The 115343-nt window shown below is 40.2% G+C and carries 83 protein-coding genes (2 of these 83 cut by a window edge); 46 read left to right on the forward strand and 37 right to left on the reverse strand.

The features are described from left to right. The 5 genes from purT to yjiA all read left to right on the forward strand — a co-directional run. Positions 1–517: the 3' portion of a formate-dependent phosphoribosylglycinamide formyltransferase gene (purT, locus tag P3L44_RS05005; RefSeq protein WP_272662030.1), read on the forward strand. Its footprint begins 662 nt before the window's first position; the window shows 517 of its 1179 coding nt (coding positions 663–1179); its start codon lies beyond the left edge, outside the window; it ends in the stop codon at positions 515–517. A 221-nt stretch (positions 518–738) separates the two neighbouring features. Beyond that, entirely contained in the window at positions 739–1194 is a 456-nt protein-coding gene (locus P3L44_RS05010; RefSeq protein ID WP_272662031.1) for a WG repeat-containing protein, read from the forward strand. Between the two features lie 429 nt (positions 1195–1623). Beyond that, on the forward strand, positions 1624–3777 hold the full coding sequence (locus P3L44_RS05015; RefSeq protein ID WP_004260588.1) for a carbon starvation CstA family protein: 2154 nt from the start codon (positions 1624–1626) through the stop codon (positions 3775–3777). Positions 3778–3878: 101 nt separating this feature from the next. Then, entirely contained in the window at positions 3879–4082 is a 204-nt protein-coding gene (locus P3L44_RS05020; protein ID WP_004260586.1) for a YbdD/YjiX family protein, read from the forward strand. A 22-nt stretch (positions 4083–4104) separates the two neighbouring features. After that, the gene (gene yjiA, locus P3L44_RS05025; RefSeq protein ID WP_272662032.1) at positions 4105–5073 is read left to right on the forward strand and encodes a GTPase; all 969 of its coding nucleotides are present in this window, start codon (positions 4105–4107) and stop codon (positions 5071–5073) included. A 365-nt stretch (positions 5074–5438) separates the two neighbouring features. Here yjiA and P3L44_RS05030 read toward each other — a convergent pair whose 3' ends face one another. Together P3L44_RS05030 and P3L44_RS05035 are read right to left on the reverse strand one after the other, a co-directional pair. Then, positions 5439–6761, reverse strand: coding sequence for a serine dehydratase subunit alpha family protein (locus P3L44_RS05030; protein WP_272662033.1), 1323 nt, complete (start codon positions 6759–6761; stop codon positions 5439–5441). Positions 6762–6969: 208 nt separating this feature from the next. Beyond that, positions 6970–8316 (reverse strand): MATE family efflux transporter, encoded by a 1347-nt coding sequence (locus tag P3L44_RS05035; RefSeq protein WP_004260574.1) that lies wholly within the window; start codon positions 8314–8316, stop codon positions 6970–6972. A gap of 199 nt (positions 8317–8515) precedes the next feature. Between P3L44_RS05035 and P3L44_RS05040 the strand changes: the two genes are divergently transcribed. Then, positions 8516–9412 (forward strand): diaminopimelate dehydrogenase, encoded by an 897-nt coding sequence (locus P3L44_RS05040; RefSeq protein ID WP_136133972.1) that lies wholly within the window; start codon positions 8516–8518, stop codon positions 9410–9412. Positions 9413–9582: 170 nt separating this feature from the next. Continuing rightward, positions 9583–10317 (forward strand): hypothetical protein, encoded by a 735-nt coding sequence (locus P3L44_RS05045; protein ID WP_004260570.1) that lies wholly within the window; start codon positions 9583–9585, stop codon positions 10315–10317. Positions 10318–10379: 62 nt separating this feature from the next. Here P3L44_RS05045 and P3L44_RS05050 read toward each other — a convergent pair whose 3' ends face one another. After that, a complete protein-coding gene (locus P3L44_RS05050) occupies positions 10380–11207 on the reverse strand; it encodes a phosphoenolpyruvate hydrolase family protein (RefSeq protein ID WP_004260569.1) in 828 nt (275 codons plus the stop codon). A 12-nt stretch (positions 11208–11219) separates the two neighbouring features. After that, complete coding sequence (locus tag P3L44_RS05055) at positions 11220–12437, reverse strand: Tm-1-like ATP-binding domain-containing protein (RefSeq protein ID WP_110592268.1); 1218 nt, start codon at positions 12435–12437, stop codon at positions 11220–11222. 372 nt (positions 12438–12809) lie between these two features. Here P3L44_RS05055 and P3L44_RS05060 point away from each other — a divergent pair, with 372 nt between their 5' ends. Both P3L44_RS05060 and P3L44_RS05065 read left to right on the forward strand, forming a co-directional pair. After that, positions 12810–13442, forward strand: a complete 633-nt coding sequence (locus tag P3L44_RS05060; RefSeq protein WP_004260563.1) for a TetR/AcrR family transcriptional regulator — start codon at positions 12810–12812, stop codon at positions 13440–13442. Positions 13443–13638: 196 nt separating this feature from the next. Further along, positions 13639–14688: an AbrB family transcriptional regulator gene (locus P3L44_RS05065; protein WP_110592266.1), complete on the forward strand. Its 1050-nt coding sequence runs from the start codon at positions 13639–13641 to the stop codon at positions 14686–14688. 59 nt (positions 14689–14747) lie between these two features. Here P3L44_RS05065 and P3L44_RS05070 read toward each other — a convergent pair whose 3' ends face one another. After that, positions 14748–15095: a YacC family pilotin-like protein gene (locus tag P3L44_RS05070; RefSeq protein WP_096863287.1), complete on the reverse strand. Its 348-nt coding sequence runs from the start codon at positions 15093–15095 to the stop codon at positions 14748–14750. Between the two features lie 240 nt (positions 15096–15335). Between P3L44_RS05070 and cueO the strand changes: the two genes are divergently transcribed. Both cueO and hpt read left to right on the forward strand, forming a co-directional pair. Further along, entirely contained in the window at positions 15336–16952 is a 1617-nt protein-coding gene (gene cueO / locus P3L44_RS05075; RefSeq protein WP_272662034.1) for a multicopper oxidase CueO, read from the forward strand. A gap of 126 nt (positions 16953–17078) precedes the next feature. After that, positions 17079–17615 (forward strand): hypoxanthine phosphoribosyltransferase, encoded by a 537-nt coding sequence (gene hpt, locus P3L44_RS05080; RefSeq protein WP_125891608.1) that lies wholly within the window; start codon positions 17079–17081, stop codon positions 17613–17615. Between the two features lie 79 nt (positions 17616–17694). On the opposite strand, the gene P3L44_RS05085 is transcribed toward hpt, so the two are convergent. Together P3L44_RS05085 and can are read right to left on the reverse strand one after the other, a co-directional pair. After that, on the reverse strand, positions 17695–21849 hold the full coding sequence (locus tag P3L44_RS05085) for a filamentous hemagglutinin N-terminal domain-containing protein (protein WP_272662035.1): 4155 nt from the start codon (positions 21847–21849) through the stop codon (positions 17695–17697). A gap of 427 nt (positions 21850–22276) precedes the next feature. Further along, complete coding sequence (can, locus tag P3L44_RS05090; protein WP_102139423.1) at positions 22277–22930, reverse strand: carbonate dehydratase; 654 nt, start codon at positions 22928–22930, stop codon at positions 22277–22279. Between the two features lie 257 nt (positions 22931–23187). On the opposite strand from can, the gene P3L44_RS05095 reads away from it, so the two are divergent. Together P3L44_RS05095 and P3L44_RS05100 are read left to right on the forward strand one after the other, a co-directional pair. Continuing rightward, positions 23188–24129, forward strand: a complete 942-nt coding sequence (locus P3L44_RS05095; protein ID WP_004913716.1) for an ABC transporter ATP-binding protein — start codon at positions 23188–23190, stop codon at positions 24127–24129. Continuing rightward, positions 24126–24896 carry an ABC transporter permease gene (locus P3L44_RS05100; protein ID WP_272662036.1) on the forward strand — a complete coding sequence of 257 codons (771 nt, stop codon included), beginning with the start codon at positions 24126–24128 and terminating at the stop codon, positions 24894–24896. Before P3L44_RS05095 ends, P3L44_RS05100 begins: the two co-directional genes overlap by 4 nt. Positions 24897–25018: 122 nt before the next feature. Here P3L44_RS05100 and panD read toward each other — a convergent pair whose 3' ends face one another. From panD to sfsA, 7 genes are all read right to left on the reverse strand, one after another. After that, positions 25019–25399 carry an aspartate 1-decarboxylase gene (gene panD / locus P3L44_RS05105; RefSeq protein WP_109912045.1) on the reverse strand — a complete coding sequence of 127 codons (381 nt, stop codon included), beginning with the start codon at positions 25397–25399 and terminating at the stop codon, positions 25019–25021. Between the two features lie 236 nt (positions 25400–25635). Beyond that, a complete protein-coding gene (panC, locus tag P3L44_RS05110; RefSeq protein WP_272662037.1) occupies positions 25636–26499 on the reverse strand; it encodes a pantoate--beta-alanine ligase in 864 nt (287 codons plus the stop codon). 30 nt (positions 26500–26529) lie between these two features. Next, the gene (gene panB / locus P3L44_RS05115; RefSeq protein ID WP_036958292.1) at positions 26530–27321 is read right to left on the reverse strand and encodes a 3-methyl-2-oxobutanoate hydroxymethyltransferase; all 792 of its coding nucleotides are present in this window, start codon (positions 27319–27321) and stop codon (positions 26530–26532) included. A 58-nt stretch (positions 27322–27379) separates the two neighbouring features. Continuing rightward, on the reverse strand, positions 27380–27871 hold the full coding sequence (folK, locus tag P3L44_RS05120; protein WP_094960949.1) for a 2-amino-4-hydroxy-6-hydroxymethyldihydropteridine diphosphokinase: 492 nt from the start codon (positions 27869–27871) through the stop codon (positions 27380–27382). A gap of 17 nt (positions 27872–27888) precedes the next feature. After that, entirely contained in the window at positions 27889–29235 is a 1347-nt protein-coding gene (gene pcnB / locus P3L44_RS05125; protein ID WP_206077539.1) for a polynucleotide adenylyltransferase PcnB, read from the reverse strand. A 729-nt stretch (positions 29236–29964) separates the two neighbouring features. Next, positions 29965–30420: an RNA polymerase-binding protein DksA gene (dksA, locus tag P3L44_RS05130; RefSeq protein WP_004260494.1), complete on the reverse strand. Its 456-nt coding sequence runs from the start codon at positions 30418–30420 to the stop codon at positions 29965–29967. Between the two features lie 195 nt (positions 30421–30615). Further along, on the reverse strand, positions 30616–31326 hold the full coding sequence (gene sfsA / locus P3L44_RS05135) for a DNA/RNA nuclease SfsA (RefSeq protein ID WP_112307173.1): 711 nt from the start codon (positions 31324–31326) through the stop codon (positions 30616–30618). A gap of 100 nt (positions 31327–31426) precedes the next feature. Here sfsA and hrpB point away from each other — a divergent pair, with 100 nt between their 5' ends. Both hrpB and mrcB read left to right on the forward strand, forming a co-directional pair. Further along, the gene (gene hrpB / locus P3L44_RS05140) at positions 31427–33886 is read left to right on the forward strand and encodes an ATP-dependent helicase HrpB (protein WP_272662038.1); all 2460 of its coding nucleotides are present in this window, start codon (positions 31427–31429) and stop codon (positions 33884–33886) included. A gap of 182 nt (positions 33887–34068) precedes the next feature. Next, on the forward strand, positions 34069–36591 hold the full coding sequence (mrcB, locus tag P3L44_RS05145; RefSeq protein WP_272662039.1) for a bifunctional glycosyl transferase/transpeptidase: 2523 nt from the start codon (positions 34069–34071) through the stop codon (positions 36589–36591). 681 nt (positions 36592–37272) lie between these two features. Here mrcB and hemL read toward each other — a convergent pair. Next, positions 37273–38562 carry a glutamate-1-semialdehyde 2,1-aminomutase gene (hemL, locus tag P3L44_RS05150; protein ID WP_140171359.1) on the reverse strand — a complete coding sequence of 430 codons (1290 nt, stop codon included), beginning with the start codon at positions 38560–38562 and terminating at the stop codon, positions 37273–37275. A 213-nt stretch (positions 38563–38775) separates the two neighbouring features. Here hemL and erpA point away from each other — a divergent pair, with 213 nt between their 5' ends. Continuing rightward, the gene (erpA, locus tag P3L44_RS05155) at positions 38776–39120 is read left to right on the forward strand and encodes an iron-sulfur cluster insertion protein ErpA (protein ID WP_004260480.1); all 345 of its coding nucleotides are present in this window, start codon (positions 38776–38778) and stop codon (positions 39118–39120) included. Positions 39121–39269: 149 nt separating this feature from the next. Here the strand turns inward: erpA and btuF are convergent, their stop codons facing one another. Together btuF and mtnN are read right to left on the reverse strand one after the other, a co-directional pair. Next, a complete protein-coding gene (btuF, locus tag P3L44_RS05160; protein WP_272662040.1) occupies positions 39270–40100 on the reverse strand; it encodes a vitamin B12 ABC transporter substrate-binding protein BtuF in 831 nt (276 codons plus the stop codon). A 68-nt stretch (positions 40101–40168) separates the two neighbouring features. Next, positions 40169–40861: a 5'-methylthioadenosine/S-adenosylhomocysteine nucleosidase gene (mtnN, locus tag P3L44_RS05165; protein ID WP_140171256.1), complete on the reverse strand. Its 693-nt coding sequence runs from the start codon at positions 40859–40861 to the stop codon at positions 40169–40171. A gap of 257 nt (positions 40862–41118) precedes the next feature. Between mtnN and dgt the strand changes: the two genes are divergently transcribed. The 8 genes from dgt to P3L44_RS05205 all read left to right on the forward strand — a co-directional run bounded on the left by dgt (position 41119) and on the right by P3L44_RS05205 (position 59136). Next, positions 41119–42645, forward strand: coding sequence for a dGTPase (dgt, locus tag P3L44_RS05170; RefSeq protein ID WP_200129260.1), 1527 nt, complete (start codon positions 41119–41121; stop codon positions 42643–42645). Between the two features lie 174 nt (positions 42646–42819). Next, positions 42820–44151, forward strand: a complete 1332-nt coding sequence (rlmD, locus tag P3L44_RS05175; protein ID WP_140171252.1) for a 23S rRNA (uracil(1939)-C(5))-methyltransferase RlmD — start codon at positions 42820–42822, stop codon at positions 44149–44151. A 16-nt stretch (positions 44152–44167) separates the two neighbouring features. Next, on the forward strand, positions 44168–46399 hold the full coding sequence (relA, locus tag P3L44_RS05180) for a GTP diphosphokinase (RefSeq protein ID WP_272662041.1): 2232 nt from the start codon (positions 44168–44170) through the stop codon (positions 46397–46399). A 484-nt stretch (positions 46400–46883) separates the two neighbouring features. Next, a complete protein-coding gene (mazG, locus tag P3L44_RS05185) occupies positions 46884–47678 on the forward strand; it encodes a nucleoside triphosphate pyrophosphohydrolase (protein WP_140171249.1) in 795 nt (264 codons plus the stop codon). A gap of 574 nt (positions 47679–48252) precedes the next feature. Beyond that, positions 48253–49890 carry a glutamine hydrolyzing CTP synthase gene (gene pyrG / locus P3L44_RS05190; RefSeq protein WP_004260455.1) on the forward strand — a complete coding sequence of 546 codons (1638 nt, stop codon included), beginning with the start codon at positions 48253–48255 and terminating at the stop codon, positions 49888–49890. Between the two features lie 65 nt (positions 49891–49955). After that, positions 49956–51257 carry a phosphopyruvate hydratase gene (eno, locus tag P3L44_RS05195; RefSeq protein WP_004260453.1) on the forward strand — a complete coding sequence of 434 codons (1302 nt, stop codon included), beginning with the start codon at positions 49956–49958 and terminating at the stop codon, positions 51255–51257. Between the two features lie 211 nt (positions 51258–51468). Beyond that, the gene (locus P3L44_RS05200) at positions 51469–57357 is read left to right on the forward strand and encodes a TcdA/TcdB pore-forming domain-containing protein (RefSeq protein WP_272662042.1); all 5889 of its coding nucleotides are present in this window, start codon (positions 51469–51471) and stop codon (positions 57355–57357) included. Positions 57358–57750: 393 nt separating this feature from the next. Continuing rightward, a complete protein-coding gene (locus P3L44_RS05205) occupies positions 57751–59136 on the forward strand; it encodes an SLC13 family permease (RefSeq protein WP_140171245.1) in 1386 nt (461 codons plus the stop codon). 73 nt (positions 59137–59209) lie between these two features. On the opposite strand, the gene P3L44_RS05210 is transcribed toward P3L44_RS05205, so the two are convergent. Further along, positions 59210–60145: a filamentous hemagglutinin N-terminal domain-containing protein gene (locus P3L44_RS05210; protein WP_112307166.1), complete on the reverse strand. Its 936-nt coding sequence runs from the start codon at positions 60143–60145 to the stop codon at positions 59210–59212. 257 nt (positions 60146–60402) lie between these two features. On the opposite strand from P3L44_RS05210, the gene P3L44_RS05215 reads away from it, so the two are divergent. Next, on the forward strand, positions 60403–66297 hold the full coding sequence (locus P3L44_RS05215) for a TcdA/TcdB pore-forming domain-containing protein (protein ID WP_272662043.1): 5895 nt from the start codon (positions 60403–60405) through the stop codon (positions 66295–66297). Positions 66298–66357: 60 nt separating this feature from the next. Here the strand turns inward: P3L44_RS05215 and P3L44_RS05220 are convergent, their stop codons facing one another. Together P3L44_RS05220 and P3L44_RS05225 are read right to left on the reverse strand one after the other, a co-directional pair. After that, positions 66358–69516 carry an efflux RND transporter permease subunit gene (locus tag P3L44_RS05220; RefSeq protein ID WP_272662044.1) on the reverse strand — a complete coding sequence of 1053 codons (3159 nt, stop codon included), beginning with the start codon at positions 69514–69516 and terminating at the stop codon, positions 66358–66360. 15 nt (positions 69517–69531) lie between these two features. Then, complete coding sequence (locus tag P3L44_RS05225; protein WP_004260432.1) at positions 69532–70719, reverse strand: efflux RND transporter periplasmic adaptor subunit; 1188 nt, start codon at positions 70717–70719, stop codon at positions 69532–69534. A gap of 134 nt (positions 70720–70853) precedes the next feature. On the opposite strand from P3L44_RS05225, the gene acrR reads away from it, so the two are divergent. From acrR to mscK, 3 genes are all read left to right on the forward strand, one after another. Then, positions 70854–71504: a multidrug efflux transporter transcriptional repressor AcrR gene (gene acrR, locus P3L44_RS05230; protein WP_094960963.1), complete on the forward strand. Its 651-nt coding sequence runs from the start codon at positions 70854–70856 to the stop codon at positions 71502–71504. A 12-nt stretch (positions 71505–71516) separates the two neighbouring features. Next, complete coding sequence (locus P3L44_RS05235) at positions 71517–71870, forward strand: DsrE/DsrF/TusD sulfur relay family protein (protein ID WP_140171241.1); 354 nt, start codon at positions 71517–71519, stop codon at positions 71868–71870. Between the two features lie 108 nt (positions 71871–71978). Next, on the forward strand, positions 71979–75356 hold the full coding sequence (gene mscK / locus P3L44_RS05240; RefSeq protein WP_140171239.1) for a mechanosensitive channel MscK: 3378 nt from the start codon (positions 71979–71981) through the stop codon (positions 75354–75356). Between the two features lie 5 nt (positions 75357–75361). Here the strand turns inward: mscK and P3L44_RS05245 are convergent, their stop codons facing one another. Continuing rightward, complete coding sequence (locus tag P3L44_RS05245; protein ID WP_140171237.1) at positions 75362–75538, reverse strand: DUF2496 domain-containing protein; 177 nt, start codon at positions 75536–75538, stop codon at positions 75362–75364. Between the two features lie 18 nt (positions 75539–75556). Next, positions 75557–76105 (reverse strand): primosomal replication protein, encoded by a 549-nt coding sequence (gene priC / locus P3L44_RS05250; protein ID WP_272662045.1) that lies wholly within the window; start codon positions 76103–76105, stop codon positions 75557–75559. A 142-nt stretch (positions 76106–76247) separates the two neighbouring features. Between priC and apt the strand changes: the two genes are divergently transcribed. The 9 genes from apt to P3L44_RS05295 all read left to right on the forward strand — a co-directional run bounded on the left by apt (position 76248) and on the right by P3L44_RS05295 (position 86712). Beyond that, positions 76248–76799 carry an adenine phosphoribosyltransferase gene (apt, locus tag P3L44_RS05255; protein WP_036958374.1) on the forward strand — a complete coding sequence of 184 codons (552 nt, stop codon included), beginning with the start codon at positions 76248–76250 and terminating at the stop codon, positions 76797–76799. 112 nt (positions 76800–76911) lie between these two features. Beyond that, complete coding sequence (dnaX, locus tag P3L44_RS05260; RefSeq protein WP_140171236.1) at positions 76912–78855, forward strand: DNA polymerase III subunit gamma/tau; 1944 nt, start codon at positions 76912–76914, stop codon at positions 78853–78855. 48 nt (positions 78856–78903) lie between these two features. After that, positions 78904–79233 (forward strand): YbaB/EbfC family nucleoid-associated protein, encoded by a 330-nt coding sequence (locus P3L44_RS05265; RefSeq protein WP_004260403.1) that lies wholly within the window; start codon positions 78904–78906, stop codon positions 79231–79233. Beyond that, on the forward strand, positions 79233–79832 hold the full coding sequence (gene recR, locus P3L44_RS05270; protein ID WP_004260396.1) for a recombination mediator RecR: 600 nt from the start codon (positions 79233–79235) through the stop codon (positions 79830–79832). The genes P3L44_RS05265 and recR overlap by 1 nt, the downstream gene beginning before the upstream one ends. 362 nt (positions 79833–80194) lie before the next feature. Further along, positions 80195–82063, forward strand: a complete 1869-nt coding sequence (htpG, locus tag P3L44_RS05275) for a molecular chaperone HtpG (RefSeq protein ID WP_272662069.1) — start codon at positions 80195–80197, stop codon at positions 82061–82063. Between the two features lie 192 nt (positions 82064–82255). Continuing rightward, entirely contained in the window at positions 82256–82900 is a 645-nt protein-coding gene (gene adk, locus P3L44_RS05280) for an adenylate kinase (RefSeq protein WP_004913624.1), read from the forward strand. Between the two features lie 181 nt (positions 82901–83081). Then, the gene (gene hemH, locus P3L44_RS05285) at positions 83082–84047 is read left to right on the forward strand and encodes a ferrochelatase (RefSeq protein ID WP_272662046.1); all 966 of its coding nucleotides are present in this window, start codon (positions 83082–83084) and stop codon (positions 84045–84047) included. Between the two features lie 123 nt (positions 84048–84170). Further along, positions 84171–85292 (forward strand): LPS O-antigen length regulator Wzz(fepE), encoded by a 1122-nt coding sequence (gene wzz(fepE) / locus P3L44_RS05290; RefSeq protein WP_140171230.1) that lies wholly within the window; start codon positions 84171–84173, stop codon positions 85290–85292. Positions 85293–85398: 106 nt separating this feature from the next. Further along, positions 85399–86712: an inosine/guanosine kinase gene (locus P3L44_RS05295; protein WP_036958371.1), complete on the forward strand. Its 1314-nt coding sequence runs from the start codon at positions 85399–85401 to the stop codon at positions 86710–86712. Positions 86713–87052: 340 nt separating this feature from the next. Here the strand turns inward: P3L44_RS05295 and eutH are convergent, their stop codons facing one another. Further along, positions 87053–88303 carry an ethanolamine utilization protein EutH gene (eutH, locus tag P3L44_RS05300; RefSeq protein ID WP_200129243.1) on the reverse strand — a complete coding sequence of 417 codons (1251 nt, stop codon included), beginning with the start codon at positions 88301–88303 and terminating at the stop codon, positions 87053–87055. 22 nt (positions 88304–88325) lie between these two features. Further along, positions 88326–89765 (reverse strand): FGGY family carbohydrate kinase, encoded by a 1440-nt coding sequence (locus tag P3L44_RS05305; RefSeq protein ID WP_140171357.1) that lies wholly within the window; start codon positions 89763–89765, stop codon positions 88326–88328. A gap of 241 nt (positions 89766–90006) precedes the next feature. On the opposite strand from P3L44_RS05305, the gene P3L44_RS05310 reads away from it, so the two are divergent. The 4 genes from P3L44_RS05310 to P3L44_RS05325 all read left to right on the forward strand — a co-directional run bounded on the left by P3L44_RS05310 (position 90007) and on the right by P3L44_RS05325 (position 93906). Then, positions 90007–91407: an NAD(P)/FAD-dependent oxidoreductase gene (locus P3L44_RS05310; protein ID WP_140171224.1), complete on the forward strand. Its 1401-nt coding sequence runs from the start codon at positions 90007–90009 to the stop codon at positions 91405–91407. Then, positions 91404–92633 (forward strand): NAD(P)/FAD-dependent oxidoreductase, encoded by a 1230-nt coding sequence (locus tag P3L44_RS05315; protein WP_272662047.1) that lies wholly within the window; start codon positions 91404–91406, stop codon positions 92631–92633. Before P3L44_RS05310 ends, P3L44_RS05315 begins: the two co-directional genes overlap by 4 nt. Before the next feature lie 35 nt (positions 92634–92668). Then, positions 92669–93445, forward strand: a complete 777-nt coding sequence (locus P3L44_RS05320) for a DeoR/GlpR family DNA-binding transcription regulator (protein ID WP_004260363.1) — start codon at positions 92669–92671, stop codon at positions 93443–93445. Positions 93446–93555: 110 nt separating this feature from the next. After that, positions 93556–93906: a DUF1937 family protein gene (locus P3L44_RS05325; RefSeq protein ID WP_272662048.1), complete on the forward strand. Its 351-nt coding sequence runs from the start codon at positions 93556–93558 to the stop codon at positions 93904–93906. A gap of 73 nt (positions 93907–93979) precedes the next feature. Here P3L44_RS05325 and P3L44_RS05330 read toward each other — a convergent pair whose 3' ends face one another. From P3L44_RS05330 to P3L44_RS05340, 3 genes are all read right to left on the reverse strand, one after another. Beyond that, on the reverse strand, positions 93980–94771 hold the full coding sequence (locus P3L44_RS05330) for an RHS repeat domain-containing protein (protein ID WP_140171218.1): 792 nt from the start codon (positions 94769–94771) through the stop codon (positions 93980–93982). Positions 94772–94884: 113 nt separating this feature from the next. Beyond that, positions 94885–96633: a YbaL family putative K(+) efflux transporter gene (ybaL, locus tag P3L44_RS05335; RefSeq protein WP_140171217.1), complete on the reverse strand. Its 1749-nt coding sequence runs from the start codon at positions 96631–96633 to the stop codon at positions 94885–94887. Between the two features lie 286 nt (positions 96634–96919). Beyond that, entirely contained in the window at positions 96920–98143 is a 1224-nt protein-coding gene (locus P3L44_RS05340) for an MFS transporter (protein WP_140171215.1), read from the reverse strand. 258 nt (positions 98144–98401) lie between these two features. Here P3L44_RS05340 and ushA point away from each other — a divergent pair, with 258 nt between their 5' ends. Then, positions 98402–100066, forward strand: coding sequence for a bifunctional UDP-sugar hydrolase/5'-nucleotidase UshA (gene ushA / locus P3L44_RS05345; protein ID WP_004913593.1), 1665 nt, complete (start codon positions 98402–98404; stop codon positions 100064–100066). A 97-nt stretch (positions 100067–100163) separates the two neighbouring features. Here the strand turns inward: ushA and ybaK are convergent, their stop codons facing one another. The 4 genes from ybaK to copA all read right to left on the reverse strand — a co-directional run bounded on the left by ybaK (position 100164) and on the right by copA (position 105306). Then, positions 100164–100637, reverse strand: a complete 474-nt coding sequence (ybaK, locus tag P3L44_RS05350; RefSeq protein ID WP_004260336.1) for a Cys-tRNA(Pro)/Cys-tRNA(Cys) deacylase YbaK — start codon at positions 100635–100637, stop codon at positions 100164–100166. A gap of 21 nt (positions 100638–100658) precedes the next feature. Further along, a complete protein-coding gene (locus tag P3L44_RS05355; protein ID WP_110592243.1) occupies positions 100659–101459 on the reverse strand; it encodes a TraB/GumN family protein in 801 nt (266 codons plus the stop codon). Between the two features lie 147 nt (positions 101460–101606). Then, positions 101607–102188, reverse strand: a complete 582-nt coding sequence (locus tag P3L44_RS05360; protein WP_004260329.1) for an HdeD family acid-resistance protein — start codon at positions 102186–102188, stop codon at positions 101607–101609. 184 nt (positions 102189–102372) lie between these two features. Next, positions 102373–105306 (reverse strand): copper-exporting P-type ATPase CopA, encoded by a 2934-nt coding sequence (gene copA / locus P3L44_RS05365; RefSeq protein WP_272662049.1) that lies wholly within the window; start codon positions 105304–105306, stop codon positions 102373–102375. Between the two features lie 119 nt (positions 105307–105425). On the opposite strand from copA, the gene cueR reads away from it, so the two are divergent. Next, entirely contained in the window at positions 105426–105836 is a 411-nt protein-coding gene (gene cueR / locus P3L44_RS05370) for a Cu(I)-responsive transcriptional regulator (protein WP_096863259.1), read from the forward strand. Here cueR and P3L44_RS05375 read toward each other — a convergent pair. The 5 genes from P3L44_RS05375 to tesA all read right to left on the reverse strand — a co-directional run bounded on the left by P3L44_RS05375 (position 105790) and on the right by tesA (position 109680). After that, positions 105790–106269, reverse strand: coding sequence for an NfeD family protein (locus P3L44_RS05375; RefSeq protein WP_140171209.1), 480 nt, complete (start codon positions 106267–106269; stop codon positions 105790–105792). The genes cueR and P3L44_RS05375 overlap by 47 nt on opposite strands. Continuing rightward, the gene (locus tag P3L44_RS05380) at positions 106266–107210 is read right to left on the reverse strand and encodes an SPFH domain-containing protein (RefSeq protein WP_004260315.1); all 945 of its coding nucleotides are present in this window, start codon (positions 107208–107210) and stop codon (positions 106266–106268) included. The genes P3L44_RS05375 and P3L44_RS05380 overlap by 4 nt, the downstream gene beginning before the upstream one ends. Positions 107211–107223: 13 nt before the next feature. Further along, positions 107224–108081: a co-chaperone YbbN gene (locus tag P3L44_RS05385; protein ID WP_272662050.1), complete on the reverse strand. Its 858-nt coding sequence runs from the start codon at positions 108079–108081 to the stop codon at positions 107224–107226. A 75-nt stretch (positions 108082–108156) separates the two neighbouring features. Next, positions 108157–108960 carry an SDR family oxidoreductase gene (locus P3L44_RS05390; protein ID WP_272662051.1) on the reverse strand — a complete coding sequence of 268 codons (804 nt, stop codon included), beginning with the start codon at positions 108958–108960 and terminating at the stop codon, positions 108157–108159. 78 nt (positions 108961–109038) lie between these two features. Then, complete coding sequence (gene tesA, locus P3L44_RS05395) at positions 109039–109680, reverse strand: multifunctional acyl-CoA thioesterase I/protease I/lysophospholipase L1 (RefSeq protein ID WP_036958279.1); 642 nt, start codon at positions 109678–109680, stop codon at positions 109039–109041. Between tesA and ybbA the strand changes: the two genes are divergently transcribed. The 3 genes from ybbA to P3L44_RS05410 all read left to right on the forward strand — a co-directional run bounded on the left by ybbA (position 109648) and on the right by P3L44_RS05410 (position 114394). Then, entirely contained in the window at positions 109648–110334 is a 687-nt protein-coding gene (gene ybbA, locus P3L44_RS05400; protein ID WP_004260298.1) for a putative ABC transporter ATP-binding protein YbbA, read from the forward strand. The genes tesA and ybbA overlap by 33 nt on opposite strands. After that, positions 110331–112778, forward strand: coding sequence for a putative ABC transporter permease subunit YbbP (gene ybbP, locus P3L44_RS05405; protein ID WP_272662052.1), 2448 nt, complete (start codon positions 110331–110333; stop codon positions 112776–112778). Before ybbA ends, ybbP begins: the two co-directional genes overlap by 4 nt. Before the next feature lie 245 nt (positions 112779–113023). Continuing rightward, the gene (locus tag P3L44_RS05410; RefSeq protein WP_272662053.1) at positions 113024–114394 is read left to right on the forward strand and encodes an esterase-like activity of phytase family protein; all 1371 of its coding nucleotides are present in this window, start codon (positions 113024–113026) and stop codon (positions 114392–114394) included. A gap of 126 nt (positions 114395–114520) precedes the next feature. Here the strand turns inward: P3L44_RS05410 and P3L44_RS05415 are convergent, their stop codons facing one another. Further along, positions 114521–115343: the 3' portion of a CynX/NimT family MFS transporter gene (locus tag P3L44_RS05415; RefSeq protein ID WP_272662054.1), read on the reverse strand. 416 nt of this gene lie beyond the right edge of the window; only the last 823 of its 1239 coding nucleotides appear in the window; its start codon lies off the right edge, out of view — the gene reads right to left on this strand; its stop codon occupies positions 114521–114523.

The following is a 115343-nucleotide window of genomic DNA, read 5'->3' on the forward strand; positions in this document are numbered from 1 at the left end:
AGGTCACCGACAAGAAAAAGGGGATTACCGTGAGTCTTGGCAGCCGCAGTACATGAGTGAGGCTGCGTTGAAAAAAGCGCAAGACATTGCCAAGAAAATTGTAACCTCTCTAGGAGGTTATGGAATATTTGGTGTTGAATTATTCGTATGTGGTGACGATATCATTTTTAATGAGGTTTCGCCTCGTCCCCATGATACGGGGATGGTGACGCTTATTTCGCAGAGTTTATCTGAATTTGCATTACATGTTCGTGCATTTCTTGGTTTCCCAATTGGCGTGATCCGTCAATATGGGCCGAGTGCTTCAGCGGTTATTTTACCTAATTTACAAAGCCAAAATGTGGTTTTTTCAAATATTGGTGCTGCTTTGGGGTCTGACACCCAATTACGGTTATTTGGTAAACCTGAAATTGCAGGAACTCGTCGGTTAGGTGTGGCTTTGGCGATTGCGGATTCTATTGAAAATGCATTAGATATGGCGAAGAAAACCGCGAATACAGTGTGTGTTTCTGGTTGATCTTGATGAATTTTGCGCTCAATGACTCTAAGTTAGTGAGCGCTTGTATACTTTAATTTTAACTTTGAGATTATCTTCATATAAGACTTTATTTACCTTTATTCCTAGTTTCACTGAAATAGATATCCGCTATCTTTAATTAAGAGAGTATTTAATAGAGCAAAGTTGATGAGCTTAGCGTCTTATCACTTAGTAGGCATAAAAGTAGAATAAGGAAAGTTATGATGATTCATTATGTAGTTGGTTTAATGTCATTAGGATTAATATCTTTTTTATCAACAGCGCAAAATCTTGAACAACAATTCAGTTTATGGGTAGAGAACGAAAAAGATAAAATCGAGTGTTTTGAGCAACAATCTTCATTTAAGTATTGCTTAGGTAAATCATCGAATAAAGGTTTGGCTGTTTTTGACCAAAAAGGACAAGAGATTTACCAACTTTACTATTTTGATAATTGGCCTGATGAAGCGCAAGACGGGGTATATCGAATTCGCAAAGAAAATAAAATTGGTTTTGCAGACGCAATTACTGGGGAAATCGTGGTTGATGCAATTTATGATTGCGCGTATCCCTTTGAAGCAGGGAAAGCGAAAGTCGGTATCGGATGCGAAACGCAAACAGATGCTGAACACAGTTGGTGGGTTGGTGGTAAATGGACAACAATTACACGCCAATAGCACATAGATATTATAAAGTTTTAGATAACTTAACGTTGAGATTTCACGTTATTAGTGAAATTTGTTTACAATAAACTTCATTTTATTCATATGAGTTACATTTTTTAACTTATTGAAAACAAATCAGAATCGTTATGTGGATCACATTTTTGACCTCATATTCCCTTCCTTAAAACCATTTAAAGTAAAAAACAAACCGCTTAATTCTATATGGCACCACTTAGCATAACTTTAGTCATTTGCTGAGTGTAATTTCATACCATATACACCATGGCAGAGCTCAATTTTTTAATTCAATACAGTTCAACCACTGCCAATTAAAAAACCATCAACGATAAATGATAAGCAACGAAAACACAGCGATATCGTTTTTTAAGATGGTTAATACAAAATCAATGGCATGTTCGTTTTACCTCAGAAGGGTGTTCTATGAACAAAAATGGTATTTTAAAGCACATTCCGTGGATGATCCTCGGGATAATCGGTGCAGTCTGTTTAGGGGTTGTTGCACTCAGACGCGGTGAGCACATTAGTGCGCTGTGGATTGTCGTCGCTTCTGTGGCGGTGTATCTCATCGCATATCGTTATTACAGCTTATATATTGCTAAGAAAGTGATGAAGCTGGACGAAACACGTGCGACCCCAGCCGTCATTAATAATGATGGTTTAAACTATGTTCCGACAAATAAAAATGTTCTATTTGGTCACCACTTTGCCGCTATTGCAGGGGCTGGGCCATTGGTCGGACCTGTTCTTGCGGCGCAAGTAGGCTATTTACCCGGTACCTTATGGTTACTAGCTGGGGTTGTGTTAGCCGGTGCGGTGCAAGATTTCATGGTGTTATTTATTTCATCACGCCGTAATGGTGCATCATTAGGGGAAATTGTTAAAGAGGAGCTTGGCCCGATTCCGGGAACGCTGGCGCTCTTTGGGTGCTTCCTAATCATGATCATTATCCTTGCTGTATTAGCATTGATTGTGGTGAAAGCCTTGGCAGAAAGCCCATGGGGTGTCTTTACCGTTGTTTCAACAGTGCCTATCGCATTGTTTATGGGGATATATATGCGATATATCCGGCCGGGGCGCGTAGGTGAAGTTTCTGTTATCGGTATTGTTCTGTTAGTTGCTTCCATTTGGTTTGGTGGTGTGATTGCTCATGACCCATACTGGGGTCCAGCACTGACATTCAAAGACACGACGATCACTTATGCGTTAGTCGGTTATGCGTTTGTTTCAGCATTATTACCTGTATGGTTAATTTTAGCGCCTCGTGACTATTTAGCGACCTTCCTGAAAATTGGGGTTATTGTTGGTTTAGCGATTGGTATCGTTATTCTAAACCCTGAATTAAAAATGCCAGCTGTCACCCAATTTGTTGATGGCTCCGGTCCTGTTTGGAAAGGTACTCTATTCCCATTCTTATTTATTACCATCGCTTGTGGTGCGGTATCCGGTTTCCATGCGCTTATTTCTTCAGGGACAACACCTAAGTTATTAGCAAACGAAAAAGATGCGCGTTACATCGGTTATGGTGCAATGTTAATGGAGTCATTTGTTGCGATTATGGCACTGGTAGCGGCTTCTATTATCGAACCAGGCTTGTATTTTGCAATGAATACACCACCGGCAGCGTTAGGTATTACTATGCCTAACTTACATGAACTGGGTGGTCCAGATGGCGCAGCTATCATGGCTCAGCTCAAAGATGTGTCTGTTCATGCAGCCGCTACAGTGAGTTCATGGGGCTTTGTGATTTCACCTGAGCAAATCATGCAAACAGCGAAAGATATTGGTGAGCCGTCGGTGTTAAACCGTGCAGGTGGTGCGCCAACATTAGCGGTAGGTATTGCGTATGTTTTCCATGAAATCATGCCTGCGGCAAATATGGGCTTCTGGTATCACTTTGGTATTCTGTTTGAAGCGCTGTTTATCTTAACCGCATTGGATGCAGGAACCCGTTCTGGCCGCTTTATGCTGCAAGATTTATTAGGTAACTTTGTTCCGTTCTTGAAGAAAACTGATTCACTGGTTGCGGGTATCATCGGTACAGCAGGCTGTGTTGGGTTATGGGGTTACTTATTGTATCAAGGCGTTGTTGACCCACTGGGCGGTGTTAAGAGCTTATGGCCTCTGTTCGGTATCTCGAACCAAATGTTAGCCGCGGTTGCTTTAGTCTTAAGTACAGTTGTATTGATTAAGATGAAACGCAGTAAATACATTATGGTGACTGTCTTACCTGCGGTATGGCTATTAATCTGTACAACTTGGGCATTGGGACTGAAATTATTCAGTGATAACCCACAACTGGAAGGGTTCCTATACTTAGCGAAATCTTATAAAGATAAGATTGCGGCAGGTGGTGCAGAGTTAACTGCACAAGAAATTACTAATATGAATCACATTATTATTAATAACTACACCAACGCTGGGCTGAGTATTCTATTCTTAGTGGTTGTTTACGGTATCATTTTCTACGGTATCCGCGTTGGGATGAAAGCACACAAAAACCCAGAGCGTACAGACAAAGAAACACCTTATGTTCCTGTACCTAAAGAGGGCGTGAAAGTTTCATCTTCACATTAAGTCACCCTTCAACGGATTTGAACATCGAAAGGTGTTCAATAAATGAAAGGTCGCCCTACATTATGTGCTCATGATGTAGGGCATTTGTATTGGAGAGGCTGATGTTTGGAAATCTCGGCAAAACAGGAAAATACCTCGGGCAAGCCGCACGTATGTTAATTGGTATTCCTGATTATGATACTTATGTGCAGCATATGAGTGATAACCATCCAGACAAACCTGTGATGACATATAAAGAATTTTTTCGCGAAAGACAAGATGCACGGTATGGTGGTAGTGGTAAAGGCGGATTTCGCTGCTGTTAATCAATGAAGTGTGAGGGCAATAATGAAACCTATTAGCGTAACAATTTTAACCGGTTTTCTCGGTGCAGGTAAAACGACTCTCCTTAGCCATATTCTTCATGCTGAGCATGGCCATAAAATCGCAGTGATTGAAAATGAGTTCGGTGAAGTCCCCATTGATAACGCAATAATTGGTGATCGTGCGACACAAATTACGACATTAAGTAATGGGTGTATTTGTTGTAGTCGTTCGAATGAATTAGAAAATGCCTTATTAGACCTATTAGATGGCCTTGATAGTGGAAAATTAGACTTTGACCGTCTGCTCATTGAATGCACTGGCATGGCAGATCCCGGGCCGATCACTCAAACCTTTTTTTCCCATGAAATCCTCTGCGAACGTTATGTATTAGATGGGATTATTACCTTAGTGGATGCTGTTCACGCTGATAAACAATTAAATGATTTCGCTATTGCTCAAGCGCAAATTGGCTATGCAGACCGTATTTTATTGACCAAAACCGATATTGAGCCAAATAATGAAGCTTTAATTGAACGTTTACAACGTATTAATGCGAGAGCACCGATTTACCCAGTTATTCAAGGTGATATCGACCTGAGTTTATTATTGGATATCGAAGGGTTTTTATTGGATTCACAGTTGAATGTCAAACAACCGACATTCCGTTTCGCGCCTAAACAACAAAATGAAGTCGGCTCGATTGTCCTTGAATTTAATTATCCTGTTGAACTGATGGCCGTTTCTCAAGTAATGGAAGACCTATTACTCGGTTTTGCAGATAACTTACTGCGTTATAAAGGAATTCTTTCCATTATGGGTGAACCAAAACGCTTATTATTCCAAGGTGTTCAACGCCTCTATAGTGCGGATTGGGATAGAGACTGGGAAGTTGATGAACAACGCCGCAGTGTATTAGTGTTTATTGGTATTGACCTACCAGAAGATATAATTCGTGAAAAATTCGCAGCCCTAGAAGTTAATTCAAAATAGAACAATTCAAAAAAATAATTTCAAAACGAAATTCAAAACGAAATTCAAAGTCATTAGCGGCGTAGCAAGGCGGCAAAAGAGCCAATCCCTAGGAGCATACACAAGTATGTGACTAGGGTTGGCGAATGTAGCCAACAATGCTACGGCGTTAAGGGCGAAGAATTAGCGACGTAGCAAGACGGCAAAAGATATAATCCCTAGGAGCATACAAAAGTATGTGACTAGGGTTGGCGAATGCAGCCAACAACGCTACGGCGTTAAGGACGAAGAATTAGCGGTGTAGCAAGGCGGCAAAAGATCCACCCCCTAGGAGCATACAAAATATGTAACTAGGGTTGGCGAATGTAGCTAACAACACTGCGGCGTTAAGGGCGCGCTTTAGCGGCCATAATTTCAATAATCTGCACGTCAGTATGTCTCATAGAACCCGCAGCTAAAGAACATAAATTGGCAATGGACTGGTCGACATCATCAGAAACAATACCATCCGACCCTCTGACACAGCTGTTATCTAATGCCATTAGCACGGCTTTATAAGCGGCACTCGCACTGGTTGACACCTTCATTGCACAACTGTTTGATGCACCATCACAAATCATACCACTAACATCACCAATCATACTGGAAATTGCCATTGCGACGACTTCATAGCGGGATTCTAGTAACCAAGCGATGCCTGCAGCAGCCCCCATAGCTGCTGTTGTCGCAGCACATAGTGCCGATAACGCAGGAAGCTGGTTGTGAATATAAATAGCCATTAAGTGTGACAACATTAAGGCTCGAGCCAGTTGCTCTTCAGAAGATTGCAAATAATCTGCAGTGACAACTACCGGCATGGTTGCTGCAATACCTTGGTTACCTGACCCTGAATTACTCATTGCGGGCAATACAGCCCCTCCCATGCGTGCATCAGAAGCCGCGGAGGTACGGATCATAATTTCTGACATTAAGTCTTTTGAAAGCAAACCACGGTCTCGCTGGGTTTGTAATGTTTTGCCGATATGTAAGCCATAAACATTGCGTAAACCTTCTTGAGATAAGGCTTCGTTTAAATGCGCGGCTTCAAGAATAAAACGAATATCCTCTAAAGGCGCTTCGGTGGCAAATTGATACACAGACTTAGCAGTGACTGGCGGTAGTGGGATGTCAGCTGCACAGTCAACTGGAGATTCATGGTGAGGTTGAGCCGTTGTGGCATCAAATACGGTGTGATTGTTATGAATAATTTTAACAATATTCGTATGTGACCCCGCAATGATGACGGTTGCGGATTCTGTTTGGGTATATACCGTGGCTTCGGAGTAGATAACATCGTCGCAAGGGTGCTTAATATCAACGGTAATAGCCCCTTGTGCTAACATGGTTTTACTTAATGCAATGGCATCCGCAGATGCTGATTTTAATACTTCTAAACCTGCTTCAGCATCACCGCCAACTGCACCAAGGGCTGCAGCAATGGGTAGACCAACCATTCCTGTTCCGGGTACGGTTACGCCCATACCATTTTTCATGAGGTTAGGGGAAACGAAAGCACAGACTCGGGTCACTTTGCCATCAAGAAATGAAGCCGCTTTGGCGGCAGCATATGCCAATGAAATTGGCTCAGTACAACCTAAGGCAGGCTTTACTTCTTGCTTTACTGCGTTGATAAAATATTGCCAAAGTAGTGGTTGTGATTGAGCATGCATGGCAAGTCCCCTTAATAAAATCTTTTTTGATTTTATTATTTTAAACAACAGTCTGGAGAAAAACTTCACTAAGTTAGGGGATTTAAAGAGAGTGGAGAGAAATATTATCTCTAATTTGAATTATAAAAATGAAAAATTTCTAACTTTGAGCTTAGTCACAAAAGTCCTGCCTATAATATTCGGCAGGACTGAGTGATAACTGAACAGATTAGCTTTCTACATCAAGACGCTTACTTTGCCACTTACGTGAACGCCAGCGCCATGCATTGGTTAAGCCGCGCAACCATTCATCAGCAAAGAAACCTAACCAAATACCTAAGAGGCCCATCTCCATTTTTATGCCTAAGAAGTAGCCTAATGGGATAGCGACACCCCACATAAAAATAATAGCGGTACACAGAGGAAAGCGAGCATCGCCAGAGGCACGCAAGGCATTTACCATCACGATATTAATTGTTCTGCCGGGCTCTAAGAACACCGAAAGTAAAAATAATGGCAGCAGTACCTTAATAATACCTTGGTCATCAGTAATATTATTTAAGATAGGATCACGGAATAACCAAAAAGCAATAACGACACCAATTGTTACGTAAAAACCCATTTTAAGGCTTTTTACACCGCGCCTAAAGGCATCTTCAAAGCGTTTTGCTCCAACAAGGTGGCCAACCATAATTTCATTACCAATACTGATAGAGATCCCGAACAGCATGATAAACAATGATAATTGGAAATAGAGCGTTTGTGCCGCAAGAGACGTTTCCCCCATGAGACCGATAAACGCAGATGCGGTCATAAAATGGAGGATCCACACAAGATTTTCCCCCGCAGAGGGTAATCCAATATGTAAAATCTTACCCAACATTTTCCGTGACCAGTGTATTAACATCATTGGGACAAATTTAATTCTCAGCCCATAAAACAGTAGGCAGAAAAGTAAAATAACGGCAACAATACGCCCAACGACTGTTGACCAAGCAACGCCTTCAAGGCCGTATTGTGGTAAGCCGAAGAAACCATAAAGCACAATGATATTACCAAATACTGTAATCACATTAGCGATTAATGTGACCCACATTGCGGGTTGCGCTTTACCATAAACCCGCAAGCATGCCGCTAAAATAATTGAAATCGCTTCAGGGATTAAACAAATCCCTAGAATACGTAAATAAGTATAACCATCAGCCATTAAATGCGATGGCATATTCATAATAGTTAGAATGCTATAGCCAAAAAATAACGCAACTAATGCGCTGGAAAAACCAAGAATAAAGTTAAAAGCGATTGAAATATGAATCGCTTGGCTGGCTTTTTCTCGGCGGCCAGCCCCTAGGTATTGGGCTATAACAACGCTACACCCCACACTGATAAAGTTAAAAATAGTGATAAATAGGTCAAACACTTGGTTTCCCACCCCCATAGCAGCAAGGTAGGCTGTAGACACGTGACTAACCATGTAGGTATTAATTAATAATGTGGCCAAATGAAGAAAAATATCGATAAAAATTGGCCAGCTGAGCGAAAAGAGTGACCGCTCAGTCACATCGGATTGATGCATTGAGAACCTTTATATATTCATGAATGATAGGGAAAGCTTTCTGATGGGCTAATTCTACATGGATTTTAACAATGAAAATAGGGTTAAAATGCGTCTGATTTAATTAGGCTAATGTTTTGTTTACTTTTAATTATTCTGTTAAATTCAATTTCGCTATAAATAATTTAATAAGCAACATCAGAACTGTATAGGAGCAAAAATGACAAAAATTAAAGCAGCAATAGTGGGCTACGGTAACATTGGTCGCTATGCACTAGAAGCTGTTCTGGCCGCTGAGGATTTTGAGTTAGTCGGGGTAGTTCGTCGCAATACGCAAGATATTCCTGCTGAGCTTTCTGGATATAAAGTGGTTGATGATATTGAAAAACTTGGGAAAGTTGATGTTGCACTCTTGTGTTCACCAACGCGTGCTATCGGCCCATTAGCAGCTAAAGTTTTGAGCCTCGGTATTAATACGGTTGATAGTTTTGACGTGCATTCAGATATTGTGGCGCTAAAACACAGCTTAGATGACGTTGCGAAACAGCATAATAGCGTGGCGGTTGTTTCTGCCGGATGGGATCCTGGCTCGGATTCGATTATGCGTACATTGATGCTAGCAATGGCACCAAAAGGGGTAACTTATACGAATTTTGGTCCAGGGATGAGTATGGGACACAGTGTGGCCGCTAAAGCTATCAATGGCGTAAAAGATGCCCTTTCTGTCACAATTCCATTAGGAACAGGGGTTCATCGTCGTATGGTTTATGTTGAATTAGACGGTGGCGCTAAGTTCGATGAGGTGGCTCAAGCGATTAAAGCAGACAGCTACTTTTCTTCTGATGAAACACATATTCGTCAGGTGGATAGTATTGATGCATTAAAAGATGTTGGGCACGGTGTGCACATGACTCATAAAGGGGTTTCAGGGGCAACACATAACCAGTTGTTCGAATATTCAATGCGCATTAATAACCCTGCACTGACTTCTCAATTTATGGTTTCTGCCGCACGAGCGACGATGAAACAAGCAGCAGGCGCATATACAGTGATTGAAATTCCACCAGTGAATTTCTTACAAGGTGATTTAGATACGCTGATCGCCAAACTGGTTTAATTAAATTTAATCTATCTGTGGCATGACATTTATTCGTTCATGCCATCTTGTCGATATTTCTTACACTTTACCTCGCTTTGAACCTGCCATTCAGACTTTAGCCACTGTTTATTTTTTGTGTGATCAAGTAGCTTATTAATAAAATGATATTGCTGAGATGGAGTGAGCTAATGGTAAAACCACCAAGGAATGGGAAAGATAAAAACCAAGGTTTTTTCCCAGAACAATCTTCAGTAAAAAGTGTGAAGGAGAACCCGCATTCTTTCAGTATTATTCGTGCTTTTTCTAAAATAATAAACTACGGTTTTTCATTGTTTTATGTTGGTTTTATTCTATCTGTATGGTTTTTTCCTGAATACTATACGGTAGAAATTATTTATAACCTGACGTTGATCCTGATTTTTGAATTTATTTTAGTTCACTCGGGCGTCTTTATGGCGGTATTTCGTGATTGGCGAGTATTAACGTTATTTGCTCTTTTCTATGGTCTTTTTGCACTGGCCATCAATATGTCAGTATTAGGTGATTCCCCATTAATTTTATATTTATACAGTGCCACTGTTGCCAATCGAATGCTTTTTGGTTTAACCAGCCGAACAGAGCAAGAACGTTCAGAAAATATGGGCTATTCAGCATTAATGGCACTCAATTTTATGTTCTGTATTTTCTCGGTGTTAATTTTATCTTTCCTCGTGCCTTATGGCGGATTAACGCCTGAATATTTAAGGTCGATTGACTATTATTCGAGTATTTCTAGCGGTGGTGAATTCCCGGAGAAACCCCATGTGGCTTTTGCCTTTGGCGTGCTCTACTTTGGTATGCCTATATTTATGGCTTGTCTAACACATTTCTTATGCAAAGGGCATTCTATTTACCAGAAAAAGGGAAGTAACTTTCGTGGCTAGAAAGATAAAAAAACGCCTACCGAAGTAGGCGCCTGGTGTTGGCAAAATATAAAGTAAAAAAACTAACGTGTAATTGATTTAAATTTTTGTGTGGTGGCGGTTAATGCCACTTCTGTTGGTAAACGTTCCATTGAGCTGGCACCATAGAAACCATGGCAATCAGGGCAGTTGGCTAAAATATATTCAGCATCTTCAGGGGTGGCTATTGGGCCACCGTGGCACAGAACAATCACATCTTCGCGTACTGATTTTGCCGCTTTTGCCCATTCATTGATTAGTGGAACGCAATCTTTGAGCGTCAGGGCGGTTTCTGCTCCAATATTCCCCCCAGTCGTTAGCCCCATATGTGGCACAATAATGTCGGCACCAGCTTTAGTCATCGCAATGGCATCTTCAGCGCTAAAAACGTAAGGCGTAGTGAGCAAATCTTTCTCATGAGCGAGACGGATCATCTCAACTTCTAACCCATAACCCATTCCGGTTTCTTCTAAGTTGGCGCGGAAATTGCCATCAATTAAGCCGACGGTAGGGAAATTTTGCACTCCTGCGAAACCTGTTGCTTTGATATCATCAAGGAATTTATCGAATTGGCAGAATGGGTCTGTTCCATTCACACCCGCAAGGACAGGAGTATGTTTTACTACGGGTAAAACCTCTTTTGCCATATCCATAACGATTTCATTCGCATTGCCATAGGCTAATAAGCCTGCAAGTGAACCTCTACCTGCCATGCGGTAACGGCCTGAGTTATAGATAACGATTAAATCGATACCGCCCGCTTCTTCGCATTTAGCAGATAGCCCTGTTCCTGCGCCACCACCGATGATTGGTTCTCCCCGAGCAATCATGTCTCTAAATTTTTTTAATAAATCTGCGCGGTTATGTTTCATAGTTAACCTCTATTATTTGTTCAAAATTTCCTGGTGAAGCTGAATAACCTGGTCACAAAACTCTGTGGAGTTAATATGATAAGGACTCAAAATAAGTTGTCTTTTCTCTGTTATTATTAAATTTGCTGTTAAAGCATCAATGAAGGCTTGATCTGCGATAGGATCCCAAAATGGAGCACCATCAACATCTAATGCTGAAAAGCCTGCTGTTGGGATGATAAAGCGCACTTCACCATTACAACGATTTAATTTTTCTGCAATCCAACGACCCATTTGCTGATTTTCTTCTTTGGTCGTTCTCATTAAAGTGACTTGAGCGTTGTGATGATAAAATAAGCGATTTTGGTAGTGTTCGGGCACAGTCGAAGGGCGTCCGAAATTCACCATATCGAGAGCTCCACAAGACATCACGCAAGGGGTTTGAGTGCGTTCAATAGCACCAAAACGGTCTTCATCACAAGCTAATACCCCACCAAATAAATAATCACATACTTCGGTGGTTGTAATATCTAAAACAGAATGTAATAACTGGCTATCAATTAGTTTTTCCATGGCTTTGCCACCACTGCCTGTCGCATGGAAGACTAGACAGTCATATTGCGCCTCTAACTCTGTTGTGAGCTGCTGTACGCATGGGGTCGTTACTCCGAACATGGTTAGTGCAATTGCTGGTTTTAAGTCATGCGGTTGTTCTTCGTCGTCAAACCAAACAGCTCCTGCTATTTGATTAGCAGCATTTTTTAATACTTTGCGGGAAATGATATTCAAACCTGATACATCAGTGACGGAGTACATCATCGAAATATCACTCGCGCCGATATAACCAGAAATATCCCCTGATGCCATTGTGGAAACCATTAATTTTGGAATACCTACGGGCAATACTTGCATGGCGGGTGTAATGAGTGCGGTTCCACCCGAACCACCTAAACCAAGAATAGCGGCAACATCTGTTTGTGCGGCAAGATAAAGGCTGAAAGCCTGTGCCATAGCTTCAATGGCTTTACCGCGGTCACCACAGAAAACGGCCTCAGTACCAAGTGGATGAAAACTTGCGACAGTGTGTGCGCTGATATCTGCGTTTTTTTCTAATTGCGTTGGTTGTGTTGTCAGGTCAACAGTACGTACCGCCAATCCGGCGTTTTTGATTAATTCACTAACATAAAATAGTTCAGCACTTTTAGTGTCAAGCGTCGTTACAATATAAATAAAACCCGGATGTTTTTTCATATACAAACCCTTTCAGAGTAAAACGAGCGTTGAATTTTTCATCATAATGAGACTATAGTATCATTGTGGTTGATTGTAAAATGAGATTGTAGTCTCATTTTTGGTTTATTATGACGTTATTGACTGATAATGTTTTTATCCTATTGATAAAATAGTATAAATTATTATTTATAGACCTGAGCTATTTTGAGTATATTTGGATATTTAAAAGATATAATTGTGATTGTTATGATTTTTGCTATTACTTTTAAATCACCTTTATGAATAATTTCTTTAAATCATCAACCAAGTGCATTTACCTATTCACACTTATATGTTTTCATGAGCTCTAACTCATTTTATAGTAAGTGACAGTATTTTAAGGATAAATTAATGTCTAAAACTAATTCGCATTCAGAATACAAAGGGACACGAAAACGAACCTATGTATTGTTGATTAAGACGGCTTTAGATTTATTTGAAAAAGGGGCGATGCCTTCTGTTTCTGAGTTGGCACTTGAGGCGGGAGTTTCTCGTGCGACAGCTTATCGTTATTTTCCGACACAAGCCGATTTAATTACTGCAACGGTTAATGAAAGTTTAGGTCCTATTTTAACTTGGCGCCCGCAAAGTGAGCAAACCGAAGAGCGTATTGACGAGCTATTAACCTATGCTTTTCCACGTATGTTTGAACATGAAGGTGTTTTACGAGCCGCGCTGCAAGTATCATTACAGCAGTGGGCACAGGGGCGAGCAGCTCCACAAAGCATTAAAGATAAGCGTCTAGAACGCGGTAATCGTAAAGAAATTCTTGCAATGGTCACATCGCCAATGAAATCAGAATATCCGCAAGAAATTATTGATAAAGTGATTCGTGCTTTTTCTGTTATTTATGGTTCTGAAATATTTTTAGTACTAAAAGATATTTGGAAAATGGATGATGCTCAAGTAACACAATTAGCGCAATGGATGTCCAAAGCGGTTATGAACCAAGCTCATGCTGATAACATAAAGAGAAGGAAATAAATTTTTCACTGTACCGTGTCAATCTAAGTTAAAAAGATTTTTTCAGACCAAGTTAAAATAATAAGATCAAAACCTAATAAATAGATAAATGTTGGTGGATATCACTAGGGTGATAAATAAATAAAAACTAAAGCTATATGGCTTAAATAATATGATATAAATTAGGGATATAAAAAGACTTAATGGTTAATACCATATGAAGAAATTATTAAAAATGATAGGTGGGATTTCCATCTGTGCTTTAATCGGTGGCGGGCTTACTTACCTAGGAGTTCCCCTTGCATTGATGTTTGGCCCGATCATTGCCATTATCATTTTTCATCGTTTTGGTATTTCCTTCGCAATTCCTAAACACACCATTAGTTTTGTTCAAGTCACGTTGGGAACCTCTGTGGGCTTGATGTTCAATCAAGTATCTCTTAATGAAGCGGACAATTTATTTCTTTTATTATTGATGTTGGTTGTTTGTTTGGCTGTGCAATTTTCGTTTAGTTTTTTTTGGTTTTACCGGAAAGTCGGTTGGACAAAACAAGAGGCAATGCTTGGCTCTGTACCCGGTGCTATGGCGGCAATCCTCGCATTAACAGACCACACCCATACACCGCCTCAGAAAATTGTTATTTCCCATACAATTCGCTTAATTATTCTTATCTTATTAGCAGGAATTGTTGTTGGCAGTGATGGTGACCCACAACCGATAATAGAATTGCCAGAATTGACATTAATTTCAACGGGATGGCTGCTGCTTATTATTGCTGTTGGGGTGATTTCAGGGGCCATTTTACAGCGTTTAAAAGTTCCTGCGCCTTTTATGTTGACGTCATTAGCGGCGGCAACACTCATTCAAGGTTGGGCTGATATCCCATTGAATTTTCCACTGATGTTGACTGAACTTAGTATGGTATTGATTGGGATGAACATTGGTAACCATTTCATTGTGTTCCCACTTTCCTCGTTGATTAAAAATATATACTCTTCAGCTCAAGTCGTGGTGGTTAATATCGTGCTGACTTTTCTTATCACGGTATTTGCATCTTGGATTACAGGCTATGATATTTCGGTGTTACTGTTAGCTTGGGCCCCGGGAAGTATGGAAGCGATGACATTCGCAGCAATTACCATGAATTTAGATGCAGGCTTTGTTATGTCAAACCATATTATCAGGATGGTAATTATTCAAAGTATTCCATCGATAGCTTTGTTTTGGCAAGAAAGAAGGCAGAAAAGAAAGAATAATTTAGAGTAAAGAAAGAAAACATGCAGGCGATATTTTGGCATGTTTTCTTGATGGGTTTTCTTATCAGCTTACTTGACGTAAGCAAAGAGGCCAAGAGAATCCCGTGCAAGGGACTGGCATTTAAACTCAGTGGTGAGTGGTATCCCTTTTAGGTCACTATAACTTTCTTTGTTAAGGGCGGTCATTTTTTCCGCATTATAGTTGCTAAGGTCCCATTTGTTACTTTTAGCAAAGTAAACAATGGCACGTTCAATTTCTCTATCTGGGATTTGTGAATACCCGCAATCATATTTTAGATAAATAAAAACGGCCGTGAGATCAGCAAGATCTTCAGCTTCGTTGTTGGAAAGGGCTCTGGCAGAATTGGTTATCCCTAACAGAGTCATTAAGCATGACATCAATATAAATTTGCGCATTCGTTATTCTATCTGTTTTCTATGTCAAGTTACGTTAGCATAAGAATAGAATTGTTAGTCAACTATATTTTTCTTAAATCCATGTAATAAACCCACATTTTTAGAGTGGCTTTATTGACCTTCCTGTAAGGGGAAGCTTTATCATACCTCCATTAAACCATGTTTTGCTTCGAAAGTGTAATTTGTCATAAATTACACCACTGATGATTATCGATTTGATAAATAAAAGGAAGGTTATCAATGCTACGTCGCGATTTTCTTAAGTTAAGTGCTATCACATATGCTGCAAGTGCGCTGCCTATTTGGAGCCGCATCGCGGTAGCAGCAGGAAATTATCCAACATTAGCGATTCCACCCTTATTGGAGCCTGATGCGCAAGGCAACATTCAGGTCGTTATTCAGCAGGGCGTTTCGCAATTTGTTCCAGGAAAGCAAACGACGACATGGGGTTATAACGGTAATTTATTAGGCCCTGCAATTAGTTTGAAAAATGGACAAAATGTTAATATCAATATTATTAACAAACTGGCAGAAGACACGACAGTTCATTGGCATGGTTTAGAAATTTCAGGTGAACAAGATGGCGGCCCCCAAGCGATAATCCAACCAGATACAAGCCGTAAAGTGAATTTTACGGTAAATCAAAGCGAAGCGACATGTTGGTTCCATCCTCATACTCATGGAAAAACTGGCTACCAAGTGGCGATGGGGTTAGCTGGTCTTGTATTAATTAAAGATGATGCCAGCACAAAACACGGCTTACCAAGCGATTGGGGTGTTGATGATATTCCTGTCATTTTGCAAGACAAACGCTTAAAAGATGATGGGCAAATTGATTACCAGCTTGATGTGATGAGTGCGGCTGTGGGGTGGTTCGGTGACATCATGCTAACGAATGGTGCTGTTTATCCTAAACATGTTGCCCCGAAAGGTTGGCTGCGCTTAAGGCTATTGAATGGCTGTAATGCTAGAAGTTTAAATATATCCACCAGTGATGGACGTAAAATGTATGTCGTTGCGAGTGATGGTGGTTTATTAGCCGAGCCGATTGCGGTAACAGAATTACCTATCTTGATGGGAGAGCGTTTTGAAGTATTAATTGATGCCTCCGATGGTCGTGCATTCGATTTGGTAACTCTACCTGTCGGGCAAATGGGTATGACGATCGCACCATTTGACCAGCCTTTGCCAGTACTGCGTATTGAAACAACGTTGACGAAGGGAGAAGGTGACTTACCATCAACACTTGCAGCAATGTCTGCTATTCCTTCTCTTGCTGGCTTAAATCGCCGTCGTTTCCACTTAATGATGGATATGCGTTTGGACATGCAAGGCATGATGATGTTACGTGAAAAATATGGCGACCAAGCCATGGGTAACATGGGCGGTCATGGTGCAATGATGGGAAATATGAACCACGGTAACATGAATGCAGGTAATATGAATCATGGAAATATGAATGGCAAAATGGGAAGTGGCGGCCACTGTGGTACAGGCTCTGATGGCTTGGATATTCATAATGCGAATACTATTAATGGGCAAGTTTTCTCAATGACGCATCCCGCATTTAATGCCCCTATGAATCAGCAAGAAATTTGGGTCGTTTCAGGGCGTGGCGATATGATGTTGCACCCATTCCACGTCCATGGCACACGTTTTCGTATCCTAAAAGAAAACGGCCAAGCCGTAGCACCTCATCGCCAAGGGTGGAAAGATATTGTTAAAGTGGAAGGGCAGGTGAGTGAAATTTTAGTCGAGTTTAAACACCCTGCAACTCAACAGCACCCTTATATGGCCCATTGCCATCTTTTGGAGCATGAAGATACAGGAATGATGTTGGGCTTCACTGTCAGTTAACAGCAATATTTATTTTCAGAGAAAATGCAGTGTGAAATTTTAGCACTGTATTTTCCTTTATTAGTATATGCGTGCTGCCTATGTTAAAATTACGTGCTTTCCATTCCCATAGATGCGTAATAGAAGATGAAACATACCCTTGAAGTGATGATCTCTGAAGAAGAGATTGCTCAACGAATTAGTGAATTAGCCGATAAAATTAGTGCTCATTATCAAAAGCTTGATGGTGAATTAGTCCTTGTTGGTTTGCTGAAAGGTTCATTTATTTTTATGGCTGATTTATGCCGTAAGATTGATGTTCCTCATGAAGTCGATTTTATGACTGTTTCAAGTTATGGCAATGCGATGACATCGAGCCGTGATGTTAAAATTGTCAAAGATTTGGACGAAGATATCCGTGATAAACACGTATTAATCGTTGAAGATATTATCGACTCTGGTAATACGTTAAATAAAGTGCGTGAAATTTTCGAATTACGTGGCCCTAAATCTGTCGCTATTTGTACATTACTGGATAAACCTTCACGCCGCGAAGTGCAAGTTCCTGTTGAGTGGATTGGTTATTCTATTGAAGACAAATTTGTGGTGGGTTACGGTATCGACTACGCTCAACAGTATCGTCACTTGCCTTATATTGGCCATGTAACATTACTTGAAGATTAATATTTTCAGGTGAACTCGATGAAAAAGGACAGCAAGGCTGTCCTTTTTGTTTATGGTTACATAACGAATACGTTATTTATTAGTTTGTTTCAATAATAACAGGATTACCTGTAATTTGACCGTACTGATTAGACAAGCTAGGCGTCGTCACTTTAGTGGTATTTCCTGCGTTTATCTTTCCATAATAGTTATTAATAGAACGCTCTGCTTTAGCTGTTAAATCAAGGCCTGCATTCATTACTCCAGTGTTGTTAGAGATGGTGTTCGCTTCTGCTTTCAGACTTCCTGCACTGTTTATTTGTGCGTAGTTGTTGATGATCTCATTACCCATAGTGATATTGATATCCGCTTCTCCTGCTGCAGGAAAGATTGCGTTGGTTTGAATAATTCCTGAGCCGTTATTCAATTGATAGCCTTTAAGGTTAATACTACCATTGTCAGCAATGATGCCACCTTTTTGACTTGTTAAACCAAGGTTATAAGTGTTTTTGCTAAAATCTGATGAGCTAGTATTACTAATATAATCAGCGTTCATGACTAGATTATTGTCAGCTTTAATCAGTCCAGAACTATTGTTTAAATACATCGAGATGAAATTAAGGTTAAATCCTTTAATGTAGCCAGTCTTGTTTGTTAAGTCATTAACCCTAAATGTAGACTTGCCATTATTAGATACAATGATACCGCTATTTGTCAGTTTTGGTGATGTGATATTCATCAGTTTGTCACTGCTAATAACACCTTTAGTATCATTTACTATTGTGTCTTGCACAGTAATATCCATTCTGCCTGTTACTGCTTGAATAGAGGATGATAGATTGCTGATATAATCAGTATCAATGTTCACGCGACGATTAGCCGTGATGGAGCTTGATATTTTGTTGCTTATGTTGGAACCCATAAAGTTAAAATCTCTTCCAGCAGACATTATTGCTTGTTCATTAACAATTCTGCCTCTGTTAATCGTGAGATCTCTGCCTGCAATAAATCTATTTTTTCCATGCTTACTGTTGTATGCCCAGTTATAGATAGTATCAGCATCAACATTGATATCGCCTTGTTCCGCTTTAATTAAACCGCCGCCATTTTGAATATCTTTATTAATGTTTAAATTAATGTTTTTATTCGCACTGATTAAGCCATTATAACGGTTATGTAAGTAATCATTAGTGGTAATGTTGACATTTCCAGCAGTAGAAATAATACTTCCATAGTCGTTATTAAAGGTGTATCGACCTGTGGATGTTAGATCGAGGTTACCTTTTGATTCTATTTTCCCAGGGTTACTTATAGCATAAGCATTAACGGTTAAACCGCCATCACCAGCATTGATCAAACCTTTATTACTTAAGTAGTATCCTGACTCATTAACATTAAGCTTCATTTTATCGGCATTTAAACTAGCATTATTCGCTATCGTAATACCGTAATTACTTAAGTTGTACGGTCCTGACGTGGTAGAAAGTACATTACCTTCAGAATCGAATAAATTTGAGCCTGTTGAAATAGTTAATTCATTAGCTTGGACGTCACCATTAATGAGCACTGAACGGGCGATGAAATCAACTGCATTATTAGACGTCAGGCTTTTATTAACAGTGATTTGGCCTTTGGTTACGTTATACCCAACCAAGTTATCACCAACAACCAGTGGGGTACCGGTTACAAAAGCACCTCGTGATGCATTAATAAAACCACAGCTATTACAAGTAATACCAGAAGCATTCGCAACAATGACTTGTGCTGCAGTACCTGCAACTTCCATCATACCGTTAATTAAGCTGATATTATTACCAACGATTTCATTTAAAATAACTTTAGCTTCATTACCTAAGGTTAAATTTTCATTTCCAGCGATAGTTCCACCTAACTTAGTTGTTGTCATGGTGCTACTATTATTGAAAATGGTTCCTTTTTCACTCACATTGAAACTTTGATAAGTATTGTGTGAAATACCGTTATCGGTTGGTTTTTTGATATGAATAATATTTAACCCATTAGGGTTGTAAATAATACCTGTGCCATCTGTGCTGTAAGTTTCATTATTGTCATAAGTTGAAACGTTCGGAGCATAAAGTTCAGTTACGCCTTTTGAGTTAAGTTTACCATATATATTATTAATTGATTCAGTGGATTTGATTTTTAATTTTCCATCTGAATTGAGTTGACCTCTGTAGTTAGATAACTCTCTAGTTGTGATAGTAATATCATTACCGCTTGTTAGTTCACCAGTATTGTTACTAAGTCTACCAGTTAAATTAAACTCCATTCCTCCTAGGCTAGCCACCCTTTCTTCAGCTGCACTTTTAATGAAACCTAAGTAATTGGAAACATCATCACCAGTAACAGTAATACCACCATTTAGAACCTCAATTCCACCAACTTTATTGGTTAAACCAAATTTGGAAGCGACTCGACTAAAGTTACTTGATTCTGAGTTATTTAATTGGTTAACATTGAGAATCATGTCACTATACGAGCGAATATAACCACCGTGGTTATTTAAGGATTTAGATGTGATGTTAAGTTTTTTCGCATCAATAAAGCCTAGCTCATTTTTAATTGTATTTGATGTTATATTCAGTTGATCACCTGAAATTGCTCCCCCAGAGTTATCAATATGATCTACTTTTATATTGGAAATATAAGTAGGCACAGGTATTGTGTTGGGAACATTAGTTGGTGAAATAATTTTTCCTGCGTTAGTCAGCTTCGCCGAGGTTATATTTAATCCTCGACCACTACTGATGACTGAGTTTGCGTCATTAGTAATATATTTAGTGACATTTAAATCAGATTTAGCATTAGTGGCAGTAATCGATGATGATTTATTTGTTAGACTATCCGCATCAATGCTTATTCTACGTTTAGCCGTGATAACAGAGTTAGTATTTTCTATAGAGGATGCAGTGTTTAAAATGACATCTCTACCTGCATTAATTTCAGCATTTTCATTAATAATTCTATTTGCGGTAATATTAATATCTCTACCAGCAATAATTCTCTTTTCAGGCTGGCTACTCGATGAGCTACGCCATTGATAAATACCCCCTCTTGCATCAATATTGACATCTGCACTATTTGACTTAATTAAACCGCCACCATTTTGAATATCTATTGTTTCAATATTAACATTATTTTGGGCGTTAATAACCCCACCATTGCGATTCAATATAGAGTTATGGGTGCGTAAACTAATGTCGCCAGCTGTTGATAAAAGTTGTCCGTTATCATTACCGAAAGTTACATATCCAGAACTTGTTTCATTAGTTGAAATGTCTAAATTGTTTTTAGCTCGGATTAAACCATCATTATGAAAAGTGCTAGAGTTTAGATTAATATCACCAGAAGATTCTATTCTATTCGCATTATTAGACAGGTATCCTGCAACATTAGCAGTTAAACCTTTATCACCTGCTAATATAATCCCTTTATTTCTAACACCAACTCCACTTTCAGTAGAAACTAAAGTAATTTTATCTGCATACATACCACCTAGTGCTGAGACATCAATGCTGACAGAAGGACGACTACCAACAGGTGTGACAGTAGAAACAACATTACCATTTGCATCGACAAAGTTATTTCCAGTGACAACTTTAATTTCTTTTGCTTTTAACTGGCCATTGATCATCGCTGAACGAGCAATAAGTTCTGTGGGGGAATCAGAATTTAAATCTTTATTAACGATAATTTGTCCCTTGGCTACGTTATAACCCAGTAATTCCCCATTACCGATAATCGGTTTACCCGTTGTGAGAGTTGTGCTTTCAGTATTAATAAAGCCACAGCTATTACAGGTAATCCCTGACGGGTTAGCAACAATAACTTGTGCTTTTTTCCCTGCAACTTCAACCATACCATTTAGCGTTGTTGCATTATTAGAGTTAACCTCATTAAGGATAACTTTTGCTTCACCACCCGCTAAATTAAGGTTTCCGTTAATCATTCCACCTAACTGAGTATTAACGTTATCTTTACTGTTGTTTAAAATGACTCCCTTATTATCAACATCGAATTTGTTGTATATATTGTGAGAAACCCCTTTGTCACTAGCTTTATTTATATTAACAATTGTTGGGCCATTGTGCTGATTGATTACTCCAGCACCGTTAGTATTAATTATTTCGCCATGAGCCATTGAAGTCATCCCTAAAATTGCAGAGACGCATAAGACGATAGGCTTTAGCTTTAATGTATGATTAGAAGACCCACTTTTAATAGGCTGACTCATAGAAATATCCCTAAATATGATTTGAAGTTAATATATGTAAATTAACAATACCCCATTATAACACTTGAATTATGATTGAAATTTAAAATAAGTATATTTAAAAATACTTATTCAAAGTCCGGATTTTTATTCCAAAATAAAATATCATCAATGAGTTTTTCGTGGTTGAATATATATTTCTTGAGGTTAATTTCTTTGTAATCAACAAATAAGCTTCACTCTGCTTCAGGATAAATATGTATCAATACTTAAATTAATATGCGTATAAATATAATTACAACAATTGTTAATCATAAGTTTTTTTGGATTAATATTTTCATTTTAATTTAAAAGAAATGAAAATATATTTTATAATTTAATTACGCTATTTTTGGATTTAATTGGTAAAAAGCTCTTAAATGTAAGAGCTTTTTATTTTTAGTTTAATTTATTTTTTTTGAGTTAATGTTGAAATAGCTTCACGGTAACATAACTCAAGTTTTTCTCGGCTGTCTGCAGTAATATGTAAGTCGTGTAACCGGCCATTATTAATCCCATATACCCAACCGTGGATCATCACTTTTTGGCCACGTTTCCATGCAGACTGCATGATGGTTGAATGCCCTAAGTTATAAACTTGCTCAACAACATTTAACTCACATAAACGGTTAAGACGCTCACAAGGCTTTAATTCACCCAACATAGAGCTATGTCTGTACCAAATATCTCTTATGTGTAATAGCCAGTTATTAATTAAGCCAAGTTCGGTATTATCAACCGCCGCTTCAATACCACCACAGCCATAGTGGCCGCAAATAATAATGTGCTCAACTTGTAAGACATCAACCGCATATTGAATGACAGATAAACAGTTTAGGTCAGTGTGAATGACTAAGTTGGCAACATTACGGTGCACAAAAAGGTCCCCAGGTGCCGCGTTAATGAGTTTTTCTGCAGGTACTCGGCTGTCAGAGCAGCCTATCCATAAGAATCTCGGCTTTTGTGCTTTTGATAATTCTTTGAAGAATTCGGGGTCTTGTTCATTGACTGATGCTGACCATGCTTCATTGTTAGCAAACAGCTCTTCGATTTTTCTCATCATGACTTATAGCCTAGTTGTGTTACTTTGCGATAAAATCTTATACAACATTTATTGATTAATTAATAATTAGTTATACTAATTTTAATGCCCTTATGATGAACCTGTCTTTTAGACAAGACAACCCTAAATTTATAACATATTGAATTATATTGTATAAACTAATTATCTCTTTTCTGCATAACATAGAGCAGAAAAAAGTGGCATCATGGCGATATATTGCCTTCAAACCGTTCTAAGAATAAAGGTTTTTTTTACATATGACATATGCACTTGAGTTATCGCAGTTAACCAAAACCTACCCAGGTGGTGTGAAAGCCCTGAAAGGGATTGATCTGAGCGTTGAAGACGGTGACTTTTACGCATTGTTGGGACCAAATGGTGCGGGTAAATCAACTACAATAGGGATCATTAGCTCGCTGGTAAACAAAACAAGCGGGTCTGTAAAAGTATTTGGTTATGATTTAGAAAAACAAGTTGTGCAAGCAAAGCAGCAACTTGGATTAGTGCCTCAAGAGTTTAATTTCAATCCATTTGAAACGGTATTACAAATTGTCCTTAACCAAGCCGGTTATTATGGGGTTACGCGTTCTGTTGCGGTACAACGTGCAGAGCAGTACCTAACCCAACTTGATTTATGGGAAAAGCGTGATGAGCGGGCACGTAATTTGTCTGGTGGTATGAAACGCCGTTTAATGATAGCCCGTGCATTGATGCACCAACCAAAGCTATTAATTTTGGATGAACCCACGGCGGGTGTTGATATTGAGCTTCGTCGCTCAATGTGGACATTTTTAAAGAATCTTAACGCTCAGGGGACGACAATCATTTTAACCACTCACTATTTGGAAGAGGCTGAAATGTTGTGCCGTAATATTGGCATTATTCAACATGGTGAATTAGTTGAAAATACTAGTATGAAGCAATTACTGAGCCAATTAGAATCAGAAACCTTTATTTTTGATTTAATGCCAAAAAGTCCGATCCCTCAATTATTAGGGTATGAATCACGTTTGATAGACACCTCAACACTTGAGGTAGATGTTAAAAGAGAGCAAGGTCTAAATAGTGTTTTTAGCCAATTCAGTGAGCAAGGTGTTCAGATTTTAAGTATGCGAAATAAAGCAAACCGATTAGAAGAGTTATTTGTTAACTTAGTTAAAAGAGAAAGTAATGCAACCGAGAAGGAGATTGCAAGATGATCTCATTATATTGGGTCGCATTGAAAACCATTTGGATAAAAGAAGTCACACGGTTTGGTCGTATTTGGATACAAACACTATTACCACCGGTGATCACAATGTCGCTGTATTTTGTGATTTTTGGTAACTTAATTGGTTCTAGAATTGGTGATATGGGTGGTGTGGATTATATGCAATTCATCGTCCCTGGGTTAATCATGATGGCGGTGATCACTAATTCATATTCAAATGTTTGTTCTTCTTTCTTTGGCTCTAAATTTCAGAAAAATATCGAAGAATTACTGGTAGCCCCCGTTCCGACGCATATTATTATCGCAGGTTTTGTCGGCGGTGGTGTTGCTAGAGGGATTTTAGTGGGCTTTCTCGTTACATTGGTATCGTTATTTTTTATTCCCTTGCAAGTGCATTCATGGGCAATGGTAGTCATAACATTATTACTAACCGCAATTGTGTTTTCCCTTGCCGGTCTATTAAATGCCATCTTCGTTAAGACATTTGATGATATTAGTATTGTTCCAACCTTTGTCTTAACACCATTAACGTATTTAGGTGGTGTATTTTATTCACTATCACTGTTACCACCGTTTTGGCAAGCCGTTTCTAAACTGAACCCAATTGTGTACATGATCAGCGGCTTTCGTTATGGTTTTCTGGGAATAGCCGATGTTTCTATCGCGATTACGTTAGGCGTCTTAATGATTTTCTTAGTCGTCTTTTATGCATTAACATGGTTTTTGATTGAGCAAGGTAGAGGCTTAAGAAGTTAAATTTTGGGCTGAAATTGTGTAAAAAACGGCTTTTGGTACTTAGCGTAATCAAAAGCCGTTTTTTATTGAGATGTATATAAATGGCAATACTAATCAAATTGTTGGATAAATAAAATCCAACATTATGCCACTTGAACAGGGACTGCTTTTGCGATGCGACTCATTTTATTGTTTTCATCAAAATAAGCCACTTTTGGCTTATGTAGGCGCGCATCTTCATCTTCCATTTGTACATAAGAACAAATAATCAGCTTATCACCAACCGCAGCACGGCGTGCAGCAGCACCATTTACTGAGATAATTTTTGAACCGCGCTCGCCAGAAATCGCGTAGGTTGAAAAACGTTCGCCATTATCAACGTTGTAAATATCAATGGCTTCGTATTCAAGGATCCCAGCTGCATCCATGAAGTCCTGATCTATCGCACATGAGCCTTCGTAGTGTAGGTCTGCCTGTGTGACTGTGACGCGATGGAGTTTGCCTTGTAACATTCTTCTTAACATTTCTTCTTCGTCCTTCAAATTGCAGCGTTGTTGACTACGTGCGTTCGCCCTAGTCACATACTTATGTATGCTCCTAGGGACTCACTTACTTGCCGCCTAGCTGCAATCTGAATGACTTTGAATAAAATCATAGTGCCTTCAAAACTGCAGCGTTGTTGACTACGTGTATATAAGTCGCAACAGGCTTAGCAACGCAGCAAGATGGTTGCTGTGATAGTGTTATAAGTCTTATTGTTTTATGCAATATCGCGTTGCAGGTCAACTTGTAAATTGTCAATAAGACGCGTTTGACCTAACCATGCAGCCATTAAAATAACCGCACGTTTACTGGACTCATCAAGTGGTAATAATGTATCTGCATCGCGAATAAATAGCTCATCAGGGGTAAAACCGGCTTCACGTAAGCTATTATTCATCTCTTCGATAATAACTTCAGATGCGTTAGGCTCAGCGACTAATTTTTCACCCGCTTGTTGCATAATTTGAAACAGTTTAGGCGCTATTTTTAGCTCTTCTGCTGACAAATTATTGTTACGTGAACTCAGTGCTAGGCCATTTTTAGCTCTAACCGTTGGGACACTAACAATTTGAGTATCAAATGATAAGTCAGAAACTAATTTGCGAATTAATTGCAACTGTTGGTAATCTTTTTCACCAAACAAGGCAATATCTGGCTGAACTAAGTTGAACAGCTTAGTGATAACCGTTGCGACACCTCTAAAATGACCGGGACGGCTTGCGCCTTCTAACATGGTCGATAACTCAGGAACTTCAACAAAAGTCTGTTTTTCCATCCCTTCTGGGTAGAATTCTTGCGGGGAAGGTGCAAAAACTAAATTGATATCACGACGCTTTAATTTTTCGCAATCTTCTTGCAAAGTTCGTGGGTAATTGGCTAAATCAGATTGCCTATCAAATTGCATTGGGTTCACGAATACACTGGCAATCACAATATCAGCCTGTTTTTTCGCTTGGTCAATGAGTGTTAAGTGACCATCGTGTAAATTACCCATCGTTGGGACAAGTGCAATACGTTTACCTTCTTGTTTCCAACGACGAATTTCACGGCGTAAGATAAGTGCCGTTTCAACGATAAGCATACGTGTGTTCCTTATAATTACTGGCATCAATTAAGAAAAAGAATGTGCTTCACTTGGGTAAATGCCATCTTCCACTTCTTGGATATACATACGAATAGCATCATGAAGGTTGCCTGCTTGAGCTAAAAAGTTTTTAGCAAATTTAGGCGCTCGTGCGGTAATACCCAGTGCATCATGCATAACAAGGATTTGTCCATCAGTTCCATTTCCTGCGCCAATACCAATCACCGGTAATAGCAGTTCTTCAGAAACATGACTTGCTAAGGCAGTTGGAACACATTCGAGAACCAATAATTGGATACCTGCATTTTCTAATGCAATTGCATCTTTGAGTAATTGATTTGCCGTGACCTCATCGCGTCCTTGGACTTTATAACCGCCAAGAACGTTTACTGCTTGAGGTGTTAAACCTAGATGACCACACACAGGAACAGAGCGTTCTCCTAGCATTTTTACGGTATCACATAACCAGCTGCCACCCTCAATTTTCACCATGTTTGCACCCGCTTGCATCAAAATTGCTGCATTAGAACAAGCTTGTTCTGGTGTGGCGTAACTCATGAATGGCATATCTGCAATAATGAAGGCGTTTGGTGCACCTTTGCGAACGCATCGGGTGTGGTAAGCAATTTGCTCGACGGTCACAGGTAAAGTAGATGATTCACCTTGGATCGTCATTCCCAGTGAGTCTCCAACGAGCATCACCTGAATACCTTGCTCATAAAATAATTGAGCAAAGCTTGAGTCATAGGCTGTCATGGTTGCAAATTTGTGTTTGTCTTTTTTAAACTGACATAAATCAGCCAGAGAAATTGGTTTCATTATAATAACCTCCGGAAATGATCTCCCTGCGACCATACCTCATAAGAGGTTGAACATTTTAGGCTGGAATATCCCAAAACGTTAGGCCATTTCGAGGGACTTGTGTGAGTCTTTCTGAAAGCTTTTCGCCATCAGGAAAAACAAGGGAAGGGGCGATTTCGCTAAGCGGATACAACATAAACTCACGCTCTTTTAGCCCATAATGTGGAACGATTAACCGTTCAGTATTGATGATACGGTTACCAAAAAGCATGATATCGAGGTCAAGCGTTCGTGGCCCCCAACGTTCCTCTTTGCGTACACGGCCAAGCTCAAGTTCGATTTTTTGTGTATGGTTAAGAAGAACTTCAGGCTCAAGGCTTGTTTCTAGTAGCACAGCCAGATTCAAAAAATCTGGCTGGTCCTGTGGGCCTAATGGTTTGGTTCGATAAACAGAAGAGGTAGAAACAACGCGGCTATTAGGAATAGCATCTAATGCTGCAATAGCTTGCTGTGCCTGTAGCAGCGGCTCACCAAGGTTACTTCCTACAGCAATATAGACTTGTTCCATTGTATTCTCTCTATCTATTATGACTTATTCGGCCGGCGCGCGCCGGTTCCACCTTGTGATGAACGTGGGCGATGGCGGCGGCGAGTAGGGGCACTACCTAATTCCGAAATCATTTCACGCTGTTTGATATTATTCGCTTGTTGAAAATCAGTCCACCATAACGCTAACTCTTGTAACTCGTTGCGGTGCTCAACATTGGCTCTTAATTCTAATAAATCAAACGCTGCACGGAATTTTGGGTGCTCCATGAGTTTATTTGCGCGACGACCTTGGCGGCGAGGTAAGCGTAATTGCAATAACCAAATATCACGCATAGTGGTTGTAATGCGTTTTGGGATCGCAATCGAGCGGCACTGTTCATCTAATATATCATTCATTGCCAGCGCAAAGGCGTCGTAATAGGCCAACCCGCCTTCTTGAGATAGCTTCTCAGCATGCTCAGTAACTGGATACCATAACATAACAGCAAATAAAAAAGCAGGGTTAACACGCTTATCATTTTTTAGTCTGAAATCAGTATTTTTGAGGACTTGCTCAATGATTTTTTCCATTGGCGAATCACTGTTATCAGTAAATCGGCTTGCGACAACAGGGAAAAGTTGCTCAAACAAACCATATTTTTTGAGCATTTTATAAGTCGCGTAACCTTGGCCTGCTTGGAGTAATTTGAGTGATTCTTCAAATAACCGAGCAGATGGAATTTCTCTCAATAAATGAGCGAGTTGGTAAATTGGCTCTGCGGTTTTCGGCTCGATGCTCATATTTAATTTGCAGGCAAAACGTACCGCTCTTAGCATTCTGACTGGGTCTTCACGATAGCGCGTTTCAGGGTCACCAATTAAACGAATAACGCCAGCTTTGAGGTCTTTCAAACCATTAACGTAGTCACGTAATGTGAAGTCTTCAATATTGTAATATAGGCTATTAACGGTGAAGTCCCGACGAATCGCATCTTCCTCAATAGAACCAAAGATGTTGTCGCGTAACAACATACCGTTTTGCGCTTGTGCAGATAAGTTTTTGTCATCTGACACATTTTGGTCATGGTGGCCACGGAAAGTTGCAACTTCAATAATTTCGGGGCCAAACATAATATGGGCTAGACGGAAACGACGACCAACTAGACGGCAATTACGAAATAATTTGCGGATCTGCTCAGGTGTTGCGTTCGTAGTTATATCGAAGTCTTTAGGCTTTTGGCCTAAAAGCAAATCACGCACACCACCACCCACTAAGTAGGCTTCAAAGCCACTTTTATTTAAGCGGTACAGTACTTTTAATGCATTGTCACTAATATCACTACGCGAAATAGGATGTTCGGAACGCGGGATAACAGTAATGTTTTCGTCGTTTACGGTTGTCATTGTAGGGCGCTTCTCAGGTGTTGAATCGGCACGTTGAGATTGACGAACCGTTTTTTTAATAGGGGCTGTTTTATGGGGTTGAGCGGTGTTCTGCTCTTTAGATGCGGTTTGCGCATGAGCAGAATGAGTGACTGGCCTTTTACCGGCTGCCTGTATATCTCGCGAAGTATCACGATGTTGTTCTACATCTTCAGGGGATGCGTCTGTATTGCGAGATAAAATATTACGGCAGAAATTTGCTACTCGGTTAAAAATAGTACACCTCGATGTCATTACCAATATTCATTAAACAAAAATAAGCGGCTAATCATAGCTCACAGAAGTTTCTTTGAGAATGGTTAAACGAATAAAAGTCATCTCTAATTATAAACGTTACCAATAAAATTTACGCAAAATAATAGCTCAAAAAGCGATCTCACTATAGAAGTATAGGTTTAGAAGCCTTATTTTAAGCGCTTTTTTGTTGTTAGAGGATTATTCAACTTCAAACTATGGGGTTAAATAACAGCCTAATCTATCTCCGTAAAAAATTACGTGAAAGTAAATGTTTATCTTACTTAAAAGAGCACGGTAGGACGTTATCGCCAACCAATTGGCAAAAAGATGCGGGAAGGATAGATTTTATGTGATAGCTAACGCAAGGAATAAGCTCTGAGTGGAACATAACAGAATGTAACGTTTCCTTGTAACGGCGCAGTAATATGCGCCGTTCAGGACTCCATATAGACACTAGCCAGCCATTTGCTTTTCGCGAATTTCAGCTAATGTTTTACAGTCGATACATAAATCAGCGGTAGGACGGGCTTCCAAACGGCGGATACCAATTTCTACACCACATGATTCACAATAGCCAAAGTCGTCATCTTCAACTTTTTTCAGCGTTTTTTCGATTTTCTTAATCAGTTTACGTTCACGGTCCCGGTTACGTAATTCAAGGCTGAATTCTTCTTCCTGAGCGGCTCTATCAACGGGGTCTGGAAAGTTAGCTGCCTCATCTTGCATATGAGTAACAGTCCGGTCCACTTCATCTCTGAGTTGATTGCGCCATGCTTCGAGAATGAGCTTAAAATGCGCCAACTGGGCCTCGTTCATGTACTCTTCGCCAGCTTTTTCATGATAGGGTTCAACCCCAGCAATGGCGAGAATGCTTAAGGACGATGTCTTACGTTTTTGCCCTTCTTGCATAATGCTTCTCCTACACACGCAAATTTTACAAAAACCCCAAGGGGGAAAAATTAAGGTCGCTATAAATAGCAGAAGACTGCGCTCTTGGCAATCGTTCCTGCAATGAGTTTTGTAATGCTGTGAGGGCGAGCGTGTTTATTCCCTTTTTAGTGCCCAGAACTCTGCGGCCTCGTATAAAAAACGGTTAAAAAAACTTTATTTAATAGAGTTAAAGTGAATCTGCTTACTTAACACCATTTGTTGAATAGTTATATCAGCTTGATAACAAAGCACTTCAACACCACTTTGTCTCGCTTCCTCCAATAAGAGCGCATATTGTTTATCAATATGTGCCGCTGCAGATGCTACGTGAATACCTGTGTGTAAAGCAACAAACAATAGTATGGCTCTTTTTCCTTCTTTCGCAATATGCATGAGCTCTCTTAAATGCTTTTGGCCTCTAAGTGTCACTGCATCAGGAAAGAACCCCTGATTATTTTCTAGTAAAGTTACTGATTTTACTTCGATAAAGCAATCTGGTAATCCATTTTGCGTGAGATAGAAATCGATTCGGCTATTTTCTGTGCCATATTTAACTTCAGGCTTTATTACGCTGTATTCGGATAATTCTGGAATGTGTTTTTCGGCTAAGGCTTGTGCAACTAATTGGTTCGCACGAAGGGTATTAATGCAAATAAAGTGGCCATTTGTGGTTTGGGTTAACTCCCAACTATACGGATACTTGCGTTTTGTATTATTGGACGTCGAATACCAGATGGTATCACCAGGGGTAGCACAACCTGTCATAGCGCCTGTATTCGCACAGTGAATTGTAATTTCTTCACCGCTCGGTAAAGTAACATCAGCCAAAAAGCGCTTGTAACGCTTAATCAGAGTAGCTGGTTGTAAGGCGGGTTCAAATTCCATGGGATCTCCGCTATCGTTGTCGGTAATATGCTTACTGGCAAAAGAGGCTAATGCTACAATGTCTGACAGTAAAAGTTAAATACATGGAGTGATAACCTCAGTGTTACCGATATTCGAAGTTTGTGAGGACATACTTACCGCGTTAGTCGCTTCACCTCAAGTTTTGCTTCATGCACCTACAGGTGCAGGTAAATCAACGGTTTTACCGTTAGAAATATTAAAAAGTGGGGTTATTGATGGGCGGGTTATTATGTTGGAACCCCGTCGCTTAGCGGCACGTTCAGTAGCGGCTCGCCTCGCACAGCAACTTGGTGAAGATATCGGTCATACCATCGGTTTACGCATGCGCTCTGAAACTAGAGTTAGTCGCCACACGCGTCTTGAAGTCGTGACAGAAGGCGTACTGACCCGCTTACTGCAAAATGACCCAATGCTTGAAGGGGTTAGCTTAGTCATTTTAGATGAGTTTCATGAACGAAATTTACAGGCAGACTTAGGTCTCGCTTTGTTAATTGATTCACAACAAGCTTTACGCGAAGATTTGCGTATTCTATTGATGTCAGCGACATTGGATAATCAAGGGCTGTCTCAGCTGTTTCCTGATGCTCCAGTTATCACCTCACAAGGGCGTACGTTCCCCGTAATACGTGAATATCATCCGATTAACCCAAATAAACTCTTCCATAAAGAAGTGGCGCTAGCGGCTTGGCAGTTATTGCAACAAGAGCACGGGTCTTTATTATTATTTCTTCCAGGTATGGGGGAAATCGAGAAAGTAAGAGCAGAGCTCGCTTTGATGGTTAGTGAGGACATACTTTTATGTCCTTTATACGGAGCACTATCTCTACAGGCTCAGCAACAGGCGATACAGCTGGCACCAGAAGGAGTGCGAAAGGTCGTATTAGCCACCAATATTGCGGAAACCAGTTTAACGATTGAAGGGATCCGCCTTGTGATGGATAGTGGTCTTGAACGTGTGGGTCAGTTCAACCCACGAACAGGACTAACAAAACTAGTTAAACAGCGAATTAGCCAAGCGTCGATGGCACAACGTGCAGGCCGAGCAGGCCGTTTGGAAGAAGGTGTTTGCTGGCACTTATTCAGTGAAGAGCAGGCTGAGCGTGCGGCACAATTTAGCGAGGCCGAAATTGCACAAAGTGACTTGAGCAGCTTATGGTTATCTTTATTACAATGGGGTTGTCACGATGCCGCACAGCTGAATTGGCTGACTTTACCCCCTAAACCGGCAATATCAGCGGCAAAAAATTTACTTGGCAAATTAGGTGCTATTGATGCAGCAAACAAGTTAACGCCTTTTGGGCAGCAGATGGCGGAGTTAGGCAGTTCAGTACGAACAGCGGCAATGTTATGTAAAGCACAACAAAGCCAAAATCAGTCTGTTATCCAATTAGCTGCGCTGTTGGTGGCGATTATCGAGGAACCACCTCGTCAACAAGATGCGGATCTTCGTTATTATATAGAAAGGCCAACTGAGGGGTGGTGCAAGAGAGCATCAGCACTTTGCGAACACAAAGTGTTGAGTACCATTGGTCAGCAAGATGCGCTAATTAGTGAGTGGTTACCAACGTTGTTAGCTGTGGGTTTTCCCGATCGCATTGCGAAATCTCGAGATAACCAACATCGCTATCAATTAGCGAGTGGTTTAGGGGCTATATTGGATGAATCGGATAGGCTAATGGGAGAGTCGTGGTTGATGGTGGTGTCTTTATGGCAACCCGAAAATATGGCTGATGCGCGTATTTCCTTGGCTTACCCTATTGAAATTGACAGATTACAAGCAGATTGCCCATCTTTATTTAACACTCAAGAAACGGTCGAATGGGATGAACAAAAAGGGACCTTATTAGCTTGGAAACGCTTGCAATGTGGTCAATTAGTAGTGAAATCAGAACGTTTGAGCAACCCTGATAAGGCTGAGATTCGCCAAGCGCTGGTTTATTGGTTGAAGCAAAATGGCTTGCAGCAGTTAAATTGGCAGGAAGATGCTTTGCAATTGTGTATTCGCTGTATGCTAGCTAAGCGGCATTTTCCTGATATTGTTTTTCCTGATTTTGATGATATAGCGCTATTAGATTCGTTAGATGAATGGCTTGAACCTTATCTTGATGGCATAACAAATAAGCAAAAACTACAGCAGATTGATTTAGCCTCTTTATTAATCAATCGATTAGATTGGCAGCAGCAACAGTGGTTAGAAAGTATGTTTCCGAAGACCTATCGAGCGCCATCTTTACATGATGTAAGTATTCACTATTCGTTAGATAAGCCACCAGTGATAGCTATTCGTATGCAAGAGATGTACGGGGAAAAAGCGAACCCGACAGTAGCACAAGGGAAAATTCCTATTACGCTCTCTTTGCTTTCTCCTGCGATGCGGCCATTGCAGATTACACAAGACCTTGGCGTATTTTGGCAGGGCAGCTATAAAGAGATACAAAAAGAGATGAAAGGGCGTTATCCAAAGCATTTATGGCCGGATGACCCTGCAAATACTGCGCCAACGAGACAAACAAAAAAAGCGATGATGGGTGCGAAATAACCTATTTTTGTGCTCTAATAGCGGGTTTCCTCATTCAGGCTATCGATGCGTTAACCTGAGTAAGGAAATGTAATTAAGAGCTTTCTTTGGTGAAATCTCTGAGGTTATGAGCCAAAATTAACCACTAAATTGGCGTAACTAGTGAGTTATTAAGTTATTTTGTCATGTGATATGGAGTGACCATGTCAGGTAAAGATTTTGAACCGATCGGCAGACGTAATAAAAAAACTGCTGGGAAAAAACAGTCTTCATCTCGCCGCCGTAGAGACCGCGATGACTATGATGATGAAGATTTATTTGAAGATGATGATATTGATGAACAATATCTCGATGATGAAGATGAAGAAGAGCAAATGGCTAAAAAAGGCTCAAAAAAGAACAAGCCTCGGAAGGTAAAAAGTAAATGGCGTTGGTTTTGGCTGCTAGTCAAACTGATGATCGTGTTTGCTGTTTTACTCGCGGCATATGGTTTTTATTTAAACCAACAAATTAAAGAACGTCTCGATGGTAAGGTTTGGGATTTACCCGCCGCAGTATACGGCCGGATGGTTAATCTTGAACCGGGCATGGACTACAGCCAGGCTGAAATGGTTCGCCTGCTTGAAGGTATGCAATACCGTAAAGTGAGTAAAATAACGACATCGGGCGAATTTGTAGTACGCGGTAATAGTATCGAAATCTTACGCCGGCCGTTCAATTTCCCTGATCAAAAAGAAGGGCAAATACTCGCGCGTATGGTGTTTGATAATAACGCGTTGAGCAAAATTGAAAATATGGAAAACGGCCGCTCATTTGGCTTTTTCCGCTTGGACCCGAAACTGATCACGATGATGCAGTCGGCGAATAATGAGCAACGGTTAGTTTTACCGATATCTGACTTCCCTGAGTCCTTAGTTAAAATCTTACTAGAAACCGAAGATCGAAACTTTTATGAGCACGATGGGGTCAGTTTGTACTCTATTGGCCGTGCTGTTGTTGCTAACTTAAGTGCAGGACGCTCTGTTCAAGGGGGAAGTACCTTAACTCAGCAGTTGGTCAAAAATCTGTTTTTGACCAATGAACGGACATTAAAACGTAAAGCCAATGAAGCGTACATGGCGGTTTTACTGGACTACAACTACAGCAAAGAGCGTATTTTAGAGCTGTATTTAAATGAAGTCTTTTTAGGCCAAAATGGTAATGATGAAATTCGAGGTTTCCCATTAGCGAGCTTGTATTACTTTGGTCGTCCAATCAACGAACTAAGTTTTGATCAACAGGCGTTATTAGTCGGTATGGTGCAAGGGGCGTCAACGTATAACCCTTGGACTAAGCCACAAAATGCAATTAAACGCCGTAATATCGTACTGAAAATCTTGGAAACACGCGGTGTGATTGACCAAGAAATGTATCAGGTACTGAGCGCAAGGCCTCTCGGTGTGAAAAATAAAGAAGGGCTAGTGGCTTCTCAACCTGCCTTTATGCAAATGGTTCGTTTAGAACTCAATGAAAAATTGGGCGATAAAGTTAAAGAACTCTCTGGTGCGAAAATTTTTACCACTCTAGATCCTGTGGCTCAAACTGCGGCTGAAAATGCAGTTGAGAATGGTGTCGCTGATTTACGTAAATCTCGTAAATTAGATGACATAGAAGGGGCAATGGTGGTAGTTGACCGCATTAATGGCGAAGTACGCGCTATGGTTGGTGGTTCTCAGCCCCAATATTCAGGGTTTAACCGTGCGTTAAATGCACGGCGCAGCATTGGTTCTCTGGCAAAACCTCCGGTATACCTCGCTGCACTAAGTGAACCGGACCGTTTTCGTTTAAATACATGGTTAAAAGATGAGCCACTAACAGTAAAAGTCGGGAATCAAAACTGGAGCCCAAGAAACTACAGCCGTAATTTCAACGGCCGTATGATGTTAGTTGACGCTTTGGCAAAATCACAAAATATCCCAACGGTAAACTTAGGGCTAGAGGTTGGTTTAGACCAAGTGTTTAATACTTTTGTACGCTTAGGAGCTCCTGCGGCTGCCATGGAAAAAGTTCCTGCGATGTTATTAGGTGCAGTTAACCTAACACCAGCGGAAGTTGCTCAAGTTTATCAAACCATTGGTGGTGACGGTAATCGTGCGAAATTATCTGCATTGCGTTCTGTTATTGATGGAGATGGCAATGAAATTTACCAAAGCTACCCATCAGCAGAGCGAGCAGTACCTTCCCAAGCGGCATACCTCACATTGTATGGTATGCAGCAAGTGGTTAAACAAGGTACGGGCAGAGTCTTATTGACCAAATACGCCAAGTATAATTTAGCCGGTAAAACAGGGACAACTAACGATCTACGCGATAGCTGGTATGCAGGTATTGATGGCAAAGAAGTGGCGATTGTGTGGGTTGGCCGTGATAATAACGGTTCAACACAATTAACAGGGGCGACAGGCGCACTGAAAGTGTACCAACGCTACTTAGATAACCAAGCGCCATTAGCACTTATCAACCGTGCACCAGAGGGCATTGTTGATATGCAAGTCACTGCTGACGGCCAATTAAGTTGCTCAAACTTCGGCGGCGGTAGAATGTTGCCGATTTGGACAGATAACCCAGAAGGGATATGCCAAGCGTCAGAAGAGCAAGCCCCGGTCTGGGACTTAAATGGTAATAATGGCGAGCAACAAGATGATGCGCCGGATTGGGTTAAGGATATGTTTGGCAATAACCCCTAAATTCTCGTCATATTTCAAGTTGTGACTGTGTTGGCTTCATTCGTCAACCCTAGTCACATACTTGTGTATGCTCCTAGGGATTTCCTCATTTGCCGCCTTGCCACAACTCGAACTATTTAGAGAATTAATTAGTTGGCGAATTGCTTATTTGAAAGGCTAATTATTTGAATGCTAATTAGTTAGGGAATTGTGGTGTAAGGCTTTTCCGTCATATTTCAAGTTGTGACTGTGTTGGCTTCATTCGTCAACCCTAGTCACATACTTGTGTATGCTCCTAGGGATTTCCTCATTTGCCGCCTTGCCACAACTCGAACTATTTAGAGAATTAATTAGTTGGCGAATTGCTTATTTGAAAGGCTAATTATTTGAATGCTAATTAGTTAGGGAATTGTGGTGTAAGGCTTTTCTCGTCATATTTCAAGTTGTGACTGTGTTGGCTTCATTCGTCAACCCTAGTCACATACTTGTGTATGCTCCTAGGGATTTCCTCATTTGCCGCCTTGCCACAACTCGAACTATTTAGAGAATTAATTAGTTGGCGAATTGCTTATTTGAAAGGCTAATTATTTGAATACTAATTAGTTAGGGAATTGTGGTGTCGAACCTAGAGTTATCTATTCTTAACTATAAAAAATAGAGGTGAAAATGGATAAAATTTCACCTCTATAACATCAATGTGAATTAATTCTCTTTAATTTTCATCAATGCAGTTTCTGCGGCTTTGATAGTTTTCTCAATGTCTTCATCGTTGTGGGCGATAGACATAAAGCCAGCTTCAAATGCAGAAGGCGCGAGGTAAATACCTTGCTCTAACATGTAATGGAAAAATTTCTTAAAGTGCTCAACGTTGCATTTCATCACATCTTGGTAGCAAGTTACGGTTGGGGCGTCGGTGAAGAAAATACCAAACATGCCACCGACGTGATTGATAACCATCGGGATACCTTGCTCTGCGGAAACACGTTTTAAACCACGAGCTAACTTTTCTGTTAATTCATTTAAACGTGAGTGGACTCCCGGCTGAGAGACTTCTTTTAAGCAAGCGAGGCCAGCAGCCATCGCGACAGGGTTACCAGATAAGGTCCCAGCTTGGTAAACAGGTCCAATTGGTGCTAGTTTTTCCATAATTTCAAGGCGGCCACCGAAGGCACCAACAGGCATACCACCACCGATGATTTTACCTAAACAGGTTAAATCAGGCTGAACATCGTAGTAATCTTGTGCTCCACCTAATGCGACGCGAAAGCCTGTCATGACTTCATCAATGATGAGTACGGCATTGAATTCATCACATAATGCACGTAAACCGGGTAAAAATTCAGCTGTTGGTGGTACACAATTCATATTTCCAGCAACAGGTTCAACAATGACACATGCAATATCTTCTGGATAATTTTCAAATGCTTGACGGACTGAAGATAGGTCATTATAGGTACAAGTTAATGTGTGTTTTACAAAATCTTCAGGAACGCCAGGAGAGTTTGGTTCGCCCATAGTAAGCGCACCAGAGCCCGCTTTGACTAATAAGCAATCTGCATGGCCATGATAGCAGCCTTCAAATTTGATGATTTTGTCACGGCCTGTGTAACCCCGAGCTAGGCGAATTGCGCTCATGGTAGCCTCAGTGCCTGAATTTACCATGCGTACCATATCCATAGAGGGGACTAGTTCACAAACTAATTCAGCCATTTCAACTTCAGCGGCAGTCGGAGCACCAAAACTTAATCCTTTATGAACCGCTTTGATCACGGCATCACGGATCTCAGGATGGTTATGGCCTAAAACCATTGGTCCCCATGAGCCAACATAATCTACATAGGCTTTACCATCAACGTCATAAATATAAGCGCCATCCGCTTTTTCAATAAATAATGGGGTTCCACCAACACCATTAAAAGCACGAACAGGGGAGTTTACACCACCAGGAATTTGTTCTTTTGCTTGTGCGTAAAGTTTTTCAGATTGTGACATCGCAGGGCTCCAGAAAGAGGCTAAGAAAAAAATTGCTCTCATTCTAAAGCACCACACCAATTAAACCAAATGTTGATACGAAGATATGCACAATGTGTCTAATTGCGTAACAACACTTGAACCATTTAGTCAAGTGGCGGATAATTAGGTTAATTGATCTGAGTAGGTTTAAGCCTACACATGAATTTACCGGTCACCGGTTTGGAGTAAAAAATGAGTGATGATGCAGCTCTGCCTTTGCAATTTACTGATGCGGCAGCAATTAAAGTTAAAGATCTGGTCTCTGATGAGGACAACCCAAACCTGCGTCTGCGTGTTTATATCACTGGTGGCGGATGCAGCGGTTTCCAATATGGTTTCACATTTGATGACCAGATCAATGAAGGCGATATGACAATAGAGAAACAAGGCGTTGCTCTTGTCGTAGACCCAATGAGCCTACAATATTTAGTGGGTGGAAGTGTTGATTATACTGAAGGCTTAGAAGGTTCGCGCTTTATTGTGACCAATCCGAATGCTAAGTCTACTTGTGGGTGTGGTTCGTCTTTCAGCGTCTAATTTTCGTCATATTTCGAGCTGTGGCGGTGTTGGCTTCATTCAGTTACTCGGGTCACATACTAATGTATGCTCCCCGATATATCTTCATTTGCCGCCTTGCCACAACTCGAACTATTTAGAAAATTTTTGTAATTTGTAATTTGTAATTCTCAATCAGATAATGCGTTTAACTGCTCGCACAGTTGTTCTGTCGCATTAACAATCCTTGGGCCTGCTCGGTGAAACCAATCTTCATTTAATCGGATAATTGGAACATTGAGCTGTGAGTGCCAAAATTTTTTCACTGTTTTTTCCTGTTCGGCTGAACCAGTCATAATAATTACATCTGGCTTGCGAGTGAGCACCTGCTCACGACTGACTTGAGGCCATTGAACTGCGCTATTAGCAAAAATATTTTCACTACCACAAAACTCTACGACATCATTTTGCAGCGTGTGGTTACCTGCGCTAAATAAAGGCTGAGTACCGAGTTGAATGAACACTTTCTTTGATTTTTTATTAGAAATTTTTTCTTTTTGATAAGGAGCGAGCCTAGAGCGCATTTTTTCAACATTTTGTTGTGCTATCTCTGGGGTTGGGCTGTATTGTGCTAATTCAATCACTGAGTTGATGACATCATCAATAGTTTGAGGATCGAAATAAATAATTGGGATACCGAGGCCTGCGAGTTGATCAAGAGGCCGCTGGGAGTTACCTCCTCGCCATGCGAGGATTAAATCAGGTTTAAGTGCGATAATACGTTCTACATTTAAACCTTGCCAATCAGAGACTTGTTCTAATTTTTTTGCTTGCTCTGGGTAATCGGAGTAAGCACTGACCGCAATTAAGCTATCTCCAAGCCCTGCTGCATAAGCAAGTTCAGTATTGGCCGGTGATAAACTAATAACGCGCTGCTTTGTTGCTCCTAGAGCAGAAAAGGCCACCAATAAAGCACATAATAAGGTGATAGTAAGGGAAAAATAATGCGTAATTCGTTTCATAACAAAATTCATCGTAGAATTAATTAAAAGGTATAACTAACAAATGGTTATACCTTTTTTGCAAATGATTAAGCGAGTTTAGCTAAAATTGCTGTGATCATCAGGGAAGATTGACGGGCAGCAACAGGTAAAAACTCATCGAAGCTCGTGTGGGATTCTTTATCTGCAACATCTGAAATGGCACGAACGACGACAAATGGAATGCCAAATTGGTGACATACTTGACCAATCGCGGTGGCTTCCATTTCTACTGCCGCAACTTGTGGGAACATCGCTTTGATGCGCGCTAGTGGCTCAGCACCATTAATAAAAGCATCACCGCTACAGACTAATCCACGAACAGCGTTCATATCCAATAACTTAATGCACTGCTCAGCAACTTCAATTAACTTAGTATCAGCAACGAAAGCTGGCGGACACTGTGCCATTTGGCCGGGTTCATAACCGAATGCGGTCACATCAGCATCATGGTAACGAACTTCTGTAGAAACCACGATATCGCCGACGTTTAAATGAGGGTCTAAACCACCTGCGGAACCTGTGTTAATCACGACATCTGGTTGGCAATGCTCTAATAATAGTGTTGTACCGATTGCGGCTGCGACTTTACCAATACCTGATTTCAATAACGCAACGTCAACGCCATTAATTTGGCCTGTATAAATCTCACAACCAGCACGGTTAATAGTTTGGCAGTTTTCAATTTGTGAGCGCAAAATCGCCACTTCCTGTTCCATGGCACCAATTATTCCAACTTTCATTTTGTCTCCTTTTCCCTGCACAATTTGCACTATTAATGTCAATATAGTGTCAATATTTTGACTAGGGACGATAATGTTTTATTGTGTTATTGCTGCATTCTTCGAGTGGGCTCGCAATTTTAATTGCAACAACTCGAATTTTGACAACGAAATTACAAAGATGCACGAAGTGTAACATTGAAAGGTGAGTCGTGAAGGTTTTTTCCTGTATTTAGGCTATATAATGAAACATCAATCGAAATAGGGAAGGTGGCAGAGTGGGTGAGATTAATTTTGTTAAGAAGCTAAACTTTCAGCGTAACTACATGAGCAGTGCGAAAAACCAAAAAATTTCATCTAAAGATGAAGATGCGGTTAATCGCTTATTTGAAAGTGATCGTGGGCGGATTATCAATTCAGCAGCCATTCGCCGCTTACAACAAAAAACACAAGTTTTTCCCTTAGAGCAAAACGCAGCAGTGCGTAGCCGATTAACTCACTCACTAGAGGTTCAGCAGGTTGGCCGTTACATCAGTAAAACGGTTTTAGGTGAATTAAAAAAGAAAAAGTTACTGGAGCCCTATGGGTTAAATGAACGTTGTGATGCGTTTGAAAGCTTAGTCGAAATGGCTTGTTTAATGCATGATATCGGTAATCCACCATTTGGGCACTTTGGTGAGGCCGCAATTCAACGGTGGTTTACCAAGTTACTGTCGCCAAGTTACTTATATACACCCAATTCCCCTGACCCATGCCAAATACCGGCATTACAATTAACTGGAAATGAAAAGCAAGACTTATTCCGCCGTCAATTAAAGCAGGATTTATGCTCATTTGAAGGTAATGCGCAAGGGCTGCGCATGGCGCATCGTTTACTCAAACTAAACTTAACTTATGCACAAATTGGTTCTATCTTAAAATATACGCGTGGAGCTTATGATTTGGAGCCAATTCCCCCTGAGTTTGATTATTTGATGAAAAAACCAGGCTATTATTGGTCAGAGGTGGACTTTGTCAGTGAGTTAACCAAAAAACTCGATATGGAGAAATACTGCCGTTTCCCTCTGTCCTATATTATGGAAGCGGCTGATGATATTTCATATTGTATTGCTGATTTAGATGATGCCGCGGAAAAAGGCATTTTTACTGTTGAGCAGTTGATTGAGTACTTAAAAGCAGAGTGGGGTGATATTGAACAAAATGATTTGTTCGATCAAACTGTCATGCGAGCTTTCAATAATATCAGTGACAACCACACAAGGCGTATTCAGCAAGATCAGTTCTTTATGTATTTGCGCGTGAATATTACAGGGAAGTTGTCTCATTACAGTGCACTGCAGTTTATTAAACATCTGCCTGAAATTTATAATGGCACTTTTAACAGCGCTTTGTTAGAAGATAAAAGCCCAGAACATAGATTACTGAAAGTATTGAAAACAGTGGCTTTTAAACATGTATTTAACCACCATGAAGTTGAAGAGTTAGAGTTGCAAGGCTATCGAATTATCAGTGGGTTATTAGATTTTTATAGCCCATTACTGATGATGAATAGAAGGGATTTTGCTGAGCTCGTTGAAAAAAATTACCACAAGCACTTTTTCATTGAAACGAGATTGTTCCATAAATTATCTAATAAGCATCGCTTATCTTACACGGAAGCACTTGAGAAAATTTCTGCAACGAATGAAGCAGATAAATCTATTCTGGAGTTTTATTATCGAGCTCGTTTGATTCAAGACTATATTAGCGGTATGACAGACCACTATGCCTATGAAGAATATCGTAAATTTATGGTTAGTAACTAATATAATAATTGAATGGCATAATAAAAATGGAAAAGTAGTCAATCAAATGATAGGAAAAACAGGTATAATGGGACTGACCGTTTTTCTGGATTAATTAGCGAAAAAACAACGCATTAAAATTGAAAATTCGGCAATCATGATTTTTATAACTTAATACTCTGTAGTGACTACTTTATGGCTCAATTTTACTCTCCTAATCGCCGTACCACTTCACGCCGTCAAATCACGGTTGTAGCTGATAGCCTCGATGCTGCTGGGCAAGGTGTTGCCCGTATCGAAGGAAAAACCATTTTTGTAACAGGTTTATTGCCTGGAGAAGAAGCACAAATTGAATTGACGGAAGAGAAGCGGCATTTTGCTAAAGGGAAGGTGACTAAACGCTTGAGCACGAGCCCACAAAGAGTAAAGCCTCGGTGCCGTTATTTTAATCAATGTGGGGGGTGTCAACAGCAACATGTTGACATTGCACTGCAAAGAGAAAGCAAAGCTCATGCCTTAGCTTACCTGATGCAGCGCGAAACATCGCTAGATATATCTGTTCCTACGGTGATTAGTGGTGAGCCATATGGTTACCGCCGTCGAGCTCGATTAGGGCTACAATATCAGCCTAAAAGTAAAAATGTCGTTATGGGGTTTCGTCAATCTCAATCTAACACATTGGTTGATATAAAAAATTGTCCTATCTTATCCCCAGATTTGGATATTTTATTAAAACCACTTTCTGAATGTATTAACCAGCTCAGTAATAAAGCGAAACTGGGGCATGTAGAACTTATTCGTGCAGACAATTGTAAAATTGTATTGATTCGCTACTTAACCCCTTTTTCGTTATCAGATACCCAAAAGTTAAGCGATTTTGAAAATCAGCACGGAGTGTCTATCTGGTTAGCGGGTAATGATGAAAACTTACAGGCTCTGTCACCAAATTCGCCACAACCTGAATATCAAGTTGCAGGGGAGTTACTAAAATTTAATCCGTTAAATTTTATTCAAGTGAACGGGCAAGTTAACCAGCAGATGGTAGAACAAGCTTTAGCATGGTTAGATCTAAACAGTGAAGATAGGGTATTAGATCTTTTTTGTGGAATGGGTAACTTTACGTTGCCAATTGCACGGTTAGTGAAATCCGTTGTGGGTGTTGAGGGTGTGGAAAATTTAGTCGAACAGGCACGAAACAATGCACAGCTCAATACTATTTGTAATGCGACATTCTATAATGAAAACTTAGAAGCCCAGATACACACACAACCTTGGGCGGTTCATGGCTTTAATAAAGTGTTATTAGACCCAGCTAGGGCTGGAGCCGCTGGCGTTATGGAACATTTAATTAAACTGATGCCAGAAAAAATTGTCTATGTTTCATGTAACCCCACAACATTGGCAAGAGATAGCAAAGCTTTACTCGATGGGGGCTATCAATTATTACAGTTGCGGATGCTAGATATGTTTCCGCAAACTAGCCATTTAGAGTCAATGGCGTTATTTATCCGTCGCCCAGAGGTTTAATAGGTAGGGAGAACATATGGTTGCAGTAAGAAGTGCGCATCTTACCCCAGCAGGTGAGTTTGCCCCAGAAAAGTGGGTTAACGGCCTGGGATTGAGCAATAAACAATCAGAAGAAAAGCTCATCCATACCTGGCAATATTGTCACGATAAATTAGCCGGACAAGAAATCGCCTCTCTGTTGTTGTGGCGCGGTATTGAAATGACCGAGATCCTATCGACATTAAGTATGGATATCGGCAGCTTACAAGCGGCTTTGCTTTTCCCCTTAGTGGAAGAGGGGAAGTTGGAAGAGCAAGAAGTTATTGATGAGTTTGGTCAATCCATTCACGAACTCGTTAAAGGCGTGCTGGAAATGGATGCGATTCGTCAACTCAAAGCCACGCAATCGAGTGAAACGAGCTCGACACAAGTCGATAATATTCGCCGTATGCTATTGTCGATGGTGGAAGATTTTCGCTGCGTTGTTATTAAGTTAGCGGAACGAATTGCTCATTTACGTGAAGTCAAAGATGCAACGGAAGATGAGCGCGTCTTAGCTGCAAAAGAGTGTTCAAATATTTATGCTCCTTTAGCAAATCGCCTAGGAATTGGGCAGTTAAAATGGGAGTTAGAAGACTTTTGTTTTCGTTATTTGCATCCCGATGAATATAAGAAAATTGCAAAGCTCCTCCATGAACGTCGTATTGACCGTGAAGAGTACATAGATACTTTCGTAACAACCTTACGTAAGTACATGTTAAAAGAGAATATTCAAGCAGATATCTATGGCCGACCTAAGCATATTTATAGTATTTGGCGTAAAATGCAGAAAAAATCATTGGCATTTGATGAACTGTTTGATGTGCGAGCGGTGCGTATTGTCGTTGAACGCTTGCAGGATTGTTACGCTGCATTAGGAATTGTTCATACCCATTTTCGCCACCTTCCTGATGAGTTTGATGACTATGTGGCGAATCCAAAGCCTAATGGTTATCAATCGATTCATACAGTAGTATTAGGGCCAAACGGCAAAACACTTGAAATTCAAATTCGTACCCGTCAAATGCATGAAGATGCAGAGCTGGGGGTTGCGGCGCATTGGAAATACAAAGAAGGCGCGACTGGTATTGGCAAAGGAAGTAGCTACGAAAACCGTATTGCGTGGTTACGTAAGCTGATTGCATGGCAAGAAGAAATGGCAGATTCTGGCGAAATGCTAGATGAAGTTCGTAGCCAAGTGTTTGATGACAGAGTGTATGTTTTTACCCCAAAAGGGGATGTGGTGGATTTGCCAGCAGGCTCGACGCCGCTTGATTTCGCTTATCACATTCACAGTGATGTCGGCCATCGTTGTATTGGTGCAAAAATAGGTGGGCGTATTGTTCCATTTAGCTATCAATTACAAATGGGTGACCAAATTGAAATTATCACTCAAAAGCATCCAAACCCAAGCCGTGACTGGTTAAATCCTAACTTAGGGTATGTAACAACCAGCCGTGGACGAGCCAAAATCCAAAATTGGTTCCGTAAACAAGATAGAGATAAAAACATTCTCGCAGGGCGCCAAATTCTTGATAGCGAATTATCGCAGCTTGATATCAGCCTCCGAGAGGCCGAAAAACTGCTAATCGCGCGCTATAATGTTCACTCATTGGATGAAGTTTTAGCCGGAATTGGTGGTGGTGATATTCGTATCAACCAATTAGTGAATTTCCTGCAAAGCAAATTTAACAAAGCCACCGCAGAAGAAGAAGACCGCGCGGCAATGAAGACATTAGAAAGTAAGTCTTCACTCCCAAGAGCACCATCCCATGGTAGTGGTCGAGTGGTGGTTGAAGGGGTTGGTAACCTAATGCACCATATTGCACGTTGTTGCCAGCCAATTCCAGGGGATGAAATTGTCGGTTTTATCACGAAAGGACGAGGTATTTCTATTCACAGTGCGGATTGCGAACAATTAGCTGAGCTGCAAAGTCATGCGCCAGAACGTGTGATAGATGCAGTTTGGGGAGAAAACTATTCCAGTGGTTATTCTCTCGTGGTTAGAGTTGTCGCCAATGACCGTAGTGGTCTACTACGTGATATCACGACAATATTAGCTAATGAGAAGGTTAATGTGCTTGGCGTCAGTAGCCGCAGCGATGTGAAGCAGCAATTAGCAACGATAGATATGACAATTGAGCTGTATAATATTGAGGTGCTGAGCCGGGTGTTAGCAAAATTAAATCAGTTGCCGGATGTTATTGAGGCAAAACGCCATTCCCAGTGATTTTCTTCATATTTTGAGTTGTAGGGGTGTTGGCTACACTTAGCTACTCGGGTCACATACTTATGTATGCTCCCCGAGATATCTTCGCTTGCCGCCTACCTACATCTCAAACTATTTTGAAAATCAGTACTGTTATATTGTCAGTGGTTTTCTTCATATTTTGAGTTGTAGCGTTGTTGGCTGCGTGCTCTCACCTTAGTCACATACTGATGTATGCTCCTACATTTTCTTCATATTTTGAGCTGCAGCGTTGTTGGCTGCGCGCTCTCACTCTAGTCACATACTGATGTATGCTCCTAGGGGCTCGTTTACTTGCCGCCTAGCTGCAATTCAAACTATTTTGAAAATAATTTTTTGCAAATATTCAATAATCTTTTATTTGTTTTTTCTTTTGTTGGGAAAAATTTGTTGATTTGCCTTTATATCTGGTAAGTTTGAGATAAAGATGACAATTAGAAACAAAAGAAAATCAAAGGTTAATACAATGAGTCAGGAAAAACCCGAAATCGAACGCTTATTATCCATTATGGCACAGCTGCGTGACCCACAAACAGGTTGCCCATGGGATAAAGTACAGACATTTAAAACTATTGCACCTTATACACTTGAAGAAACCTATGAAGTGCTTGATGCGATAGAACGTGAAGATTTTAACGACTTAAAAGGTGAGCTGGGCGACTTATTGTTCCAAGTGGTTTTCTATGCGCAAATGGCGAATGAAAAATCATTGTTTGATTTTAATGATATTTGCCAAGCAGTGAGCGATAAGCTTGAACATCGTCACCCACATATTTTTGATACAAATAACACATTGAGCAGCTCGGAAGTGATTGAGGGGTGGGAAAAACGAAAAGCAAAAGAGCGAGCTGAAAAATCGCAGTTTTCTGTGCTAGATGATATCCCGAATTCGCTCCCAGCACTAATGAAAGCCTATAAAATTCAAAAGCGTTGTGCTTCGGTCGGTTTTGACTGGGATACGCTAGGCCCTGTTGTGGGTAAGGTTCATGAAGAACTTGAAGAGGTGATGGAAGAAGCCACACAGGCGGTTGTTGACCAAACTCACCTAGAGGAAGAAATCGGCGATTTATTGTTTGCCGTAGTGAATTTATCTCGCCATTTAGGTCATAAACCTGAAATAGCGTTGCAAAAAGCTTGCAACAAATTTGAAGGCCGTTTTCGTCAAATCGAAAAAAGCCTAGCGGAAAGTGGCAAAACGACAGAAAGTGCTACACTTGATGAGATGGAAGGGCTTTGGCAGCAGGTTAAGAGTCAAGAATAAAATGGTTCGTCATATTTTGCACTATAGCGTTGTTGGCTATGTTCGGCTACTCAGGTCACATACTTGTGTATGCTCCCTGAGATATCCTCTCTTGCCGCCTAGCTGTAGCACGAACTATCTAGAGCATTAATTATATATAGAACGAAGCATCTACAGAAAAATTCGATATGTTCGATATGGTTGGTTTGTTCTAAAATCACCTCATGCAATGGCTCCAAACAAAGCTTCAAAAATAATATGGAGGTTGAAGTTTTCGAAGGTTAAATGTGGAGAGTTAGAGTAAATAGTTATTCAAAATCAAAGTTAGTGCAGAATCGCATTTTTTACACCATACAATGAGCTGAAAGGATTTAGCTTTTGTGTTTGAACTGTGTTAATCTATAAAAATAGATAAAGATGACTAATTTTGAAGCGATAAATATTTTTCGCTTTTAACTTGCTGATAATATTAGAGTATTGATGAAATTTAGCCTTATTATGCTTAGAACATTTGTAGCGAAATTAAGGTTCGGGTATACTGTTTTCCCGTCCTGTTATATCCATCATCTTTTAAACCTAAACTTTCAGGTTCAGCATGAAAACTAATTATATTTTTGTGACCGGCGGGGTCGTATCCTCACTGGGTAAAGGCATTGCCGCAGCCTCTTTGGCGGCTATACTCGAAGCCCGTGGACTCAATGTGACTATTATGAAACTGGATCCCTATATTAACGTAGATCCAGGCACTATGAGCCCAACCCAACACGGGGAAGTTTTCGTTACAGAAGACGGCGCTGAAACTGACTTAGATTTAGGTCACTATGAGCGTTTCATCCGTACTAAAATGACACGTCGTAATAACTTTACGACTGGGCGTGTTTACTCTGAAGTTCTGCGCAAAGAGCGCCGTGGCGACTATTTAGGCGCTACAATTCAAGTTATCCCTCATATCACTAATGAAATTAAAGACCGCATCATCCGTGGTGGTGAAGGCCATGACGTTGTTTTGGTTGAAGTTGGTGGTACAGTTGGTGATATCGAATCATTGCCATTCCTTGAAGCGATTCGTCAAATGGCAGCTGAAGTTGGCCGTGAACGCACATTATATTTGCACTTAACATTAGTGCCATACCTTGCAGCGGCTGGTGAAGTAAAAACTAAGCCAACTCAACATTCTGTGAAAGAATTACTGTCAATTGGTATTCAGCCAGATGTGCTGATTTGTCGTTCAGACAGAGTGATCCCAGCAAATGAACGTGCAAAAATCGCATTGTTCTGTAATGTGCCAGAGAAAGCGGTTATTTCTCTCAAAGACGTTGATTCAATTTATAAAATCCCAGCCTTATTGAAATCACAAGGCTTGGATGAATACATCTGTAACCGTTTCCGCATTGATGCGCCAGAAGCTAATTTAGCTGAGTGGGAACAAGTTATTTACGAAGAAGCTAATCCTGCAGGTGAAGTCACCATTGGAATGGTGGGTAAATATGTCGAGTTACCAGATGCGTATAAATCTGTAATTGAAGCATTAAAACACGGCGGCTTGAAAAACCGTTTAACTGTGAACATCAAATTAATTGATTCACAAGATATTGAAACTCGAGGTGTTGAGTTACTAAAAGGTTTAGATGCTATTTTAGTACCAGGCGGCTTTGGTGAGCGTGGCGTTGAAGGGAAAATTCTGACCGCTCAATATGCACGTGAAAACAAGATCCCTTACTTAGGAATTTGTTTGGGTATGCAAGTCGCATTGATTGAATTTGCACGTAATGTTGCCAATATGGCAGATGCAAACTCAACAGAATTTAAAGCGGATTGTAAATTCCCTGTTGTTGCGCTGATTACTGAATGGCGCGACGAAGAGGGTAACCTTGAAGTACGTTCAGAAGAGAGCGATCTTGGTGGAACAATGCGTGTTGGTGGCCAACCATGTCATTTAGTGAATGGTAGCCTTGTACGTGAAATGTATGGTTCAGAAACTATCATTGAACGTCACCGTCACCGTTATGAGGTGAATAATTTACTACTGAAACGTATTGAAGATGCGGGCCTAAAAATTGCAGGCCGTTCAGTGGATAATAAGCTGGTGGAAATTATTGAAAACCCTAATCATCCATGGTTTGTGGCTTGTCAGTTCCACCCAGAGTTCACCTCTACACCAAGAGATGGTCATCCGTTGTTTGCAGGTTTTGTTAAAGCCGCTGGTAAGTACCAGAAAGGTGAGTTGAAATAAGATATGGGGAAGTCGGCGCAGGTGCACCAACTTCCCAAAATTTAACTTGTACTGAGGAAAACCTAATGTCCAAAATTGTTAAAGTGATCGGTCGTGAAATCATTGACTCTCGTGGTAACCCAACTGTAGAAGCTGAAGTTCATTTAGAAGGTGGCTTTGTTGGTTTAGCTGCGGCACCATCAGGTGCGTCAACAGGTTCTCGTGAAGCTCTGGAACTGCGTGACGGTGATAAAGCACGTTTTCTGGGTAAAGGTGTTCTGAAAGCAGTTGCTGCTGTTAATGGTCCAATCGCAGAAGCGCTGATCGGTAAAGATGCTAAAGACCAAGCTAACATCGATAAAATCATGATTGACCTCGATGGCACTGAGAACAAATCTAAATTTGGTGCAAACGCAATTCTCGCTGTATCTTTAGCAAATGCTAAAGCAGCAGCAGCGGCGAAAGGTATGCCTCTGTATGAGCACATTTCTGACTTGAATGGTACTCACGGTCAATACTCTATGCCTCTGCCGATGATGAACATCATCAATGGTGGTGAGCATGCTGATAACAACGTTGATATCCAAGAATTCATGATCCAGCCTGTTGGCGCACCAACGCTGAAAGAAGCTGTCCGTATGGGCTCTGAGATCTTCCATCACTTAGCAAAAGTACTGAAATCTAAAGGTATGAATACAGCTGTAGGTGATGAAGGTGGTTATGCGCCTAACTTAGAATCAAACGCAGCAGCATTAGCAGCAATTAAAGAAGCAGTTGAGCAAGCTGGTTATGTGTTAGGTAAAGACGTAACACTGGCGATGGACTGTGCAGCATCTGAGTTCTATAACGCAGAAACCGGTAATTATGAGCTGAAAGGCGAAGGCAAAACCTTCACTTCACAAGAGTTCACACATTATTTAGAAGAACTGACTAAACAGTACCCAATCGTATCTATTGAAGATGGTCTGAACGAGTCTGACTGGGATGGTTTCGCATACCAAACTAAAGTTCTTGGTGACAAAATCCAACTGGTTGGTGATGACCTGTTTGTAACTAATACTAAGATCCTAAAAGAAGGTATCGATAAAGGCATCGCTAACTCTATCCTGATCAAATTCAACCAAATTGGTTCTTTAACTGAAACTTTGGCTGCAATTAAAATGGCGAAAGATGCAGGCTATACAGCTGTTATCTCTCACCGTTCAGGTGAAACTGAAGATGCAACTATTGCAGATTTAGCAGTTGGTACAGCAGCAGGCCAAATAAAAACAGGTTCTATGAGCCGTTCTGACCGTGTTGCTAAATATAACCAATTGATTCGTATTGAAGAAGCATTAGGTAAAAATGCACCATTCAATGGCTTAAAAGAAGTTAAAGGCCAAGCATAATTATTTATTGCTTAGCAAGTTAATGAATAGGGAAGCTTAGGCTTCCCTTTTTTTGGGTTATTTATTGTATTAATGCAACAAATATAATTGAGTTTTTTTATAAAATTCAATCTGAATTTGTTTTTTGATTATGGTACTAAAGGAGATATTAATTTACAGTCATTATTCATTTTAGATAAATAATTAATTTTTATTCAAAGGAATGAATGCAATGACAGTAAAAAAATATACAGAAGTAATTGAAAAAATAAATGAAATCATCAATAAATATACGCTAGATACAAGCGAGTTAATTAAAATTGGCTCAACGGCAGAAAAAGGAGATATAACATTAACTAAATATGATAACTCACGATATGATATTAGTTATTATGATAGCGAGCAGCCTGATCCGTTTGTAATTAAAAGTTATTTACTCAATAATAATAATTATGATACAACTCATTTATATCCCTCCTATGTAGATATTCCTAAAAAACCATCAGATACGTTTCTCTTATTTACAGGTACTTTAAATAAAAATTCTATTATAGTTACCAATCATGATAAAGATCATTATCGAGTCTATAATGATTGCAGAATGAATAGTTCAATTTTATATGATGATGTTGTTATGTCTGCTGATTATCAAGATTATAAAATAAAAAATAGTACAAATGGTAATGCGACAGCATATATGCAGTTTGTAAATAATGATTGGCAATTAGTCGTACAAAAACAAGAGGTTAAAGATTTTAAAGGTGAAAGAAAATCATTTGCAATAGAAGGGGGAAATAGAATATTAAAATATATTCCTAATAATAAAATGGATAGTATAAATAAAAATAAATTTGAAAACACTCGGGAAAATATACATGTCAAAATATTGTCTATAGCAAAGAAATTCAATTGCTTATATGTTGATGAGAAAGGTAATAATATATTTGAAACGGAACGAAAACTAGATAGCGCTAAAGCATGGCATGAGTTTATTACATCTATAAGTATAAAAATAAATAATCATGTAAAAATGTTAAAAAATTTTCAAGAAGTATGGCAGAAACAACTTCAGGAACTAAATAGGAAGATAAATAAAACAATAGATGATAAAGTTAAAATAAAATCTTTAACACGAAAATTAGCACAAAGTGATATTCAAATTAGTCTTTATCATAATCATTATAATAGAATACTGCTTGAAGGGAACCAAATAGAAAGAAGTAAATTATGGTGGGAAATAAAAAAAAGTAAAGGCATGAACGCTGTTGTTAAAAATGAAGAACAATCAATATATGGCGGTATTAATGAATATAAGCAAACAATCAATGAGCGATATGAAAATTTAGTTTTTGTTCATAAAAATTCTAATAAACCTTCATTTAGAAATAGTTTTAGTGAGGGCATGAACGGTTTTTCAGAAGTCAATATATCAGGATTAAAGAAGAATATGACGTCAATAGAACTGAAAAAATTATATTTAACTCAAGACCTTAGTCCTATAGAACGAGGGGCTTTATATCAAAGAATTAATAATGTAGGTCATGCCGAATATATAAAATATATTTTGAATGAAACAGGAAAAGTTAGTGAATTGTTTTATTCACTAAACAGTCAAATTAATCGATTAATGCCACAAGATTTTTATTTAACCCTGATAGGGGATGATTCTCGGGGGCGTTGTTATCCTTTGGTTAGAGCTATGTCAGTTGCATTAGCAAAAAATGACCAAAAAGGCGCGGATACTTTATTTAATAAACTCTATATAGCATCAGCGAATCCTAAAGATAATGATTCAATATTAATAAAAACAGCATTGGAGCGATTACATTCGAATGTGGAAGCAATAGAGGCATCATTTTCTCATGGTAGAATTAATATCAAAGAGACACAGAATTTATTAGAGGCGAAGCAAAAAACAATGATGTTTGCTATTAATAGCCAAAATCACTCGATGCTTATTGGTAAAACTATAAATGATAAAAAATCACACTACTATTTTTATGACCCTAACTTCGGTTTGTTTTCGTTTAATAATAGTAAAGAACTATTTTCAGCATTTAAAAAATTTATGGTAGATAACAAAATGGCTGATTTTTACTCAGCCTTTGGGAGCAACAAAGATCCGGTTTTCGAAGTGATTTCGATTATTACCGATGATATGTCGAGTGTTCCTGTGGGGAGTGGGTTAAGTGTAACTCATTTAAGTGAGCCTATTTCACTGAGTTTAATTACTAAACGTGAAAGTAAAACTAGTAGTATCGTTAATAAACAACTTGCTATTCAAAGAGACATTCAATTGAAAGGAACATTGGCTATGTTAGAAGCCCAACAATGGGGATACCGTTTAGAAACTTCTCTTGCCAATTTATCAATGAACTATCAATTTAATAGAAAATGGGTGCCTATATTTTCTACACTGAAAGAGGATGAGAAAGGTAAATATCAACTTCAATTTATAGATTATGATGATCCTGAAAAAAGTCATTGGATTGAAATGGATGATCCGACAATTAAAGAATTTAATCATTACTATGAAAAGCAAGTAGCATTATTTAGGGAAAATTATTTTTTCGATGGTAAAAAAATAAAGCCCCAAAAATATATAGATAATAACAGTGAATATAATATCAATGAGCCATCGTTCGATGGATTAAATGCAGGAATAGCTATTCAGTCTTTGATGCTATGGTATTCAGATAAAAACCATAATAGAAACGGAATGAATAATGATAATTTTAACGTAGCATTAGCATTGAAAATACATAGTTATATTAATTATGGAATGATATTTCATGGAGCTATGAATGATTTAGCTAAAATTGTAGGTATAATTCGTAGTGGGTTAAATGAAAATATTAGCTATGAAGCTAAAAATATTAGTCTGTTTTCTACTTCATTAGCTCAAACAGTAAATGAAGGTGTTACTGTTTTATTTAATGGTACCTTAGTCGGCTTTGATATATATGAATTGACCTATGCAAAAGATGAACCTCATAAGATTATATTTAGTACACAACTTGCTTTTGACTCTGCAAGCTTTGTCACAGGAGGACTCAGTTTAGGAACCGGTGCTTTAGGAGTAACGGAAGCTTCAGTATTTATGGGGGGAGCTGGGGTTATTTTTGCTGGGTTAAGTATTGGTGTCACTGGTTTGGCGCGTAATTATGCAGTGATAGGAGAAGATGCTAAATCGGTAGGTAGATATTTCTATCAGTTAGACCAAGCATATAAAAATAACGGATATGATTACTTACCTGATAAAAGTATTGCTCTTCCGCGCGCTGGTGCAGTTTTTAAAACAATAGATCTCAGAAATAACCAAATTGAATTTGATAGCCAGTATATCTATAGGACTAGCGCACATTCTGCAGGGGGCGGACGGAAAAATTATATTTTTTGGGCGGGTAACTTCCCTACAATGGTACATGACCGTCAACAGGCAATTAATATTCGTAAAGGTATCGGATATAACATGAGTAGCCGACAGTATGGCTATTTAGATGCACAAATAATTGCCTTACCTATCACGCCAAAATCGTATATTAAATATGATTACAATTTATGGCCAGGAGCAACAACACGTCATGATAGTGGGTTTGATGTTATTCGACGTTTAGAAAATACAGATAAATTTGATTATGACTTTTATATATTCCCAAGTGAAAATACTATAACTCAGATATTCCATGAATATGTAGATACAGAAATCGAAATAAAGTTAAATAATCAATATAGACATTTGGTTATTCCAAAAATACCCAGTGAGTGGCATGGGAAAATTAAGCATTCGATAAGGGGGGATGGTGGGGTATATAAACTTAGCCCACAAATAGGCGCAGAGATAGAATTGATTGATGATTCAAATAAGGTATCGCCTTCTCATTGGATAATTAGTGGTGGATTATTAGATAAAGATGATATTATTGTTAGTTCTGACTGTATAAATATTGGTGGAGTAAAAATAAAAATAGACCAATCAGTATCAAAAAAAGATTTTTTATATATTAATAATAATAATGAAGTTTATAAAGTGGATTTTTTAAACTTAGATTTAAATTTAATTGGCGAAGATGGAAATAAGTGGGTCGGCCATAATGAAGAGTTATCTAATCATTTAAATAAATTAAATGAACAACATAAAATTATGGGGCAGTACGTATTAATTGAAAATTATGAGTATGGGAAAGTTAATGTAGGCAGGGCATTTTATCAGGTTTCTACAGGGAGATATATTTTCACTGATTCATTGGAACAATATACTAAAAATGCTGATCTATTTTCTTTGTTAGGGGCGGGTGCGTGTTTTTATTCAAAAGATAATAATCTATTGTGGTTAGTTGATAAGGATAATAAACTTCAGTGGAAATATATTATTAATAATAATTCTCAGCGGGGTTTTGAATTAACTAAGTTATGGGTTAGTAATGAAAATATTTATTTCTCATGTCGTTATCCTAGTGAAGGAGCCCATGAAGTCGCAAATTATATGATAAATGGAGATGAAATTATATTAGTTAGTGTTTCTATTGATGAACTGACTCATTATCAGTTATTTGAAGAAAAATCGGTCCTACCTAAGGATATTTCAGATGTGATTTTTGGTAAGTATCTGTTGTTAGTTGATAAAGTAAAAGATAAAAAAACAATATATAGTAAAAGTGTGAAGTTGGCTGATATCATCCAAATATCAGGAATTGATAAAAATAATAATATATATCATTATTGGTTAAGAGAAAGAGACGGTGTTATTATAAAGCCAAATGTTGCTTCATATAATCTTGCTCTCGATAACAAAGAATTATTTGAGCCTAAAGATTTAATGTTTGTTGGGTTTTTATTAAACAATGATGGGAAAGAAGTATTCTTTTTTTATAGTCATAAGGAAAAATCAATATATCGACAAGTTGGAGAGAACCCAAATTTCTTTCAAATAGAAAAGCAAGAAATCAAAAGGATAGAAGCCGAAAATATTGAGAGTGTTATATTCAGTCAAAGTAAAATTTTAATTATTAGTAATAATGGCATTGTGAGTCAAATTAACGCTCAAGGTAATATTCAACCTGTGGCACTAAATCAAAAGTGGTTTGATTCACATTCAACAAGATGGTGGGAAGATTTTGGTCAATTAGAGTCAAATCAAGGAGTATATGCTTTACTTGGATTAAAAATGAGTGATAATCAAGCTATTATTCCTGCTTGGTATGAAAATAAAAGTATTGTTATTGCATATCAATTATCATCAAAGAATACATTGCAATATTTAGGAATAGACGAGTACCGTTCAGCAGCAATTATTTTTGATATGGAAAATAAAAAACTTTATTGGCAACCAATTGTAAATGAAGCTGCTTTAGTTAAAGCTTTTGATAAAAATAATTTAAAAAATACTTTATCACTACCTTCAATGTATGAGATATACCCAAATATTAAATTTGATACAGTTAAAAAATTAAAAAATGGATTGTTAATGTATACAACTAATGATGAGATTTTATATTACAGTAAGGGAGAGAATAATTCAGATAGTAATAAAGAGGAATTCTCATCATCTTTATTAATTAACGGTGGAAATTCAAGGGATATAATCAACCCACCGGTTATCAATAATGTAAAAAATATTATATTAAGTGCGGGAGACAAAGAAGATAGCTATGTTATTTCTAGAACGGCGTGGCTACATTATCAAGCAATTATCATTGATAATAATGCGAGCGATCGTTTGACAGATACACTTGTTTTACCTGTTGACGATATGAACTCTCTAGCAGTGAATCGCCTAGGGGATGACCTTATTCTGACGGATATAAATACAAATAGCATACTTATTATTAGGCGGATATTTGCTGCTAATGCTCAAGGATATGAACACCTTCAATTGCGATTTTTAAATTCTAACGAAGATATTGGGGTGAAAACTATTGTAGATAATTATTTATTGACTGATGGGCTTATGGTTACTAATACACCAAATGAGTCTGATGAAGAAATACTGTTGGCTCATGACAATCAGCTAGCACAGCTTTCAGCAATGACATCATCATTAAATCATCGTGAAAGCATGATTATACATCAGGATATAATACAGCCTTCGTTGGTTACTGCGCCTGTTTTAGTGGGATAGAGCAGGTATGAATTAGTTAAGCTAGCTGGACTTTAACTGGCTAGCTTAATTAGTTGTCTAGTTTCATTGGTTGATATTTTAGTTTAAGTTTGTTTTTCATCTATTAATATCATTTATTTAGCTTTGGGGGGAATTAACTGCTGATTGATGTGTTGGCGTATTAGCGCAATTGTTCTGTCGATTGAAACTGTTAATTTATGCGGTTATTTGCCTACAAAATAGAACATTTTCCGGTAGAGATATTAAAAACACAAAAAATTGCGCGGGGTAGATCGCACTTTTAGCTTATCCACATTTTCATCTCAATAAATTAACTCTATATTTCACAGCTTATAAATAATTATTAACAATATGCGCTAAAAATAAACTTGCTTCCAAAGCTATGGAGTAAACATGGACGCTTCAGAATCTTTAACACCATCAGTGAGCCCAACCCCCTCGAATAAACGGGGATGGATAATCTTAGCTGTTGATATCGTACTCTTAATTTTATTACTAAAATATTTACCATTTGATGATAAAGCAAATGCAGGTCTTGCAATGATGGTTTTCATCGGTGTGCTTTGGTTAACTGAAGCTATCCATGTCACCATTACTGCACTGTGTATTCCGATCTTGGCAGTAGGCTTAGGGCTGATGAATACAGGGGATGCATTGAAATCATTTGCAAATCCGATTATTTTCTTATTCTTCGGTGGCTTTGCATTAGCGACGGCTTTACATATCCAAGGCCTTGATAGGCTAATTGCAAATCGCTTACTAATGGCAGCTCGAGGGCGCTTATCAGTCGCGGTATTATTGCTGTTTGGTGTAACAGCGTTACTTTCTATGTGGATTAGTAACACAGCAACAGCTGCAATGATGCTACCACTAGTATTAGGTATACTGTCTAATCTCGATGTACGTCATGAACGTAATACTTTCGTGTTTGTACTATTAGGTGTTGCTTATAGTGCAAGTATCGGTGGTTTAGGCACGATTATAGGTAGCCCTCCAAATGCGATTGCGGCAGCAGCTTTAGGTTTAGATTTCTTATCATGGATGAAATATGGTATTCCAATCATGGTGGTGTTACTACCAATGATGTTTGTATTGATGTACATGATGTTACGTCCAAACCTGAAACATCGTTTTCAAATTGAGTTAGAACACGTTGAGTGGAATGGCAAGCGTATTACAGCAATGACGATTTTCCTTTTAGCCGTAGTTTGTTGGATCACGAGTACGTTTATTAGTGATGCATTAGGTGGTGTAAAAGATTTAGATACAATCATTGCGATGAGTGCTGCGATTTTAATTGGTGTAACAGGTGTTGCTAGCTGGTCTCAAATTCAAAAAAATACCGAGTGGGGCGTATTGATGCTGTTTGGTGGTGGTTTAACACTCAGCGCAATTTTAAGTTCTTCTGGGGCAAGTAAGATCATGGCAGACTGGATGCAAATGACATTCGGTGAAAGTCACTGGTTTGTTATTATTCTAGCTGTTACTACCTTTATTATCATTTTGACTGAGTTTACCAGTAATACGGCGAGCGCAGCTTTATTAGTACCAATCTTTGCAACAGTTGCTGAAGCATTAGGTATGCCAGTCATTGTATTAACCATGATTATTGGGATTGGTGCATCTTGTGCGTTTATGTTGCCGGTTGCTACACCGCCAAATGCGATTGTATTCGGTTCCGGTTATATTAGGCAAATTGAAATGGTACGTGTTGGTGCGGTATTAAACGTGGCTTGTATCCTTGTGATTTCATTGTTTGCTTGGTTTATCTGGATGTAACTTAGGATCAATTCACTTTAACTTAACGGCCTCTTATTGAGGCCGTTATTTGTTGTTGTACGCTAAATTGAGATTATTGCGTTGTTTTAGCAATAAGAGCCTGTTGGTTTTTCCCTATTTTTATCACGCCCGTATCAGAAAAAGTAATGTCTGCGTCTCCGCGCACAGAGAAACTCATCGTGTTAATAAGCCCTTGAATATCTATTTTATTTTGTGGGCAAAGGAAATTATCTTTACAGTGATATTGGTGACTCTCAAGCACAATGTTACGACCTGTTAATTTAGTTTGCTCATCCATCTCTAAATGATTTCCTTGAATATAAGGAATGTCAGTTTTGAACTTTGTGCTGTACTTGACAACGCCTTCACTAGGAGAAAGGGTGCTATTACCCGATGCGCTGATATAATTTTGTATGGCAGAGTGGATATTAAGTGTATTTTGCAGCTTTATTTGGTCTGCAACGATATTTAATTTTGATAGTTGAATTGGAGTTCCTTGTTGCTGACTAATACTGATTTGGCTAGCAGGTTGAGTTGAAAACTTCAGTTGGTTATAGTCCTCCAATTTTTGGAGTTCAAGCTGGTTATCTTTCTCTTTGTTTTTAATATATTTTTTTTCGAATTTACCGGCAATTAAGGAGAGGCTATTAATATTATCAACGGCGCCGTCTTTCCATGAAATACCATTAGGATTTGCGATAACAAGGTTAGCACGTTGCCCTTTTATTCCTAATATCCCTTGTAAGTTGCTTGTTTCAGTCCCTGTTACTTCTGCAAAAATAAGCTTTGCTGCCTTATTATTAAGCTTAGTATTACTGTTAATATCATTATTAAAAATTAAGCCATCGTCATTAGATGAGAGACTTTCGAAGGTATTAAACGAGATGTTATTTTTGAGAGGGGCTTCTATATTAATAACTTTTGCTTTTGTGATATCAGGGGCCTCGGCTAATGATGTGGTATGAAATAAAGTACAACTTAGTAGAGTGAATAATATGGTTTTCTTCATTGGTATTAGCTCCTTGCTGTAAAAATCCTTTTATGATTAAAAGTATAATGTATTTAGTCGTTTTTTATAATAATCAAAAATTAGTTTGGCTTAATAAAATATGATACGGTTAGCACTCAGGAAAAATCGGAAAAATGAAAAAATATAATGTAAGTAATTGTTATATTATGTTTTTGGCCGTTTGTGAATTTCATTTTCCTTGCTAATAAATTACTACTTGTTATGTTTTTAAGTTAAATATAAAGGGATTTAATAATATGTCTAGTGATAGCTATAGCTCTCTATTGAATCATACCATTTATGTAATGGATAAAGTAAAGTTTGATAAAAATATTATGATGCTGGTTGAGGCGATTAAATATGAATATCGTCATGAAGGAAAGTGGTCTCCAGATTTATTGAAAAAACATGATAAATTAAAGAAAGAAATAGAACAGAAATCTTATTTTGTATATAACAATGATGTTCCTATCGGTATTGAAAAACTCAGTAGTCAAGAAGAGCTGAAATTTATTGATAATATAAGGCATTTATCAACAGGAAATAATGATGTCGATATAAGAGTTCAAGGTAAAGAGGATATTGAATTATCTAACCTTGTTGATTCCGATTTATTAAGTTCACAAGCACTGCGTATTCTCCCTAAAAATTTAAAACAAAGGATAAAACTTCGTTCTAGTATAAATGCTAGGTTAACTATAAATATACATAAAAAATATATTAATCGGCTGGCAAAATCTTTGGTGAAGTTATTTCATGAGCCGTCACTTCAGTGTATAGAACAAGCCAAAATTATGGGGCCTAGAAAATTTGGTATACAAACGGATCAAGCTGTTATTTACTTATCTGAATCGGGGCTTGAGCATGCAAAGGAAATTACCCAGCGACTTAATACATTGATTCCTTCGGATGCATTTATTGAACATACACCAGTTGGTATGCAAAAAATGGATACTGGCATTTCTTATTCGGAAACACCAAAAGGTCAGTCAACAAGCCATGGGCAAGCGAGGTCACAGGTCATTGCTGACGCTATCACAGAAGCTTTATTAACAGACCGGCCAGTAAAACAAATCTTACCGAAAGTATTACAAAAAGTAGGCTACGATACAAATAATCCTAGTTTAGTTGCGCAAATACAGCGTGATGGTCATTTAAAAAATAGTCTTTTTGACAGTATGCTGCTTAAAAATCATAGAATAAGCCAAGATATTCAGCGATTTGTTACGGAGCCACTGTTACTCCCATGTATGTATATTATTGATAAATTTAATAATGATATATTATCAGTAAAAGCGGAAATATTTAACTTTGAGAATGAGTTTACTGCCATTGAGTGCGGAGTATTAGCTCAGTATATAACCTCGAGAGAAAATTCAGGTTTTATTTATGATGTTTTAGATTTTACTTATAAATTTAATTCAATCTTTAGAGATAGCGGTTATATTGAGAAACGTCTCGCACCACAAGATTTTTATTTATATTTAATGGATGATAATTCAGGGGGACGTTGTTACTCTTTAGTTAGGGCAATGGCTGTTGCATTAGCCTTAGAGGGCGGTGAGGGTGCAAATAAATTGCTTAATAAGATGTTTTTAGCTGGGGCATCACCAACGGAGCCGAATTCAACTTTGTTACAAGCTGCGTTAAAAGAACTTCATGTAAATATAGAGGCGGCACACGCATCAACTATAATTGGCCAATTCGAGTTAAATGAAATAAAAGAAATTCTGATTAATGCTGAACAAGGAAATATTTATGCGCTAAATAGCACAACACACTCAATGTTATTAGGTAAAGTCAAAAGTGGTAATGAAATTAATTATTATTTTTATGATCCAAACTTTGGTGTTTATGCTTTTAATGATTCTGATAAGTTATTTTTAACTTTAAATAAATTTTTATTTAAAAACAAGATGGCAGAGCAGTATGCGGTTTTAAATAGTAGTTTTGAATTGGTCTCTATTAATACGAGAAAAATGTCTGAAGTACAAATTGGTAGTGGTTTAACTGTTTCCGATTTGGTTTATTCAGATAATTTAATGGAATCTATTTCTCTACATAAGAAAATGGAGAGTATTCTAGAACATCAGTCTTTAATAGCAAAAGATAAGAAAATACAGACATCCTTAATTATTTTGGAGTCAGAGAAATGGGGGGAACGTCTTGAATACTCAATTAATGAAGTGTGCAAAAGTCATCAACTAGATGAAAAATGGTTACCTGTTTTTGAAAATGTTGAGAATTTGGAAGATGGCCGATATCGTATTCAATTTATACATCAAGGGATAGAGGAAAAGATATATTGGGCTGAAACGAAAGACACAACATTTATTGAGTTTAAAGAATATTTTCACAAGCAAATGGCTATGTTAAAGAGTCATTATTCTTTTAGTGATGGGGAGTTGCAATGTGAAAGAGATATTGAGGGTACAGAACATGTGGATGGCCTCAATATAGCGATGGGAATACAAGCAATCATTCAATGGTCGGAGAATAGAAATCGACAGTCAGTGGTTTCTTCTAGGCCAACATCTAATTTAGCAACAGCACTGCGTATTCATAGTTATATTAGCTATTCTATGATAGCCCATGGTGCTATCAATGATGCCGTGAAAACTGGAAAAATTGCATATTCATTATGGTGTGAAGGGAATGGAGTGGCAAAATCAGTAATGAATCGCTTTTCTTCGTCTCTAGTACGTACAGCGAATGAAGGGTTAGGGGTTATTTTCCAAGGAGCTATGGTTGGTTTCGATATTTATGAGTTAGCGAATGCACAAAATGAAACTCAGCGAGCTGTATTTGGTACTCAACTAGCTTTTGATTCATCATCATTAGGGTTAGGTATTGTAAGCACGGGAGCATCTCTACTTGGTGCGGAAACGGTGGCAGGTGTTGCAGGGCCATTAGCTGTACCACTTATGGGAATAGGTATTGGTATCACCGAACTGGTTAATATTAATGAAAGACACGCACAAAAAGCTGTTGCTGTAGGGGAAGAATTCGCGATTTATCAACGAGACTATCAAAATGCAGCGATAAGTTATGATGCAAAAAAAGACTTTTTGGTACCAACACCCAATATTGTCATCGAGAAATTAGATTTCAAAAATGGCTATTTTGACCTTGGTAGCCAATATATATATCGAGGTGTGAAAAAAAAGTGGTATATAGAGCATTGCTGGTTGAATGATTTTCAGTCGGGCCCGAGTGCAGAGATTGATAAATCATATGCAATTAATATTAGAGAAGCTGTTGGTGTTACTGAGCCAAGAGTAAACTTTAATGGGAGCCAAACTGGGGTGGTGATATTACCAGTTGTACCTAAATCGTTCATTCGTTACAGATATAGCTCTCTTTTTGGTGGAACTTCTCGAGGGGATAATGGTTTTTCTATTTTGAGAGGAATGGAAGAACGCTATCAATTCTATTTTGATTTTTTTTATTGTGGCCTAGAGTATGTTATCACCACTTTAGAGCATGAATATGAAAATACTACCATTCATGTCAATCTAGATAGCCAAAATAGACAATTAGCCGTTCCTAAAATGCCTATTCCATGGCAAGGGCATATTACGCACGCAGTCACTGGTAATGGCGGGGAATATCAAATTACAGTTAATTATGGCGCATCTCTTACGTTAATTGAGGGGGCTATGTATGGAAAACAATCTAGCTGGATAATTGATACGAGTTTAATAGAAAGTGATGGAAAAGAGCATGTTATTCAAATCATGGATGATCACATTAAAATTAGCGGCATTACTATCAATGTTGATACATCGGTGGCGGGTAATTCGATTTTATTTGTCAATGCTCAACATGAAGTATGTGAAATAGATTTTATTAATAAGACTGCAAAGATTATTAATGTAGATGGTAGTCAATGGATAAACAAAAGCCAGACAATTAAACAGCATCTTCATGATTTATCAATTAAAAATAAGCTTAACGGCCAGTATGTTGCCATCGATAATTATCAATATAACGGTTTAAACGTGGGACGTGCATTTTATGATGTTCAATATGATCGGGTCATTTTTACTCACTCAAAAAATAAAGAAAATCATTCGGCACAACTAATAAAAATTAATAGGGATACAGCCTATTTTTATTCATCAGTGGAATCAGTAATTTGGCAGGTTGATATAAATACAGGTTCTTTACTGACTCAACTTAAAGCGAATATGGTTTTAGGTCTAGATGCAGAAATTATTAAAGTCACATTGGTTGATGACCAACTGTATATAACACTAACAGAAAGAAGTACTGGCAGTACGGTTGAAAATACCTATAGGCTAATACAGAGTGATAAATTAGAGCTCGTGAGCGTTGTGAATAACAGGTTATTACTCGATAACTTACATGACACACAAACATTATTATCATTTGAACAACGTAAGCAATTTAGTAGCCATGACTACTTAGCCTGTCGATATATGAGTCCTGAATATCAAAAGACAATTACCATCAAACCCAGCATTGCGAACACGGTGATGATATCGGGCACTGATGAAAATGGTTTTTGGCATCATTACTGGCTACGCAATGAGAGTGGAACATTGGTTAAAGCCAATTTAGAAAGAAAAAATGTGAATGAACGGCTATTCTTGAATGAGTTTATTTCGATAAGTGAAGAAGATTTAAAATATATTGATTGTGAGCTCGCAAAAAATACGCCATTAGAAAAAGTTTGGCGAGAGAGGTTTGCTCTATCTATTAGCGATGGTAAAGAGGCGATATCTCAATTAAAGCGTTATAGAATTAAACCTACACTTGCAAAAATATTTGCAACAAGCCTGGGACGTTATAATCCGAGGTATGATTTATGGTATTGGTTTCCTCCTAAGGACTTGGAATTATTAGGAAGTTTATTAAATGAAAATGGAAAGGAAGTCTTTTTCTTTTATAGCCGAAAAGAAGACTCCATTTTTTATCAGAAAGGGTTAGGGCAAGATAATATTAATCCAAATAAGCCAAGTGCCGCCTTTCGTTTAAATTTGAGTGGAATAGAAAATATCACGCACTGGCAAGGGGAGCTCCTTGTTATCCAAAAAGAAGGCTTTGTTAGGCAGCTGGGTGCGAATGGTAGTACACAATTAGTTGCCCTCAATAAAGACTGGTTTGCGAGAGAGCCTTTGAAGTGGGAGCGTTTTGCTCAATTTTCCAATGAAAAGGACCCCATTGCATTGTTTGGATTAAAAGATACTAATGGGGAACGCATATTACCAGCATGGTATTTTAACGAGATGGTTGTTGTTGCGCCTTCATTTTCGTTAGAAAGTGAGTTACAAATTATCGATTTTGATCACGATAAACAATATGGCGTTATTTTTGATTCAAAATCAAAGAAGCTATATCGAATAAACGCGATTGGAGAGATGAAGTTTAACAATATTTTCGATAGTCAGGGTGTTCTTCGATTTCCCAATAAATTACCTAAGCATGTTGATTTATACCCTGAGCTTACTTTTAAGTCAGTGCAAAAAATAGCGGGTGGCTTAATGCTGTTAACAGAAGAAAATGCAATTATTTATCATCCAACATCATCTCATGAACAATTAGGCTTATCATTAATTATTAAAGGAACACCGGAGGATGATGTCGTTATTCCTGCAGCATTAGGCGATGTTTCTGTTTTAATTCTTAATGGTGGTGAGGGCTCCGATACTTATCAGTTTAAAAAAGTAGATTGGCAGCGTTATCAAACGATTATTATTGATAATTATTCGGTAGACCGAATTGTTGATTTGCTTATCCTACCCATAAAAAACCAATTGAAGGAGATTTTTATTAATCGCCAAGGAGATGACTTGGTTATTACAGATTCAATAAATAATACATCTCTTTATATCCGTGGAATTTATGGTTTACAGGCTCACTCTTATCGTCATCTACAACTTAGAATTGATGGAACAGATCAACACATTGATGTGAGTTTATTAGCTGAACAAGCTTTGGCGAGTCACGGTTTAATGTCTTTATCAATGCATTTCAGAAGCTATTTTAATATCAATGATAAGATAGCTTTATTAGGGGAGTTGTTGAATCGAATAGATTTTACTCAGGAAGACTTTGAAATTCAAACTGCACCCAAAGAGCAGGATAAACCTCATTTCGCCATGTTATCTACAACAAGTCAGTATTAAATTAATATATAAAAAAAGAGCCACAACATAAGTGGCTCTTTTCGATTTATCGATCAGCAATTATTGTGCTGTTGGTGGATGACTGTGTTCAATATCTTCTGATTTCTTCGAGAAACGGCGACGGATCACCACGAAGAATACAGGAACGAAGAAGATAGCCAATGAGGTTGCGGCAAACATTCCCCCAAGAACACCAGTACCTACTGAGTTCTGGGATGCAGAACCTGCACCGTTACTAAACACCAGTGGGATAACACCTAACATAAATGCTAAAGATGTCATCAGAATTGGTCGTAAACGCATTTTAACTGCATTCAGTGTTGCTTCGACTAACCCTTTACCTTCTTTTTCCATCAAGTCTTTGGCGAATTCAACAATCAAGATTGCGTTTTTCGCCGAGAGCCCAATGGTTGTTAAGAGACCCACTTTAAAGTAAACGTCGTTGTCTAGACCACGAACACTGGTAAACAGTAACGCACCAATAATACCTAATGGAACGACTAACATAACTGAGAATGGAACTGACCAGCTTTCATAGAGAGCCGCCAAACACAGGAAGACCACTATCAAGGAGATTGCGTACAGAGCAGGGGCTTGGTTACCTGCTAAGCGTTCTTGATATGACATACCTGTCCACTCGTAACCAATTCCTTCAGGCAGGTTTTCAGTGGTGAGTTTTTCCATTAACAGCATCGCATCACCAGTACTTTTCCCTGGAGCTGCCTGACCTTGAATGTTCATCGCAGGGACACCGTTATAACGCTCTAAACGCGGTGAACCATACTTCCAAGGATCTTTGGATTCGTCCATAAAGGCAGAGAACGGAACCATTTTACCTTGGTTATTGCGAACATACAGGTTACTGATGTCAGAAGGTAACATACGGCTTTCTGCGTCACCTTGTACGTAAACTTTCTTCACACGACCACGGTCGATAAAGTCATTCACGTAGCTTCCACCAAACATAGAACTCAATGTTGCGTTGATATCACTGATAGCGACACCTTGAGCCTGTGCTTTTTGTTGGTCAATATAAATACGGTATTGCGAGGTATCATCCTGACCATTTGGGCGAACACCTTGAAGCATTTCTGGGTGCTGAGCAGCTAATCCAAGTAACTGGTTGCGGGCTTGCATCAGTTTATCATGCCCCAAGTTACCTTTATCGACTAACTCAAAGTCAAACCCGTCTGCGGTACCTAACTCAACAATCGCTGGTAGGTTAAAGGCGTAAATCAGTGCCTCTTGTTTTTGTGACAGTGCGATATTCGCACGGTGTACAATCGCATCAACGTGGTTTTCATCGCCTTTACGTTCGCTCCAATTTTTCAGAACGACGAAAGCGAGACCCATGTTTTGACCTTGACCTGCGAAGCTAAAGCCCCCAACGGTAAAGACCGACTCAACGTTTTTGGCTTCTTCGGTATGGTAGTAGTTATTCACTTCATCCAATACCGCTTGGGTTTGTTCTTGCGTTGATCCCGGTGGTAATTGGATCATTGACAAGAATACCCCTTGGTCTTCCGCTGGTAAGAAAGAGGACGGTAAGCGGACGAACATGAACGCCATACCAACCACTAACAGCAGGTAAATCACTAAATAACGGCCCGTGCCGTTAAGCATACGGCTTACACTGTCGGTGTAGTGGTGTGCTTGTTTTTCAAATGTGCGGTTAAACCATCCAAAGAATCCTTTTTGGCTACCATGGCTGCCTTTTTCAATTGGCTTCAACATGGTGGCACACAGTGCTGGCGTTAAGATCATCGCAACCAGTACTGATAAGATCATGGAGGATACAATGGTAATTGAGAACTGACGGTAAATTGCCCCTGTAGAACCTCCAAAGAAGGCCATAGGAATAAATACCGCAGACAGCACCATTGCAATACCGACTAACGCACCTTGGATTTGACCCATTGATTTTTTGGTCGCTTCTTTTGGTGACAAGCCTTCTTCTTGCATAACACGCTCAACGTTCTCAACAACGACGATGGCGTCATCGACGAGAAGCCCGATGGCGAGTACCATCGCGAACATGGTCAAGGTGTTTATGGAATAACCAAATGCCGACAAAATAGCAAAGGTACCTAACAATACGACAGGTACTGCAATCGTTGGTATCAGTGTTGCACGGATGTTTTGTAGGAACAAATACATAACGACAACAACCAGCATGATTGCTTCTACTAACGTTTTAACCACTTCGTTAATTGAAATTTTAACGAATGGGGTCGTATCGTATGGATAAACAATCTCTAATCCTTGAGGGAAGAAAGGCTTCATTTCCTCAAGCGCAGCGCGGACGTTATTAGACGTATCTAAAGCGTTAGCTCCGGTTGCCAGTTTAATACCGATACCTGCTGCTGGCTTACCATTAAAGCGGGCAATCGTACTATAGTTTTCAGCACCTAATTGGACATCAGCAACATCTTTAATACGCACTTGTGAACCATCCTGGTTTACACGTAATAGAATATTGCTAAATTCTTCAGGGCTATTTAAACGTGTCTGCGCAATGATAGAAACGTTTAAACGCTGGTTTGCTACAGACGGTGAACCACCGAGTTGCCCTGCTGCGACTTGGTTATTTTGTACCTTGATCGCATTAATGACATCTGTTGTGGTCATGTTGTACTTAACGAGTTGCTCTGGTTTTAACCAAATACGCATTGCATATTGGGTACCGAACAGTTGAGTTTCACCTACACCGTTAACTCGGCTAAGTGGGTCTTTAATATTTGACCCTACGTAGTCGGCAATATCGTATTGCCCCATTGAGCCATCGCTAGAAACGAAACCCGCAACCATTAAGAATGAACTAGTTGATTTATCGACACTAATACCTTGCTGCTGAACTTCTTGTGGCAACAATGGCATCGCCAGTTGCAATTTGTTTTGCACCTGTACTTGCGCGATATCACCATCAGTTCCTGCTTCAAATGTTAGCGTAATGCTAGCAGAACCTGATGAATCACTGCTCGATGACATATATACCAAGTTATCGATACCGTTCATGTTCTGTTCGATAACCTGCGTTACTGTATTTTGTACCGTCTCAGCATCCGCTCCCGGATAGTTAGCTGAAATAGAAACAGCCGGTGGCGCGATGGTCGGGTACTGCGAAACAGGTAACTGGATAATTGCCAACAGACCAGCAAGCATGGTGATAATTGCAATTACCCACGCAAAAATTGGTCTTTCTATAAAAAACTTAGGCATTAATCAGCCGCTCCCTTATTTAGACTTTTCTTCAGGTTTTGCCTGATTGTCTATGGATTGCGTTTCTAAGTTTGCTTCCTTAGGATTCACAACAATTCCTGGTTTGATTTTTTGTAAGCCGATGACAATGACACGATCACCTGCTTGTAGACCTTCAGTTACCAGCCATTTGTTGCCAACTGCTTGTCCTGCTTTAACTTTTCTGACTTCAACTTTATTCTCTGCGCCAACAACCATGACTTGAGAAGTTCCTTGAGCCGTACGAGTCAAGCCTTGTTGTGGAACTAGAATCGCCTTTTCAATAACACCGTCTTCTAATACAGCACGAACAAACATACCCGGAAGTAACTCTTTGTTCGGGTTAGGGAACATGGCTCTCATGGTGATAGACCCTGTTGTTTCATCAACAGTGACATCAGAGAATTCCAGAACACCCTTTTGTGCGTATTCTTGACCGTTGTTGTTGATCAAACTGACAGGTGCTTTCCCTGATTCTCGCTGTACAGCGCCTTTCGCTATCTCATTTTTGAGACGTAAAAAATCGTCACTCGATTGTGTTACGTCAACATAGATAGGATCAAGTTGCTGAACACGCATTAATTCAGTGGCTTGTCCTGTGGATACTAAAGCCCCTTCAGTCACGTTCGATTTACCGGTACGGCCGCTGATCGGTGCAGTTACTTTGGTATAATTCAGGTTGATACGTGCCGTTTCAACCGCAGCTTCAGCCGCTTTGACGGCAGCAAGTGCTTGTGCATAGGTTGAGGTCGCTTCGTCGTATTCCTGACGACTAATGTAATTAGTACCTAACAATGGTTTATAACGCTTCACCGTTAATGCAGCCAGATTCGCATTGGCTTGTGCTTTTGCAAGTTCCGCTTTTGCGCTGTCATAGGTTGCTTGGAATGGTGCTGGGTCAATTTGGTATAAAGATGTCCCTGCTTCTACGTCGCTACCTTCTTTATAGTTGCGTTTCAATATGATGCCACTAACCTGAGGGCGAACCTCGGCAACACGAAATGCGGATGTACGGCCTGGTAACTCGGTTTTGAGAGTCAGAGGTTCGGCTTTAAGCGTAACAATTCCTACTTCAGGCGCCGGGCGTTCTCCGCCACCTTGTTGTTCATCGTTACAACCAGATAAAGCCAAGCCACCTGAAAGAACTAACAGAGCCAGAGGTAACACCCCTCTGTTTTTTCGCATAAGTTAACCTCAATTAATCAATATGAGTTCAAAACAAAAATAAGAAAAATGGTAAACAATATGATTTATCACTATGCTATAGTACAAACATACACGAATGTATGTAAATCAGCTTTCGATAGAAACGGGTCACAATGGCACGAAAAACTAAACAACAGGCTGAAGAAACCCGTCAGGAAATATTAGATGCTGCCATCAAAACATTCTCTGAACGAGGAGTTTCTGCCACATCATTAGCCGATATTGCAAAAGCAGCGGGGGTTACCCGAGGTGCAATATATTGGCATTTCAAAAACAAAGTTGATCTTTTTTATCAAGCTTGTGAATTTGGTGATAACCAAATAGTACAAGCTGAAGAATATTATCGTTCTAAATATACCAATGATCCACTTTCAATACTAAGAGAATTATTAGTTTATATTTTGACTGATTTTATTGAAAGCCCTAAAAACCGCGCGTTGATGGAAATTTTCTTTTTGAAGTGTGAATTAGTTGGCGAAATGGCAGAGTTAGTTGATTTTAAACGCGCTAATTATGTCGCAAGTCAATGTCGAATAGTTGATAACTTGACTGCCTGTATTGATGCAGGTCAACTTCCTGCTGATCTTGATGTGGAATGTGCTGCGATTATGATCCGTTCATTAATGTCTGGTTTGTTAGAAAACTGGCTACTCCAATCAGAAAATTTTAATACTAATCAACATACAATTACATTGGTTGATACACTATTAGAAACACTAAAATGTAATACCGCAATCCGGTTAAAACCCATTCAAACTGAATAAGTGGAGTACAATATGACCTCTATTTTGATTATTGCTAATGGCGCACCTTACGGCAGTGAAATATTGTTCAACTCATTGCGATTAGCGATAACGTTAAAAGAGCAAGAGCCGCAGTTAGATTTAAAAATATTTCTGATGTCAGATGCTGTGACCGCAGGTTTGGCAGCTCAAAAGCCGAAAGAAGGCTATAATCTTCAACAAATGTTAGAGATTTTAACGGCACAAAATGTCCCCATTAAATTATGTAAAACTTGTACAGATGCCCGAGGTGTAAGTGAGTTAACCCTTGCTGATGGTGTTGAGGTAGGCACGTTAGTCGAGCTTGCAAGCTGGACATTAACGGCAGATAAAGTATTAACTTTCTAACATTTTACGTAAAATGTGTTTAATTAGGTGAAAGTAAGTGTTGGTAGGCGACTATCGGCACTTTGGTTTAATTAAACAATATTATTATTTGTATAAAGGAATGCCATTATGATGAAACAACAATGGAAGTGGCGGCAGTTAGTATCAATAACACTGTTTTTTTTCATCATATCTTTTTCCAGTTCAATTACGGCATTAACATCAAATAACTTACCTGATAAGAATGAAATAAAAAATGCGCTCAACGCATTGAATAAAAAAAGTTCACTCAGTGAGGAAGATAAACTTGCTCTCGCTGATCTGGAAAAAACCTCAGATTTTTATAACGAGCTGGATAAACTCGAACAGCGAACGGCTGAACTGCAAAAAAAACTGAATAGCGCGAGTGAAGAATCGAAACAAGCAGCACAAGGTTTGTTGCAAATAAAAAATGAAAATGAGCAACGCACCGAAAATTTCCTACGAAAAATACAAGATAGTTCTCTTTCACAACTAGAAGCATTACAAGCCTCTTATTTAGAAAATCTGCAAACAGAACAAAATGACCTTGCAACCTATAGTAGCCAATTAATTGGCTTACAGACACAGCCTGAAAGGGCACAAGCGATGATGTTGGAAAATGCGAGGCGCTTACAAGAAATTCGCAATGAGCTAAATAGTTCATTGAATGAATCTGTGAATTTAAGACCTACTCAAATTACCATGCTGCAAGTTGAACAGTATTTATTGCAGCAACAAAATGAATATCAAAAACGTATTCTACAGGCTAACACTCAATTACAAGATGTGCTGCAAAAACAACGTGATTATACCGCAGCATATATTGAGCAATTGGAACACCATATTCAGCAAGTACAAAATGCGATTAGCCATCGCCGACTAAATGACTCCCAATCAACGGTACGCGAGGCGCTGAGTACTTCTGAAACCGATATTGAAGCGCAACAGAATCCCATTATTCAAAAAGAAATTGCGATTAATAATGCGCTCAGTGACCGTTTAATCGCAGTGACCGAAAATAGCAATAAACTGGTGCAAAATGGTATTCGAGTTAAAACATGGCTTGAAAGAGCGACGCAGTCCGAACGAAATTTAAAAGAGCAAATTAATGTATTACGCGGTAGCTTATTGCTCTCACGAATTTTATTTCAACAACAAATTGACTTGCCGCCAGACATTTTAACGAAAAATTTACCCACAACGATTGCTGATTTGCGGCTTGAGCAATTTGATATTAACCAACAGCGTGATGAGCTTTATCAACCTAATGATTATATTACTAAGTTGGAACAGCAATTTGAGGTAAAAACAGGGGATGAGCTGGCAAATAGCGCATTATTATCCGCTGAGGATAAATCTACGTTATTGAAACTATTGGAAGTACGTCGTGGGTTATTAGATGAACTCAACCAGCAGCTTGGCGGGCAAATTTCCCAAGCAATCAACTTGCAACTTGATCAAAACCAATTATTGAGTGTAGTGGGGTCTCTTGAAAATACCTTGGCGCAGCAAATATTTTGGGTGAATAGTAATAAACCGATGGATTTGGAATGGGTTAAAGGTTTTCCTGAAGCTGCGGCAGCACAGATTCATAATTTTGATTTTAGTTTATCGAATCGTAGTATTAAGCGTGGAGTGACGGCTTCATTATTGGTCGTTGTTCCACTGGTTTTAGTCGCATTACTGTTTATTTGGTTTAATCGCAAAATTAGTAACCGACTGCAGGATATTGACCAACGGCTTTCCAGCTTACGTAATGACAGTGTATTAAGTACCCCGTTGGCACTGTTGTTAACATTAATGCAAACATTACCTATTTCACTGTTTTTACTGGCATTTGGCTATTGGTTTTTGAAAACAGGGAATGTGCAAGGGCCATTCTTTTGGCAATTTTGCCAACAATTGGCGATATTTTGGGCATTATTTGAGCTGACTTTCCGAGTATTAAAACCACAAGGTATTGCACAAAAACACTTTGGTATCGAAAAAGAAAAAATATCCCAGACTCGACGCAGGATGATCAGGCTATCTATTCCTCTATTGCCACTCATTTTCTTTTCTACTTATGGTGTTAGCAACCCACTGAAAGTGTCTGAGGACGTGATTGGCCAGTTGATCGTGCTGGTTTCTCTTATTCTACTGTGCATCTTTACTATTCCATTTTGCAAACAAGTTTGGCAAGAGAAAGGGAGTCACTTAACGCGCAGTATCGTTGTGACATTGTTGACATTTTCGCCATTAATTTTAGTGGGCTTAATGATGGCGGGGTATTATTACACCACATTGCGCTTGGCAAACCGTTGGATCGACAGTTTATACCTATTACTCCTATGGTATATCACTTATAGCGCGTGTTTGAGAGGCTTAACACTGGTTGCTCGTAAATTAGCATATCAACGTGCCATAGAACGCCGTGCGATGTCGAAGCAAGAAGATACTGAAAACGAGCCAATTAAAGAGCCACCAATGACTATTGAGCTGATTAGCCAGCAATCATTACGTCTCACAACGATGGTGTTGTTTATTATCTTTGCGTTAGCGTTTTATGCAATTTGGTCTGACTTCATCACCATTTTCTCTTTCTTAGATAGCGTGAACTTATGGAGCTATACCGCCACATCGGCAGAAGGGGGAAATATCTTACAATTCGTAACCTTAGCGAATTTAATTTTAGCTCTTGTGATTATCATTGTGTCTTGGGTGATGACGCGAAATCTCCCTGGGTTACTGGAAGTATTGGTGTTATCACGGTTAAAACTCCGTCAGGGCTCTACTTATGCGATCACGACAATATTAACTTATATTATCGTGGGGATTGGCGCGATTGCCTCATTAGGTATGATTGGCGTGACATGGAACAAATTGCAATGGTTAGCCGCTGCTTTAACCGTCGGGTTAGGGTTTGGCTTACAGGAAATTTTTGCCAACTTTGTTTCAGGGATCATTTTACTGTTTGAGCGGCCGATCCGTATTGGCGACACCGTCACTATTGGGACCTATTCAGGAACAGTTAGTAAAATTCGCATTCGTGCGACAACCATCGTTGATTTTGATCGCAAAGAAGTGATCATTCCTAATAAGGCTTTTGTGACTGAACGGTTGATCAACTGGTCGCTATCGGACACCGTCACACGTATCACCATAGCGATCGGTGTGGCATATGGCTCTGATCTTGATAAAGTGAAACGCGTTTTATTGTCTGCGGCAACCAATAATAGCAAGGTAATGACTGAACCTGCTCCTAATGTCTATTTCACCAGTTTTGGTGCAAGCACGTTAGATCACGAATTACGTTTTTATGTACGGCAGATTGGTGACCGTGGCGTAACCAGCGATGAAGTGAACCGTGCGATAGACAAACTATGTCGAGAAAATGATATTGATATTGCATTCAATCAGTTAGAAGTGCATTTACACAATAGTAAAGGTGATGAAGTGCAAGAAGTGAAGCGAACACCTAAAGATAGTGATGATAAAACGCACTAAACTCATTAAGTTTCTTTGGTGCAGGCAGTTTTTGCTGCTTGCACTTGTTTTGCAATATAATCATTTTTCACGATTTCAAGTGCTTTGAGAACTACATCGGTGTCTATCTCAGACGTCTCTAATAAGTAGATTAAATCAACAGCAAGTTGGATTTCTTGTGGAGCATCCTTGAGTGAACTCATACTGATTCCTTCTAAGATTTAATCAAAATATTGATTTTCTTGATGTTCAATGGCTTTTTCAATACGCAAAAGTGCTTGGCGGCAACGGTACAAACGGCCTGCGAGTACAGCGAGTTCTTTTTGGCACTGGTGCTGCGAACGGTGGTCGGTTAGCTCACTTAAATGAAGTTCTTTTTCACTCACCATGGCCTGCAAGCGTCGTTCATAGTCTTGGTGTTGTGATAAACGTTCATATAAATCAACTTGTTCCTTTTTCTTAGTAAAATTTGATTCTTTTTCGCGTAAAGCTTGTGTAGAGATCTCTCGTGAAATTGCCTGCATTTGATGGACGATTTTTTCAGTAAGAAAATTAACTTGCTCAGTGTGGTTTAACGTTACGCTATGGCACAATTGCTGGTACAACGTCTGTAATTCATTTTGGCAATCCCCTAAACGGCTTGATTTGCGGCTAAACAATTGCATATCGAAACGTGAATGTGAAAACTCAAGGTCTTTTATGGGCTCCACTCGTGTTTTCAATTCATCAATTTGCTTTTTTAACGCATCCAAAAGAGCGGGAATTTTCATTTTTTGTTCTCATTAAATGTGAAAAATAGCGGAAAATTGATATTCAGCAACAAAACTGATGCCAAATTGACGGCTTCTTATTGCATTTTTATGGTACTTTACATAGATTCTACACTTTCGTGTTTACTACATGGCTTTTATTATGACCGCTAAAGAGCAACAACTGCAATTGATTAAAGAAAGTATCGCATCTATCCAAGATTATCCAATCGAAGGTGTGATCTTTCGTGACATTACGACTTTATTAAATAACCCTGCTGCATACCAAGCAACGATTGATATGTTAGTGGAACATTATCAAAATAAAGGCGTCACTAAAATTGTAGGAACTGAAGCGCGTGGTTTTCTATTCGGCGCTCCAGTTGCATTACGTTTAGGCGTAGGTTTTGTCCCTGTACGTAAAAAAGGGAAATTACCACGTGAAGTATTGAGTATGACTTACGACCTTGAATATGGCACGGATACACTTGAAATCCATAAAGATAGTATCAGCCCTGAAGATAATGTCTTAGTGGTTGATGACTTACTTGCCACAGGTGGTACAGTGGAAGCGACAGTTAAAATGATCAAACAACTCGGTGCTAATGTTGTTGATGCCGCATTTATCATCTGTTTACCTGACCTTGGCGGCGTTGAGCGCCTGCAAAAAGAAGGTGTTTCTTCTTATAGCCTTGTTGAATTCCCAGGCCACTAATCTTTATTTTTCCTCTATTTTTATCACAGTCTCGCTGTATAGGTTGAGGCTGTGGTAGCATGGTACTATGATTATATATATTCACGTACCATGTTAAATGACAGTGGAATCCATGAGCTATCAGGTACTTGCCCGTAAGTGGCGCCCCCAAAAATTTTCAGACGTTGTTGGCCAACAGCACGTTTTGACTGCACTCGCTAATGGGCTAACGCATCAGCGGCTTCATCACGCCTATCTTTTCTCCGGTACACGTGGTGTAGGAAAAACGACGATTGCTCGCCTATTTGCCAAAGGCCTTAATTGCGAAACAGGGATCACTGCATCACCTTGTGGTAAATGTGCCAACTGCCTTGAAATAGAGCAAGGGCGATTTGTTGACTTAATTGAAATTGACGCGGCTTCCCGAACTAAAGTCGAAGATACTCGTGAATTATTAGACAACGTCCAATACGCGCCGGCACGTGGGCGCTTCAAAGTTTATTTAATTGACGAAGTACACATGTTGTCTCGTCATAGTTTCAATGCGTTATTAAAAACCCTTGAAGAACCGCCTGAACATGTGAAGTTTTTGTTAGCGACGACGGACCCGCAAAAACTCCCCGTGACCATTTTGTCTCGCTGTTTGCAATTCCACCTAAAAGCATTAGATGTCACACAAATCAGTGAACAGCTTGAACTTATTCTGAATGCAGAAAATATTGAACATGACCAACGAGCTCGCCAGCTCATTGCAAGAGCGGCGGATGGCAGTTTACGTGATGCATTAAGCTTAACTGATCAAGCCATTGCGATGGGGCAAGGGAAAGTAACGGCTGATATAGTTAGCCAAATGCTAGGAACCCTTGATGATGAACAGCCATTAGCGATTATTGAAGCGTTAGTACGTGCCGATAGCATGGCGGTGATGGAACAGGTAGAGCAAGCTGCTAGTCGCGGTGCGGATTGGGAAAACTTGCTGGTGGAAGTTTTGTCGCAATTACACCGTATCGCGATGATCCAACTGCTTCCTGCTGAACAAGAAACAGACCCATCATCGATAGAAGGGCGGCTACGGCAGGTCGCAAGGGTAATTTCTCCTGCAGATCTCCAACTGTTTTACCAAACGTTATTAGTTGGAAGAAAAGAACTCCCTTATGCTCCTGAGCGGCGTATGGGGGTTGAAATGGCATTGTTACGTGCATTAGCTTTTCATCCGAAAAATGTGATTGCTGAAATTGAAGCTCCACCAAAAGTTATTACGCAGGCGGCTGTTCAATCGGCATCGCCTGCTGCACCAAATATGGTGCAAAGGGTGCCTCCTGTTCAAGCACGAGCAGAAAATCTGCCAGACAATAGCCCAACATTACAGTTATTGAAGGCTAGGCAGGCGCTACAATCTCCACAAAGTGAGGATCCTAGCCCAAAAAAGGCTAAACCGGTGATGCCTGAAAGGGCTAAGCCGGCGGCATCAGCACTGGAAAGGCTGGCCGCCGTGACCAGCAAACATCAACAAAATGTGGTAAATAAAGCGGCTCAGGCAGCAAAACCACAAAAATCAAAGCAGTACCAATGGAAGCCTCAAAATGAAGAGGCGATGGCACCAAAAGAGGCAATAACAACGCCAAGTGAAATCAAAGAGGCGTTGGAATATGAAAAAACGCCTGAATTAGCCGCTAAAATTATTGAGGAAGGGCGAATTCGTGATAGCTGGTCTGGGAAAATCGCAAAATTAAATATTCCCAAACTGGTTGAACAATTAGCTTTGAATTCATATATAGAAGAATTAAGTGAGTCGCAAATTGTTTTACATTTGCGCTCGGCTCAGAAGCACCTCGATAAACCATCGGCACATAAAGCATTGGAAGAAGCTCTGAGCGAACTATATGGTCGTACTGTTGAACTGAAAATCGTTCATGATGATAATAGCGAGGTGAAAACCCCGCTAGAATGGCGACAGGCGATTTATGAAGAAAAACTGGCACAAGCGCGCCAGTCTATTATTGCGGATAAAACGATTCAAAAACTGCGCTCAATGTTTGATGCGCAATTAGATGAAGAGAGTATTCGCCCCGTTTAACGCTACAGTCTCATTGTTAAGCTGTAGCCTCAGTTGTGAGAGATAACTATGTTTGGTAAAGGTGGATTGGGTAACCTGATGAAACAGGCCCAGCAAATGCAAGATAAAATGCAAAAAGTTCAGGAAGAAATCGCTCAACTAGAAGCTACAGGCGAATCTGGTGCTGGCTTAGTTAAAGTGACGATTAACGGCTCACACAACTGCCGCCGTGTTGAAATTGACCCTAGCTTACTCGAAGACGACAAAGAAATGTTAGAAGACTTGATTGCTGCGGCATTTAATGATGCTGCTCGTCGTATCGAAGAAACGCAGAAAGAAAAAATGGCAAGTGTTTCCAGTGGTATGCAATTACCACCAGGCTTTAAGATGCCATTCTAATGCAAACAAGTCCGCTTCTTGAATCTTTGATGGAAGCTCTGCGCTGTCTCCCAGGGGTTGGCCCCAAGTCAGCGCAGCGAATGGCTTTTCATCTTTTACAGCGTGACCGCAGTGGGGGAATGCGTTTAGCGCAATCGCTCACTCGTGCCATGTCTGAAATAGGTCACTGCCGTGATTGCAGAACATTTACAGAACAAGAGGTCTGTAATATCTGCGATAACCCTCGCCGCCAACAAAATGGTTTGATTTGTATTGTTGAAAGCCCAGCAGATATCTATGCAATAGAACAAACCGGGCAATTTTCCGGGCGTTATTTTGTGCTGATGGGGCATTTGTCACCACTTGATGGTATTGGCCCAATGGATATCGGTCTTGATAGACTAGAAGAGCGTTTGGCATCAGAGACTATCAATGAAGTGATTTTAGCAACCAACCCAACGGTTGAAGGTGAAGCGACAGCAAACTATATTGGCCAAATGTGCGCGCAATATGGGGTGGCTGCGAGCCGAATTGCACACGGGGTGCCTGTGGGGGGGGAGTTGGAAATGGTTGATGGAACCACACTTTCTCACTCGTTGGCGGGGCGCCAACGGCTCTAAAGTCCTCGTCATTCTTTGCGCCGTAGCGTTGTTGTCTTCATGCATCAACCCTAGTCACATACTTGTGTATGCTCCCAGGGATTAATGCATTCGACGCCTAGCTACGGCACAAATTATTTAGAGGATGATGGTGAGGTGCTGTTTTTAAAATTTAAAGGCAAACCCCTCAAAGCAAAACCCTTAATTCAAAAATATCCTTCAAGCAAAAGCATCGTAGTCTTCGGTCATTTCCTTTCACTCATATTAATTTAGCTTCTAATTTGTGGTTAGTGGTTGAATTCTATTTTTTTGCCCCCAACTAATCTGCATCGATAAGTCAAACCTATCCAATTAGATTGATGAAATAGAGGCGATTAATGAGTATGAAAGGACAGGAAACTCGTGGTTTCCAATCAGAAGTTAAACAACTCCTCCAATTAATGATCCACTCTCTTTATTCAAATAAAGAGATTTTCTTACGTGAATTGATCTCCAACGCATCAGATGCGGCGGATAAACTGCGTTTTCGTGCATTATCTAAACCAGAACTGTATGAAAACGATGGTGACCTGCGCGTGCGTATTAGTGCCGATAAAGAAAAAGGTACATTGACCATCAGTGATAACGGTATCGGTATGAGCCGTGAAGAGGTGATTGAAAACCTCGGCACTATCGCGAAGTCAGGCACAAAAGCATTCTTAGAGTCATTAGGTAGTGACCAAGTCAAAGATAGCCAAATGATTGGTCAATTTGGTGTGGGCTTCTATTCTGCATTTATTGTGGCTGATAAAGTGACTGTACGTAGCCGCGCAGCTGGTGCCCCTGTCGATGAAGGTGTGTTCTGGGAATCTGCTGGTGAAGGTGAATACACCATCGCTGATATTGAAAAAGCGGAACGCGGCACTGAAATCACTTTGCATTTGCGCGATGATGAAAAGGAATATCTGGATAACTGGCGCTTACGTTCAGTGATTAGCAAATATTCTGACCATATTGCTTTACCAGTTGAAATCGAAGAAAAAAATGAAGAAGACGGTACGGTAACTTGGGAAAAAATTAACCAAGCGAAAGCATTGTGGACTCGTAGCAAATCTGAAATTTCAGACGAAGAATACGCTGAATTCTATAAACATATTTCCCATGACTACGCAGACCCACTAACATGGTCACATAACCGTGTAGAAGGTAAGCAAGAGTATACGAGCTTGCTGTATGTGCCGTCTAAAGCGCCATTTGACCTATGGAATCGTGACCAACAGCACGGCTTGAAACTCTATGTTCAACGCGTATTTATTATGGATGACGCAGAACAGTTTATGCCTAATTACCTGCGTTTTATTCGTGGGGTGTTGGATTCCAATGATTTACCACTGAACGTGTCTCGTGAAATACTGCAAGACAGCGCATTAACTCGTAGTTTACGCAGCGCATTAACGAAACGTGTTCTGCAAATGCTTGAGAAACTGGCTAAATCTGACACAGAAAAATACCAAACCTTCTGGCAACAATTTGGCTTGGTGATGAAAGAAGGCCCTGCGGAAGATATGGCAAATAGTGAAACTATTGCTAAACTTCTGCGTTTTGCAACAACTCATACCGATAGCAGCGTACAGAACGTATCTTTAGAAGATTATGTAAGCCGCATGGTTGAAGGCCAAGATAAAATTTATTACATCACTGCAGATAGCTATGCGGCGGCGAAAGGCAGCCCACACCTTGAGCTATTCCGTAAAAAAGGTATTGAAGTCCTACTGTTATCTGACCGTATTGACGAATGGATGATGAACTATCTGTCTGAATTCGACGGTAAACAGTTCCAATCCGTGAGTAAAGCAGACGAGTCATTAGATAAGCTAGCGGATGAAAACAAAGCGGAGCAAGAGGAAGCGGATAAGCAATTAGAGCCATTTGTTGAACGCGTTAAATCATTCCTTGGTGAGCGTGTTAAAGAAGTTAAACTCACACATCGCTTAACGGATACGCCTGCCATTGTTACGACAGATGCGGATGAAATGAGCACACAAATGGCAAAACTGTTTGCAGCAGCAGGGCAAGCCGCGCCAGAAGTAAAATATAACTTCGAATTGAACCCAACACATCCATTGGTGAAAAAAGCCGCAGAAGTGTCAGATGAATCTGTGTTTGCTGATTGGGTAGATGTATTGTTGGATCAAGCATTATTAGCAGAACGTGGTACATTGGAAGATCCAAACCTATTTATTCGTAAAATCAATGAATTACTTCTAAAGTAATTTAATTTGATATTTTCGATATTGAGCATAAACCGCGCTTTTGCTTGTGCTTTAGCGTGGTTTTTTTCTTTTGCGAAAAAAGATAAATGCGAAATCGTTTACGTGTGTTCTTGAGTAAAGCCGTATGCTAATGGTATGGTAGCTTGTTTTCTTTTCAAATTATAAAAATCTAAATAGCAAGGGGTTTACGCAATGCGTATCATTCTGCTTGGCGCTCCAGGCGCTGGTAAGGGCACTCAAGCTCAATTTATTATGGAAAAGTTTGGGATCCCTCAAATTTCAACAGGTGACATGTTACGTGCCGCTGTTAAATCAGGGAGCGAACTCGGCTTACAAGCTAAAGAGCTGATGGATAACGGTAAATTAGTTACTGATGAATTAGTTATCGCATTAGTTAAAGAGCGTATCAAACAAGATGACTGCCGCAATGGCTTCTTGTTGGATGGGTTCCCTCGTACAATCCCACAAGCGGATGCGATGAAAGAAGCGGGTATCACGGTTGATAATGTACTGGAGTTTGATGTACCAGACGAAATCATTGTTGAGCGTATTATTGGCCGTCGTGTACATGCACCATCAGGCCGTGTTTATCACATCAACTTTAACCCACCAAAGGTTGAAGGCAAAGACGATGTAACAGGTGAAGAACTAACCATCCGTAAAGATGACCAAGAAGACACCGTGCGTAAGCGTCTGGTTGAATATCATGCATTAACTGCACCTTTAATTGCGTATTACCAAAATGAAGCTAAACAAGGGAACACCAAGTACTTCAAATTAGATGGTACACGTAAAGTGTCTGAAGTTAGTGAAGAACTGGCGAAAATTTTAGGTTAATATTTGTACTAACTATGCTTTGTGTTGCAGTAATTGTAACTGCAATTCGAATTATTTTAAGTATAAGGTATTATATGGAGGCAGCGATGATCGCTGCCTTTCTTTTTTATACCACTTGGTGACAAAAATCGTTAATTAACTGTGCTAAAGTTGGGAATAATTATCAATTAGGAGTTGTTTCATGTCAGAAAAAAAATACGGCATTTTGTTAGCAAACTTAGGAACCCCTGATGCCCCAACAACCTCAGCAGTGAAACGCTATTTAGCTGAATTTCTTAGTGATAAACGCGTTATTGATGTACCGCGCTTGATTTGGAAGCCGATTTTACATGGGGCGATTTTGCCTCTTCGCTCTTCTAAAGTGGCGAAGTTATATAAGTCTATTTGGTTAGAAGGTGGTTCACCATTACTGGTTTATTCTTTGCGTCAAAAACAAAAGTTAGCAGAGTTATTGCCTAATATTGCTGTAGAGATAGGCATGAGCTATGGTTCGCCTTCAATTAAAAGTGCGGTAGATAGTTTGCTAGACCAAGGTGTTACCGACTTAGTGGTTCTTCCACTGTATCCACAGTATTCCTGCACGACAACTGCAGCGGTTTATGATGCATTAACCCGAGCGTTTGAAAGTAGACGTACCATTCCAAGCGTGCAATTCATTCGTAGCTATGCGACACATCCTGCTTATATTCAAGCTTTAGTGGCCTCGATAGAAGCAAGCTTTGCCCTGCATGGTGAACCCGATAGGCTAATATTGTCGTTCCATGGCATTCCACAGCGTTATTGCGATACAGGTGATATTTACCAGCAAGAGTGCGAAAAAACGGCAGAGGCACTCCGTGAGGCGTTGAATTACCCAAGCGATAAAGTCATGCTCACCTATCAGTCACGTTTTGGACGTGAGCCTTGGTTGATGCCTTACATGGATAAAACTATGCATGAATTACCCTCCCAAGGCGTAAAATCCGTTCAGGTCATTTGTCCAGGGTTTTCAGTTGATTGCCTAGAAACATTAGAAGAAATTAGCGAGCAAAATAAAGAGTTTTTTATGAGTAGTGGTGGTAACAAATATAATTATATACCGGCATTAAATGATAATCCGAATAGCATTCATATGATTAATTCATTAATTCAAGATGTTCTAAAGTAATCAATTCAGTAAATTAATGCAGAAAAGTTTGCTTATCGATATATCAATAAGCTGATTATAGTCTATAATCACTTATCTGAAATTATAAATGATTGAATAAATGTTATGTCTTTTGGAATTAATATGAGCAATAAGCAGCAGCCACCACAAGGTAATATAGAGCAGAAGTCACCTTCTGCTCATCAATTTCAAATACAGCAAAACGATGAAATTGATTTAATGGCCTTGTTTTCCATTTTGTTAAAACATAAATTTTTGATTCTTATATTTACGGTTGTTTGTATTGTGGTGAGTGTTGGTGTTGTAAAACTATTACCTCAAAAATGGAGCAGTACTGCTATTGTCATTCCTCCTGCATCTGAAGAGCTCAAAGAAGTTAACGCATTTAAAGCTCAACTGGATGTATTAGATATTCCGATTGATTTAAGTGCTCAACGTATTTTTAATGCATTTGTTGACCAGTATCGTTCGAAAGTTAATCAAGAAAGTTATATAAGAAGTACTGATTATTACCATAATCTGGCAGAGAAAATTGACCCAAAAGATGATGTTATCGCTCAGCAAAGGCTAGTAAATTCAATCATTTCGAATGATATTAAAATTCAAGATCTGTCAAAAGAAAAAAATAGTACTTCAAATGATATTGTTTTAAGCTTCACTGCTCCGTTGCCAACTGAAGCCCAAGATTTACTTGAAGGCTATATTCGTTATAGTGCATCGAAAGTAAGGCAACAGCTAAAAGTTGAAATCGATAATATGATTTCAGAGAAACTTATTTATGCCAGTGAGTCACTAAAACGTGAAGTCAGCAAAATTCAAACTGAATACGATGTTAAGGTTGAAAGGCTTAAACGAGCTGTTGATATTGCAAAAGCCGCTGGAATTGAAAAACCGATCGCCAGCGAATCTGTTGCTATCAATGATGACCCTGATTACCCTATTGCGTTAGGGACTGAAGCTTTAGAGAAAAAATTACTGATTGAAACTCAAAATCGTGATTTGGCATTGATGAGCGAAAATTTACAGAACCGTAAAATTTACCTTGATAATTTACAAGAAGTAACCGCTAAAGAATTAGATTTTACACCCGTTAAGTTTATTTTAACGCCAGACTTACCGTTGCATAAAGATTCACCAAAATCATCGTTAATTGTTGCATTAAGCGCAATACTCGGTTTAATTTTGAGCTGTGCATTTGTGTTAAGTCGGGAGCTTTATCGCGATTATAAATATCAAAATCAATAAAATAACTTCCAAATGACAAACAATGGGGCCAGTGCCTTCTTTGCAGGTGCTGGCTTTATTTTATCGTGCTAGAATAGGGTGATGTTCCATTGTTAATCTTCTAATTATGAAATTCCCCGGTCAACGCAAGTCAAAACACTATTTTCCTGTTAGTCTCAGAGATCCTTTATTACAGCCTTTAAAAGAAACATTGGCGGATGATGAGAATTGTAAGTCCTATATTGTTGGTATCGACCAAACATTAGTCGATATTGAAGCGAAAGTGGATGACGACTTCATTCAGCGCTATCAATTGAGTAAGGGGCATTCGCTGGTTATTGAAGACGATGTCGCCGAAGCTTTGTATAAAGAACTTACAGATAATGCCTTGATTACTCATGAGTTTGCAGGTGGAACGATTGGCAATACGCTGCACAACTATTCGGTTTTAGCCGATGACAGGTCAGTTTTATTGGGCACAATGTGCAATAGCATCCAAATTGGTAGCTATGCGTATCGCTATTTATGTCACACCTCAAGTCGCATGGATTTGAATTTTCTACAAGGTGTGGATGGCCCTATCGGGCGCTGTTTTACCTTGATCACTGAAAATGGCGAGCGAACGTTTGCTATCAGCCCTGGCCATATGAATCGCTTGCACCCAAATAGCATTCCCGAGGACATTATTGCTGGGGCTTCTGCATTGGTATTAACGGCTTATTTAGTCCGCTGTAAACCCGGAGAAACCATGCCTGATGCGACTATGCAGGCTATTGCATATGCGAAAAAGCACAATGTCCCCGTTGTGTTAACGCTCGGAACTAAATTTGTTATTGCTCAAGACCCTCAGTTTTGGCGTGATTTTTTAGCGGAACATATTTCAGTAGTTGCAATGAATGAAGACGAAGCACAGGAACTGACAGGGCTGAGTGACCCATTACTTGCCTCTAATATGGCATTAGACTGGGTAGATTTAGTTTTATGTACGGCGGGCCCATCAGGCCTGTATATGGCAGGCTACACCGAAGACGCCTATAAACGTACGACGCAACATCCACTATTACCGGGGGCAATTGCAGAATTTAACTTGTACGAGTTTAGCCGAGCAATGCGCCAGCAAGATTGCCAAGTTCCATTACGAATTTTCTCTCATATCGAGCCTTATATGGGGGGACCTGAGAAAATAATGAACACAAATGGGGCGGGAGACGGGGCTTTATCGGCATTACTTCACGATATTACCGCCAATTCTTACCACCGTTCTAATGTGCCTAATTCCAGTAAACATGAGCGCCAATACTTAACGTATTCTTCTTTAGCTCAAGTATGTAAATATGCTAATCGTGTAAGTTATCAAGTATTAACTCAGCATTCGCCTCGTTTGACTCGTGGCTTACCTGAAAAAGAAGATAGCTTAGAAGAGTCTTATTGGGAACGTTAAAGCGAAATAATTCTCATTTTAATTAATGATATCGATTTTAAGGCACTTCAATATAATTGTTATTGAGGTGCCTTTCTTTTTGAACAATTATTTTGATGAGTTGTTGTCACTAAATTTTATTAATTAAGGTAATTATTTACCTTCAAATTATGTATCTATAAATAATGTAATGGTTAATGATGACTAATATAGATAACCATATAGTGAGTACAATATTAATAATTGATGAGAGTTTGAGTTAATTTCAGACTAATAAATAAAAGCTGTATGCTACTTTATGAGTATTCATATTTGGCATACAGCTAATTATCTTTAAATATATAAGTATGGTTAATGCTAATTAATGTTGTTTAGCAACAGCGAGTTCACTTTCTTCTTTAACTATTTCGGCTGCTTTTGCATCTTCAGCTTCATAACGCATCGCCTGCGGTACTGAGATTTTAATCGCAATAAATACCGCTAAGAAGCCGCCTACCAACTTACCAAGTAAAATAGGTAAAACGAGAGTGGGTTGGAAGTTAGCGGTGAAAGCAAGATGGTCACCGATGGTTGCCTGTGCACAAACACCGAATGCGACACATAATACTTTATCCCTCGCACGCATTTCTTTGAATAAGTGATAAGTAGCAATAATGTTTGCCATAACCATAATAAATCCTAAAGAACCCGTATCACTCAGTTTTAAACGGTTACTTAATGCACGTACTAAAGGTTTACAGTAGCGTTGGAACAAATAACAAATTGGGAATGTACCCGCTAACATAATACCGATATAACCTGCAATTTCGATGGCACGGAATAGCTCATTTTGGTCTGCAAACAGTGGGTCGAAGCCCCATGCACCGAAAACTTTGGTGAATACTCCGGTAAAGTGCTCAACAATGGAAAATGCTAAGACTAATTTGACGAATGCATCCATGATTTTACCGAAAATCAGGAAGCCGGTTACCATTAACATCGGGCGATATTTTAGCCCAGCAGCCAATAAAAAACAGAATACAAACAGCGGCATCAAGTATTGCAACATGGTAAAGAAATCTAAGGTTAATTGATGTGCCGCTGGTGAGTTCGTAGAAATAATGTCCCTGACTGGAATATTATTGAACGTAATTAATAGCAGTGAAGCGAGTACGCCAAATGGTATTGAGATCAACCCAGCCATTGCACCAAGCGCAAGATACTTATGATCTTTGCGATTTAACATTGTTAATCCTACAGGGATCAGGTAAACAATGGTGGCACCTGAGGTATAACCGATCAACATTGCCGTGATCCACATATCTCGATTAGTTGTCAAAGCATCAGCTAGCTGGTAACCGCCCATATCAACCGCAATAATTGATAAAGCCGCGATTGAAACATCAGACCCGACCGATGAAAACACGGGGCCGAGTACATAAGATATTAACTGTGAGAGTAGTGGAACTGCGGCCATGATCCCCGCTTGAGCAAGAAATACGGGGCCGATAGAAAAGATCCCGTTAACAAACTCTTTCCCCAGTTCACTGGTTGGTTTCACAATAGATGCGACTGCGCCAATGATGGCTCCGCACATAATCAAATAAATAATGTAATTTCCGAATTCAGCCATGGCAGGGTTTCCTTTTATTATTTTAGTGTCTTAATTGGCGAGAACGGGCAATGATGTCGCGATATTGTTCCATCACACCTTGCATATTCGTTCCATCAGGATGTGTCACAGTAGCGTTGCGTCTTACCGCCATTTCGTGAGTGATCCCTATGCCTTTGCGAGCCAATAAGGCAGCGCCTAGTGCGGTTACTTCACGGTTTGCTGGTGCTTCAATGTCTTTTTGTAATAAATTAGCTAAAAATTGCTTAAAATATTGATTTGAAGAAAGCCCTCCATCGACTGAGATTGATTGGCCTAGCGGTGAAATTTTTTCCATTGCAAAAATAACTTCAGCGGAGCGTGCTGCTATACCTTCCAAGACAGACTGCATCATGTCTTTTTTGTCAGTATCTAATGAAAACCCAGCCCAGAGACCTGCGGCACTGCGATCCCAGTATGGGCACCCTAAACCAGATAACGCTGGGACAAAGGCAAGACCACGTTTAATGGCGGATTCAGCCCTGAAATCACCCAGTTCATCGAATGAGTCAAACAAACCGATTTTGCGAGCCCAATTAATGGCAGATGCTGCGTTGTATACGCCACCATCTAAGCCAAAGACAGGGGGTTGGTTGGGAAACTTCCAACAGAGTGTCGGTAATAAACCACTGTTATGAGTTTGTGGAATATCGGTGCCAGTAAGTGCTTGCAAGAACGCGCCTGTGCCGAAGGTGATTTTGGCATCACCTTTTTCACGACAACCATGGCCGAATGTGCCGGCAAATTGGTCAACAATAATGGCGGTGACTGGTGTGAGGTGCCCATCAAGATTTATTGCGCCAAAGTCACCAATATTGTCTTTAATAGGCGGCAAGCAATGGATGGGAACACCAAAAATGTCACATAGCTCTTGGTCCCACTCCAAGGTATGAATATTGAGTAATGAAGTTCGAGACGCTGAGTTGTAGTCGGTGACAAATACGCCACATAAGCGGTCGAGGAAGAATGCATCCATCGTACCAATGCGTAATTTATTTTTATCCGCTAATGTTTTCGCACCGACGACATTTTCAATAATCCAACCCATTTTGCTGGCGGAAAAATAAGGGTCTAGCGGTAAGCCTGACTTAGACTGTACCAGCGGCTCTAACCCTGCTTCCTTGAGCATTGAGATAGTTTTTTCTGTCCGTAAGTCTTGCCAAACAATCACATTGTATAAAGGGCGCTTGCTGTCCGCATCCCACGCCACAATACTTTCGCCTTGGTGGCAAAGCCCAATAGCATCAACAACTTCACAACTGTGTAAGCACTTAATGATGTTTGCCAGTATTTCCTCTGGGTCGTGTTCAACCCAACCACTATTTAATGTGATTTGCTTATGAGGAATGCTCATAGGGGAGTGATAATGGCCGCCTTCTTCAAAGACAACGACCCGGGTTCCCGTTGTTCCCTGATCGATAGCCGCATAACGTTGATTGAGCATCACAATGTTCCCAGTGTTATAAATGTTGTAAATGGGTCTGTTTTTTTGCTTACTATCGTTCAATCGGAAATAAAATCCACAAAAAACTCACAGTAAGTTTCACTAATGTGACAAAAATCACAATAAAGTAACAATGTGAGTAAGTCTTTGGTTGTTGTTGTGCTTTGTGTTGTTTTATTTATTGTGATTGTGGGAATTGTGTGGTTTTATGTGTACAAGTTTTAAGTTAAGGATCTCAGCCATGGATATTAATAATAAAAAAATTTGGGATGTCATTGTCATCGGCGGTGGTGTCATTGGCTGTGCTGTGACACGTAAATTCACACTGATGGGTGCCAACACGTTGTTACTTGAACGTGGAGGTGACATCCTTTCGGGAGCAAGTAAGGCAAATAGTGCGCTATTACACACAGGTTTTGACGCCACACCAGGGAGTCTAGAGCTTGAGTGCATGCAAGAAGGGTATCGTGAATTCATTGAAATTAGAGAAAAAATGAATTTACCTCTTCTTGAAACAGGAGCATTAGTGGTTGCATGGAATGATGAGCAACTCAGTAAATTACCTTCGATAGTCGAACAAGCGCACACTAACAATGTATTAGATGTGGCAATTATTGATAAAGAAGAGCTCTATCGTAGAGAACCACATTTAGCGGAAGGTGCTCTAGCAGCCGTTTCTGTTCCCGGTGAGGCGGTTATCGACCCATGGAGTACACCGCTTTCGTATTTAACTCAAGCTGTGAAACATGGGGCTGAATACCGTTTTCATTGTGAGGTAAGCGGCGGAGCACTTAATGATGGAGTATGGAATTTAACCACATCAAAAGGTGAGTTTTCTGCCCGTTTAGTCATTAACTGTGCAGGAATTAATGGGGATATTGTTGAATCCATTTGCCACCCATCACCGTTTCAAATAAAACCACGTAAAGGGCAGTTTCTTGTTTATGATAAAGCCGCAGCGGCAGATATCAATGCGATTATCTTGCCTGTGCCAACGGCTATCACAAAAGGTGTTTTGCTATCAAAAACCATCTTTGGCAACCTCTTACTTGGCCCAACAGCGGAAGAACAAGATGACCGTTGGAAGGCAGAAGTAAAACAGGAAGTCCTTGAGGACCTAATTGCCCAAGGTTCACGTATGTTACCTTCATTGCACAATTACAGTGTGACCGCAACCTATGCGGGGTTACGTCCTGCGACAGAAGAAAAATATTACCGCATTAATGATTACCCTGAAAAGCAGTGGATATGTGCGGGGGGAATTCGTTCCACAGGCTTAACCTCAGCGTTAGGTGTGGCGAGCTATCTTGGTAAATTGTATCAAGAAAACTTCACACCACTTTTTGAATTATCACCGCCAGAAGCGCTCATTTGGCCCACTATGCCAATGATTTCTGAATATCATCAACGGGATTACCAATGCAAAAGCAATGGCGGTATTGTTTGCCATTGTGAATTAGTGACTCAGCGGGAGATTGAAGCCGCATTTGATTCGGATATTCCTCCCGAGTGTTTAGGCGCTTTACGCCGCAGAACGCGAGTGATGATGGGGCGCTGTAATGGGTTTTATTGTAGTAGCCAGGTGGCTGAAATCATTAATGGTCGTTTCGACCACACACTGGCAGTGGAGGCCGTAAAATGAGTTTAAATTATGATGTGATTATCATTGGCTCGGGTCCTACTGGTGTTGCTGCGGCACAGGTTTTGCGTCGTCGCGGTATTCAAAATATCGCCATTATTGAACGTGAAGCGCAGGCAGGCGGTGTTCCGCGTCATTGCCAACACCCAACTTTTGGCATACTCGCATTCAAGCGCCCGATGAAAGGCAATCAATTTGCAGAAAAAATTGTCAATCAACTGGGAAATACGCCGATTTTCACCCGTAGTACGGTAACGGCATTACAGCCTAATGGAAAATTAACGGTTTCAACACCAGAAGGCCTTGTCGAAATGCAAGCTAAGCGGGTTCTGATAGCAACAGGGGGCAGAGAAACACCTAGACACCCGCGCTTAGTTTCAGGCTTGCGCCCTCAAGGGGTATTAACAGCCGGAGCATTACAGCAATTTGTTTATCTAAATGGTAAGAAGCCTTGCCGTAATCCTGTGATAGTTGGCAGTGAATTAGTGAGTTTTTCGGCGCTATGGACATTAAAAAACGCAGGCGTTAAAGCCCAAGCGATGATTGAAAGTGGCGAACGGATTTTAGCCTTTAAACCCGCGACGTTATTTGCCAAGGCAATGGGGACTCCCATTCATCTAAACAGTAAGATTACGGAGATTGGTGGATTAGATCGCGTGGAATATGTGATTGTTGAAACCAAAGGTAAAAGCCACAAAATTATGTGTGATTCGGTCATTTTTACCGGGCAATTTGTCGGTGAAAACACGTTAATCCGTAAAAGTCATTTGGGGTTTGATGCGGCGACAGGGAAACCGGTAACAGACCAATATGGACGTTGCTCAGATGCCAGTTACTATGCTGCGGGCAATATGTTGCATCCGGCCGATATGGGCGACCAATGTTATCAAGAAGGCTTAGTGACAGGAGAACGGATCGCTGACGATTTATTAGCAAATCATCATCAACAACAATTAAAAGAAACCCAACATATTCCTGTGCAGTTTGACTCGAAAATTTGTTTTAGTGTTCCTGCATGTATTGATATTGATAATTTATCAGTGCGACAAATTGATTTTAATATCAAAGTTGAACAACCCGTGAGCGGAACTATTCGAGTTATGGCAGGAAATACCCTGTTATATGAAAAACGCCATCGCTGTTTACCAACACGACGTATTTTACTGAAAAATATTGATTTAACAAAAATACAACGGGACGCTACTGAAATTAGTATCACTGTTGTATAGTGCTGGAAAGTTAAATGGTTAAGAAGGATTAAACTATGTGTGAGGGACGTTCCTCAAAAGTACGTCATCAAACCATCATTGAGTTACTTTCTACTCAAGGGCAGGTTTACGTACAGGAGCTTGCTAAACATTTTAATGTCGCGCAAGAAACTATCCGTCGTGACCTTAGTAAACTTGAAACACAAAAGTTACTAAAAAAAGTCCATGGTGGAGCCGTAAACATTCAGTCAAAATTTGAACGTAATTTTACGGAAAGAGCCCAAGCCGCGGTTGATGAGAAAAAAGCGATTGCAGCGAAAGCCGCGGAGCTGATTAAACCCGGAGACACATTGTTTATCGATTTTGGCACGACGACCTTTGAATTTAGCCAAAGAATCAAGTTGATTGATAATTTAACGGTTATTACGAATTCGCCTTTATTGGCAAATACGTTACAAGAAAACGTAACTATCGAAACAATTTTGATTGGTGGGCAATTTAACGCCGCACAAAACGCATGCTTAGGTGCGATTGCGCTAAAAAATATTGCTGAGTTTTTTGCAGATTACGCAGTGATTGGGGCAGGGGCGATACATGCATTGCATGGTGTGATGGATCAGCACGTCGATGAAGCCGCAATTGCGCAAAAGATGATGGAAAACAGCGATAAATTAATGGTGTTAGCGGATGGCACAAAGGCTAATAAGCATGCGATTAATTTTGTGACGAGTTGGGACAATATTGATTATTTGGTGACAACCAGCAAAGAATTTAAATTACCTGAGAATAAAAAACATCCTAAAACGAAAATTATTGTTGCGGATGTTGAATAAGCTTTAATTTTCATCATTCAATTATAAACACACCCTATGAAATATATTTAATTATTTTTCATAGGGTTACTTTACCCAAAATTTGATTAACGCCAATACTAGGAATGATTATGAGCCTCTATTTTATTGCTTGCCCTTATTCAGACCCCGACAGCAGTGTCGTAGAAATGCGCTTTGCTGAATGTACTAAATTTGCGGCAGAACTTGCGCTTATAGGTATCGCTACTTATAGCCAAATCACGATGACCCATCCAATTAACCAATACTTGGCCTCACAAGGGCTAAAAGTCGCATGGTCTTCTATTGATATGGAATTTCTAAAGCGCTGTGATGGTTTAATTGTGCTGACATTGCCAGGCTGGGAAAAGAGCGGTGGTGTTGCAGCGGAAATTCAGTTTTTTAAAGACCAAGGATTGCCAGTTTGGACAGGGGATGAGTTTAAACTACAAATGGCAGAATAACGTTTATTTATAGTTATCTTGATGATCCATGACGTTTTATCGTCATGGATTTTTTGTGGAATATTAATTAATTTTAATAGTATTGGTACTGGTATTTAAACGTCTCAATTAAAGGGGCTGGCTGGCTACTATGTGAATTGGTTACTGTTTCAGTTAAGCAATTACCATATTTATCAGTTTCTAGGCATTCAATAATGGTAGTTATCTCATCAGTATCAATTTTAATTGTCCGAGTTTCTTTCTGAAAGAAGCCATCAGAGTCATAAGTAAATTGGCGAGTATCACGCCCTGAATTTCCATGAATAGCGGCTAACCTACCTTGGTCATCATAAGAATATTGGTAAAACACCTCCATCCCTTCAGAAAACCCTTTTGTCGAATCTATTTTGCCATTGTTATACTTAGCAGTGACAGTGTAGTCTTTGCCTGCCTGATCTTGAGTTTTGACTGCTGATATTTTGCCGGATGGATCTTGTTCAAAAGTGAACTTGCTTTCCATATTCTGCACGGGTTGACCTAATGAAATCAGGTTCACCATTTGATAAGTTGGTTTTCTCTGGATTGTTCTTTTCAGTGATGAATTGAGCTCTCCATTTAAAAACCATTTTGATTCACTTTGATAGCTTTCTAGTTCACCGCAAGGTAAAAATGCCATTTTAAGAGTTTTACTGTCTAAGGATGAACCTATATGGGCTGAGCTATAGTTTACGGTTTTAATTGTTTTGATAGGGCCATACACGATTTTTTGCGTCATCAAATGCAAATTATCATCATGCATATTCCGTTGTTCATCACTACAGTTTTCAACGGCATAAGCAGATGAAGCAAGCAAGGTTAATAGAGAAAGTAAAACTGTTTTTTTCATTCGGTAAGTTCCTAGATGATTTATGTTTACGGAATACTACCTAAGAGATGAGCAAAAAGTTTGCGTAAAAAAGCCGTAATCCAAAGGCTACGGCTTTAAAGATAGGGTGGTGTTTAGTGGCTAGGTTTTAGATATTCATCTAAGTTTTTGCCTTCAACTTTTTTATTGTCGTTATCAATAAAATCATCGATAGAACAACCGAACTCTTCCACATCATTGCACATGAGTGTTGCCATGGACTTAGCAATTTCATGTTCACCAATAATGATATGCTCAGCCCCTCGTTCTTTGATAAAACTGACTTCATCATCATAATGGGCGCGAACAATCACAGTGATATCTGGGTTCATTTCTTTTGCTGTTGCGACAATTTCCCCAGCTTCATAACCATTCGGAATGGTTAAAAGCAATGTTTTGGCACATTCAATACGCGCAAGGCTAATGATATCTTTATTTGCACCATTGCCTAAAATTGCACTAAAGCCATTTTCAGCAAGTTCTTCAAACCGAGCGCGGGTATCCTCAACAACAACAACCGGAATTTCCCTTCTACGCAGTTTGTCTGCAAGCATGCCACCTACTCGACCATAACCGACGATGATTGCGTGGCCGCAGATATCGACAGGAACTTGGGTTTCTTCTTCCAGAGTCTCTTCCAGCAGTTGCTCTTCGATAGTCTCAGTTTTCTCAAGGTACTTATCTAATAAGCTAAATAGCACAGGATTTAGCATAATCGAGACAATTGCGCCTGCTAATACTAAGTTTTGTGCGTCTTTATCCATTACGCCTAGGGTTAAGCCCATACCGGCTAAGATAAAGGCAAACTCACCAATTTGTGCAAGACTAACAGAAATAGTTAATGCGGTTCGCCGAGAATGACCAAACATCCTAACAAGTACTAAGGCGGCTGCGGATTTACCAATAATGATAATGGCGAGAACGGCTAAAATCCCTAGCGGTTGCTCAATTAATACCACTGGGTCGAATAGCATCCCAACTGAGACAAAGAACAGGACGGCAAAGGCATCGCGTAATGGCAGCGTGTCTTGTGCAGCACGGTGGCTGAGCTCAGACTCATTTAATACCATCCCTGCGAAGAACGCACCGAGGGCAAATGAGGCATCGAAAATAGCCACAGCGGCATAGGCAATACCCAATGCAAGTGCTAGTACGGCAAGAGTAAACAGTTCACGAGAACCTGTTGATGCGGTACGTGATAAAATCCATGGGATAACTTTACGCCCCACGACAATCATAATAAATATGAATAGAACAACTTTACCTATTGTCCATGCAAGGCCTAACGTGAGTTCACTGAAGCTAGCGTCATCGGTGTTCATGATAGCCGCAGCAGCAGGCAGAAGAACAAGTGTTAAGACCATGGCGAGGTCTTCAACAATCAGCCAGCCTATAGCAATTTGCCCACGCTGACTTTCAATCAGTTGGCGTTCTTCTAAAGCACGTAGTAATACTACGGTACTGGCGGTTGATAAACACAGGCCGAATACAACACCTGTAAATATTCCCCAGCCAAATAACATGGACAGGCCAAGACCCAGTAAGGTTGCTACTGCGATTTGTGCAATGGCTCCAGGAATGGCGATAGCTTTAACAGCAAGTAAATCTTTTAATGAAAAATGTAGGCCTACCCCAAACATCAGTAAGATAACACCGATTTCAGCAAGTTCAGGCGCCAATGCTGCATCAGCAACAAAGCCAGGGGTAAATGGGCCTGCGAGAACACCGGCCGCAAGATAGCCAACTAAAGGGGAAATTTTTAATCGCTGCGCGATCATACCTAACAAATATGCAAGGGCGAGACCACCAACAATGGTTGTGATTAAGGGCGTTGAATGCTCCATTTAGTCTCCTCTGGTGAATATAAAAATAGAAAGGTGGGTACATGCCGTTGACTTTTAAAATGAGGCCTTCATTTTAAAATGCAAATTGCATGTTTTTATATTCTAACTTTTTTTGAGATAAATTTCCTTAAAAAAATGAAATGTTTTTAAAAAAAAGACAGGTTAAAGGAGCTAAATCGTTACAAGCTGTGTGTTTATGAGATTTTTATCTGAAATTAATCTGAATTATGGAAGGAAAGACCCATACTTATTTTTAGGTAAGTATGGATAAAATAAGAAAATAAATCTATTTTTTGCCAATATTTGGCAGCAATACTGTAAAAATCCCAAGTAAGGGTAAGAAAGCACAATAATGATAAACTTGTTCAATACCGGTCTGGTCTGCGATATGGCCTAAAACGGCGGCGCCAACGCCCCCCATACCGAATGCTAACCCAAAGAACAACCCTGATACCATGCCGGTTTTACCAGGGATCAGCTCTTGTGCGTAGACTAAAATAGCCGAAAATGCAGAGGCTAAAATCATACCAATAATTACGGTAAGCACCCCAGTCCAATAAAGAGATGCATAGGGTAAAATTAAGGTAAATGGCGCAACTCCAAGGATTGAGAACCAAATAACGTATTTACGTCCTATTTTGTCACCTATTGGCCCACCAATCATAGTACCTGCGGCAACGGCAAATAAGAAAACAAACAAATGAATTTGAGCATTTTGTACAGAAACACCGAACTTATCGATCAAATAAAAGGTGTAATAGCTACTGATACTCGCCAAATAGAAATATTTTGAAAAAATCAGAATTAACAGTACTGCCAAAGAGCCAATAATTGTTTTTCGTGGTAAGACTTTAACATTCCCTGCACTGATCGGCTTTTTACTTGCTGCGCGGTGTTGTTGTTTGTACCAGCTACTGACTTGCAACAAAATAACAATTGCAAGCAGAGCAGCGAGCGAGAACCAGCCAATATTGCCTTTTCCGTAGGGTTCAATAATTAGTGCTGCAAGTAGTGGCCCAAGGGAGGCGCCCAAGTTGCCTCCGACTTGGAAAAATGATTGTGCCAGACCATGACGACCCCCTGAAGCCATACGAGCAACACGAGAAGATTCAGGATGGAAGACAGAAGAACCAGTTCCAACCAATGCTGCTGCAAGTAATATGGTCGGGAAGGTTTCTGCCATCGCTAACAAGATTAACCCCGTTAGCGTGAAGCTCATTCCTATTGGCAAGGAATAAGGTTGTGGATGTTTGTCCGTATAGTAGCCAATAATCGGTTGCAACAGTGATGCGGTAATCTGATAAGTAAGGGTAATCATCCCGATTTGGGCAAAACTCAATGAGAAATCAGATTGTAATAAAGGATAAATGGCTAAGATCAGTGACTGGATCATGTCATTGAGTAAATGAGAAACACTGATCGCAGTTAGGATACTAAAGAGCGTTTTCCCTGTTTTATTTAATGGCTTTGACGGGCTTGGGTTGTTGGGGGTTGTGGTTTGCTCACTCATGTCATTATCAACTTTTTGTGTTACATAATTGTTATTAATATAACTGAAATACAATTTATTTAAATGAATAAATAAATCACGTGAATAACTAGTGCTCGTTAATTATTTGATGGCGATCTCATTTTTATGAAACGAATTTCTTATTCTGCAATAGGTATCAAATCCTGCTCATATTTTTATGCTATAAGACAGCAGGTAGTGACAAACTATAATCTAATATGACTGTATAAAAATTCCTATACCAGCAGGGAGAAATGTATGAAGTTTGCATTTAAGGCATGCGCATTAACGGTATCGTTAGCGTTAATACCCGCAACTATGGCAAATGCGTGGGAAAAAGACAAAACATACAATATTACCATTTTGCATACCAATGACCATCATGGCCACTTTTGGCACAACGACCACGGTGAATATGGTTTAGCAGCGCAAAAAACGGTAGTTGATGAAATTCGTGACGAAGTCGCTAAACAAGGCGGCAGTGTTTTACTGCTCTCTGGTGGTGATATTAATACCGGTGTACCAGAGTCTGATTTACAAGATGCAGAACCCGATTTTAAAGGAATGAACTTAGTCGGTTACGATGCAATGGCATTAGGGAACCACGAGTTTGATAACCCACTTGAGACGTTGCGTCAGCAAGAAAAATGGGCAACTTTTCCGTTTTTATCTGCCAATATTTATCAAAGCAGCACAGGTAAACGCCTTTTCAAACCTTACCAAATCTTTGATAAACAAGGTGTAAAAATTGCGGTTATGGGTTTAACCACTGATGACACCGTGCGTATTGGTAACCCTGCCAACTTCCCTGATGTCGAATTCCGTGTGCCTGCGGACGAAGCCAAAAAAGTGGTTGAAGAGCTCCGTGCGACAGAAAAACCAGACATTATTATCGCAGCAACCCATATGGGGCATTATGATGATGGCAACCATGGTTCGAATGCCCCAGGCGATGTAGAAATGGCACGCAGCTTACCCGCTGGTTATTTGGATATGATAGTGGGTGGTCACTCACAAGACCCTGTTTGTATGTCTCAAGAAAAGAAAAACTACAAACAGGAAGACTATGTACCCGGTACACCGTGTGCGCCAGATAACCAAAATGGAACTTGGATTGTGCAAGCCCATGAATGGGGTAAATATGTTGGCCGTGCGGATTTTGAATTTAAAAACGGTAAGTTTACCCTGAAGCACTACCAGTTAATCCCAATTAACTTGAAGAAAAAAGTCACAAAAGAAGATGGGACTAGCGAGCGTGTTTATTATACGCAAGAAATTGCTCATAACCCTGACATGATGAAATTACTGACACCTTATCAAGAAAAAGGTGACAAGCAATTGAGTGTTAAAGTGGGCTCAGTTGAAGGTAAACTTGAAGGTGATCGCAGTAAAGTGCGTTTTGTGCAAACCAATATGGGGCACCTTCTGTTAGCCGCACAAAAAGAACGCGCAGGGGCTGATTTTGCGATTATGAGCGGCGGCGGTGTTCGTGACTCTATCGAAAGTGGCGATATCACTTATAAAGATGTGCTTAAGGTTCAACCGTTTGCCAATGAGTTAGTTTATGTGGACTTCAAAGGTGATGAAGTTATCCCATATCTGACTGCGGTTGCGAATATGAAACCAGATGCAGGCGCGTATGGTCAGTTCTACAATGTGAATTTAACCCTGAATAAAGATGGCACGATTAGTGATGTCAAAATTGATGGGAAGCCTGTTGACCCGGCCAAGACGTATCGTATGGCAACGTTGAATTTCAATGCAATTGGTGGGGACGGTTACCCGAAAATTGATAACCACCCTAATTATGTTAATACCGGCTTTGTCGATGCGGAAGTGCTCAAAGGGTATATTGAAAAACACTCCCCGCTGAAAGCGGCAGACTATGAGCCAAAAGGTGAAATTATTTATAATAATAAATAATTAAATCATTATTACCTTGAAAGCCCCACTTTATTTCACAGTGGGGCTTTTTAGTTTAATACTATCCAATAATCCTCAATGCCATCAAAGTGTAATGCTATTTTCGTATTTCAGCGAAGGTTGCATTCAGCACTTTGGCGAGATCGGTAGGAGCAAGTTCAATATCTAGCCCACGTTTCCCACCTGAAACAAACATAGTGGCATATTGCTGAGCTTGGTCGTCAATTACTGTTGGTAAGCGCTTTTTTTGACCTAATGGGCTAATTCCCCCAAGCAAATATCCCGTTGTTTTTTGAGCGATTTGTGGGTCCGCCATTTCAACTTTTTTGACCTTAAACACTTTGGCAACCTGTTTTAAATCTAATTGCCCCGAAACAGGTGTTACGGCCACGGCTAACGTTTTTTGATCGCCATTGAGTGCGACTAACAAGGTTTTAAACACTTGCTTGGCATCTAACCCGAGTTTTTGTACTGCTTCATCACCAAAGTTACTTTCATTTGGGTCGTGGTCATAAGGATGTAAAGTGAAGGAAATTTTTTGTTTTTCGAGTAATTTAACGGCTGGGGTCATTTTGAGCCTTCTATTTATGACTTAGTTTCGCAAATATTCTACCAGACTATTTTCACCAAACAGGTGCAACGCACCAACGGCAACCACATAGTTACCATCAGGAAGTGACCTAAGTTGTTCGCTCCAATTCGCGTTTCGTTGCTTCATCAATACTTGGTAAATATCTTCGCTAAAGGTATTGGGTAAAGCGGTACGATTATTGGGTTGGTAGTCTAGCCACCAGCCTATCATCGTTTGTAGCGAGCGCGCGTTTTCACGCCAGTGTTTCAATGAGTCTTGTAATAACGCTAACCCATTATTAGGCAAAGAAAGCAGCAATTCAACTTGAGAGGCGGTTCCTTCTAGTTCAATAATTGGTTTGAGTTGTGATTGCGCATTACGGATAAGTTGGTAGTCAATACCGTAGTGGCCTCTAAGCCCGAGTTCTTGGGCTTGGGTTGCTTGCAAAATCAGGGCGATTTGCCATGAGGGTAAGGCATCAAAGCGTTCGGGGGATTGGCGGAGCTCTAAGCAATATTGTTGAAAAAGGTGATATTCATCAAGAGTGAGTCGTTGTTCGACAGGGAGAAGTTCGGTGGTATCGCTAGGAAATGGGGAGTGAGTTTCAGTGATATCCGCCTCAACGATCAAGGCATCTGCGAGATTAAGTTTATCTAATAATGTGGCAGACAAAGGAAACATATTTTCTGTTCCCATATGGATGCTACCCACAACGTGCAATTTAAGATTTTTTGATAGCCGAATATCAATGGCAGGGTAAGGGTAAGCCGGAGCGGTTTGCGTATGAAGCCAATTTTTTAAATTTTCGAACAGTTTACCCACGATTTCGCCCCTGTGTTATCTCTCATTTTATTAGGTTAAACAATCTAGCCGCAATTTGCGAATACTCATCGCTAATTGCGCATTTTTTAGCAGATTGATGACATCGTGGAGGCGAAAAAATGCCCCTGTCAAAGGGGCATGGTAGGGTTAATTATTTTTACTGATACCTTTAAATACACTGAGTAACGTGAACAAACTAAAGGAACTAAACACCATTTCGATACCAATTAGGGTTGTCAGTAAGGTAATTGATGTAATTGGGCCATTACCGATAAGCAAATAGGCAATAAAGAAATCTAACAGCCCAATGATGATTTGTAACCAGCCACCCGCTGAGCTAATTTGTTGGAAGCCGACATACAGCCGAATGACCCCACCCACGATAAATAAAGCCGCCACTAAAATAGCCAAAGCTACCAAACTTTGTAACGGATCTTTAATAAACGAGTAGCCGACAATGATATAGATAAGGCCAATAACAAAACCAAATAACCGGGACCAACCGGTATAGATCACGGTACTTAGAATGCTTACAATCGCGCCAACGCCCCCAATAATCAGGAGCACCCCAAGTACGGTACTAACGGCAATGCCTGAAATCATTGGGTTGATAATGCAAAAAATTCCACCAGCCAACAGTAAAATGGATAAGATCACCAAAAAGGTACGTTGCTTTTTAAACTCTTCGCCTGCAAGTTTGGCGAGTTTTTCACGATCAATATTAAGCATTTTGTACTCCAAATATTAAGTAACTAACTATTTATAAGTATAGGCTTAGCTTGATATTAATGACATAAAAAATAATGCGATTTTTACTTAGTAAGAAAATGAAGTGTTGTGGTGACAAGGTTTCGATATGAACAGCATTCATCATTAAAAAGGGAGGAACTCATGTTCCTCCCTTTTTTGGGTATTATTTTTCAGGTTTAAAGCGTAATAAGCGGTTTGCGTTACTGACCACGGTAATGGATGATAAAGCCATTGCCGCACCTGCAACGACAGGGTTAAGTAAAGTCCCGGTAATTGGGTATAAAATACCCGCGGCAATTGGGATACCTAAGGTATTGTAAACAAAGGCCCCAAATAAGTTTTGCTTCATATTACGCAGTGTTCCTTTCGAAATAGACACTGCATCGGCTACACCATGTAAGCTTTGGCGCATCAGGGTAATCGATGCCGTTTCAATAGCGATATCACTGCCGCCGCCCATCGCAATACCTACATCAGCTCGGGCGAGAGCAGGTGCATCATTGATACCATCACCCACCATTGCCACTTTGTGGCCTTTGGCTTGTAAGGCTTCAATAGCAGCAGATTTACCGTCTGGCATGACGCCCGCAATGACTTCATCAATACCCGCTTCTTTGGCTATGGCGTTGGCAGTTACTGGGTTATCCCCAGTTAACATGACTAATTGGAAACCTTGTTTATGTAACCGCGCCAGTGCGCTTATGCTATCTTCACGCAATGGGTCACGGATAGATAACAGTGCGGCAACTTTACCATCAACAGCCAGTAGAACAGGTGTTACGCCTTGAGTGGCTTGTTGGTGTAATGTTTCTTCAACGTCACGGGTATCAACATTATTTTGCGCTAACAGTTTTTGGTTACCTAACAAAATAGTTTGGCCGTTAATTATTGCACTAATACCTAACCCAGCTAAGGTTCTAAACTGCTCATTAGCGGGTAGTGTTAAGCCTTTTGCGCGATTTAAAACAGCGCGGGCAAGTGGGTGATTAGAGCCATTTTCTAATGAAGCGGCAAACTGTAAGGCGGTATCTTGTTCGAACCCATTAAACACGTGGATATCCGTAACTTGAGGCATTCCTTCAGTTAATGTACCTGTTTTATCAAATACAATGGTATCTAATTCACTGGCTTGCTGTAATGCATCTGCATCGCGTACTAACACGCCAAACTCAGCCGCTCGGCCCACGCCAGAAATAATCGACATTGGTGTTGCAAGGCCAAGCGCACAAGGGCACGCAATAATTAACACGGTTGTGGTAATAACCAATGCGTAAGTTATTTGTGGCGCAGGACCAACAAAATACCAAATAGCCCCTGAAATCAAAGCAATAGCAACAACTACAGGCACGAATACCGCAGAAATACGGTCAGCAAGCTGGCCAATTTGTGGTTTACTACTTTGTGCTTGGCGAACAAGGTGGATAATTCGTGCTAAAGTCGTTTGGCTACCGACAGCAGCGGCACGGAATAGCACGGTACCATCTTGTACCACGGTTCCGGCATGGACTTGATCCCCTTTACTCTTTTGCTGTGGGATCGGCTCACCGGTTAGCATGGCTTCGTCTAACCAAACCTCGCCTTCGATAATTTCACCATCCACAGGCACACGATCACCCGTAGCTAAGCGTAAAACCATCCCTTTTTTGACTTGCTCCAGTGGCATATCCACTTCGCCTTGCTCTGTGACAACACGGGCAGTTGGCGGTGTCAGGTCTAGCAAGCGTTCAAGGGCTTTTGATGAACGTTGGCGAGCTCGCTGCTCTAGGGCATGACCAAGGTTAATAAGACCGATGATCATGGCACTGGCTTCATAATAAAGGTGGCGAGCTTGGTCTGGGAATAACTCAGGCCAAATATTCACCACAATCGAATAAAGCCAAGCCGCTCCTGTTCCTAACGCAACTAAGGTATCCATAGTGGCGCTGCCATTTTTCAGGCTTTGCCATGCATTACGATAAAAGTGTCCCCCTGCAAATACCATTACCGCAAGGGTTAATGCACCAATGGTGAGCCAAATGGTATGGTTTTGCTCAGTCAGCACCATGTTATCGCCCATCATCCCCCATACCATCACAGGGATACCAAGGGCAAGAGCTAATGCCGATTGCCAGCGAAAGCGGCGCATATTGGCTTGCGCGACTTCTTGTTGGCGCTCACGGCGTTTGGCTTCATCTTGAATGATCTCCGCGCCATAGCCTGCTTTGACAACCGCGTCGATTAAATCGTTAGGTTCAGCAGTTCCGGTGACTAAAGCACTGCGCTCTGCTAAGTTGACCCGTGCATTTTCAACACCCGGTACGCTATTTAAGGCTTTCTGAACTTTATTGACACAACTGGCACAGGTCATGCCATCAAGCAGTAACTGTACACTGTCATCCATTGGGCTAATTTCAGGTTGTTCACCTAAATCAGACTCTTGTGCCGGGATCTCACAGATTGCCGCTGAATCAGCTTCCGGCTGTTCAGTTGTGGTACTCAGCGGCTCAGTTTTTGGGTGAGATTCATTCTCAGTGGCTTGGTAGCCAGCGGCTTGAACCGCAGCAATTAAAGCGTCTACGGAGGCCGTACCACGAACAACAGCGGTTTGGGTATCGACAGTTGCGCTTTCAACACCATCAACCGCTTCTAGCGCCTGCTGTGTTTTAGCGGCACATTTCATGCAAGTTAGACCCGAAAGGGCTAAAGAGATCGCTTTTGTTTGAGCCAGTTCTGCATTGTAGCCAGCTTGTTGAACGGCAGCGATTAACGTTTGCGCATCCGCAGTGCCATATACTTTGGCGCTAGTCGTATCGACAACTGCAGCGGCGACACCGTCAACTTCTTCGAGTGCTTTTTGTGTTTTACCTGCGCATTTCATACAATTGAGGCCAGAAAGTTGTAATTCGATATCTGGGCTCTTAGCCACCTCAGCTTCATAGCCTGCATTGACGATGGTTTTAATTATGTCATCGACATTGCTATCACTTTCCATCACAGCATAATCGATAGTGACTTTTAAGTTAGTGACATCACCGCGCCCTTCGAGCGCTTTAGTGACTGAGCCGACACAGTGCATGCAGCTTAGCCCCTGTAATTTTAAAATAATCATGTTACTCATTTTGCAGCCTCCAAAACCCGTTTGATGTATTGGGTCTATAACTTTATCTACAATTAGGTCTATAATTCGACAATGAACAAAGGTTACACCTTCCAGCAAGGTTAAGGTCAAGAGGAATTATGAATATTAGTGAAATTGCCAAAAAAACGGGCCTAACTGCAAAAGCTATTCGTTTTTATGAAGACAAAGGGCTAATTACACCGCCTGAAAGAGGGGAAAATAGCTACCGTTATTATCAGGAGCGTCATTTAAACGAACTCGTATTGCTTAAACAGGCAAAAGATGTGGGTTTTACCTTGGATGAATGTGGTGAGCTATTAGGTTTATTTCGTGATCCAACCAGACATAGTGCTGATGTAAAGACGACAACGATAGCTAAGATAAATGAAATAGAGCAGACAATCGTTAAATTGTCTGCCATTAGAGATACATTACAAGAGCTCGTGGACGTATGCCCTGGGGATGATGGTGCAGATTGCCCAATTATTGATCACTTGGCACGTGGGTGTTGTCATCATGCGAAGGCTTAACCTGCAAGGTGATGCCGTCTACTGCGATGACCACCACTTCTGTATTGGCACTTAATGGCGTGTCGCTATAGACACGCCAACTGCCATCTGCAAGGCGTACACGGCTAAAACCTTCTTCAGTATCTGACAACAAACGGCCTTTAACGCCGATGAGTTGATGGCTAATTTGGTTGACGTTATCTGCCTTATTTTTTTGCCTATTCCTCAACCAGTTGCGCCATAACACAGCGGAGACAACGGTAAAAATGGCAAATAAAATCCCTTGCCACTCCCAACCGATAAATGGCAGTACCCAAGTGATAACCCCAACAAGCACCGCAGCAATACCCGACCATAAAAGATAGCCTGCGGTACCAAGAAGTTCACCAATCAGCAATAGCCCACCAAGGCACAGCCAAAACCATGCGGGTTGAGCACTGATAAGCTCTATCATTCTTTTACCTGCTTTTTCATGGCACTGGTTTTCTTGCTTTCTCCGATTAGCTCAGTAATCCCACCAATTGCGCCCATTAAATTACTGGCTTCTAATGGCATCATGATGACTTTGCTGTTTTCGGCAGAACCAATACTGGTCAGTGCATCGGTGTATTTTTGCGCCACAAAGTAATTAATAGCCTGCATATCACCAGCGGCGATAGCTTCAGATACCATTTGTGTCGCTTTTGCTTCCGCTTCCGCGGCTCTTTCACGCGCTTCGGCTTGTAAAAATGCCGATTGACGTTCCCCTTCGGCTTTGAGAATTTGTGACTGCTTTTCACCTTCAGCTTTTAAAATTGCCGCTTGGCGTATCCCCTCGGCCTCAAGAATATCGGCACGTTTAGTACGTTCAGCCTTCATCTGCGCATTCATCGCACTAATCAATTCTTTTGGTGGCTTCACATCACGAATTTCGATACGGGTAATTTTGACCCCCCAAGGGTTGGTTGCTTCATCCACCACGTGCAACAAGCGGCTATTAATGGAATCACGCTGGGACAACATTTCGTCTAGTTCCATGGAACCTAATACGGTACGAATATTCGTCATAGTTAAATTCAGTACCGAAAGCTCAAGGTTGCTAACCTCATAGGCTGCACGTACTGGGTCAACGACTTGGATAAAGCAGACAGCATCAATAGTGACATTGGCATTATCGCGAGAAATAACTTCTTGAGATGGGATATCAAGGACTTGTTCCATCATATTGATGCGACGGCCAATTTTGTCCATAAATGGCACAATAATATGTAAGCCGGGTTGCAACGTACGGGTATAGCGACCGAAGCGCTCAACGGTCCATTGAAAGCCTTGCGGTACTGTTTTAACACAGGTAAAAACAATAACGACAGCGACAAAAATGATAATCGGTATTGCACCAAAGGCGAACAAGTCCATATTTAACTCTTAATTAGTAAAGTAATGAATATACTTGGCGACGGTATTTACTGGCAATTGCATCACCGGTTCCCATTGCCGACATAATATCCATCATGGTTTTTCTTACTGCGCCGTCACCCGCACCCAAGTCGGTACGTAAAAAGCCGAATAACATTTCCAGCGCTTCTTCGTTGCGGTTCACCTCATGCAGTTTTAGGGCTAATTGAACCGCTAATGTTGTATTTTGTGGATCTTGATTGAATTCATCTTGTAATTGCTGAATTTCAGGGGTGTCCGCAGCTTGCTTCAATAATTCAATTTGTGCGATTAAACCTTGGTAACGACTGTCTTTATCCTGTAATGGGACAGCTTCTAAAGTAGCTTGTGCGTCATCAACGAGATTTAAACCGATTTGTGTTTCTGCCAATAATAACGTGATGTCGCTATTTTGGGGGTTCAACTGATGCGCTTCTTTTAACAATGGCAGCGCTTCTTGTGTTTTACCTTCTGCAATTAATTCAGCAGCTTGTGCTGCTTTCATTTCTTCTGGGCTTGGCAGCACGCGAGATAAAATTTCCAACACCACCTCTTCTGGTTGTGGTCCTTCAAAGCCATCAACAGGGCGGCCATTTTGTAATACATACACAGTAGGGATCGCTTTTAAGCCAAACTGGCTTGCGATCATTTGTTCTTCATCACAATTAACTTTAGCTAAAATAAATAACCCTGCGTAGTCGTTGGCAATTTTTTCCAACATGGTACCGAAATCTTGGCAATGAGGGCTACGCGGTGACCAAAAGTAAAACATGACAGGTAAGTTCATTGATTGTTCAATGACTTGGTGTAGGTTGGTTTCGTTAATATCAATTATCTGAGCGTTAGCAAACATAAGAAGTCTCTTTTGAATTTGTTATCAATAGAATTTGTGAGCAATAGTAATAAAGTGGGGCTGATTTTGCTTTTTTCAAGCTTTTTTCCCCTGATTTGCCAGTATTTTATCCATTATTTTGTCAGGTAAAATACGTTTTAAGATACGCACTGCGACGGTTAATAACGTGACAGAATAGCGAACTTTAGGGCGCGGGCTTTCTAACGCATGGATCAGTTTTTCTACCACATGTTCTGGTGTTAAGGTGAAACGTGAAGCAATACCTGGGTTTTTAACGGGTTTATCTTTTTGTGTTTGTTCAACATTTTGAGTAAAAGCCGTATGAATCGGGCCCGGTTCAATCAAACTCACTTTCACCCCTGTTCCTGCCAATTCTAAGCGTAGTGCATCGGACCAGGCTTCCAATGCGTATTTGCTGGCAGCATAAGCGCCACGTCCGGGAGTTGAAATAACCCCCATCACTGAACTAGTTTGGATAATTCGCCCTTCATGGTGCGCTAGCATTGCAGGTAATAGCAAAAACGTTAACTGGTGAACACCAAAAAAGTTAGTGGAAAACTGGGCTTCAAGTTGTTCGCGGCTGACGCTATTTAATGGGCCATACACCCCAAAACCAGCGTTGTTGAATAATCCGAAAAGGCGGTGATTACAGAATGTTAACACCGTTTGAGCCGCGGTTTCTATGCTATCCTTATTATCGAGGTCAAGGGAGACAGTGTCATAACCTAGCTCTTTTAGGCGTAAAATATCGCTTTCTTTACGGCAGGCAACAATAACATGGTAGCCACGCTGCCGAAGTGTCTGTGCAGCACAAAAGCCAATACCGCTTGATGCACCTGTGACCAGGACTGATTTTTTGTTTCGTGCCGATGTTTGCATAACTTTACCTTGGTTTCATGCAACTGAATCTATTTCGGGTATAAAAGAGCGTTTTAGTACCCTTGTTTAACGTCTGTTTTATTTGCTAGACGGTAAAATATGTTCGAAAAGCTGTTTTTCCATAAAATCAGCAATGGATGGCTGGGCTTCAACGGTAGGGTGAATACCATCTTGTTGTATCCATTCAGGCTTAGTTATCACGGTTTCCATATAAAACGGCAGTAATGGAATTTGATTACTTTGCGCCAATTTCGGATAGACTTTTTCGAAACTTGTCGTATAACGTTTTCCATAGTTAGGTGGAATGCGAATTTGCATTAAGAGCGGTTTCGCACCGGATTGCACGATTTGATCGATAATTTGCTGTAAATTAGCTTCGAGTTGTTCAACTGGGAGACCTTGTAAGCCATCATTTGCACCTAATTCGATCAATACCCAGTTAGGTTTGTTTTGTTCGAGTAAAACGGAAAGGCGTTCTAACCCCTGTGCAGAGGTATTCCCACTAATACTACCGTTAACAATAGCAACGGGTGGGGAAAGTTTCTGCCAACGTTCGGCAAGCAAGGAGGCCCAAGCCTGCTCAGCCGGTAAACGGTAGCCTGCACTTAGGCTATCACCTAAGATTAATAGCTTAGTTGACGCAAGTGCGTGCCCACTTGCAGTCAGTAACAGGAGAAATACCAATATATGTCGGCGAATAATATTCTTGAAGTTCATCATCTCATTAAACGTGTTGGTCAAGGTGAACATGAACTGACTATATTGCAAGGTGTTGAGCTAATTGTCGAGTCCGGGCAAACAATTGCTTTAATTGGGGAGTCAGGTTCGGGGAAATCAACCTTGCTAGGGATTATTGCGGGGTTGGATGACGGCTCCAGTGGAACGGTTAATTTATTAGGTCAAGACCTTACTAAAATGGACGAAGAGCAGCGGGCACGCTTACGGGCACAAAGTGTCGGTTTTGTGTTCCAATCCTTTATGTTGATCCCAACCTTAAATGCCATTGAAAATGTACAACTTCCTTCTTTGTTACGTGGCGAATCTGAGTCTGAAAGCTACCAACACGCGGCGAGTTTACTGACGGATTTAGGCTTAAAAGATCGCCTAAAACATATGCCACCACAGTTGTCAGGGGGGGAGCAACAGCGTGTTGCACTTGCTCGTGCCTTTAATGGCCGCCCACAGATTTTATTTGCTGATGAACCAACGGGAAATCTCGATCGCCACACAGGGGATAAAATTGCAGATTTACTGTTTGATATGAATAAACAGCACGGGACGACCCTTATTTTAGTGACTCACGATAACGAGCTGGCTGCGCGTTGCCAACGTCGTTTGCGCTTGGTCGATGGGCAATTGAGGGAAGAAGCATGATTTGGCGTTGGTTTTGGCGTGAATGGAAAACTCCCTCGTTACTGATTGTTTGGCTTGCACTCACCCTTGCTGTTGCTTGTGTACTAGCTTTAGGGCGAATTAGCGATCGCATTGAAAATAGCATGAGTTACCAAAGCCGTGAGCTATTAGCGGGTGACTTAGTTTTACGATCTTCTCATCCAAGCGACCCTACATGGTTACAAGAGGCCCAAAAAGAGGGTTTAACGTTAAGCCAACAAATATCATTTTCTACTATGGCTTATGCGACAGAAGATGAAGACGCTCGGCCACAACTGGTGTTAGTGAAAGCAGCGGATAAGGCATATCCATTATATGGTGAGCTTATCACTGAACCTGCTGGGTTAATCCCGACAAAAGGGGAGATATTAGTCGCTCCGCGGCTATTAGAATTATTGAACCTCAATGTAGGGGATAACATTGATATCGGAGATGCAACGCTAAAAGTCTCGGGTAAATTAATCCAAGAGCCCGACAGCGGTTTTAACCCGTTCCAGATTGCTCCAAGAGTATTGATAGCAATTGAGGATGCGCCATTAACAGGGGCAATTCAATTAGGTAGCCGGTTAACTTATCGCGACATGTTTGCCGGCGATCGCCAACTTATTGATGCATTTCAACAAAAATATGACCAAGACCTACGAAATGATCAGCGTTGGTTTACGTTAAGCGAAAATAACGGTGCAGTGGGGAAAACCTTCCAACGTGCCCAACAGTTTTTATTGTTGTCAGTTTTATTAACCCTGCTGCTAGCCATTGCTGCGGTCGTGGTTTCAATGACGCATTACTGTCGTAGCCGCCATCAATTAATTGCGGTATTAAAAACCCTAGGCGCAGGGCGTAGCGCATTACGTCAGTGGATTATTGGGCAGTGGTTAGTGATTTTAATCGCTGCGGCTTTACTCGGCTCATTATTAGGTTTGGCTTTTGAAGGCATTTTAATGCAAATCTTAGGGGCTATGTTGCCGAAGGAATTGCCGCCTGCGAGTTTGATGCCTTGGGTTTGGGCAATCGGTACATTATTTATTATTGCGATTATTGTTGGCAGCCGTCCCTATTACCAACTGATGGCAACTCAGCCTTCTAGAGTATTACGTGAAGATGCCAAATCACCCGTTTGGCTGCTATATTACTATCTGCCGATTGTTATTTTAATTGTGGTTGGCGGCTTATTTGTGTTTGCTGGCGTTAACCCTCTGCTGTGGTCAATTTTGGCGGGTATTGTCGTGGTTGCCGTTCTACTTGCGCTGATTGGTTGGGTAGGCTTATGGGGGCTACGCCATATTAAGTTCCGTCAATTAAGCTTGCGTTTATCTGTTAGCCGTCTATTGCGCCAGCCGTTGCAAACCATCACGCAAATGAGTGCTTTTTCGTTGTCATTTATGTTGTTGGCGCTGCTGATTTTAGTGCGTGGTGATTTGCTTGACCGTTGGCAGCAGCAATTACCCGCAGATAGCCCGAATTATTTCTTGATTAATATGAACCAGTCACAGCTTGAGCCTGTCACCAAGCTATTAGCTGAGTTTGACGTGAAACCCACAGAATTCAACCCTGTGGTATTAGCGCGTTTAACCGATATTAATGACCAGTCAGCGATTGAGTGGGCGGATCAACGTGATCCAAATAATAATACGGTACGACGTGAATTGAGCTTAACTTGGCAATCTGATTTAGCGCCAGCCAATGTGGTTGATGAAGGGACATGGCCACCGAAAGCGGGAGAAGTCTCAATTGAACAAACGGTCGTTAAAGAACTCGGGTTGAAATTAGGCGATAAACTTACATTTAACGCAGGGGCTCAGGTCTTCAGTGCGACAGTCAGTAGTATTCGTACGGTTGATTGGGAAAGTCTGCGACCGAACTTCTATTTTATTTTCTCTGAAGAAAGTCTTTCTCAAATGCCGGCTACTTGGCTGAGCAGCTTCCACTATGACGGTGATGGGCAGCTATTAACGCAACTTAGCCGCCATTACCCGACCATTAATGTGCTCGATACTGGTGCAATTATCACCCAAATTCAGCAAATTCTTCAGCAAGTGAGCCAAGCCTTAGAAGTGATGGTGGTATTGGTTATTTTCTGTGGCTTGTTACTGCTGTTGGCACAAATTCAAGTGGGTATGAGCCAACGAGAGCGAGAGCTCGTAGTATATAGAACGCTAGGCGCCAGTAAAAAGTTAATGCGTAGAACATTATGGAGCGAATTTGCATTACTTGGCTTAATGGCAGGGCTTGCGGCGGCATTTGGGGCAGAAATTGCATTATGGTTGTTGCAAAGTAAAGTGTTTGACTTCCCTTGGCAGCCAGAATGGCGTATGTGGGTATTATTGCCTTTGTGCGCGGCAATTCTATTGTCTATTTGTGGTAGTTGGTTAGGACTGCGTTTATTAGGGACGGGGAGTCAGCACCGTCGTTTACCTAATAGTTAAATACTCGTCATACTTCGAGTTGCATGGGCATTGATTGCGCTCAGATAGGTTGATCTACATGCAACTCGAGTTATTTAGAATATGGTGGTATTAGGGAAATACCTTAATACCACTATTTATTGAATATTCTAAAAACAATCGATTTTTCAGTAAAATAACTGTCTCAAATTCATCACAAAAATGTCATTCATTATGGTTATGATTCCCGCATCAATTATTGATGACCTTAAAATGGAAACATAACAATGCAGAATAACCATTCGATTAAACGTAAACTGGGCTCGTTATCTTTATTAGCTGGTTTAATTTCATTTAGCATCACCGGGTTTGCACAACAAGAAGTGCCAGCAACGTTAGCGGGTCACTCCATTCTTCCTGTTAATTCCATGGTTTCTTCCCCCGAAGATGCACCTTCAGACATGCAAGTGAGCGGTAAATTTACCACTGGCGCTCGTGTCGATAGTTTGGGGAAAGTGGAGGGTAAATCCGCGGATCGCCCAACAGGAATGCATATTCCAATCAAAGGCCAGCTACGTCAAGGGCACTCGGGTATTAAACGTATGGCGGATGGCACTTACTGGGTTTTAACTGATAATGGATTCGGCAACAAAGCCAATTCTCCTGATTCGATGTTGTATGTCACTCAATATGATATTGATTTTCAGTCAGGTAATACAACGCCATTAAAAACGGTTTTCTTCCATGACCCCGATAAAATTATCCCTTTTCATATTACGAATGAGAGCACAAAAGAACGCTATTTAACAGGCAGTGATTTTGACCCTGAAAGTTTTCAATTTGCAGGGGATGCCCTATGGGTTGGCGATGAGTTCGGCCCTTACCTAATCAAAATGGATTTGGATGGCAAAGTATTAGCTTTATTTGAGACACAAGTAGATGGAAAGAAAGTCGTTTCTCCTGATCACTACCAAATCACAACACCGGGTAAACCCGCAGATAAAGTGAATTTCCAAGTCAACCGTTCAAAAGGTTTTGAAGGTATGGCGTCATCGCCAGACGGTTCTAAGCTCTACCCAATGCTAGAAGGGGCAATTTGGCTTGATGACAAACAAGATTATGAAAGTGTTGATGGCAAACGCGCAGCACGTATTCTTGAGTTTGATGTAAAAAAACAAAATTGGACAGGCAGAAGCTGGTTGTATGTCTTTGAAGACAATCAGAATGCCATTGGTGACTTTAACTTAATCGATGATACCCACGGCCTAATCATTGAGCGTGATAATGGTGAAGGTACAGCAGATAAAGCCTGCACGGCGGGAAGCAGTAATACTGAAAATTGCTTTAGTAATTTAGCTAAATTCAAGCGTGTTTATCGTATTGAATTTTCAGATAACAATATAGGCAAACCAGTAGATAAGCAGGCTTATATTGATTTAATGAATATCAAAGACCCGAACAATATGGCAAGAAAACCGCTTAATGACGGAGTGTTTACTTTCCCATTCTTCACTATTGAAAACGTGGATGTGGTTGATAGTGAACACATTATTGTTGGTAATGACAATAACTATCCGTTTTCATCTAGCCGTGAGCCAAATAAAGCGGATGATAATGAGTTTATCTTATTAAACGTCCCTGAGTTGTTAAAACCGTAATTGATTTTGCGCCACCATTTAATTTTTTCGGTGGCGCAAATAAGCAGTATGTTTTGATCCAATATCTGGTCTTAAGCTTGTTTTCCCTTTGGTTTTAATTTTCCCGAGCTAATCACTCGGGATTTTTTATTTGTGATTGAGGGCTGGGGGCTTCATCATCAAAGTAAGGAATAAAATAACCACAACGGGAGCCGCGATAACCAAAAAAGCAGGGGTGAAACTTCCTGTGAAATCTTTTATTGCACCCGCAATAAAAGGTGCTAAGCAGGCAACCGTTGAAATTAAATTTACGACAGAGAATAGTTCTAAGTATGGGCCTCGGCCGAAATAATTTGACAGTAAAACACTTGATGCCAAAAAGGTCATGCCGTAGCCAATACCAACGCATAACACAAATAAAATAAGCCAAAGCCATGAGGTGGCAATACTGAGGAAAATGACACCTAATACCATGATAATTAGGCTACCGATTAATAGTTTCTTCGGTTCTAACCATTCGCCTGCGGCTCCACCAATAAACCTTGAGAATGCATTCACAAATGCCATTGTGCTTAATAACGAAACCGCCACTGTCATGCCAAAGCCGCGCTCTTCAATATGGGCGACAGCAAAACTGTTAACGGTGATACCACACCATAAAAACGAGGTATAAGTCGCAGCAATCAAGTAGAACTGCCATGTACGCAGTGCTCTGCCGACCGTCCATACTTCTGCAGTGCGATAAATAGGTTTACTTGCGTCACTAACTTGTTTTTGCATTACCTTTTTTGCGTGCTCTTGCTCTTTTTTACCTTCTCGCAGCATAAAAATCGTGATTAACGTGACAATGCTAAGATAAACGGCACATAGAACCCAATGCATGCGCCATGAGCCTAATTGGTTTGATGCGTAAAAGTAAATCCAAGGGCCTGCAACTCCACCCAAGCCCCCGATGGTGAAATATAACCCA

The organism is Providencia sp. PROV175 (genome assembly GCF_032707045.1).
In the GTDB taxonomy this organism is placed as follows: domain Bacteria; phylum Pseudomonadota; class Gammaproteobacteria; order Enterobacterales; family Enterobacteriaceae; genus Providencia; species Providencia hangzhouensis.

Bases quoted from the DNA above. Each gene is read 5' to 3' on its own strand.
- P3L44_RS05010 (WP_272662031.1), top strand. From the start codon at position 739: ATGATGATTCATTATGTAGTTGGTTTAATGTCATTAGGATTAATATCT.
- P3L44_RS05015 (WP_004260588.1), top strand. From the start codon at position 1,624: ATGAACAAAAATGGTATTTTAAAGCACATTCCGTGGATGATCCTCGGG.
- P3L44_RS05020 (WP_004260586.1), top strand. From the start codon at position 3,879: ATGTTTGGAAATCTCGGCAAAACAGGAAAATACCTCGGGCAAGCCGCA.
- yjiA (WP_272662032.1), top strand. From the start codon at position 4,105: ATGAAACCTATTAGCGTAACAATTTTAACCGGTTTTCTCGGTGCAGGT.
- P3L44_RS05030 (WP_272662033.1), bottom strand. From the start codon at position 6,761: ATGCATGCTCAATCACAACCACTACTTTGGCAATATTTTATCAACGCA.
- P3L44_RS05035 (WP_004260574.1), bottom strand. From the start codon at position 8,316: ATGCATCAATCCGATGTGACTGAGCGGTCACTCTTTTCGCTCAGCTGG.
- P3L44_RS05040 (WP_136133972.1), top strand. From the start codon at position 8,516: ATGACAAAAATTAAAGCAGCAATAGTGGGCTACGGTAACATTGGTCGC.
- P3L44_RS05045 (WP_004260570.1), top strand. From the start codon at position 9,583: ATGGTAAAACCACCAAGGAATGGGAAAGATAAAAACCAAGGTTTTTTC.
- P3L44_RS05050 (WP_004260569.1), bottom strand. From the start codon at position 11,207: ATGAAACATAACCGCGCAGATTTATTAAAAAAATTTAGAGACATGATT.
- P3L44_RS05055 (WP_110592268.1), bottom strand. From the start codon at position 12,437: ATGAAAAAACATCCGGGTTTTATTTATATTGTAACGACGCTTGACACT.
- P3L44_RS05060 (WP_004260563.1), top strand. From the start codon at position 12,810: ATGTCTAAAACTAATTCGCATTCAGAATACAAAGGGACACGAAAACGA.
- P3L44_RS05065 (WP_110592266.1), top strand. From the start codon at position 13,639: ATGAAGAAATTATTAAAAATGATAGGTGGGATTTCCATCTGTGCTTTA.
- P3L44_RS05070 (WP_096863287.1), bottom strand. From the start codon at position 15,095: ATGCGCAAATTTATATTGATGTCATGCTTAATGACTCTGTTAGGGATA.
- cueO (WP_272662034.1), top strand. From the start codon at position 15,336: ATGCTACGTCGCGATTTTCTTAAGTTAAGTGCTATCACATATGCTGCA.
- hpt (WP_125891608.1), top strand. From the start codon at position 17,079: ATGAAACATACCCTTGAAGTGATGATCTCTGAAGAAGAGATTGCTCAA.
- P3L44_RS05085 (WP_272662035.1), bottom strand. From the start codon at position 21,849: ATGAGTCAGCCTATTAAAAGTGGGTCTTCTAATCATACATTAAAGCTA.
- can (WP_102139423.1), bottom strand. From the start codon at position 22,930: ATGATGAGAAAAATCGAAGAGCTGTTTGCTAACAATGAAGCATGGTCA.
- P3L44_RS05095 (WP_004913716.1), top strand. From the start codon at position 23,188: ATGACATATGCACTTGAGTTATCGCAGTTAACCAAAACCTACCCAGGT.
- P3L44_RS05100 (WP_272662036.1), top strand. From the start codon at position 24,126: ATGATCTCATTATATTGGGTCGCATTGAAAACCATTTGGATAAAAGAA.
- panD (WP_109912045.1), bottom strand. From the start codon at position 25,399: ATGTTAAGAAGAATGTTACAAGGCAAACTCCATCGCGTCACAGTCACA.
- panC (WP_272662037.1), bottom strand. From the start codon at position 26,499: ATGCTTATCGTTGAAACGGCACTTATCTTACGCCGTGAAATTCGTCGT.
- panB (WP_036958292.1), bottom strand. From the start codon at position 27,321: ATGAAACCAATTTCTCTGGCTGATTTATGTCAGTTTAAAAAAGACAAA.
- folK (WP_094960949.1), bottom strand. From the start codon at position 27,871: ATGGAACAAGTCTATATTGCTGTAGGAAGTAACCTTGGTGAGCCGCTG.
- pcnB (WP_206077539.1), bottom strand. From the start codon at position 29,235: ATGACAACCGTAAACGACGAAAACATTACTGTTATCCCGCGTTCCGAA.
- dksA (WP_004260494.1), bottom strand. From the start codon at position 30,420: ATGCAAGAAGGGCAAAAACGTAAGACATCGTCCTTAAGCATTCTCGCC.
- sfsA (WP_112307173.1), bottom strand. From the start codon at position 31,326: ATGGAATTTGAACCCGCCTTACAACCAGCTACTCTGATTAAGCGTTAC.
- mrcB (WP_272662039.1), top strand. From the start codon at position 34,069: ATGTCAGGTAAAGATTTTGAACCGATCGGCAGACGTAATAAAAAAACT.
- hemL (WP_140171359.1), bottom strand. From the start codon at position 38,562: ATGTCACAATCTGAAAAACTTTACGCACAAGCAAAAGAACAAATTCCT.
- erpA (WP_004260480.1), top strand. From the start codon at position 38,776: ATGAGTGATGATGCAGCTCTGCCTTTGCAATTTACTGATGCGGCAGCA.
- btuF (WP_272662040.1), bottom strand. From the start codon at position 40,100: ATGAAACGAATTACGCATTATTTTTCCCTTACTATCACCTTATTATGT.
- mtnN (WP_140171256.1), bottom strand. From the start codon at position 40,861: ATGAAAGTTGGAATAATTGGTGCCATGGAACAGGAAGTGGCGATTTTG.
- rlmD (WP_140171252.1), top strand. From the start codon at position 42,820: ATGGCTCAATTTTACTCTCCTAATCGCCGTACCACTTCACGCCGTCAA.
- relA (WP_272662041.1), top strand. From the start codon at position 44,168: ATGGTTGCAGTAAGAAGTGCGCATCTTACCCCAGCAGGTGAGTTTGCC.
- mazG (WP_140171249.1), top strand. From the start codon at position 46,884: ATGAGTCAGGAAAAACCCGAAATCGAACGCTTATTATCCATTATGGCA.
- pyrG (WP_004260455.1), top strand. From the start codon at position 48,253: ATGAAAACTAATTATATTTTTGTGACCGGCGGGGTCGTATCCTCACTG.
- eno (WP_004260453.1), top strand. From the start codon at position 49,956: ATGTCCAAAATTGTTAAAGTGATCGGTCGTGAAATCATTGACTCTCGT.
- P3L44_RS05200 (WP_272662042.1), top strand. From the start codon at position 51,469: ATGACAGTAAAAAAATATACAGAAGTAATTGAAAAAATAAATGAAATC.
- P3L44_RS05205 (WP_140171245.1), top strand. From the start codon at position 57,751: ATGGACGCTTCAGAATCTTTAACACCATCAGTGAGCCCAACCCCCTCG.
- P3L44_RS05210 (WP_112307166.1), bottom strand. From the start codon at position 60,145: ATGAAGAAAACCATATTATTCACTCTACTAAGTTGTACTTTATTTCAT.
- P3L44_RS05215 (WP_272662043.1), top strand. From the start codon at position 60,403: ATGTCTAGTGATAGCTATAGCTCTCTATTGAATCATACCATTTATGTA.
- P3L44_RS05220 (WP_272662044.1), bottom strand. From the start codon at position 69,516: ATGCCTAAGTTTTTTATAGAAAGACCAATTTTTGCGTGGGTAATTGCA.
- P3L44_RS05225 (WP_004260432.1), bottom strand. From the start codon at position 70,719: ATGCGAAAAAACAGAGGGGTGTTACCTCTGGCTCTGTTAGTTCTTTCA.
- acrR (WP_094960963.1), top strand. From the start codon at position 70,854: ATGGCACGAAAAACTAAACAACAGGCTGAAGAAACCCGTCAGGAAATA.
- P3L44_RS05235 (WP_140171241.1), top strand. From the start codon at position 71,517: ATGACCTCTATTTTGATTATTGCTAATGGCGCACCTTACGGCAGTGAA.
- mscK (WP_140171239.1), top strand. From the start codon at position 71,979: ATGATGAAACAACAATGGAAGTGGCGGCAGTTAGTATCAATAACACTG.
- P3L44_RS05245 (WP_140171237.1), bottom strand. From the start codon at position 75,538: ATGAGTTCACTCAAGGATGCTCCACAAGAAATCCAACTTGCTGTTGAT.
- priC (WP_272662045.1), bottom strand. From the start codon at position 76,105: ATGAAAATTCCCGCTCTTTTGGATGCGTTAAAAAAGCAAATTGATGAA.
- apt (WP_036958374.1), top strand. From the start codon at position 76,248: ATGACCGCTAAAGAGCAACAACTGCAATTGATTAAAGAAAGTATCGCA.
- dnaX (WP_140171236.1), top strand. From the start codon at position 76,912: ATGAGCTATCAGGTACTTGCCCGTAAGTGGCGCCCCCAAAAATTTTCA.
- P3L44_RS05265 (WP_004260403.1), top strand. From the start codon at position 78,904: ATGTTTGGTAAAGGTGGATTGGGTAACCTGATGAAACAGGCCCAGCAA.
- recR (WP_004260396.1), top strand. From the start codon at position 79,233: ATGCAAACAAGTCCGCTTCTTGAATCTTTGATGGAAGCTCTGCGCTGT.
- htpG (WP_272662069.1), top strand. From the start codon at position 80,195: ATGAAAGGACAGGAAACTCGTGGTTTCCAATCAGAAGTTAAACAACTC.
- adk (WP_004913624.1), top strand. From the start codon at position 82,256: ATGCGTATCATTCTGCTTGGCGCTCCAGGCGCTGGTAAGGGCACTCAA.
- hemH (WP_272662046.1), top strand. From the start codon at position 83,082: ATGTCAGAAAAAAAATACGGCATTTTGTTAGCAAACTTAGGAACCCCT.
- P3L44_RS05295 (WP_036958371.1), top strand. From the start codon at position 85,399: ATGAAATTCCCCGGTCAACGCAAGTCAAAACACTATTTTCCTGTTAGT.
- eutH (WP_200129243.1), bottom strand. From the start codon at position 88,303: ATGGCTGAATTCGGAAATTACATTATTTATTTGATTATGTGCGGAGCC.
- P3L44_RS05305 (WP_140171357.1), bottom strand. From the start codon at position 89,765: ATGCTCAATCAACGTTATGCGGCTATCGATCAGGGAACAACGGGAACC.
- P3L44_RS05310 (WP_140171224.1), top strand. From the start codon at position 90,007: ATGGATATTAATAATAAAAAAATTTGGGATGTCATTGTCATCGGCGGT.
- P3L44_RS05315 (WP_272662047.1), top strand. From the start codon at position 91,404: ATGAGTTTAAATTATGATGTGATTATCATTGGCTCGGGTCCTACTGGT.
- P3L44_RS05320 (WP_004260363.1), top strand. From the start codon at position 92,669: ATGTGTGAGGGACGTTCCTCAAAAGTACGTCATCAAACCATCATTGAG.
- P3L44_RS05325 (WP_272662048.1), top strand. From the start codon at position 93,556: ATGAGCCTCTATTTTATTGCTTGCCCTTATTCAGACCCCGACAGCAGT.
- P3L44_RS05330 (WP_140171218.1), bottom strand. From the start codon at position 94,771: ATGAAAAAAACAGTTTTACTTTCTCTATTAACCTTGCTTGCTTCATCT.
- ybaL (WP_140171217.1), bottom strand. From the start codon at position 96,633: ATGGAGCATTCAACGCCCTTAATCACAACCATTGTTGGTGGTCTCGCC.
- P3L44_RS05340 (WP_140171215.1), bottom strand. From the start codon at position 98,143: ATGAGTGAGCAAACCACAACCCCCAACAACCCAAGCCCGTCAAAGCCA.
- ushA (WP_004913593.1), top strand. From the start codon at position 98,402: ATGAAGTTTGCATTTAAGGCATGCGCATTAACGGTATCGTTAGCGTTA.
- ybaK (WP_004260336.1), bottom strand. From the start codon at position 100,637: ATGACCCCAGCCGTTAAATTACTCGAAAAACAAAAAATTTCCTTCACT.
- P3L44_RS05360 (WP_004260329.1), bottom strand. From the start codon at position 102,188: ATGCTTAATATTGATCGTGAAAAACTCGCCAAACTTGCAGGCGAAGAG.
- copA (WP_272662049.1), bottom strand. From the start codon at position 105,306: ATGAGTAACATGATTATTTTAAAATTACAGGGGCTAAGCTGCATGCAC.
- cueR (WP_096863259.1), top strand. From the start codon at position 105,426: ATGAATATTAGTGAAATTGCCAAAAAAACGGGCCTAACTGCAAAAGCT.
- P3L44_RS05375 (WP_140171209.1), bottom strand. From the start codon at position 106,269: ATGATAGAGCTTATCAGTGCTCAACCCGCATGGTTTTGGCTGTGCCTT.
- P3L44_RS05380 (WP_004260315.1), bottom strand. From the start codon at position 107,210: ATGGACTTGTTCGCCTTTGGTGCAATACCGATTATCATTTTTGTCGCT.
- P3L44_RS05385 (WP_272662050.1), bottom strand. From the start codon at position 108,081: ATGTTTGCTAACGCTCAGATAATTGATATTAACGAAACCAACCTACAC.
- P3L44_RS05390 (WP_272662051.1), bottom strand. From the start codon at position 108,960: ATGCAAACATCGGCACGAAACAAAAAATCAGTCCTGGTCACAGGTGCA.
- ybbA (WP_004260298.1), top strand. From the start codon at position 109,648: ATGTCGGCGAATAATATTCTTGAAGTTCATCATCTCATTAAACGTGTT.
- tesA (WP_036958279.1), bottom strand. From the start codon at position 109,680: ATGATGAACTTCAAGAATATTATTCGCCGACATATATTGGTATTTCTC.
- ybbP (WP_272662052.1), top strand. From the start codon at position 110,331: ATGATTTGGCGTTGGTTTTGGCGTGAATGGAAAACTCCCTCGTTACTG.
- P3L44_RS05410 (WP_272662053.1), top strand. From the start codon at position 113,024: ATGCAGAATAACCATTCGATTAAACGTAAACTGGGCTCGTTATCTTTA.